At 74.3% G+C, this 112076-nt stretch carries 96 protein-coding genes, 2 tRNA genes and 1 pseudogene (2 of these 99 running past the window's edge); 44 read left to right on the top strand and 55 right to left on the bottom strand.

Annotation, left to right across the window (positions count from 1 at the left end):
• On the top strand, positions 1–342 hold the 3' portion of the coding sequence (locus tag ACSHWO_RS30850; RefSeq protein WP_438317066.1) for an IclR family transcriptional regulator. Its footprint begins 471 nt before the window's first position; 342 of the gene's 813 nt are visible here — the last part of the coding sequence; its start codon lies beyond the left edge, outside the window; its stop codon occupies positions 340–342.
• A gap of 85 nt (positions 343–427) precedes the next feature.
• A complete protein-coding gene (locus tag ACSHWO_RS30845) occupies positions 428–754 on the top strand; it encodes a putative quinol monooxygenase (RefSeq protein ID WP_361086296.1) in 327 nt (108 codons plus the stop codon).
• A gap of 42 nt (positions 755–796) precedes the next feature.
• Here the strand turns inward: ACSHWO_RS30845 and ACSHWO_RS30840 are convergent.
• A pseudogene (locus ACSHWO_RS30840) lies at positions 797–1192 on the bottom strand (AMP-binding enzyme); the annotation flags it as partial.
• Between the two features lie 259 nt (positions 1193–1451).
• Positions 1452–1673, bottom strand: coding sequence for a hypothetical protein (locus ACSHWO_RS30835; RefSeq protein WP_438317063.1), 222 nt, complete (start codon positions 1671–1673; stop codon positions 1452–1454).
• A 645-nt stretch (positions 1674–2318) separates the two neighbouring features.
• Here ACSHWO_RS30835 and ACSHWO_RS30830 point away from each other — a divergent pair.
• Positions 2319–2561 carry a hypothetical protein gene (locus tag ACSHWO_RS30830; protein ID WP_438317059.1) on the top strand — a complete coding sequence of 81 codons (243 nt, stop codon included), beginning with the start codon at positions 2319–2321 and terminating at the stop codon, positions 2559–2561.
• A gap of 7 nt (positions 2562–2568) precedes the next feature.
• Here the strand turns inward: ACSHWO_RS30830 and ACSHWO_RS30825 are convergent.
• A tRNA-Pro gene (locus ACSHWO_RS30825) sits at positions 2569–2640 on the bottom strand.
• 241 nt (positions 2641–2881) lie between these two features.
• Here ACSHWO_RS30825 and ACSHWO_RS30820 point away from each other — a divergent pair.
• On the top strand, positions 2882–3040 hold the full coding sequence (locus ACSHWO_RS30820; protein ID WP_438317056.1) for a hypothetical protein: 159 nt from the start codon (positions 2882–2884) through the stop codon (positions 3038–3040).
• A gap of 155 nt (positions 3041–3195) precedes the next feature.
• Here ACSHWO_RS30820 and ACSHWO_RS30815 read toward each other — a convergent pair.
• A tRNA-Thr gene (locus ACSHWO_RS30815) sits at positions 3196–3267 on the bottom strand.
• 42 nt (positions 3268–3309) lie between these two features.
• Positions 3310–3963, bottom strand: coding sequence for a hypothetical protein (locus tag ACSHWO_RS30810; RefSeq protein WP_438317053.1), 654 nt, complete (start codon positions 3961–3963; stop codon positions 3310–3312).
• Between the two features lie 103 nt (positions 3964–4066).
• On the opposite strand from ACSHWO_RS30810, the gene ACSHWO_RS30805 reads away from it, so the two are divergent.
• Positions 4067–4837, top strand: coding sequence for a transposase (locus ACSHWO_RS30805; protein WP_438317050.1), 771 nt, complete (start codon positions 4067–4069; stop codon positions 4835–4837).
• A gap of 323 nt (positions 4838–5160) precedes the next feature.
• Here the strand turns inward: ACSHWO_RS30805 and ACSHWO_RS30800 are convergent, their stop codons facing one another.
• The 3 genes from ACSHWO_RS30800 to ACSHWO_RS30790 form a co-directional block, all read right to left on the bottom strand.
• A complete protein-coding gene (locus ACSHWO_RS30800) occupies positions 5161–5880 on the bottom strand; it encodes a hypothetical protein (protein ID WP_438317047.1) in 720 nt (239 codons plus the stop codon).
• A gap of 69 nt (positions 5881–5949) precedes the next feature.
• Positions 5950–6642, bottom strand: coding sequence for an RraA family protein (locus ACSHWO_RS30795; RefSeq protein ID WP_438317043.1), 693 nt, complete (start codon positions 6640–6642; stop codon positions 5950–5952).
• Between the two features lie 112 nt (positions 6643–6754).
• Positions 6755–7399 (bottom strand): hypothetical protein, encoded by a 645-nt coding sequence (locus tag ACSHWO_RS30790; protein WP_438317040.1) that lies wholly within the window; start codon positions 7397–7399, stop codon positions 6755–6757.
• Between the two features lie 647 nt (positions 7400–8046).
• Here ACSHWO_RS30790 and ACSHWO_RS30785 point away from each other — a divergent pair.
• Positions 8047–8547, top strand: a complete 501-nt coding sequence (locus ACSHWO_RS30785) for a hypothetical protein (RefSeq protein ID WP_361086281.1) — start codon at positions 8047–8049, stop codon at positions 8545–8547.
• 111 nt (positions 8548–8658) lie between these two features.
• On the opposite strand, the gene ACSHWO_RS30780 is transcribed toward ACSHWO_RS30785, so the two are convergent.
• On the bottom strand, positions 8659–10299 hold the full coding sequence (locus tag ACSHWO_RS30780; RefSeq protein WP_438317036.1) for a phospholipase D-like domain-containing protein: 1641 nt from the start codon (positions 10297–10299) through the stop codon (positions 8659–8661).
• Positions 10300–10621: 322 nt separating this feature from the next.
• Here ACSHWO_RS30780 and ACSHWO_RS30775 point away from each other — a divergent pair, with 322 nt between their 5' ends.
• Positions 10622–11263 carry an RDD family protein gene (locus ACSHWO_RS30775; RefSeq protein WP_438317033.1) on the top strand — a complete coding sequence of 214 codons (642 nt, stop codon included), beginning with the start codon at positions 10622–10624 and terminating at the stop codon, positions 11261–11263.
• A 70-nt stretch (positions 11264–11333) separates the two neighbouring features.
• Here the strand turns inward: ACSHWO_RS30775 and ACSHWO_RS30770 are convergent, their stop codons facing one another.
• The 4 genes from ACSHWO_RS30770 to ACSHWO_RS30755 all read right to left on the bottom strand — a co-directional run bounded on the left by ACSHWO_RS30770 (position 11334) and on the right by ACSHWO_RS30755 (position 17482).
• Positions 11334–14036: a DUF6493 family protein gene (locus ACSHWO_RS30770; protein WP_438317030.1), complete on the bottom strand. Its 2703-nt coding sequence runs from the start codon at positions 14034–14036 to the stop codon at positions 11334–11336.
• Positions 14033–15457: an SWIM zinc finger family protein gene (locus ACSHWO_RS30765; protein ID WP_438317027.1), complete on the bottom strand. Its 1425-nt coding sequence runs from the start codon at positions 15455–15457 to the stop codon at positions 14033–14035. The genes ACSHWO_RS30770 and ACSHWO_RS30765 overlap by 4 nt, the downstream gene beginning before the upstream one ends.
• 121 nt (positions 15458–15578) lie before the next feature.
• Positions 15579–16538, bottom strand: coding sequence for an MASE1 domain-containing protein (locus ACSHWO_RS30760; protein ID WP_361086266.1), 960 nt, complete (start codon positions 16536–16538; stop codon positions 15579–15581).
• A gap of 98 nt (positions 16539–16636) precedes the next feature.
• A complete protein-coding gene (locus ACSHWO_RS30755; protein ID WP_361086264.1) occupies positions 16637–17482 on the bottom strand; it encodes a PP2C family protein-serine/threonine phosphatase in 846 nt (281 codons plus the stop codon).
• A gap of 220 nt (positions 17483–17702) precedes the next feature.
• Between ACSHWO_RS30755 and ACSHWO_RS30750 the strand changes: the two genes are divergently transcribed.
• Both ACSHWO_RS30750 and ACSHWO_RS30745 read left to right on the top strand, forming a co-directional pair.
• Positions 17703–18620 (top strand): MurR/RpiR family transcriptional regulator, encoded by a 918-nt coding sequence (locus tag ACSHWO_RS30750; RefSeq protein ID WP_361086261.1) that lies wholly within the window; start codon positions 17703–17705, stop codon positions 18618–18620.
• A 315-nt stretch (positions 18621–18935) separates the two neighbouring features.
• Positions 18936–19307: a hypothetical protein gene (locus ACSHWO_RS30745; RefSeq protein ID WP_361086258.1), complete on the top strand. Its 372-nt coding sequence runs from the start codon at positions 18936–18938 to the stop codon at positions 19305–19307.
• Here the strand turns inward: ACSHWO_RS30745 and ACSHWO_RS30740 are convergent.
• The 4 genes from ACSHWO_RS30740 to ACSHWO_RS30725 form a co-directional block, all read right to left on the bottom strand.
• Positions 19294–20370, bottom strand: coding sequence for a trypsin-like serine peptidase (locus ACSHWO_RS30740; RefSeq protein ID WP_361086255.1), 1077 nt, complete (start codon positions 20368–20370; stop codon positions 19294–19296). The genes ACSHWO_RS30745 and ACSHWO_RS30740 overlap by 14 nt on opposite strands.
• Position 20371: 1 nt before the next feature.
• Positions 20372–21526 carry a trypsin-like peptidase domain-containing protein gene (locus ACSHWO_RS30735; protein ID WP_438317022.1) on the bottom strand — a complete coding sequence of 385 codons (1155 nt, stop codon included), beginning with the start codon at positions 21524–21526 and terminating at the stop codon, positions 20372–20374.
• 6 nt (positions 21527–21532) lie between these two features.
• Positions 21533–25687, bottom strand: a complete 4155-nt coding sequence (locus ACSHWO_RS30730; RefSeq protein ID WP_438317019.1) for an AAA family ATPase — start codon at positions 25685–25687, stop codon at positions 21533–21535.
• Positions 25688–25770: 83 nt separating this feature from the next.
• Positions 25771–26772 (bottom strand): hypothetical protein, encoded by a 1002-nt coding sequence (locus ACSHWO_RS30725; RefSeq protein ID WP_438317016.1) that lies wholly within the window; start codon positions 26770–26772, stop codon positions 25771–25773.
• 301 nt (positions 26773–27073) lie between these two features.
• Between ACSHWO_RS30725 and ACSHWO_RS30720 the strand changes: the two genes are divergently transcribed.
• From ACSHWO_RS30720 to ACSHWO_RS30710, 3 genes are all read left to right on the top strand, one after another.
• On the top strand, positions 27074–27877 hold the full coding sequence (locus ACSHWO_RS30720) for a caspase family protein (protein WP_438317013.1): 804 nt from the start codon (positions 27074–27076) through the stop codon (positions 27875–27877).
• 146 nt (positions 27878–28023) lie between these two features.
• Positions 28024–28968 carry a ketopantoate reductase family protein gene (locus tag ACSHWO_RS30715; RefSeq protein ID WP_438317010.1) on the top strand — a complete coding sequence of 315 codons (945 nt, stop codon included), beginning with the start codon at positions 28024–28026 and terminating at the stop codon, positions 28966–28968.
• A 546-nt stretch (positions 28969–29514) separates the two neighbouring features.
• Entirely contained in the window at positions 29515–30444 is a 930-nt protein-coding gene (locus ACSHWO_RS30710; RefSeq protein WP_438317007.1) for a glycoside hydrolase family 19 protein, read from the top strand.
• Positions 30445–30453: 9 nt separating this feature from the next.
• Here ACSHWO_RS30710 and ACSHWO_RS30705 read toward each other — a convergent pair whose 3' ends face one another.
• The 3 genes from ACSHWO_RS30705 to ACSHWO_RS30695 all read right to left on the bottom strand — a co-directional run bounded on the left by ACSHWO_RS30705 (position 30454) and on the right by ACSHWO_RS30695 (position 36310).
• Positions 30454–33225 (bottom strand): AAA family ATPase, encoded by a 2772-nt coding sequence (locus tag ACSHWO_RS30705; RefSeq protein ID WP_438317004.1) that lies wholly within the window; start codon positions 33223–33225, stop codon positions 30454–30456.
• Between the two features lie 197 nt (positions 33226–33422).
• On the bottom strand, positions 33423–35219 hold the full coding sequence (locus ACSHWO_RS30700) for a S8 family peptidase (RefSeq protein WP_361086231.1): 1797 nt from the start codon (positions 35217–35219) through the stop codon (positions 33423–33425).
• Positions 35220–35572: 353 nt separating this feature from the next.
• Positions 35573–36310 (bottom strand): DUF1838 family protein, encoded by a 738-nt coding sequence (locus ACSHWO_RS30695; RefSeq protein WP_438317001.1) that lies wholly within the window; start codon positions 36308–36310, stop codon positions 35573–35575.
• 114 nt (positions 36311–36424) lie between these two features.
• Between ACSHWO_RS30695 and ACSHWO_RS30690 the strand changes: the two genes are divergently transcribed.
• The 7 genes from ACSHWO_RS30690 to ACSHWO_RS30660 all read left to right on the top strand — a co-directional run bounded on the left by ACSHWO_RS30690 (position 36425) and on the right by ACSHWO_RS30660 (position 42371).
• Entirely contained in the window at positions 36425–37420 is a 996-nt protein-coding gene (locus ACSHWO_RS30690) for a DUF1996 domain-containing protein (RefSeq protein ID WP_438316998.1), read from the top strand.
• Positions 37421–37517: 97 nt separating this feature from the next.
• Positions 37518–38114 (top strand): sigma-70 family RNA polymerase sigma factor, encoded by a 597-nt coding sequence (locus ACSHWO_RS30685; protein WP_438316995.1) that lies wholly within the window; start codon positions 37518–37520, stop codon positions 38112–38114.
• A complete protein-coding gene (locus tag ACSHWO_RS30680) occupies positions 38111–38854 on the top strand; it encodes an anti-sigma factor family protein (protein WP_438316992.1) in 744 nt (247 codons plus the stop codon). Before ACSHWO_RS30685 ends, ACSHWO_RS30680 begins: the two co-directional genes overlap by 4 nt.
• Positions 38855–39121: 267 nt before the next feature.
• Entirely contained in the window at positions 39122–40042 is a 921-nt protein-coding gene (locus ACSHWO_RS30675; protein ID WP_438316989.1) for an ATP-grasp domain-containing protein, read from the top strand.
• Complete coding sequence (locus tag ACSHWO_RS30670) at positions 40039–40854, top strand: ATP-grasp domain-containing protein (RefSeq protein ID WP_385839207.1); 816 nt, start codon at positions 40039–40041, stop codon at positions 40852–40854. The genes ACSHWO_RS30675 and ACSHWO_RS30670 overlap by 4 nt, the downstream gene beginning before the upstream one ends.
• Before the next feature lie 90 nt (positions 40855–40944).
• A complete protein-coding gene (locus ACSHWO_RS30665) occupies positions 40945–41799 on the top strand; it encodes a DMT family transporter (RefSeq protein WP_385839214.1) in 855 nt (284 codons plus the stop codon).
• A gap of 155 nt (positions 41800–41954) precedes the next feature.
• Positions 41955–42371 carry a hypothetical protein gene (locus ACSHWO_RS30660; protein ID WP_438316985.1) on the top strand — a complete coding sequence of 139 codons (417 nt, stop codon included), beginning with the start codon at positions 41955–41957 and terminating at the stop codon, positions 42369–42371.
• Between the two features lie 18 nt (positions 42372–42389).
• Here ACSHWO_RS30660 and ACSHWO_RS30655 read toward each other — a convergent pair whose 3' ends face one another.
• Positions 42390–43526: a DUF2330 domain-containing protein gene (locus tag ACSHWO_RS30655; protein WP_438316982.1), complete on the bottom strand. Its 1137-nt coding sequence runs from the start codon at positions 43524–43526 to the stop codon at positions 42390–42392.
• Positions 43527–43689: 163 nt separating this feature from the next.
• Between ACSHWO_RS30655 and ACSHWO_RS30650 the strand changes: the two genes are divergently transcribed.
• The gene (locus tag ACSHWO_RS30650) at positions 43690–44172 is read left to right on the top strand and encodes a hypothetical protein (RefSeq protein WP_438316979.1); all 483 of its coding nucleotides are present in this window, start codon (positions 43690–43692) and stop codon (positions 44170–44172) included.
• Between the two features lie 8 nt (positions 44173–44180).
• Here the strand turns inward: ACSHWO_RS30650 and ACSHWO_RS30645 are convergent, their stop codons facing one another.
• On the bottom strand, positions 44181–45377 hold the full coding sequence (locus ACSHWO_RS30645) for an IS110 family transposase (RefSeq protein ID WP_438309625.1): 1197 nt from the start codon (positions 45375–45377) through the stop codon (positions 44181–44183).
• A 298-nt stretch (positions 45378–45675) separates the two neighbouring features.
• Positions 45676–46371: an ABC transporter ATP-binding protein gene (locus tag ACSHWO_RS30640; RefSeq protein WP_438319315.1), complete on the bottom strand. Its 696-nt coding sequence runs from the start codon at positions 46369–46371 to the stop codon at positions 45676–45678.
• A 305-nt stretch (positions 46372–46676) separates the two neighbouring features.
• Between ACSHWO_RS30640 and ACSHWO_RS30635 the strand changes: the two genes are divergently transcribed.
• The 4 genes from ACSHWO_RS30635 (at position 46677) to ACSHWO_RS30620 (ending at position 55315) form a co-directional block, all read left to right on the top strand.
• Complete coding sequence (locus ACSHWO_RS30635) at positions 46677–49943, top strand: FtsX-like permease family protein (RefSeq protein ID WP_438316976.1); 3267 nt, start codon at positions 46677–46679, stop codon at positions 49941–49943.
• Positions 49940–52756, top strand: a complete 2817-nt coding sequence (locus tag ACSHWO_RS30630) for a hypothetical protein (RefSeq protein WP_438316973.1) — start codon at positions 49940–49942, stop codon at positions 52754–52756. The genes ACSHWO_RS30635 and ACSHWO_RS30630 overlap by 4 nt, the downstream gene beginning before the upstream one ends.
• On the top strand, positions 52753–53706 hold the full coding sequence (locus tag ACSHWO_RS30625) for an ABC transporter ATP-binding protein (RefSeq protein WP_438316970.1): 954 nt from the start codon (positions 52753–52755) through the stop codon (positions 53704–53706). The genes ACSHWO_RS30630 and ACSHWO_RS30625 overlap by 4 nt, the downstream gene beginning before the upstream one ends.
• Before the next feature lie 124 nt (positions 53707–53830).
• Positions 53831–55315 (top strand): condensation domain-containing protein, encoded by a 1485-nt coding sequence (locus ACSHWO_RS30620; RefSeq protein WP_438316967.1) that lies wholly within the window; start codon positions 53831–53833, stop codon positions 55313–55315.
• Between the two features lie 61 nt (positions 55316–55376).
• On the opposite strand, the gene ACSHWO_RS30615 is transcribed toward ACSHWO_RS30620, so the two are convergent.
• From ACSHWO_RS30615 to ACSHWO_RS30605, 3 genes are all read right to left on the bottom strand, one after another.
• A complete protein-coding gene (locus ACSHWO_RS30615) occupies positions 55377–56609 on the bottom strand; it encodes an RNA polymerase sigma factor (RefSeq protein ID WP_438316965.1) in 1233 nt (410 codons plus the stop codon).
• 96 nt (positions 56610–56705) lie between these two features.
• Positions 56706–57065, bottom strand: a complete 360-nt coding sequence (locus tag ACSHWO_RS30610; protein WP_438316963.1) for a YciI family protein — start codon at positions 57063–57065, stop codon at positions 56706–56708.
• A 175-nt stretch (positions 57066–57240) separates the two neighbouring features.
• Positions 57241–57510, bottom strand: coding sequence for a hypothetical protein (locus ACSHWO_RS30605; protein WP_361090426.1), 270 nt, complete (start codon positions 57508–57510; stop codon positions 57241–57243).
• Positions 57511–57645: 135 nt separating this feature from the next.
• On the opposite strand from ACSHWO_RS30605, the gene ACSHWO_RS30600 reads away from it, so the two are divergent.
• Together ACSHWO_RS30600 and ACSHWO_RS30595 are read left to right on the top strand one after the other, a co-directional pair.
• Complete coding sequence (locus ACSHWO_RS30600) at positions 57646–58833, top strand: cytochrome P450 (RefSeq protein WP_438316959.1); 1188 nt, start codon at positions 57646–57648, stop codon at positions 58831–58833.
• A complete protein-coding gene (locus tag ACSHWO_RS30595) occupies positions 58830–59084 on the top strand; it encodes a ferredoxin (protein ID WP_385839274.1) in 255 nt (84 codons plus the stop codon). Before ACSHWO_RS30600 ends, ACSHWO_RS30595 begins: the two co-directional genes overlap by 4 nt.
• Before the next feature lie 116 nt (positions 59085–59200).
• Here ACSHWO_RS30595 and ACSHWO_RS30590 read toward each other — a convergent pair whose 3' ends face one another.
• Both ACSHWO_RS30590 and ACSHWO_RS30585 read right to left on the bottom strand, forming a co-directional pair.
• Entirely contained in the window at positions 59201–59407 is a 207-nt protein-coding gene (locus ACSHWO_RS30590) for a cold-shock protein (RefSeq protein WP_361090420.1), read from the bottom strand.
• Between the two features lie 142 nt (positions 59408–59549).
• Entirely contained in the window at positions 59550–59939 is a 390-nt protein-coding gene (locus tag ACSHWO_RS30585; RefSeq protein WP_361090417.1) for an HGxxPAAW family protein, read from the bottom strand.
• Between the two features lie 108 nt (positions 59940–60047).
• Here ACSHWO_RS30585 and ACSHWO_RS30580 point away from each other — a divergent pair, with 108 nt between their 5' ends.
• The gene (locus tag ACSHWO_RS30580) at positions 60048–60731 is read left to right on the top strand and encodes a MarR family winged helix-turn-helix transcriptional regulator (RefSeq protein ID WP_438316954.1); all 684 of its coding nucleotides are present in this window, start codon (positions 60048–60050) and stop codon (positions 60729–60731) included.
• Complete coding sequence (locus ACSHWO_RS30575) at positions 60728–62251, top strand: DEAD/DEAH box helicase (protein WP_385839299.1); 1524 nt, start codon at positions 60728–60730, stop codon at positions 62249–62251. The genes ACSHWO_RS30580 and ACSHWO_RS30575 overlap by 4 nt, the downstream gene beginning before the upstream one ends.
• Positions 62252–62356: 105 nt before the next feature.
• Here ACSHWO_RS30575 and ACSHWO_RS30570 read toward each other — a convergent pair whose 3' ends face one another.
• The 3 genes from ACSHWO_RS30570 to ACSHWO_RS30560 form a co-directional block, all read right to left on the bottom strand.
• Entirely contained in the window at positions 62357–63316 is a 960-nt protein-coding gene (locus ACSHWO_RS30570; RefSeq protein WP_438316950.1) for a class I SAM-dependent methyltransferase, read from the bottom strand.
• Positions 63317–63687: 371 nt separating this feature from the next.
• On the bottom strand, positions 63688–64305 hold the full coding sequence (locus ACSHWO_RS30565; RefSeq protein ID WP_438316947.1) for a hypothetical protein: 618 nt from the start codon (positions 64303–64305) through the stop codon (positions 63688–63690).
• Between the two features lie 60 nt (positions 64306–64365).
• Positions 64366–64881 carry an SRPBCC family protein gene (locus ACSHWO_RS30560; RefSeq protein ID WP_438316944.1) on the bottom strand — a complete coding sequence of 172 codons (516 nt, stop codon included), beginning with the start codon at positions 64879–64881 and terminating at the stop codon, positions 64366–64368.
• Positions 64882–65130: 249 nt separating this feature from the next.
• Between ACSHWO_RS30560 and ACSHWO_RS30555 the strand changes: the two genes are divergently transcribed.
• The 5 genes from ACSHWO_RS30555 (at position 65131) to ACSHWO_RS30535 (ending at position 72679) form a co-directional block, all read left to right on the top strand.
• On the top strand, positions 65131–66357 hold the full coding sequence (locus tag ACSHWO_RS30555; RefSeq protein ID WP_438316941.1) for a DUF418 domain-containing protein: 1227 nt from the start codon (positions 65131–65133) through the stop codon (positions 66355–66357).
• A 274-nt stretch (positions 66358–66631) separates the two neighbouring features.
• Entirely contained in the window at positions 66632–66895 is a 264-nt protein-coding gene (locus ACSHWO_RS30550; protein WP_438316938.1) for a hypothetical protein, read from the top strand.
• A 14-nt stretch (positions 66896–66909) separates the two neighbouring features.
• Positions 66910–67629 (top strand): cysteine hydrolase family protein, encoded by a 720-nt coding sequence (locus ACSHWO_RS30545; protein ID WP_438316935.1) that lies wholly within the window; start codon positions 66910–66912, stop codon positions 67627–67629.
• A gap of 101 nt (positions 67630–67730) precedes the next feature.
• Complete coding sequence (locus tag ACSHWO_RS30540) at positions 67731–69680, top strand: RNA ligase family protein (protein ID WP_438316932.1); 1950 nt, start codon at positions 67731–67733, stop codon at positions 69678–69680.
• Positions 69680–72679 (top strand): poly(A) polymerase, encoded by a 3000-nt coding sequence (locus tag ACSHWO_RS30535; RefSeq protein ID WP_438316929.1) that lies wholly within the window; start codon positions 69680–69682, stop codon positions 72677–72679. Before ACSHWO_RS30540 ends, ACSHWO_RS30535 begins: the two co-directional genes overlap by 1 nt.
• A 135-nt stretch (positions 72680–72814) precedes the next feature.
• Here ACSHWO_RS30535 and ACSHWO_RS30530 read toward each other — a convergent pair whose 3' ends face one another.
• From ACSHWO_RS30530 to ACSHWO_RS30515, 4 genes are all read right to left on the bottom strand, one after another.
• Complete coding sequence (locus ACSHWO_RS30530; protein WP_385834995.1) at positions 72815–73732, bottom strand: NADP-dependent oxidoreductase; 918 nt, start codon at positions 73730–73732, stop codon at positions 72815–72817.
• A 96-nt stretch (positions 73733–73828) separates the two neighbouring features.
• Positions 73829–74905, bottom strand: coding sequence for an RNA ligase (ATP) (locus ACSHWO_RS30525; RefSeq protein WP_361090387.1), 1077 nt, complete (start codon positions 74903–74905; stop codon positions 73829–73831).
• Positions 74906–75066: 161 nt separating this feature from the next.
• Positions 75067–75834: a peptidoglycan-binding protein gene (locus ACSHWO_RS30520; RefSeq protein WP_438316926.1), complete on the bottom strand. Its 768-nt coding sequence runs from the start codon at positions 75832–75834 to the stop codon at positions 75067–75069.
• Positions 75835–76791: 957 nt separating this feature from the next.
• Positions 76792–77112 (bottom strand): hypothetical protein, encoded by a 321-nt coding sequence (locus ACSHWO_RS30515; protein ID WP_361090381.1) that lies wholly within the window; start codon positions 77110–77112, stop codon positions 76792–76794.
• Positions 77113–77221: 109 nt separating this feature from the next.
• On the opposite strand from ACSHWO_RS30515, the gene ACSHWO_RS30510 reads away from it, so the two are divergent.
• Positions 77222–77680 (top strand): hypothetical protein, encoded by a 459-nt coding sequence (locus tag ACSHWO_RS30510; RefSeq protein WP_438316923.1) that lies wholly within the window; start codon positions 77222–77224, stop codon positions 77678–77680.
• Between the two features lie 17 nt (positions 77681–77697).
• Here ACSHWO_RS30510 and ACSHWO_RS30505 read toward each other — a convergent pair whose 3' ends face one another.
• Complete coding sequence (locus tag ACSHWO_RS30505) at positions 77698–78678, bottom strand: helix-turn-helix transcriptional regulator (RefSeq protein ID WP_385834172.1); 981 nt, start codon at positions 78676–78678, stop codon at positions 77698–77700.
• A gap of 126 nt (positions 78679–78804) precedes the next feature.
• On the opposite strand from ACSHWO_RS30505, the gene ACSHWO_RS30500 reads away from it, so the two are divergent.
• Entirely contained in the window at positions 78805–79206 is a 402-nt protein-coding gene (locus ACSHWO_RS30500) for a DUF3224 domain-containing protein (RefSeq protein WP_438316920.1), read from the top strand.
• 52 nt (positions 79207–79258) lie between these two features.
• On the opposite strand, the gene ACSHWO_RS30495 is transcribed toward ACSHWO_RS30500, so the two are convergent.
• On the bottom strand, positions 79259–81991 hold the full coding sequence (locus tag ACSHWO_RS30495; RefSeq protein WP_438316917.1) for a DNRLRE domain-containing protein: 2733 nt from the start codon (positions 81989–81991) through the stop codon (positions 79259–79261).
• 374 nt (positions 81992–82365) lie between these two features.
• On the opposite strand from ACSHWO_RS30495, the gene ACSHWO_RS30490 reads away from it, so the two are divergent.
• From ACSHWO_RS30490 to ACSHWO_RS30480, 3 genes are all read left to right on the top strand, one after another.
• The gene (locus tag ACSHWO_RS30490) at positions 82366–82668 is read left to right on the top strand and encodes a hypothetical protein (protein ID WP_385834188.1); all 303 of its coding nucleotides are present in this window, start codon (positions 82366–82368) and stop codon (positions 82666–82668) included.
• An 86-nt stretch (positions 82669–82754) separates the two neighbouring features.
• The gene (locus ACSHWO_RS30485; protein ID WP_385834192.1) at positions 82755–83219 is read left to right on the top strand and encodes a Crp/Fnr family transcriptional regulator; all 465 of its coding nucleotides are present in this window, start codon (positions 82755–82757) and stop codon (positions 83217–83219) included.
• Between the two features lie 227 nt (positions 83220–83446).
• The gene (locus ACSHWO_RS30480; RefSeq protein WP_361090361.1) at positions 83447–83890 is read left to right on the top strand and encodes a subtilase-type protease inhibitor; all 444 of its coding nucleotides are present in this window, start codon (positions 83447–83449) and stop codon (positions 83888–83890) included.
• 148 nt (positions 83891–84038) lie between these two features.
• Here ACSHWO_RS30480 and ACSHWO_RS30475 read toward each other — a convergent pair whose 3' ends face one another.
• The 3 genes from ACSHWO_RS30475 to ACSHWO_RS30465 are packed head-to-tail and all read right to left on the bottom strand — an operon-like array spanning position 84039 to position 86368.
• Positions 84039–84926, bottom strand: coding sequence for a GNAT family N-acetyltransferase (locus tag ACSHWO_RS30475; protein ID WP_438316912.1), 888 nt, complete (start codon positions 84924–84926; stop codon positions 84039–84041).
• Positions 84927–84958: 32 nt separating this feature from the next.
• A complete protein-coding gene (locus ACSHWO_RS30470) occupies positions 84959–85894 on the bottom strand; it encodes an ATP-grasp domain-containing protein (protein ID WP_438316909.1) in 936 nt (311 codons plus the stop codon).
• A gap of 42 nt (positions 85895–85936) precedes the next feature.
• Positions 85937–86368 carry a hypothetical protein gene (locus ACSHWO_RS30465; RefSeq protein WP_385834207.1) on the bottom strand — a complete coding sequence of 144 codons (432 nt, stop codon included), beginning with the start codon at positions 86366–86368 and terminating at the stop codon, positions 85937–85939.
• Between the two features lie 175 nt (positions 86369–86543).
• Between ACSHWO_RS30465 and ACSHWO_RS30460 the strand changes: the two genes are divergently transcribed.
• Positions 86544–87269, top strand: a complete 726-nt coding sequence (locus tag ACSHWO_RS30460; RefSeq protein ID WP_438316906.1) for an SIR2 family NAD-dependent protein deacylase — start codon at positions 86544–86546, stop codon at positions 87267–87269.
• A 30-nt stretch (positions 87270–87299) separates the two neighbouring features.
• On the opposite strand, the gene ACSHWO_RS30455 is transcribed toward ACSHWO_RS30460, so the two are convergent.
• The 8 genes from ACSHWO_RS30455 to ACSHWO_RS30420 form a co-directional block, all read right to left on the bottom strand.
• Complete coding sequence (locus tag ACSHWO_RS30455) at positions 87300–87782, bottom strand: VOC family protein (RefSeq protein WP_361090346.1); 483 nt, start codon at positions 87780–87782, stop codon at positions 87300–87302.
• Positions 87783–87921: 139 nt separating this feature from the next.
• On the bottom strand, positions 87922–91512 hold the full coding sequence (locus tag ACSHWO_RS30450) for a bifunctional glycosyltransferase/CDP-glycerol:glycerophosphate glycerophosphotransferase (RefSeq protein WP_438316903.1): 3591 nt from the start codon (positions 91510–91512) through the stop codon (positions 87922–87924).
• 178 nt (positions 91513–91690) lie between these two features.
• Entirely contained in the window at positions 91691–92065 is a 375-nt protein-coding gene (locus ACSHWO_RS30445; protein ID WP_361090341.1) for a hypothetical protein, read from the bottom strand.
• Between the two features lie 110 nt (positions 92066–92175).
• On the bottom strand, positions 92176–92604 hold the full coding sequence (locus ACSHWO_RS30440) for a roadblock/LC7 domain-containing protein (protein ID WP_361090502.1): 429 nt from the start codon (positions 92602–92604) through the stop codon (positions 92176–92178).
• A 92-nt stretch (positions 92605–92696) separates the two neighbouring features.
• Complete coding sequence (locus ACSHWO_RS30435; protein ID WP_361090338.1) at positions 92697–93479, bottom strand: transcriptional regulator; 783 nt, start codon at positions 93477–93479, stop codon at positions 92697–92699.
• Complete coding sequence (locus ACSHWO_RS30430) at positions 93476–93892, bottom strand: hypothetical protein (RefSeq protein WP_385834235.1); 417 nt, start codon at positions 93890–93892, stop codon at positions 93476–93478. Before ACSHWO_RS30430 ends, ACSHWO_RS30435 begins: the two co-directional genes overlap by 4 nt.
• A gap of 315 nt (positions 93893–94207) precedes the next feature.
• Entirely contained in the window at positions 94208–94828 is a 621-nt protein-coding gene (locus tag ACSHWO_RS30425) for a DUF6461 domain-containing protein (RefSeq protein WP_361090331.1), read from the bottom strand.
• Between the two features lie 49 nt (positions 94829–94877).
• A complete protein-coding gene (locus tag ACSHWO_RS30420) occupies positions 94878–95441 on the bottom strand; it encodes a TetR/AcrR family transcriptional regulator (RefSeq protein WP_385834243.1) in 564 nt (187 codons plus the stop codon).
• 144 nt (positions 95442–95585) lie between these two features.
• On the opposite strand from ACSHWO_RS30420, the gene ACSHWO_RS30415 reads away from it, so the two are divergent.
• Positions 95586–96806 carry a PucR family transcriptional regulator gene (locus ACSHWO_RS30415; RefSeq protein ID WP_438316897.1) on the top strand — a complete coding sequence of 407 codons (1221 nt, stop codon included), beginning with the start codon at positions 95586–95588 and terminating at the stop codon, positions 96804–96806.
• On the opposite strand, the gene ACSHWO_RS30410 is transcribed toward ACSHWO_RS30415, so the two are convergent.
• The 3 genes from ACSHWO_RS30410 to ACSHWO_RS30400 all read right to left on the bottom strand — a co-directional run bounded on the left by ACSHWO_RS30410 (position 96803) and on the right by ACSHWO_RS30400 (position 102930).
• Positions 96803–98737 carry an APC family permease gene (locus ACSHWO_RS30410; protein ID WP_438316894.1) on the bottom strand — a complete coding sequence of 645 codons (1935 nt, stop codon included), beginning with the start codon at positions 98735–98737 and terminating at the stop codon, positions 96803–96805. The two genes, ACSHWO_RS30415 and ACSHWO_RS30410, sit on opposite strands and share 4 nt — an antisense overlap.
• Complete coding sequence (locus ACSHWO_RS30405) at positions 98734–100413, bottom strand: helix-turn-helix domain-containing protein (protein WP_438316891.1); 1680 nt, start codon at positions 100411–100413, stop codon at positions 98734–98736. Before ACSHWO_RS30405 ends, ACSHWO_RS30410 begins: the two co-directional genes overlap by 4 nt.
• A gap of 87 nt (positions 100414–100500) precedes the next feature.
• On the bottom strand, positions 100501–102930 hold the full coding sequence (locus tag ACSHWO_RS30400; protein ID WP_438316888.1) for a molybdopterin cofactor-binding domain-containing protein: 2430 nt from the start codon (positions 102928–102930) through the stop codon (positions 100501–100503).
• 306 nt (positions 102931–103236) lie between these two features.
• Between ACSHWO_RS30400 and ACSHWO_RS30395 the strand changes: the two genes are divergently transcribed.
• Together ACSHWO_RS30395 and ACSHWO_RS30390 are read left to right on the top strand one after the other, a co-directional pair.
• Complete coding sequence (locus ACSHWO_RS30395; protein WP_361090310.1) at positions 103237–103485, top strand: SCO4226 family nickel-binding protein; 249 nt, start codon at positions 103237–103239, stop codon at positions 103483–103485.
• A gap of 258 nt (positions 103486–103743) precedes the next feature.
• Positions 103744–105171: a PP2C family protein-serine/threonine phosphatase gene (locus ACSHWO_RS30390; RefSeq protein ID WP_438316885.1), complete on the top strand. Its 1428-nt coding sequence runs from the start codon at positions 103744–103746 to the stop codon at positions 105169–105171.
• Positions 105172–105357: 186 nt separating this feature from the next.
• Here ACSHWO_RS30390 and ACSHWO_RS30385 read toward each other — a convergent pair whose 3' ends face one another.
• Entirely contained in the window at positions 105358–106839 is a 1482-nt protein-coding gene (locus ACSHWO_RS30385) for a DNA-binding protein NsdB (protein WP_438316882.1), read from the bottom strand.
• Between the two features lie 228 nt (positions 106840–107067).
• Between ACSHWO_RS30385 and ACSHWO_RS30380 the strand changes: the two genes are divergently transcribed.
• Positions 107068–108192, top strand: a complete 1125-nt coding sequence (locus ACSHWO_RS30380; protein WP_361090301.1) for an aminoglycoside phosphotransferase family protein — start codon at positions 107068–107070, stop codon at positions 108190–108192.
• A gap of 193 nt (positions 108193–108385) precedes the next feature.
• A complete protein-coding gene (gene kstD, locus ACSHWO_RS30375) occupies positions 108386–110185 on the top strand; it encodes a 3-oxosteroid 1-dehydrogenase (RefSeq protein WP_438316878.1) in 1800 nt (599 codons plus the stop codon).
• Positions 110186–110305: 120 nt separating this feature from the next.
• On the opposite strand, the gene ACSHWO_RS30370 is transcribed toward kstD, so the two are convergent.
• From ACSHWO_RS30370 to ACSHWO_RS30360, 3 genes are all read right to left on the bottom strand, one after another.
• Positions 110306–110806: a hypothetical protein gene (locus tag ACSHWO_RS30370; RefSeq protein ID WP_361090295.1), complete on the bottom strand. Its 501-nt coding sequence runs from the start codon at positions 110804–110806 to the stop codon at positions 110306–110308.
• Between the two features lie 60 nt (positions 110807–110866).
• Entirely contained in the window at positions 110867–111700 is an 834-nt protein-coding gene (locus tag ACSHWO_RS30365; protein WP_385834321.1) for a maleylpyruvate isomerase family mycothiol-dependent enzyme, read from the bottom strand.
• 231 nt (positions 111701–111931) lie between these two features.
• Positions 111932–112076, bottom strand: partial view of a DUF397 domain-containing protein gene (locus ACSHWO_RS30360; RefSeq protein WP_361090289.1) — the 3' portion only. It continues 95 nt past the right edge of the window; only the last 145 of its 240 coding nucleotides appear in the window; its start codon lies beyond the right edge, outside the window; its stop codon occupies positions 111932–111934.

The following is a 112076-nucleotide window of genomic DNA, read 5'->3' as shown; positions in this document are numbered from 1 at the left end:
CGGCGCTACCTGGCCGAACACGGCATGGCCCGGCTGACGGGGGCCACCATCACCCGCGCCGACGTACTGGAGGCCGAGCTGTCACGGGTGCGCGGGCAGGGCTTCGCCGTGTCGGTCGGGGAGGCCGATCCGGCGTACACCTGCGCGGCCGTGGCCCTGTCCCGCGACGCGGGCGGTGGCGACGGCCAGGGCGACGGCCAGGGCGGCGGTGGCGGTGGCGGTGGCGCGGTGCACGCGCTGTCGGTGTCGCTGCCGACCGCGGAGTTCCGGCGGCGGACCGAGGAGATCCGCACCGTCCTCGTCCGGACGGCCGCCGACGTGCTCGCCGCCGGCCCCCGCTGACGCCGCCCCGCGCGGAGTTTCCGACGGTGCCGGAAAACGGCCCGTCCCGCGTGCGCCGCCCGGCGCCGCCTGTCAGGCTGGCCTCATGATCTTCATCGCCGTCAGGTTCGACGTCCGTCCCGAGTTCAGCGACGAGTGGCTCACCATCGTCGACGACTTCACCCAGGCCACCCGCAACGAGCCGGGCAACCTCTTCTACGACTGGTCGCGCAGCGTCGACGACCCCACCAAGTACACGCTCCTGGAGGGCTTCGCCGACGCCGACGCGGGCGCCGTGCACGTCGCCTCGGACCACTTCAAGGCCGGCATGGAGGCGATGGCCGGCGCCATCGCCACCCGGCCGGAGATCATCCACGTCGAGGTGCCGGGCGACGGCTGGAACGCCATGGCCGAGCTGACGCCGCGCGACTGACCCGCCGTTCCCCCCACCCGCCCCGCGGGCCCCGTGGACACGTCACACGGGGAGGTCCAGCAGGCCGACTGCCATCTCGCGCATCTCGACCTTGCGGATCTTCCCGGTGACGGTCATCGGGAACTCCTCCACCACATGGACGTACCGCGGGATCTTGAAGCGGGCGAGCCGTCCGTCGCAGTACGCGCGGACGGCCTCCGCGGTCAGCGGCGCGGCGCCGTCGCGCATCCGCACCCAGGCCATCAGCTCCTCCCCGTACTTGGCGTCGGGCACACCGATGACCTGGACGTCCAGGACGTCCGGGTGGGCGTGGAGGAACTCCTCGACCTCCCGCGGGTACACGTTCTCCCCGCCGCGGATCACCATGTCCTTGATCCGGCCGGTGATGCTCAGGTAGCCGTCGTCGTCCATGACCGCCAGGTCGCCGGTGTGCATCCAGGATCTCCACGTGCGCGCCCGTGCTCACCGGGGCCACGCATGTGTCGGGCGCGATGGGTAGCACGTCAGAGCAGCCACCATGCGGGGCCAGTAGTCGGGCAGGGTGGACCATGGATTGCCGCTCGCGTACGTCGCCGACGTCGCGTAGACGTGGTGACAGCCGCGCCTACGTGCCAGGCCCACAGCCTCTACCGCCTCGTCTGCCGTGGCCTCGTAGATCAGGTGGGCTGTGCGCTCGGGCTGGAGGGCAGTAAGCCAGTCAGGCAAGGCCAGGGCCCGGTAGTCCGCCATGCTGCCCTCGAAGGGTCACCACGACGTCGGCAAGATCCACGACGCGCGGGTCTGGAACCGTACCGTAGTTCAGCACCACGTACGTGATGCCCGCCTCCCGCAGGTGCAGCACCGTGCGTGCGACGTCCTGAACGTCGGCACCGGCGGACGAGACGCGGTCGATGAACGCGCCCGTGATACCGCGGGCCACCCATTCCTCTGCTGGCCCTTCACGGTGAAGTCGAGGACGTCGCCATAGTCGTGGTCGACGTACCCGCACACGACGGCGCCGCTCCCCACGCCCTCGCTGCGGCCGTCAGGACGGTGTCCTCCGGGCTGCCAGGACCGGAGTTCTGGTTCACCACGACCCAAGACACCGGCTGTCGTCAGCCGACAGGGCGGCCCACGAGCGGGAGTCCGTCCCAGGGTGTGCGTACAGCGGGTTCCCCGCCTTCATCGTGTCCGCCATCAGTCCTCCGGCGCGGGATGTGTCGCCGTCGGCCGGCGGGTGGTAACGCGGGTCCTGGCGGCTGCTGTGCCGCCCTCAGTGGCGCTCCTCCGTGCGTGGTGCCACGGACAGAGGAGCTGAAGATTCTCGTCCCGGTGGTCGTCTCCGGGGGTGATGTGGTCGACGTCGGTACCCGGCATCTCGCACCGTCGGCCATCGCTGTAGCGGGCCGTACAGACGCCCCTGTCACGGCGGATGATCCGCCATCGGATCCGGGGCCAGTCGGCCGGGAGACGGCTGCGCCGGGTGCTTCCTTCCCACGCCATCGCGCTACCTCCCAACGAGCACGCGAAAGCCCCGTCCCCGGAAGGGAGAACGGGGCCAGAAGTCATGTCCTACGCTCAGCGCATGCTGAAGAAGCTTTTGAAGAAGTTCGCCATCCCGCCCATCGACGAGGCGGCCGGCGAGGCGTGGAAGCGCGGAGACACCGTCTTCATCCGCAAGTTCTACCCGCGGCCCGGGGGCCAGGACGTCGACCTTGCGCAGGCGATCCAGGACGTCACGGCAATCGGGTGGACGCTCCAGAGCACGCAGTTCGACGGCGAGGGGCTCCAGCGACACGCGAACTTGGTTTTCACGCGCCCTCAGTGATCTCTTGTCGGGACGGCAGGGTTCGAACCTGCGGCCACCCGCTCCCAAAGCGGACACTCTACCTCTGAGCTACATGCCGTTGTGTCTCCGGTGCGCAAAGTGATACAGTATCAGCGATCGACATCTACCTTTGGAGATACCCATGTTGAGCGTACGGCTACAGGCGTAAGCGCCTGTCGCCTGCTGACGGCCTCACACCTTGCCCTGGGTGAGGTGTGTCATCGGTCAGCAGTGCGCCACCACAACATGGAGGAACGGTAGTGTCGACTAACGCGACGCATCAGCACGTATGTAGCCATCCCGGTCGTGATATCGCCATCGTGGCTCTCGTCGCCGCGCTTATCGCACTCGTCACGTACATCGTCGTCACGGGATTGAAGGCTGGCGCCCTCGTAGGCGTCGGGTCGGCCGGTAGCGCATTCGCAGCCGCCTTCACGGCGGGCATGGTGGTTCTTCAGTACGTCAAGCACGACGCGTAGCAGGCTGCGTGGGGGTGGTACATCGCCGCCCCCACACACCCTCGTCCGGACCGTGAGGCCCGGGTGTTGGCCGTCGCGCCACGGTGCAGCCCACCGAAGCCACGGCCTCTGTCCGCAGGGACGTGCGCAAGCGCATTGGGTGTGCGGTTCAGCGGAGCCCCCAGCAGGAATCGAACCTGCGGCCCGCGTCTTACGAGGACGCTGCTCTACCACTGAGCTACGGGGGCTAAGGGCTGTCCCGTAACTGCCAGGAGGGGCACGCGTCGGGCTCAGACTCCCTTGTGGTCTGCTGCTGCGGCCCAGCGACGGATGTGCGGGTCGGGATGAACCCGGGCGGATGCGAGTGTGCTTTCAAGTAGTTCGTGCAGGGATGGCGGATAGGCCGCGCGGGAGGTAGGCAGGTCCAGCAGGACGCGGTGGCGCATCCGCAGGTCGGTGGATTCGGCGAACACCCGCAGGGATGCCTCCAGCCAGGCGGCCTTGATGTCCCGTGTCTCGTCCAGGGCGGGGTCACGTACCCCGCCGGGTGCGTACGCCGGAGACCGGTCTGCACGCAAGGGCACGTGGGCGCTGTACCAGGCTCGCACGGCACCGGCTCGCTCGGCATCCGTGCCGGTCCGCAGATAGTCGACCAATGCCGCCATCACGCGGCGGCGTCCGAATGCGTAGACCGCCGGCTCGACGAACCAGCGGCAGAAGCTGGGATCCGGGTCGTACACGGCTGCCGCCATCAGCGGGGCGAACCACTCCTCGGGCAGACTTGCACGTTCGAGCAGGGGCTTACGCACCGCATGGGCGAGGTGGCGGGCATGCCGGTCCTTCGGCTCCATGCTGACGTCTCCGACGCCCAGCAGCTGGGCCACATCTGTCACGCATGTCAGGAATGAACACGGTTCTATGCCGCTCTTCTCGTCTTCGGCCACGGCAGCATTCTGGACTGCCCGGATCGGCAGGCACGGACCCGGTGACCGCTGGCGCTTGGGCGGAAGGGCACTTACTCGGCCTCCCCCGGGTGGAACGATCACGGTGGCTGGTGTGATCACGGCGTCGGAGCCGTCCTGGATTGCCCCGTTCTCCGGGCTGAGCCCTCGCGCCTTCGGGAAGCTGGTGACCGTGCTGCGACGTGAGGGTGCGGACGCGGTCCGCAAAGGCCGGCCATGGGGCCTCCCACTGGAGGACCGGGCCCTGCTGGTGTCCGCGTACTGGCGCACGAACCTGACCATGCGCCAGCTCGCCCCGCTGTTCGGGGTGTCCAAGTCTGCGGCGGACCGGATCATCGACCACCTCGGACCGATGCTTGCGCTCCAGCCCCGCAAGCGTTTCGCGAAGGACACCGTGCTCATCGTGGACGGGACGCTGGTTCCCACCCGGGATCACACCATCGCCGAGCGGTCGAAGAACTACCGGTACTCCACCAACCACCAGGTCGTCATCGATGCCGACACCCGGCGCGTCGTAGTGGTCGGCCGACCGCTCGCCGGGAACCGAAACGACTGCAAGGCGTGGGAGGAATCCGGCGCCAAGTCCGCCGTCGGCAAGACCCTCGTGATCGCCGACGGCGGCTACCCGGGCACCGGCCTCGTCATTCCACACCGTCGCGAGCGCGGCCAGACCGAACTGCCGGACTGGAAAGAAGAGCACAACCGATCCCACAAGCAGGTTCGGACCCGAGTCGAGCACGTCTTCGCCCGCATGAAGACCTGGAAGATCCTCCGCGACTGCCGCCTCAAGGGCGACGGTGTCCACCACGCAATGCTTGGCATCGCCCGGATGCACAACCTCGCTCTCGCCGGATAGACCAACGGTCTTCACCGTGATCAACCATGCGCGAGGCGACCCGAAGATCATTTACGGGCCACAGCTCTTAGCCACCCTTTCTCTTAACGCGTGTTAGAGAAAATAGAAAAGAGGGGTTAGTTAGGCACTTCTGGCCCAACTTGAACCCCGATGACTACAGACAGCTATGAACCCACTCATAGCCACTACCGTCTGCAACCGCTATGGCGGCGCCCCGGATGACGACGAGGCCGCTACCGACGTTGGGGTAGGCCGAGCCCTCTACAGACGAGCCCGGCCCTGCCTCAACGATCGTTACCCTTCCGGGACAATACCGAATCCGGCTAGACCTCTTCCACGGTGGCCCAGCGGATTTTCACCCGCCTGTCCCCGTCGAAACGGGCTCGGTCATGCGTTGTCTTGGCCTTCGCGACCGTTAGGCCGACAATGGCCAGGCGCAGGAGGTCCCGCCGCATGCCAGTGTCGGCCGCCTCCCATGCCTCCAGCGCCATCTCTGGTTCCATCAGGAAACTGATGTCAACGGTGACACCGCCCGTGGCTTTCAGTGTCTTCCGCGCCGCTTCCATGTCCCGGTTGACGTCTTGCCATGCCGGCTCGAAGAAGCGGGCCGCGGGGCCCTCGTAAAGCCCCTTGCGTCGGTCTCGGAGAAGACGCTCCATCTGCGCCTCAGCGGCCTTCAGAGCGGCTCGGGCCTCTTCAATCTCGGCCGTCTCTGCCGGCTTGGTCAGAGCGCCCCAGCGATCCGCTACGACGACGAGGATGGGGTCCTCCGGGTCGGCGCTCGTCAGCCGGTCGAGCCACCTGCCCACTACATATCTCTCAACCGCCGGCGCATAGACAGACGCGGGGGCCAAGCAGGTGCTACCGCCCTGCGTCGACATGCACGTGTACGAGCTACTCATCATGGGTGCCGCCCGATTGCACGCCGCGCAGCGGATGAGGTCGGTGAGCCGGCGTACGGTCCGGTCCAGGTTCTCCCCGATCGTGTCGCCCAGCAGCGGCACTTCACAGACCCCGGACGCATAGCTCGACGCAGCGGACACACGTTCCTCCTCGATCGGTGGGCGGTGCATCGTAGCCGGTCCCGCACCCGGCGCACGCTGCTCTTCGCCCTACTCCTCGATGGCGCCGCCGATCCGCCGCAGGTGCCGACGGAAGGTGTACGAGGGGTCGGCCTCCCGCAGGACCAGGTAGTCGGCGAAGGCCGTCTGCCGGCGCAGGGTGTCGCCCGAGCGGATCCTGCGGGCCTGCTCCCGCTCGGTGTCCCGGATCCGCCCGGCCGCGGCCAGCACCTCCTCGACGCGGTCGGCGGCCACGAACAGCACCCCGTCCGCGTCACCGAAGACGATGTCCCCGGCGGTGACCAGGTGCGTCCCGAAGCGGGCGCTGGTCAGCGCCTCCGGCTCGCGCTCGTCCAGCCGTACGGGGCCGGCCGGGAGGGTTCCGTAGCTGAAGACGGGAAGGCCGATCTCGGCCAGCTCCGGCGTGTCGCGGTGCAGTCCCCACACCGCCAGGCCCGTCAGGCCGGCCCCGTCCGCCTCCAGCACGGCCAGGTCGCCGACGCAGGCCTCGTCGGTGCGGCCGCCGTTGTCGATGACCAGGACGTCGCCGGGCCGGGCGCTGCCGAAAGCCTCCAGGAACACGTCGACGCTGCCGTAGTGGCGCACCGGCAGCGCGGGACCGGCGATCCGGTGCCCGGTGACGACCGCGCCGATGCCGGGCGGTGCGACGCGCAGCGGCAGGCCGGTGCGCACGCACGCGTCGGCGACGAGCGGGGTGGACAGGTCGGCGAAGTCCCTCAGCATCGGCTCCCCTTCTCTTCCGGGTCCTCCGGTGGGGGGCGGCGGAACGGGCCGCCCGGCCCCATGGTGCCGCCTCGGGGGGCCGCGGTGCGGGAGGGCCGGATGGCCGGGCCCCTCAGGGGATGTCGGTGTCCGAGGGCTCCGCCTCGTAGGCGTGCGGGTCGTCGGTCACCCATTCGATCAGCGGGGAGTCGCCGAGGACGAGGTCGTCGGGATCGGGTACGCCGGCCCGGCGCAGGAACTCGATGAGGTCGGCGTCGCTGCGGGCCAGGCCCAGGACCGAGTCCTGGCCCTCGGCCCGCAGGGAGACGCGGCGGCCGCCCGCGGGCGCGATCCGGTGGACGACGATCGGCGCATGGTGCATGCGCCCAGCGTCCGCCGGGCCGCGCGGGCCCGCATCCGGACGCGGGCCGGCCGGTCTACCGGCGGTTGGTGACCGGCAGGGCCCGCAGGGCGTGGAAGCGGAACGTGGTGGCCCACCGGAGCGCGTCGAGCGGGCGGGCCGGCGGAGGTCGGGGAGCCGGTCGAGCAGGGTGCCCAGTGCGGCGCCGATCTGGAGCCGGGCCAGCGGGGCGCCCAGGCGGTGGTGCAGGCCGCGGCCCAGGGCGAGGTGGGCCCTGTCCTCGCGGGTGATGTCGAAGCGGTCGGGGCCCGGGGAGCGGGCCGGGTCCCGGTGCGCGGAGGCGAGGGAGACCAGTTCGTCCTCGGTGAGGCGGTCGTCCTCGTCGCGGGCGGCGATCCGGTCCGCGAGCCGTGCCACCAGGTCGTCGACGCCGTCCTCGACGCCGGCCCGCAGGCGTTCGGCGTGGCGCGGGGTTGAAGGCGTGGGACACCAGGCGGCGCAGGCGCAGGTGGTCCTCGGGGTTCGACGTTCCTCAGGTTGCGGTCGAGGGCGGGCGGCAGGGAGAAGCCGCTGAACCCGGTCGTGGAGTGCCGCTTGTTGACCGAAAGCCGCGGGTCGGGGAGTCCGCTGCGCACCTCGGCCTCGCCGGTGGCGAACCAGACGGGGGATCCGTCGGGCAGTGCGATGCGGTGCACCGGTCCGGCGGCGCGCAACCGCGCGTACAGCGCGTGCGGGTCGGCGGCGAACGACTCACGGGAGGGAGGCGGGTGCAGCCGGCTGGGTCGTGTGTTCCTCATGCGTATCGGTCGGGTACCCCCCTGAGGCTGGTGCCCTGCAGCCGGGCGGGGCGGTGGGGGCCGGGGCGAAGGGGCCGATCCGGCCAAACTGTTGGCATGCTCCTGACATTTCAAGGTCGTCGTGGGACCTTCCGTGGCGTACGTCGCACCAGCTCTCTCCCCCGGCCGGTACGCGGACACCGCCTCCGCCCGCCGGGTGCACGCCGGCGTGGCCCTACCCAGGCCCCGCTTCACACCCCACAGGACGTGGCGAAGAGGAGCGACAGCATGAAGACCTCGACATGGCCGGGCGTGACCGCCCTTGCGGCCGCCCTGCTCGTCGGCAGCGCCGTCCCGGCGAGCGCCCTCGGCCCCTCGGCCGACCAACGGCTCGACGGAACCATCGTGGTCGCGGGCAACACGTGCAGCTGGACCAACGCGCACACCAGCGCCAACCCCCCGAGCACCCTGACCGTCGACCGCACGACCATCAACTCCCCGGGCGGCAACCTGGGCTGCGCGGGCGGCATCACCGCCGCCCTCAACAACAACCCCGTCTTCACCTTCGACGACGCCGCGGGCACCGCGAGGACGGACACCATCGACATCACCGGCCGGCAGAGCTTCATCTCCTGCCGCTACAAGGCCTCGAACCTCACCTGGAACCGGGACGGGGCCACCCGCAAGTACGTCAACCAGGCCTTCACCGCGACCAAGGTCTCGGGCAGCTTCCTGTGCCCCGGCTCCGTCACCACCGCGGCCGGCGACGCCTCCATGCTGTTCCACTGACCCCGCCCCGTCGCACCCTGCACGGTCCGCCCCCGGCCCGAGTCGGGCCGGGGGCGGGCCCGCGCGCGGACCGGGCCAGTCGCGCGGGCGCTCACGCCCGCGGGCGGCGGATCAGGCCTGGCAGATGCCGCGCTCGTGGTCGACCGTGGCGGTCTCGCGGGAGAACTGCCACTGCGGGGCGAGCAGTCCGTCGTTCAGCTGGCCGGCCGCGGCCGGGCTCTCCACGATGTAGCCGAAGTCCTGGAGCCACGCCGGGTAGAGGTTCTTCGAGCCGATGTAGAAGGCCGAGCCGTCCACCGAGACCAGCTTGTGGTGCTGCGCGTACGGGCGGCCGTCGGCCCACTTCGCGCTCTGCGCGCTGCGGAACGTGGCCAGTTGGAGGTTCGAGCACATCGCGGCGCGGGCCTTGCCCTGGTCGCCGGTCAGCAGCGCGAGGCGGTCCCGCAGCGTGTCGCTGATCTCCGACAGCGACTTGATCTGCGAGTAGCCGCCACTGCCGACGGCGCCGCGGTTCTCGGGGTCACTGACGACGATGCGGACCTTGACGCCGGCGGCCATCTTCGCGGCGAGCGCGTCGTAGACCCGGACGTCGTAGCGGGGCAGCGGCGGGCAGGTCGCGTTCATGTCCTGCTGGGAGATCTCGATGTGCCGGTTCGCGCTGGAGATCAGCGTCCGCAGCGCGCTCTCCTCGGGGTTGACGGTGTCGTAGTCGCGGTCCGCGTTGGTGTTGTCGTGCACGCCGACGACGCACTTGGTGTCGGGGGCGCTGGGCAGGGTGGGCCGGAAGGCGCTCGCCGGGTCGTTGCGCTTGATGCCGACGCCGAGGCCGCCGACGGCGATGGCCGGCACGCCGCCCCGGCCCTGCGCGGGTGCGGGCGCCGGCGCCGGGTTGTCCTTGGCCAGTGCGGGCGTGCAGGCGGCACCGTTGGACGAGGCGAACCAGACGCTGGCGATGTTGCTCTTGTTCTGGCAGGTCCAGGACCACAGCTCGTCCAGGTACCGGCTCGCCGAGGCGGCCGCCGGCCCGCGCAGCGCGAGGTCGACGTCGGCGACCGGGTGCGAGGTCTCCGTGTAGTCGTCCTTCCAGTTGTTGATGCCGCCGGTGATGACGGACTGTCCGTCCACCACGAGGATCTTGGAGTGGTTCCAGGAGAACGCCGTCTTCGAGGTGGTCATCGAGGCGACGTTGAGGTCCACGCGGGCGGCGTCGGGGCCGAGCTTGGCGACGAGTTCGTCGCGGTACTTCGACGGCACCACGTTCAGGTGGTAGACGGGGGCGGCGCCGACGAGGATGCGCACCTTGAGCTTGTTCCCGCGTCCGGCCGAGGACTTCAGGCCGGCGACGATGGCGTCCTGGAACGCGCCGTTGGGGAAGGGTGCGAGGGTCGATATGTCGACGGTCTGCGTCGCCTGGGAGATGTTCTCCGTCATCTTCGTCAGCAGGCGCTGCGTTCCGGGGCGCGTCGCGCAGGTGTTGTCACCCCAGCAGCCGGGGGTCTGCAGCAGCCAGTCGGCACCGCCCGCCGAGGACGCGTCCAGGACGTTGCCGCCCGTCCGCTCCCACACCGACCCCTCCAGACCGGGGGAGACCTGACGGAGCGCCTGCTCGACCGCGTCGAGGTGCGGGGCCGGGGCACCGTCCGCTGCGGGCGCGGCCACCGCCGGAACCGCGGGGAACAGGGCGAGGACGCCCGCCGAGAGGGCGGCGCCGGCGGCAAGGGCGGAGGAACGCAAGAGGGAATGGCGGTGCAATGTGACTTCCTTGAACCTTGTACCTTGAACGAGGGATCGCCGTGCCGCAGACCGGGCCACCGGCAAGATCAACTCGCGGAAGTTACCACCGAGTCGCTTTTCCCGGGAATCATGCGCATCGGATTCGGCCACCCCCTTTGCCTCCGTGCGCCCCTGACGGGGCAAATTGGCCGAGAATCGCCGATTGGACAACTGGTCGATTAAACGACAACGATGTTGGCTGCAACATCGTGGCTGCTCACGGGGGGCAAACCGGTCAAATGGCAGCGTTCCCTTACTCGGCCCGCATCGTCCCCATTTCCGACACCGGAGAGATTTCGCCATGAGCTTCGGCGACCCGAACAACCCGTACGGCCAGCAGCCCCCGCAGGGTCAGCCCGGTTACCCGCCGCAGGCTCCCCAGGGCGTGCCCCCGCAGTACGGCTACCCCCAGCAGCCCCCGCAGGGTGTCCCGCCGCAGTACGGCTACCCGCAGCAGCCGCCCGCCCCGTACCCGGGCCACCCCGCCCCCGGCATGCCGGGGATGCCGGGCATGGGGATGCCCGAGCTCGCCCACTGGGGCCTGCGGGTCGGCGCGTACCTGCTCGACATGCTGATCATCGCCGGCCCGATGTACGCCCTCGGCTTCATCGACCTCGGCACCTCCTCGGACCCGGCGAACGCCCAGCCCGGCGTCTTCTTCGCGATCGGCGCGCTGTACGCGGTCGCCATGGCCTTCTACCAGCTGTACCGCGAGGGCTCCACCGGCCAGACCATCGGCAAGAAGGTCGTGGGCATCAGCCTCCGCCGCGAGTCCGACGGCAACACCCTCGGCTTCGGCATGGCCTTCGTCCGCAAGCTGGCCCACTTCCTCGACGGCCTGCCCTGCTACATCGGCTGGCTGTGGCCGCTGTGGGACGACAAGAAGCAGACCTTCGCCGACAAGGTGTGCAGCACCGTCGTCATCCGCGTCCCCAAGGGCTGACACCTCACCGCGCACTTCCGCCCGGCAGCGACCGCTCGCTGCCGGGCGGACGCGCGCACCGGGCGCGGCGTCAGGCGCAGGCGGCCGTGGCGGCCGTACCGGCCGCCGCCAGCGCCGTACTCAGCCGCCGGGCCTGCGCGACCAGTTGGCTCGACCCGCGCCGCCCGGCGGTCTCCGCCAGCCCCGCGGGCTCCGGACCTGCCGCGCCGCAGGCCTCGACGCACTCCGCGGCCACGGCCAGCACCTCCCCCGCGCCCCGCACGCCGCCGTCCGCCAGCAGGGCCGGCAGCGCCCCGGTGAGCACCGCCCAGATGGTCGCGTACGCCCCCGTGCCGGCGGCCGTCCGCACCGCGTCGGCGAGCCGGTTGGGCTTGACCGTGCCCAGGGCGAGCAGTTCGGCGAGGTCCCGCCCGAGCAGTCCGGTGTCGAGCTCCTGCCGCGCGGCGAGCACCAACAGCGCGTCCGCGGCCGCCAGCCGGTCCTCGGCGTGCCGGGCGCCGAGCCCGGCGGCCACCGCCAGGTGCAGCACGGGGCCCGCGGGCCCGCCCAGTTCGGCCAGCCGGGACAGCCGCTGCCCCGCACCGCGCTCCTCGACGGCGGCGCACGCGGTCAGCTCGGGCAGCAGCAGGACCGCCTGCGTCTCGCGGTCCTCGGGCAGGACCGACAACTGGGCGAGTTCCCAGCCGTCCCAGTGGTAGCAGCGCCCGGCGGAGCCGGAGAAGGCGCGGCCGAGCCGGTGGAACGCCGGCGGGAACTCCGCCAGCACCGGCCGTTCCGCGACGTCGACGACGATCCGCCGCACCGTGTCCCGCGTCCGTCCGGCCCACCAGCTGTGCCTCCCCGAGCCGGGCTCCGCGACGCGGCGGACCGTGCGCGGCGGCTCGCCCGCCCCGGTCAGCCAGGCCGCGAGGCGCTCACCCTCGGGCGTGCCGAGCGCGGCCGCCGCCGGGGCGGCCTCCGGGTCGTCGCGCCGTACCCGCAGCAGCGCCTGCCCGAAGTCGACCGGAGCCGGGGCGACGCCCAGGCGCCCGTACTCGGCAAGGCGTTCGACGAGGTCGGAGGGGTCCAAGGATCCCGTGTCCCAGGTCGGCGTGGCGAGCAGGAACGGCAGCGGGTCCGTCAGGATCCGGCCGGCCGCCTCGTACAGCCGGGCCGTGGTCACCTCGCCCATGGCGGTGTGGGCGCAGTCCTGCCCCGACCGGTCGTCGCGCAGGCCCCGGCCCGCGCGCAGGTCGTGGGCCCGCACGTGTCCCAGCACGGTCGCGGCGACCAGCTCCAGGCCCCGGAGCCATCCGGGGTCCGCGTGGTACCCGCCGTCGCCGATCCACGGCCGGTCGGCGAGCGCGGGGCGCAGGGCCGTGGCGAGTTCCGCGCGGTCGCGGTGGGCGTGGCGGACGAGGGCGTCGGCGGCCGTCTCGAACTCCTCTGTGGTCGGCTGCCGGGACTTGACCAGGGCCGCGACCAGTTCGACGGTCTCGGCGAGCGAGAGGGGTGCCGCAGGGGCCTGGCGGCGGCGTGCCGGTGCCGGCGGGAGGGTCTCCGTGTACGGAGTCGCCGGGACGGCGGCTTCGGCGACGGCGCCGAGCAGTTCGGCGGCCGTGCGCCGGTGGGCGGGGCTGAGCAGCTCGGCCTGGAAGGCGAGTTCGGTGCGCAGGTCGTCGTCCTCCGGGCGCAGATGGGCGGCGACGAGCTTCAGGGCGCGCTCCTGCAGGCCGGTGTCGGCGTGGCCGAAGGCGGCGGCGACGGCGGGCAGCAGGACGGAGCGGTCGTCCCGCTGGCGCCGCAGCGCCTTGCCGAGGAGCACCAGCTGGGCGCGGACGAGTTTCTTCTCCGGGCGGAAGAGGACGGCGGCCGACATCTCGGCGAGCCGCTCGGCGGGCAGCCGGCCCGCTTCGGAGAGACCGGCGAGGACCTGTTGGGCGTGGCCGGCGAGCGGGGAGTGCGCGTCGGCGGCCAGGGCGATCCAGTCCGCGGTCCGCTCCTCCTGCTCGTCCTCGGTGGGTTCGAGGACGGCCAGCAGGTCGGTGAAGAAGGCGAGCCCGGCGGGGCGGCCGCCGCGCAGGAGGCGGGCGAGGCAGCCGTCGAGCAGGGTCCGCCGTTCGACGGTGCCCCGGGCGGCGAGCGCGGCGAGCTCCGCGGGCCAGCGGCCGGGGACCCCGGGGGCGCTGTACCAGCCGAGGGCCTCGGGGGTCTCGGCGGTCTCGAACAGCCGGGGCACCAGCTCGCGTACGTACGGCTCCTCGCGCAGCGCGAGGCGGAGCGTGCGGGCGGAGCCCGTGTGGCCGCCGTAGGACATGTGGCGGACCCAGGCGTGCACGAACGGGTCGCCGGTGGGCGGCGGGCAGTCGTCGGGCGCCCGCAGCAGGAGCTCCCGGATCAGGCGGTACTGGCCCTCGACGGTGGCGGCGCGGGCGGCGAGGCGGTGGGCGAGGTCCCCGAGCCAGGCCGGGTCGCGGTCGGCGAGGACCTTGAGCAGTGCCGCGTTCCCGGAGCCGCCGGCGTCGCGCAGCTCTCGGGCGGCGATCCAGGAGGCCGCGGCCGCCGCGCCGGTGTGGCAGCCGGCGCCGGCGAGGAGCAGGGCGGGGCGTATCCGCTCGCTGTCGGCCCGGCGGCTCCAGTCCCAGCCGCGGATCTCGCGGCGCAGTGCGGTGAGTTCGGGGACGAGGGCGCGGCGGTCGGCGGGCGACAGGTGCTTGATCAGGCCGGGAAGGCGGTCGGTGCGGCCCGCGTGCACGGCGTCGAGGACGGCGCTGCGGAGGGTGTCGGTGTTCATCGGGTCTCTCCGGCAGCCGGAACGGGGGTGGCGGGGGTGGTGACGGAGGTGGTGGCGCGCCGGGCCATGCGGACGGCCAGGGCGTGCTTGCACGGGCCGCGGCGGCCGCGGTAGTCCGCCCACCACTGGCAGGTGCAGCTGAGCACTCCGGTGGCGGCCTCGCGGACCTGGTAGCGGCGCTGCCCGGAGAGGACCGTGGCGGTGGCGTCGGCGTGCAGCAGGACCGACCCCTCGGCGAGCAGCGCCCGGGCGGCGACCAGCCGCGGGTTGTGGCGTTCGGCGCGGCGGGCGTCGTACGGCAGCTCGCGGTGGAAGTAGGCGGCTTCGGCGACGTCGTACCCGACCCGGCCCGCGGTGCCGAGACGGGCGAGGGCGGCCCGGACCCGCACGGTGCTCAGTCCGCACTGTTCGGCGAGGTCGGCGGTGTCGATGCGGGGTTCCCAGGCGAGCAGGACGGAGACGAGCTCGGCATCGGCGGCCGCCTCGTCGGTGGCGAGCGCCTCCAGGACGCCGCCCTCGCCGGAGAAGCCGCGGGCGGGCTCCGGGGAGAGGGTGAGGGTCAGGCGCATGCCGGGCAGGGCGATCTCCCAGGCGGCGGCGGTGGACGCGCCGCCGTGGGCCGCGGGCCCGTACACGCGCAGCCCGGTCGCGTACCGCAGGACCCGCTGGAAGGCGGCGAGCCGCTCCGGGCCGGGCAGGCAGACGGCTCCGGGGACCGGCCGGGTGGTGGGCCGCAGCGTGGCGCCGACGGGAACGACCCACAGGGGTCCGCGCGGGGCACCGCCGGTGGCCCCCGCGGCGCTGCGCGGGAGGCTGCGCAGGAACCGTACGGCCTCGGCAGCGGACAGCTCGGCGCGCAGGTCGAACCCGGCGGACAGCACCTGGGATTCGGCGAAACCGCGCAGCCAGCGGTCGGGCAGCGGGACCTTCTTCTCCAGAAGCGGCCCGTCCAGGGTGGTGACGGCCAGCTCGTCGGGGCCGACGCGCAGGTGCAGCGGATCGACGCCGGCCATCCGCGAGAGGGCGTCGCGCAGCGGGTTGTTGACGTCGACGTTGGTGGTGCCGTGGCCGGTGTCCGCGCCGTCGAGGCCCTCGGGGAGCACGTCCAGCCGGGCGTACACCCCGCAGCAGCCGGAGAACGACTCGAACCGCAACCGGTCGCCGTTCGCGGTGACGACCGGATCCAGGGAGGCCCGCAGGGTGCGCTGGTAGTAGCGGGCGGCGGCGACGTCGGCCACGGCGAGCAGTCCGCGGGCGGCGGCCTGGGGGGAGCTCAGGAACCCGGCGAAGAACTGCGGGTGGGCCTCGGGGCCGACCGGGGTCAGCCCTCCGGAGGTCTCCAGTCCGAGGAGCCGCCCTCCCCGGTCGGAGGTGAGGGCGGAGGGGCGTGCGTAGGCGAGGGCCTGCGTGGATCGGCTCATGCACGCAAAGCTAGGTCCCGGCACTGACAACGGCGGCGGCCCGACGGACCGTCGTGCCGAGGACCGCGCGCGGGTCCTGCCCCCGCCTCCTGGTCCCTGCTCCCTGGTCCCTGCTTCCTGGTCAGTCCTTGGGGCGGCGGGGCGTGAGCCGTTCGACGACCTCGGCGAGTTCCTCGCAGACCTGCTCGATCCTCAGGCGGATGTTGTTCTGCTCGGCGACCAGGGCGGACAGCAGCAGCACGGTCAGCGCCGCGGAGCCGTTGAGGGCCTGGAGGTTGACCATGATCTCGAAGAGGGTGTGGTCGGCGAACGGGCCGCGCTGGTCGGTCGCCGCGTGGATGGCGACGACGGACACCAGCAGGGCGCAGGGCGCTCCCCCCGCGTGCTGGAAACGTACGGACGCCCAGATCAGCACGGGGAAGACGAGGAAGAGCATGGAGAGGTTGCTGTAGGCGGCGACGGTGGTGGCGGCCCCGCAGGCCGCCAGCAACAGCACGGCCTCGCCCGAGCGGTAGGGGTCCGCGGGCATCGACAGCTGCGGCAGGACCAGCAGCACCGGGGTCACGAGGAGGACGCCCATCGCGTCGCCGGCCCACCACGCCGACCACACGGACCAGAAGTCGCCCCGGGGCAGGTCACCGGTGACGACGAGCATGCTCGTGCCGATGCTCGCGCTGACCAGCATGGGCAGCAGGCCGCCGAGGAAGACCAGGGCGAGCCCGTCCCGCAGTCGGTCGATCTCCAGGCGGAATCCGGCCCGGCGGAGCAACAGGTAGGCGCACACGGGCGCGAGGGTGTTGCCCACGAGGATGCCGGTGTCGACGGCGTCGAAGTCGCTGATGCTCTCGATGGACAGGTACGCGCCGAGCGTGATCCCCGGCCATACCCGCAGCCCCAGCCAGAGCAGCGCGGCGACGGCGATGCCGGTGGGCGGCCACAGCGGGGTGACCGTCGCACCCCCGACGGTCACGCTGAGCAGGAGGCCGAGCTGCCCGGTGCCCCAGTAGGCGACCGCGACGGCGAGGATCCGGAGGGTGTCGGCGAGCAGGCCGGGCAGCCGTCGCCGTTCCACGGTGGGCATCACAGCATCAGACAACAGGCGCCGCCGCCCCACGGGGCGTGACACGCCCTGGCGCCGGGACCGGAAGGGTTCGCCGCCCCGCGACGCCCGGGACGGCACTAGCGCGGTGCGGGTCCTCCTGCGTTGTGGCTGATGACGAGGACCGCCGCGTCGTCGGCGTGGCCGGTGGAGTCGGCCACCTTCATCACCTCGGCGGCGAGTTCGCCGGGGTCCGCGCCCGCGCCCTCGCGGACGACCCCGAGCACCCGTTCGAGGCCCACGTCGATGGGGAAGGCGGGGCCTTCGACGACGCCGTCGGTGACCAGGACGATGGATCCCGCCCGGTCCAGCTTGCGGCGGGTGACGGCGTACCCGGCGCCGGGCAGCATGCCGAGCGGCAGGCCGCCCTCGTCCTCGACCATCCCGTACGCGCCGTCGTCCGTGGCCCACAGGGCGGGTACGTGGCCGGCCCGGGCGCTGTGCAGCTCCCACGTCTCGGGGTCGAAGCGGAGCAGGGTGCAGGTGGCGAACAGCTCGCGCCCCATCGACAGGAGCACGTCGTTGGTCCGGGCGAGCACCTCGCCGGGGTCGTCGACGACGGCGGCGACGGCGCGCAGGCCGATGCGCACCTGGCCCATGAAGGCGGCGGCCTCCACGTCGTGGCCCTGGACGTCGCCGATGGAGAAGGCGAGGGCGCCCTCGGGCAGCCCGAAGCCGTCGTACCAGTCACCGCCGATGTCCAGGCCGTGGCGGGCGGGCGAGTAGCGGGCGGCGGTGCGCAGCCCGGGCAGGGCGGGGAGGGCGGCGGGCAGCATCTCGCGCTGGAGCGCCTCCGCGAGTTCCACGCGGGGCTGCTGGTGCTCGGCGCCGGCGCGGGCCCGGGCGGCGAGCCGGCCGAGGGTGCTCAGCAGGTCGTCGGCGCTCTGGGTCCTCGGGGTGCGGCGCGGCGCGCGACGCGGGTTCACGGTCTGCTCCCGGGTGCATCCATGCGTCGCTCGTCCCTGCTCTCGGCCCTCGCGGCGTGCTGCGCCGAAGCCCCGTGCCGCGCTCATCATATTTCCAGAGGTCGGCGGGCCGCGACAGCGGTCGCGTCTCACCGGTCGGAACGGGCGTCCGCGGCCGGTCGGCCGACCACAGGGCGTGAGCTATGTTGGAGAAAGAGTGACATGAGAGGGAGGCCCACCGGTGTCATCGGGGCAGCAGGCACGCGCACAGGCAGCTGCGATCACGCCGAGCGGGCAGTCGCCCGACCAGGAACGGGCTCCGGGCGACCGGGTCCGCGGGCTGTTCGACGGCCACCGCCTCTCGCCGGGCCAGCGGCGCATCGCCCAGTACCTCATCGACCACCTGACCGAGGCCGCGTTCCTGTCGATCACGGAGCTGGCGGAGCGGGTGGGGGTGAGCCAGCCGTCGGTGACGCGTTTCGCCACCGCCCTCGGGTTCAGCGGCTACCCGGCCCTGCGCGACGTCCTGCAACCGATGGCGCTGAGCGCGGTCGCGGGCTCGCCGGAGAGCCGTGAGCAGTACCGCCGCAACGAGCTTCAGGCGGCCGTGGACGCCGAGATCGAGAACCTGGAGAACGTGCGGCGGCTCCTCGCCGACACCAACCAGCTGCTGGACGTCGGCCGCGAGCTGGCCCGCTCGGTGCCGCTGACGGTGCTCGGCCTGAGGATCTCCGTGTCGCTGGCGGAGTACTTCGCGTACGCGGCGCGCCGCATCCACCCCGACGTCCGGCTGGTCACGCGGGGCGGCAGCGTGGCGTACGACGCCCTGCTGCAGTCCCGGGAGGCCGGCGGGACCTGGGCGCTGGCGTTCGCGATGCCGCGGCACGCGAAGGAGACGCTGTCGGCGCTGCGGGCGGCCCGGACCGCCGGGCTGAAGATCGCGCTGATCACGGACACCGCACTGGGGCCGCTGGTCGACGAGGCGGACGTGGCGCTGACGGCCGGTACCGGGGCGCGGCTGGTGTTCGACTCGTACGCGGCGCCCGGTGTGCTGTCCGCGGCACTGCTCCAGGCGATGGCAGACGCGGACCCGGAGCGGACGCAGGCGCGTCTGGAAGGTTACGAACAGGTGGCCGACCAACACGGCTTCTTCCTTTAGGGCGGATTTCGCCCGTTTTGGTCGTTCATTTTCATGCCGTCGAGTCGTATGTAATTTTTCATTCTCTTGTTTACTCGACGGTATATATGTTTACTGAGCAGCGCGCCGGATCCGTCAGACGCGCCAAGGAGAGCGACCCCTAACGCTCTCCCGGAACGGATACCCGGGCGGGACGACTCCTCCTCACGCCCCGCTCGGGTCCCGATCCCGGCAGCGGATCCACCAGAGCGCTTGTGGCGGCCCCCGGTCAACCCCTGGGCCGGGGCCGCCGCCCACTACGTCTCGATCAGCTCCACACCCCTTCGGAAGCGACGTATGCGCCAGACGCTCTCCCCCGCTCTCAGCCCGGACTGGCCGTGCCAGGTCAAGGCTCCCGGGACGCACGACTGGGAACGAACGGCCATGCGCTGGCTGCGGGACCTGCTCCCGGCCCGCTACGGCGCCTACTCGACGCTCACCCGCAGCCCCGTCCTGCTCTCCCGGCACGCGCAGCTCCAGTTGCAGCACGAGATGCGCGCCGTCCGGGTCGCCCTGGAGACCAGCCGCGCCGAGCTGCCCTCGATGGGCGTGCCCGAGATCCACATCGAGAGCTCCATCCGGATGTACGCCGTCGAGCTCCAGCAGCTGGGTCGGCTGTCCCGGGCCGTCCGGCTGGTCGGCGACGCCCTGCGCGTCACACCCAGTTGACCTGCGCGCGGGTCAGCAGCGGGTCGTCCACCATCTCCCACAGCGGGACCGCCCAGTTGCCGAAGCCGTAGCGGCCGCCGTAGTGCAGGCCGAGGACGCGGTGGTCGGCCAGGTCGAAGACCGGGGAGCCGCTGTTCCCGCCGAGGGTGGAGCAGTCGTGGTTCACCGTCAGCCGCTCGCGGACCAGTTTGGTCGTGGTGCCGGGCTGGAGCCGTTTGACGTTGTACACGTCCATGAAGATCCGGCGCATGGCCTCCGGCTCGTTGCGCCGGCTGTCCTCCGCCGGGTAGCCCACGACGTACACCGGCCGGCCGGGGATGTCGGCGGGCGGATCGGCGGCCACCGCCAGCGGGGTGGCCGGCGCCCGGTCGTCGCCGTCGGTGTCCACGCGCAGCAGTGCGAGGTCCACGTCGGGGTGGATCCCGATGACCTCGGTGACCTCGAACTCCATCGAGGCGTCCCCCGGTACGGCGGCGAGTTCCTCGGCCAGGTCGAGGCGGGCGGCCATCCCCGGGCGGAAGGACCACGCGGCGCCGTCCTCGCGGGCGAACTCGTCGGCCACGTGGCGGTTGGTCATCACCACGTCGGGGCCGACGAGGAAGGCGGTGCCCACCCACTCCAGGCGCGGGTGCCCGGCGACGTCCACCCGGCCCACCCGGGCGATCGAGTTGCGGATGCCGTCCCGGTGGCCGTCGAGCACCGCCCAGTCGCCCGGCTGCGACGGAAAGTCCTGCCCCTGGACGAGGATGGCGGGCCGGCCTTCGAGGAGGACGATCGCCTCCACGCCGAAGTACTCGTCCTCGTCGATCTCGTCGGCGCGGCCCGCGGCGAGCTTCTCCAGCCCGCGGGCACCGGCCTCCAGCACCCTCGCCCGCTCCCGCAGGGCGAAGCAGCCGATCTCCGCGGCCGGCGCCCGCTCCGCGGGCACGTCCTCGGCGGACTCCAGGACCTCCGCCTCCGCCTCCCGCGCCGCCGCCAGGCCCTGGCGGACCCGCTCGGCCACCGCGCGCAGGTCCCCGAAGACCTGCTCCGCACCGGTCGCCACCGGTGACCGTCCGCTCATCTCACACCTCCGTTCCGCTCTGCCCGCCGAGTGCCGCCTGCGCCGCCGCGATCTCGGCGTGGACCGCCGGGCTGTGCTCCGCCAGGTGGCGCAGGACGCTGCTCATCTGGGTTCCGACGTTGACGAACGCCGTGCTCTTGCCCTGGTAGACGACGTCGTCGACGCGCCGGGCGCCGCGGTGCAGCGCGACGACCTTCCAGTCGTCGGTGAGGACCGGGGAGCCGGAGGAGCCGCCGCGGGTGTCGGTGAAGTAGCGGACGTCCTCGTCGTTCGTCTCGAAGACCAGGTTGTTGCGCAGGGCGATCCGCTTCGGCTGGCCTCCGGGGTGCTGGATGATGTTGACCGCGACGGGTTCCCCCGGTACGACCGTCAGCGGCTCGGTGGCCACCCGCAGGACGGGCCGCTCCGTCTCGCCGGCGAGCCGCAGGACCGCGTAGTCCAGGCCCGCGTCCGAGGCGAGCAGGGCTTTCGCGGCCACCTCCTCGGTCTCCGTCTCGTCGGCGCCGTAGTCGAAGCGGGACCGGGAGTTCCTGGCCTGGAGTTCCAGGTCCGCCGGATCCACGGGGGCCTGGCCGGCGGCCGTGCGGGTCCGGGCGGTCACCACGTGGTGGTTGGTGACCAGCAGGCCGGGGGCGATCAGCCAGCCCGTTCCCGAGTGCGGGTAGCCGTTCGGCTGGAGCGGGGCGCCGCCCTGGAACGGGGACACCTTGATGCGGGCCACCGAGAGGGCCGCGAGGACACCGCCCGGGAGGAACTCGTAGGGCAGGGTGTCGTCCGTGGAGACGACCTCCTCCTTGGTCTCCGCGGCCTGCGATGGCGCCGGCACGTCGGGTTCACCCGACGAGTCGCGCACCACCTCGTCGAGGGCGCGCTGGAACACGGCCCGGGGGCCCGCCTGGACGGTCTGGGCGACGGCGTTGCGCAGCCATGCCTCCAGGGGGACCGTGCCGTCCACCAACCGCTCCACCTGGTTCATCTGGTCCAGGTCCGACTGCACCTGCATGGCGGGGGCCGCCAGCATCGGCAGCACCGCCCGGTACCGCGGCATGATGCCGCTGAAGAGCAGGGGCCGCACCGCCGGATCGGCCAAACCCGCTTCCAGGGCGGCCTCTGACAGCTTGAAGACCTCGTCCGAGGTGAGGTAGGCGTCGCTCATACCGGCTCAGGCCGCTCGGGGGCCGTTCCTTTCCGCTGAGGTCGGCGGGGTGTCGGGCGGACCGGGGGTCACGGGCACGGGGGCCGTCGGACCGGAGTCGCCGTCCTCCCCGGAACCACCGTCCCCGGAACCGCCGTCCTCGCCGGGGGTGCCGGCGGCCATCGCGGCCGCCACCGCGCGGGCGAGCCCACCGCCGGGGTCCCGCAGCACCAGCAGGCGCCGGGCGACCTCGTCGAAGGAGCCGCGCGCGCGGGCCTCGCGCAGGCACCCGGCCGTGCTCAGGTGCGCGGCGCCCTCGGGGTCGGCGGCGTCGCGGAGGATCTCGCTCACCGCCGGGCTCAACTCGGGGTGCCGGGACACCACCGCGTCGATCCTCTCCGCGAGAACGTCCACGACGCCGTCAGCGTCCGGCAGGCCCACGACCCGCAGGACCCGGTCCAGAGCCGCCGGGTGCCGCCCGCCCACCCTGGCGGCGACCGTCCGGACCACGGCTGGCCGGCCGGCCAGCGCCCTGTCGGTCGGTTCCTGCAACCGCAGCACCAGACCGTCCTCGATCTCGGCGGTGCGCCCCGGGGAAGGGGCGACCCTGGCCCTGTCGCACATGGCGCTCATCGCGTCGAACTCCTTGCCGAGTGCGGCCGCGATGGCCTCCGCCTCGGCGTAGTCGTGTTCGGCCTCCTGCAGGTCCCCGTCCTCCTCGGCGAGACGCCCGGAGGCCTGCAGCAGTTCGAGCTGGGCGTCGGCGTCACGGGCCTCCTCCGCGAGGTCGGCCGCGTCCTCGGCGACGGCCCTCGCCTCCTTGAGCCGCCCGCTGCGCTCCAGGGTGGTGACGAGGAGCGGGTACAGGCGGCTGCCCGGGGTCCAGGGGCGGTGCTCCGCGAGCCTGGCCGCGGCCTGCTCGGTCAGGCCCTGCGTGAGCAGGTCCTCGACCTCCTGGGCGGTGATCCCCTCCCAGTCCTCCCGGTCCGCACCCTGCAGCACCCCCTCGGGGGTGTGGCCGCCGAGGTGCCGGCTCAGGAACGCGGCCGAGCGCGGCGCCATGTCCTCGACCGCATCGTCGAGGTGGCGTTCGACGCCGTCCTCCCACCGCTCTTCCACGGCACGCGGGTCCTCGCCCAGGCGCAGCCGGTGGTAGATCTCCTCGGCGCGCGCCGCCGGCCCCTCGCGGGCCGCGTAGTACGCCACGGCGCGCTGCCCGACCCTGCGCATGAGGTCGGTGCGGGCGGTGTCCGTCTGCCGCAGCATGATGGTGCGCAGGTCGGCGCGGTGCCGCAGGGCGCCGACGCCGGCCGGCTCCATCAGGTCGAGCCGGGCCAGCCCGCCGTACAGGCGGCGTGCCTCCGCGGCGGAGTCCACCGGCAGCCCGCAGGGCTCGGCGAGGACCTCCCGGATCAGCTCCGGGGTGATCGTCCGCAGGGCCAGGCCCGCCTGCGCGAGGGCGCGCACGTCCGGCTTGGGGATGCGGTTCAGGATGCGTCCGTACAGGGCGCCCTGGACGATCGTCCGGTCGACGTTGCGGTAGAAGCCCCGGCGCGCGGCGGGCATGCCCTCCAGGGCGTCCAGGCTGTGCATCAGGTCGCCCAGGGAGCCGGACTGCTGCTCGGCGACGGCCGCGTGCGCCGCCAGTTTGAGGCTGAGCGGGTGCCCGCCGACCCGCTCGGCCAGCGCGCGGGCCATCGCCGGGTCCGCGATGCCGCAGGACGTCAGCAGTTCCACCGCGGCCTCCGGTTCGAGCTCGCCGAGGGCGATGACGCGCGGTTCGGCGGCGCGCGCCGGGTGGTTGACGGAGGCTCGGCCCGCCACGATCCAGCGCAGCCGCGGGTACGCCTGCTGCAGGGCCGCCCACATGGCCCACAGCCGGCCGAGGACCGGGTTCGCCCGGTACTGGGCCGCCTCGAAGGAGTCGACGGCGATCACCAGGGGCGGGCCGGGGGCGCCGGCCGGGGCGCCGACGGCCTGCCGGACGAGCTCGGCGCCCCTGCGGATCAGGGCGGTCTCGCGTTCCCTCGCCAGGGTGTTGAACCGCTCGGCCGAGGCGCGCCCGGCCCCCGAGCGGGTGGTGGACAGCTGGTTCAGCTCGTCGACGGTGTTCTGCTCCTCCCGCTGGGTGCGGGCCGTCTCCTCGCACTCTCCGGCCAGGGCGTCGAACGCGGCGCGGTGGTCGGGGTACTGGATGCCCAGCTGCCGGGCCGCCTCCGCGATCAGGGACGCCGGCTCGTGGACCGAGAGGGTGGGCCGTTCGAAGTCGATGTAGGCGAAGGGGAAACCGCCCGGGACGTCGTCGCGGATGTCCAGGAGGAACGTGGCGAGCAGGGTGCTCTTGCCGATGCCGGCGAGCCCGTGGATCAGCAGCGGGGGCTGCTCGACGGGGCCGCCCGTGTCGTCGAGTGCGTACGCCCGCAGTTCCTCCAGCTCGGCGGCCCGGCCGCAGAACGGGTTCTGCACGAGGTACCGGAGCGGCTGGAGCAGGCGGGCCCGTTCCAGCCGCAGCTGCACCTGCGCGGGGTCCGGGACGCCGGTCGCGCCCGGGACCAGCGACAGCCACACGGCGGCCTGGAGGGTGTCGGCGAGCACCTCGGCGTCCTCTGCGTCCCCGGTGGCCACACCGTCCTCGGTGGCCACACCGTGCCCGGTGGCCACCGCGTCCCCGGTGTCCGGCGACGGCCGCGCCGACGGGTCGCCCGACAGGAGGGCGAGGGCGGTCCGTTCCGGTCCGGGCCCCTCGGGGACCTGGTCCAGGTTGGCCTCCAGGGCGCGGCGGGCGGCCTCGGGGCCGGCCAGCCCCCGCAGCGCCGTCTCGCGGACCTCTTCCTTCAGGGCCCAACGGGGGGCGGGGTGCGGGGCCAGGACCGTGCAGTCCTGGACGAGCGCCAGGCCCGCCCCGCCGGTCGACGCCTCCTCGCCCGGCAGCCGCAGCTTCGCCGGGTCGAAGCCGGTGAGCAGGCAGGCGGCCTCCCGGTAGGCGCGCCTGACGTCCGTCACGGGCGCCGGCTGCTGCGGGCCCGGCCCGGAGAGCAGCCGTTGGTGCAGCAGGGCGGCGAAGTCCTCGCCGGGCCTGAGGGAGCGGTGGGTGCGGACGGTGGTCTCGACCGCCTCGCACAGTCGGCGCATGTAGCTGTTCTCCCCGGGCGCCTTCGCGGCGTCGAGTACCGCCGCGACGGACAACTGCACCAGGGCGTCGAGCTCCCCCTCGTCGTCCGATACGGGCGGGTCCGTGTAGAACTGCCGGAAGAACGCCTCGACCTCGCTGGGACCGGCGGTGCGCGCCGTGTCCTGGCACACGTTCTTGCGGACGTCGTACGGCAGCTGGGGCATCGTCGGCCCGTAGCCGAGCAGCACGACACGGGGAACGGTTTCGTCGGGCCCGGGGGCGGAGTCGAAGATGGCCTGGGCCAACCGGCCGATGCAGTCCCAGACGTCGGAGTTGGCGTCGAGCCGGTCGCAGTCGTCGAGGACGAACCACAGCCGCTCCGGCACCACCGTGGCCCGGGCGACGACCTCGTGGACCGCTTCCTCCATCCAGGACTGTGGATCGTTCAACTGTGGCGTGTTCAACGGCGGTAGGGGATACCGGCGGTCCATGACGAACCCGGCGAGCCGCCGGATCACCTGCTCGGCGGTCGACGTCTGCGACAGGGTGATCCGCACGGGGCGGAACCCGCAGTGCTGGCCGAGGTACCGGATGAGGTTGTACGTGTACGAGCGGCCGCTGTCGGGCTCCCCGTCGACGGCCAGCACGGTCATGTCGGGGTCGGCGAGGAACTCCCTCAGCCGTTCGCGCAGGTCCTCGCGGTCGACGAACACCTCGGCGCCGCTCCTGAGCAGGACGGCGAGGAAGGGGTCCTGGTCCGAGACGTGGACCCGCCGGTCCTCCTCCAGCCTCGCCAGGAACTCCTCGGCCTTCTCGACGGCCGGGAGGGGGACCATTTCGGCGCGAGTGAGCAGGACCGTCAGCAGGAAGACCTGCGAATCGATGGTCGCCCGCGAGGCGCGGACGAGGTTCTCCGCGTTCACCTGGGCCACCGGGGTCAGTTCCAGGGAGCCGACGAACTTCTCGGAGAACCCGCACCCCGTCAGCCGGTTGTGGGGGTCCGTGGTATCGAGGAGGTGGTCCCGCACCCAGTCGGTGACCAGGGTCCAATCCGTGTCCCTGAGCGGCATACCGCACCTACCGGGCTGCCCGCAGGGGGCAGCGGACAGATCGACTGGTTCTGGTGGTACCTGTCATGGTTTCACCCCGTCTGTTACGTGGCAAGGCCGCCGAACAGCGCACGGACGGGCTCCCGGACCGGACCGGTCGCGAGGTACTCGCGGGCTCCGTGGTGGTTGCCGCTGGTGTTGAGGACCAGGTGGTCCGAGACGAGGTGGACCGGGGCGTACTCGGGGCGCAGCGTGTGGTCCAGCGCCACCAGGTCCCGCAGGTCCGAGGCGTTGCGCCACAGGGCGAGCCCGTCGGGGACCGCGGGCGGCCCGGCCAGCACGTCCTGGACCTCGGTGATCGCGAGCGGCGAGCCGATGGTCACGAACAGGTCGACGCGGCGCGGTTCCTCGGCGAGGACCTCGTACGCGGCGATGCTGCCGAGGCTGTGCCCGACGACGACCAGCGGGGCGCCGGCTCCGGCGCCCTGGCGCGCCTGGTCGAGGGCCTGCCGGACCACGTCGCGGATGGCCGGTCCGACGCCGCCGAAGAAGTAGGCGTGGACGTCCTTGAAGGTGTGCTCGACCAGCAGCCGGAACAGCCGGGTGCGGGCGGACGCGGGCAGCGGGAACGCCTCCGGCCCGCCCGCGGCGCCGACGGGCGGGCCGCCGTCCTCGGCGAGCGCCTCGGCGAGGTAGCCCATGTCCCGCAGCCAGCCGGCCAGCGGCTCGTCCGCGCCCGCCGCGGCCCCTGCCCCGGCAGCCGTCCCTGCCCCGGCTCCGGTGTCCGCTGCGCCCGCTTCGGTACCGCCGGCGCGCACCGCGGTGCCGGCGCGCGCCTCGGCGAGGGTCCGCGTCACGAACTCCTCGGTCGGCTCCACGGCCCGGGCCGCAGGCCCCCGGGTCTCCTCGACGGGTACGGCGCCGCCATCCAGGGGGTCGGCCTGCCCGTCGGGCAACGGGTGCGGGTGGAGCAGCGACGCCCAGTAGGCCATGCGCGAGGCACTGCCCATGTCGACGCCGAAGAGCGCCCTGTCCCACTGGGACTTGAGCAGGTCTTCGCGCGGTTTGTTCCCGTTGCCGTGGACGTAGACGATCCGGGGTTCCATTGCGCCTCCCGCGCCGCAGCACGGATGCCGGTCACCGCCAGTATTGGCCGGTCAACGGCAGGCCGCCAGTCGGTCCGGCCGTTGCTCCGCTTGACAACCCGCCGGTCGACCCGCATGGCGGCAGGCCCCGATGCCATCGGGCGCGGTCGCGGCTCCGGCGGGTCACGCATTCGGCCGCCCGGGGGCCGCCCGCCCGGGTCGGCCCCCGATCGGGCGTCGCTGCGGGCCGCGGGGTTCGGCCGCCGTCCTGCCGCGGAACGCATCCCCGAGGAATCCCCATCCCCGCCCCGAGGAGGAGCTCATGGCCACCGGTCTGTCCATCCACGTCGGACTCAACCAGGTCGACCCCGCCAAGTACAACGGCTGGGACGGACAGCTCACGGCGTGCGAGAACGACGCCCGCGACATGGCGGAGCTGGCCCGCGCGGCCGGCTTCCAGGACACGGTGCTGCTCACCGAGCAGGGCACCGTCGGGAACATCACCACCGAGCTGCGCAAGGCCGCCCGCAAGCTCCAGGACGGCGACATCCTGCTGTTCACCTACTCCGGGCACGGCGGCCAGATGCCCGACACCGAGGGCGACGAACCGGACGAGCTCGACGAGACCCTGGTGTTCTACGACCGCGAGTTCCTCGACGACGAGCTGAAGCGCGAGTTCCGCCGCTTCTCCCCCGGGGTCCGCATCTTCTCCCTGCTCGACTGCTGCCACAGCGGCACCGCCACGGAGGTCCCGGGAGCCGGCGACGGGAACGGCGGGGCGGCGCCCCGGGTCATGCCCGTACTGCGCCAGCAGCAGGTGTTCGAGCAGAACAAGGAGTTCTACCAGAACCTCCAGCGCGAGTTGCGGAAGGAGGGCGACGGGGCGGCACACGGCAGCGTGCTGATCTCCGCCTGCCAGGACGACCAGGTCGCCATGGACGGCAGCGCGAACGGTGCGTTCACCGCGGCCCTGCTGCGCGTGTGGGACGAGGGCGCCTTCAACGGGGCCTACCAGGACTTCCACCGCAGCATCAAGGAACGGCTGCCGCGCTCGCAGGTGCCCAACTTCCACACGACGGGCAGCCCGGGGGCCGATTTCCTCGCGCAGAAGCCCTTCACCGTCTGAGCCGACCGTACGGGCGCCGCCCCCGCGGGGGCGAGGAGCACCGGCGCTCCGGGCGGGGCGCGTCGGCACTACCCTGCCCGCGGACGCGGTCCGGCGCCAACCGCACCGGCTCCTGACGCCGCCGCCCCTGACGAAAGGCTCCCCGCATGAGAATCCTCACCGTCGGCGCCGGCGCCGTGGGCGGCTGGTTCGGCGCCCAGCTCGACCGGGCCGGACACGACGTCACCTTCCTCGTGCGGCCCCCGCGGGCCGCGGCCCTGCGCGCCCGCGGGCTGCGGGTGACCGGGCTCGGCGAGGAGACGGCCCTGGAACCGCGGTTGGTGACCGCCGACGAGCTGGCGCAGACGTACGACCTCGTCCTGCTGTCGGTGAAGTCCACGGCCCTCGACCGCGCGGCCAAGGACCTCGCCCCGGCGGTCGGCCGGCGGACCACGATCCTGCCCCTGCTCAACGGCATGGCCCACCTCGACCGGCTCGGGGAGCTCTTCGGCCGCAGGGCGGTCCTCGGCGGCGTCGCCAAGGTGGTCACCACCCTCGGCGAGCACGGTGACGTCGTCCGCCTGGCGCCGCCGAACGCGATCCTGACCGGCGAGCTCGACGGCGCGCCCTCGGGCCGCGTGGAGGCCGTACGCGCCCTGCTGACCGGGGCGGGCGTCGACAGCCCCGACACCCCCGACATCACCGCCGCCATGTGGCACAAGTGGGTCTTCATCACCACCCTCGGCGCCTCCACCTGTCTGATGCGCGGCTCCGTCGGCGAGTTCACCGCCGTCCCCGGCGGCCCCGAGCTGGCCCGGGACCTGCTCGCCGAGGCCGCGGCCGTGTCGGCGGCCGCCGGGTACCCCGTACCGGCCGCCGAACTCGACTTCACCGCGCGGACGGTGACCACGCCCGGGTCGCGGCTCACCCCCTCCATGTACCGGGACGTGCTCGCCGGCCGACCCACCGAGGTCGAGCACGTCCTCGGCGACCTGGTGGCCCGCGCACGGGCCCTGGGCGTGCCCACCCCGCTGCTGGACCTGGCCACGCTGAACCTGCGGGTGCACCAGCACCGGGCGGCCCGGCCGGCACGTCAGGAGCCCGGCGGGTGACCTTCCGTCCGGCCCGTCGTTGAACAGGGCGGTCAAGCGAAGTGCACCCGCGCAGTCCCGGGCCCCCGCGGGGGTCCGGGACTTCGTGCTGTCGGGAGCGGCGGGGCGGACCCGCAGGTCCGCGCAGGCCGTGCGCTCGGCCACTCGGGTGACAAGGGATGATCCCGGGCCGGTCGACAGTTGATCAGCTCGTCCCGCCGGGGGCACCCACCATGTGACAGTGCGACAGAAGGATCCTCCCCATGCTCAAGAAGCTCATGGCTGACGAGACCCTCTCGCACATCCTGGACAACATCCCGGTCCTCTCCGGCAACCTCTCCGCCGGCAGCTGATCCCCGCGGCGCGACCGCGGACACCCCGCACCGCAACCGCGCCGCACTGCGAGGCAACGCACCACGACAGGGCCCGTACGCCATCCCCGCGTACGGGCCCTGTCCGCAGCCCGGCAAAGCTTCTGGTCTAGACCTTGACAGGTTCAGACCATTTCGCTTGAGTGACGGCACGTGCCGCCCCACCGGCAGTTCCCCCCACTCAAGGAGCAGTTGCGTGATACGTCGCCTTCGCCGCCGCACCCTCGCCCTGGCCTCGGCAGCCGCCGCCGCCCTCGGCCTCGCGGCCGCCCTCCCCGCCTCCCCCGCCAGCGCCTCCCCCGCCGCCGCGACCGCCGCGGCCTGCGCCGCTCCGTGGTCCTCCTCGACCGTCTACACCGGAGGCACGAACGCCTCCCACGCCGGCCACAACTGGCGGGCCAGGTGGTGGACCCAGGGCGAGACCCCGGGCACCACCGGCGAGTGGGGCGTCTGGTCCGACCTCGGTACCTGCGGCACCGGCGGCGGCACCGACCCGGGGAACCCGTCCGGATTCGTGGTCTCCGAGGGCCAGTTCCAGCAGATGTTCCCGAACCGGAACCCCTTCTACACGTACGGCGGGTTGGTGGCGGCGCTGTCCGCGTACCCGGCCTTCGCCGGTACGGGCGACGACACCACCCGCAAGCGCGAGGCGGCCGCCTTCCTCGCCAACGTCTCGCACGAGACGGGCGGCCTCGTCCACATCGTCGAGCAGAACACCGCCAACTACCCCCACTACTGCGACGCGGGCCGGCCGTACGGCTGCCCGGCCGGACAGGCCGCCTACTACGGACGCGGGCCCATCCAGCTGAGCTGGAACTTCAACTACAAGGCCGCCGGCGACGCCCTCGGCATCAACCTGCTCGCCAACCCGTACCTGGTGGAGCAGGATCCGGCCGTCGCCATGAAGACGGCGCTGTGGTACTGGAACACCCAGAACGGCCCCGGCACGATGACCGCCCACGCGGCGATGGTGAACGGCGCCGGCTTCGGCGAGACGATCCGCTCCATCAACGGGGCCCTGGAATGCAACGGCGGCAACCCCGCCCAGGTCCAGAGCCGGGTGAACGCCTACCGGAGCTTCACCGCACTGCTGGGCGTCACCCCGGGCGAGCACCTTGCCTGCTGACGGCCGGACTCAGCGGATCCGCAGGGCGGTGGCCAGCTGGGCCCGGGAGCGCACCTCCAGCTTCTGGTAGATCCGGGTCAGCCGGGCCTCGACGGTCTTGACGCTGACGAACAGCTTGGCGGCCGCCTCCTGGTTGCTGGCCCCCTCGGCCACCAGCAGCGCCAGCCGGGCCTCCGCCCCGGTCAGCGCGGCCAGCGCCACGGCCGGGCCCGCCTCGGCGGGCACCGGCTCCCGCCCCTCGCCGGCCAGCTCCGCCCACGGCTTCGCCCCGGCCCGCGCGAACACCTCGGCGGCCGTACGGAGGGCGGTGCGCGCGGGGGCTCGGCGACGGCGACGGCGCTCCACCCGGGCGAGGGCGAGCAGCGTACGGCCGTGCTCCACGGGCAGCCCGAGGCCCTCGAAGCGCGCGGCGGTGTCCCGGAGCAGTTCCACCGCCGCGGCGGCGTCGCCGTGCGCGGACAGGACGAGCCCGCGGGCCCGGTCGAGGGCGGCGAGCACCGGGGCGCGGTCGAGGGCGGCGGCGACCGCCCGGACCTCGTCGATCAGCTCCGCGGCCGCGTCGGGCGCGTCGGCGGCGACGAGGGCCTCGGCCAGTTCGCCGTGCCAGCGCAGGACGGACGGGTCGACGACCTGCTGGGCGGCTTCGAGTTCGGCGACCCGGCGCAGGGTGGCGACGGCCTTCGCGGCCTCTCCCGTCGCGAGCTCGACCAGGCCGAGCGCGTACAGGCTGCGCGACAGGAACACCTGGTCGTGCTCCTCCTCCGAGGCCTGGATGCCGCGGCGGGCGTATCCGGCCGCGCGGGCGAAACTGCCGCCCAGGGCCTCGGCCATCGCGGCCACGTACCAGGCGGGGCCGGGTGAGAGGCCCGCCTCGATGGTGAGCTCCAGGGCGCGGCGGGCGTGCGCGGAGGCGACCCGGCAGCGGCCGCGGCGCTGTTCGACCTCGGTGAGGCTGCGCAGCACCTCGAAGACGTCCTCGGCGGAGCCCGTCCGTTGGACGGCGGGCAGCAGGACGAGCAGCTGGCGGCGGGCGTCGTCGAGCCGGTCGTCGAACAGGGCGTGCCGGACGGCCAGGTACTGCGGCGCGTTGCGCATGCCGAGGGGCACCTCGGGCGCCGGCAGGGCGAGGGCTTCGGCCAGGATGTCCTCGGCGTCCGGGTCGCCGAGGATGCGGCCCATGCGGGCCCGGACGGTGAGGGCCATGGCCTCGGCCGTGGTGTCGCCGCCCAGGGCGGCGAGCCGGCCGGCCTCGGCGGCGGCGTCGCGGGAGCGGACGGGGTCGCCGTCGCTGAGGTTGTGCTTCCAGGCGACCCGGAGTTGGACGGCGGCCTGCAGGGCGGGGTCGCCCTCGGCCTCGTCCATGGCGTGGGCGAAGGTCTCGTCGAGGGTGCCCAGTGCCTGGCCGGCGGCGTCGATGACGGCCAGCCGGGAGCGGACCCGGTCGGAGGGGGAGGCGTCCCGGGCGAGCACGGCGCGGGTGGCGCGACGGGCGAGGTCGGCGCGGCCCGCCCAGCCGGCGTCCTCGGCGGCGGCGACGAGGCGGGCCAGTTCGTCCCCGGGCCGGTCGGCGGGGGTCCGCTCGGCGGCGAGCAGGCCGAGCTCGGCGGCGAGGGCGCGCTGGCCGCGTCGCCGGCATACGGCCGCGGCCCGGGTGATCTCGGCGGCGAGCCACTCGTCGGGGGCGTCCACGGCGAGCGCCCGGTGGCGTACGGCCTGGACGGGGTCGTCGACGGCGGCGGCGAGCGCGGCGTGCCCGGCGGCGCGCTCGGGCCAGCCGGCGTCGGCGGCGAGGGCCATGGGCAGGGCGCCGGCGGTGAAGGCGACCGTGCCGTCCTCCCCCACGGTGACGAGCGCGGCCCGTTCGGCCTCGGCGAGCTCGGCCTCGGCGTCGGGTCGGCCGGCGCGGCGCAGCAGGGCGGTGGTGGGGCGGGCGGCGAGGGCGGCGAGCAGCAGGGTGCGGCGGGCCTCGGCTGGTGCTTCGGCGAGGAGCCGGCGGGCGACCTCACGGGCCTGGCCGGACAGGGGCAGGGTGTCGGCGTGGTGGGCGCCGCCGTCGCGGTTGCCGGCGGCTTCGGCGAGGGAGCGGCCGAGGGCGAGGGCGAGGCGGGGGTTGCCGCCACTGGCCTGGTGGACGCGGCCGGCGATGCGGGCGGGCAGGCCGTGGCGGACGAGGAGTTCGGCCACTTCGTCGGCGCCGAGCGGGGGGATGCGCACCGCGGGGGTGCCGGGGCCGCTCAGGGGCTCGGCGACCGGGGTGCCGCCCTGGACGCACTCGGCGACGAGGACCCGGACGCCGGGCGGGGTCAGGCGCAGGGCGAAGCGGAGCAGGTCGACGGTCTCCGGGTCGAGCCACTGCGCGTTGTCGAGGACGAGGAGGACGGGGCTGCGTTCCGCGAGGGTGCGCAGCACCTCGACGACGGCGAGGCGGAGCGCGACGTGGTCGCGGCCGGCGCGCGGGGTGTCCGCCTCGCGGCGCAGCAGGGCGATGGCGGTGCGCTGGGGTCCGGAGAGCCGTTCCAGGGCGGCGCACGGGACGGAGGCGAGGAGGGCGGCGGCGGAGGCCTCGGGGATCCACCGGTCGGCGGCTTCGGGGGCGAGGGTGAGCACGGTCTCGCGGCGGGCCTCGGCGGCGGCCGCGACGGCGGCGGCCAGCTCGGTCTTGCCCGCGCCGGCGGGTCCGGTGATCAGGGCGCGCCCGTGCGCGGTCAGGGCGTGTTCGACCGCCTTGACCAGTTCACCGTGTCCGACCGTCGTGTCGGCCCGCCCCGTCGGCGCCACCACGCACAGCCACCCGCCTTTCGCTCCCCTGTGGCTTTCCTGTGAGAGGCGAGAATACGAGGTCGGGTGCCGTGTCGACACGGATTGTGACGCAGAATTCATCGAGCAGCGGCAAAGCCCTGCGGAGCGACCTGACCCGGGGGTTCAGCCGCTCCGCAGGGTTACACGATCCGGACTTCTCGGTACGGACTGGCGGTCTCTCAGAACACGAGGTTCCAGGAGTCGATGAAGCCGGTGTCGCCGGCGGCGTTGTCGTTGACCCGGAGCTTCCAGGTGCCGTTCGCGACCTCGGAGGAGGCGTTCACGGTGTACTGCTGGTTGATGTTGGCGGTGCCGCCACCGGCGCGGTTGTGCAGGGTGTAGACGGAGCCGTCGGGGGCGACCAGGTCGACCTTCAGGTCACCGATGTAGCTGTGCTTGATGTCGACGCCCACCTTGAGGGTGGCCGGGGCGTTGCCGGCGACACCGCTGACGGTGATCGGGCTCTCCACGGTCGCGTTGTCGCTGATCGTGTAGTTGATGGTGTTCTCGAGGACCGGGGTGGTCGGCGTCGAGGTCACGGCGTTGACGGTGGCGGCGGCGTCCGCGAGGCCGCTGCCGCAGCCGCCGGTGCAGGTGCCGGCCAGCGGGCGGGCGTTGGCCTTGATGGCCGTCTCGACCTGCGCCGGGGTCAGCGAGGGCTTGGCGGAGACCACGAGCGCGGCGAGGCCCGCGATGTGCGGGGCGGCCATGCTGGTGCCCTGGTAGGGCTTGTAGTTCTCGGCGCCGGGGGTGGTGGTGCCCGCGTTCAGCGTGGAGAGGATGCCGTTCTCGGGGGTGGTGATGGTGCCGGGCGTGTCGGTGGCGCGGCGGGTCTCACCGCCCGGGGCGGAGACGTCGACCTTCGCTCCGTAGTTGGAGTAGAAGGAGCGGTCGCCCGTGCGGTTGCTGGCGGCCACGGTGATGACGTTGTTGCAGCTGGCGGGCGAGAAGCCGGCCGCGTCCGCGTTGCTGTTGCCGGCGGCCACGACGACGGTGGTGCCGCGGGCGACGGCCGCGTTGATCGCGTTCTGGTAGCTGGTGGTGCAGGCGCCGGAGCCGCCGAGGCTCATGTTGATGACCTTGGCCGGGGTGGCGTTGGCCGGGACGCCTGCGACGGTGCCGCCGGAGGCCCAGGTGATGGCGTCGACGATGTCCGAGGTGGTGCCGCCGCACTTGCCGAGGACGCGGACGGGCTGGATCTTCGCGTTGTACGCGATGCCCGCGACACCCTTGGAGTTGTTGGTGGCCGCGGCGATGGTGCCCGCGACGTGGGTGCCGTGCCAGGAGGAGTCGCTGGCCCGGGAGCCGGTGCCGCACTCGCCGGCGGCGCTCCAGTCGCCCTGGTCGGCCGGGTTGCTGTCGCGGCCGTTGCCGTCGCGGGCGGCGGTGGAGTCGCTGATGAAGTCGTAGCCGGCGACGACGTTCGGGGCGACGTCGGAGTGCGCCACGTAGCCGGTGTCGATCACGGCGACGGTGACGCCGGAGCCGGTGGTCTTGTCCCAGGCCGCAGGAACGTTCATGCCGGCGGTGGGCTCGAAGAGGTCCCACTGCTTGGCGTACTCGGTGTCGTTCGGCAGGGCCATCGCGTAGGCGCGGCTGTCCGGCTCGACGTAGGCGACGTCCGGGTCGTTGCGGAACTGGGCCATCAGGTCGGCCGCGTCCTTCGGGGCGGTGGCACCGCCGAGGCTGACGAGCGCGGCACCGGTGCCGAGGCGGCGGTCGAAGCTGGCCTTCTTGCCGGCCTTCTTCCCCTTGGCGGCGGCGTCGTCCGCGGCGGCCTTGTTGGAGCTGGCCTCGGAGGCGGTCGACTTGTAGCCGACGATCAGGTTCTCGACCGGCGCGGAGGCCGGGGCGGCGGGCGCGCCGGGGGCCGGGAGGGCCGCGGCGGCGGAGGGCGCCGGCGCGGGGCCCGCGCCGGGCAGGGCCACGGAAGCGGTGGCGGAGCCGGCCAGCAGGGTGACGGATATCGCCGCCACGGATATCAGCCTGCGTCGCGTTGAGTGCACGGTGTTCCCTTTCGCGGGCCGTTTCCGGGCAGGCCGGAGCGGCCGGTCGGGCTGTGTGGGAGGTGGGTCGGCGACTACGGGGCCGGGGCGGGCTGGTCAGTTCCGCACCGGCCACCGCTGCTCGCCGCGTTGCCCCGGCCGCGTCGGCGGGGCGGGGGCAACGGCGGTGCGGGCGATCGACCCTGTCGCACGGCTTCGCACCATGTGGGGTTGGGGCGGGGGCCTTTCGGGGGAAGATCGCCGGTGGGCAGACAGTAGGCAACGCGGGGATGAACTCGATACGGGGAAAACCCTTGTCCACCCCCTGTCGACCCGTCCGTACCCTAGTGCACGGGGTGCAGCCTGCGGAAATAGGTCCAGCTGGTCTCGTTCGGCGCTGACCATTCCTCCGGTGCGCGGGCGAACTCGGGGTGGTGGGCAGCGATGTACGCCCGGGTCCGCTCGGGCACCTCCTCGTACCCGTCGAGCTTGCGCCCGCGGCAGTGGAAGGCGAGTCCGCCGGGCCGCTGCCCCTGTGCCATCCAGGGCAGCCACGGGGACATCCGCATCCAGGACATGGTGCACGGGACGCTGGGGGCGTCGGTGGTGAGCACCGTCTCCGGGGCGAAGAACTGGAAGAGCTCCAGCGCCCGGTAGGTGTCGCCGGCGGAGTGGCGGGGGTAGTCGGCGACGGGCAGCGGCGAGGGGTAGGCGAGCGGGATCTCCAGGCTGAAGCAGACCTGGTCGCCGAGCCGGGTGAGCGGGATCGGGAAGGGGCGCAGCTGGAGGTTGGCGGGGTCGTTCCAGACGTGGACGACCGGGTTCCCCTCCCATTCGTCCAGGATGTCCCGTGTGTTGGGGTCCAGGTAGAACGCGGCCTCCCTGGCGAGGAGCCGGTACCCGCCGCCCTCCTCGTCCGCCACCAGCCGGGTGACGCCCAGGCCCTCGAAGCCGAACAGGCGGCGGTAGGGCTCGTCCGGGGCCCAGGAGTGGACGTCCCCGGACCAGTGGAAGACCACCTCGGCGCCGTCGAGCGAGGCGCGGGTGCGGGCGAAGGCGTGCAGGAGCTCAAGCGGTGTCATCCGGGTACTGTGCGCGGCCGTCCGCAGCCCGGGCAAGGGGGCGCGGCGCCGCCGTCCGGCCGACATGCGGATGGCAGGTTGACGCTGCGGCAGGCAGCGGCGACCGTACCCCGCATGGTGAAAAGGAATGAGCGCCACCTCCTCGCGCTGCTGGTCTGCCTGGTGCTGGGCGCCGGGCTGCTCGCGGCCGTCCTGGGCGCCTCGCACCTCCGGGGTCCCCAGCGGGCCGCCGCGGACGGCGCGGGCGACTCCGTGGACGTGCGGGAGGTGCCGCCCGGGCCGGCCGAGCCGGCACCGGTCGGGCCGGACGCCTCGACGGGCACGGTGACGGTGGACTGCGGGCGCAACGAGGAGCGCCACTACAACGAGGACAACCTGGTGGTATCCCCGGGGCTGCACGGCGGCGCGCACCACACCCACGCGTACGTGGGGAACCTGTCCGCCGACGCACGGTCGACCGATGCCGCGCTGGCCGCCGCCGCGACCAGCTGCCGCGGCGGCGACCGGTCCACGTACTACTGGCCGGTCCTGCGCCGCACGGACCGGCCGGGCACGCGCCCGTACGAGCTGACCGCGGGCCACGGCAACGCGGGCGAGGTCCTGACCGAGGCCTCGGTGTCGGTGGAGTTCCACGGGAACGCGGCGAGCAAGGTCGTGCCGATGCCGCGCTTCCTGCGCGCGGTGACCGGCGACGCCGTGGCCCTCACCGCGCGCAGCGACGCCGACGTCCGGGCCCGGTGGGGCTGTTCCGGCCTGCCCGACCGGTCCACCACCCAGTACCCGCGCTGCCCGGAAGGCGACCGGGTCACCCGTACGCTCGCCTTCCCCAGCTGCTGGAACGGGCTCGACGGGGACAGCGCGAACCACCGCTCGCACCTGGTCTTCCCCGCCGCGAACGGCGTGTGCCCCAAGGACTCCTTCCCGGTGCCGCAGCTGCGCGTCCGGCTGGCCTACGACGTGGCGCCGGGAACGCCCCTCGCCGTCGACTCCTTCCCCGAGCAGCGGCACAGCCCGCGGACCGACCACGCCATGTTCGTCAACGCGATGACGGACGCGCAGATGGCCGCGGTCGTGGACTGCCTCAACGAGGGCCGCACCTGCCGCACCTGAGGCACCGCCGACTGTGGCGCAGCTCACATGAACCGCCCGCCGTCGCACCGCGTGTTCTGACCGCACGACTCGGCGAGGAAGACGGAGAGAAGGTGCAATGGCCGGACCACTGTGGCCCCGTACGCGGCGGGGCTCGACCGACGAGGCCTTGATCAGGTCGGTCTACGAGGAGCACGGCCATGCCCTGCTGGCGTACGCCACCCGCCTGACCGGGGACCGGGCGACCGCCGAGGACGTCGTCCAGGAGACCCTCATCAGGGCCTGGCGGCACTCGGAGGCGCTGGTCAACGGGAAGGGATCGGTGCGGGGCTGGCTGCTCACGGTCGCCCGCAACATCATCACCGACCGCTACCGGGCCAAGGCCGCCCGCCCGCAGGAGGTGTCCGGCGAGGCCGCCGCACCCCCGGTCGAGGTGGACCACGCCGACTCGGTCGTGGACACCATGACCGTGCTCGGCGCGCTCGACCAGCTGTCCCCGGAACACCGGGACGTGTTGAAGGAGTTGTACTACCGGCAACTCACTGTGGCCGAGGCGGCCGACAGCCTCGGCATCCCGGCCGGTACGGTCAAATCACGCTCGCACTACGCACTCAAGGCATTGCGCGAGGTGTTCAGGCAAAACGGTGCCAAGGAGGGCAATCGAATGGGCAGGCCGCCCCAGCAGCCCGCCGGACTGCGGCAGGTGGTGGCATGAACCGGCAGCAATACGAGCACGAGGTGGAACTCCTCGGCCCGTACGTTCTCGGCGTCCTGGACCCGGGGGACGTCAGCCGGGTCGAGGCGCACGTGAGCGGCTGCGTGCGCTGCCGGGAGGAGGTGGCCGCATTGCGTGAGATGGAAGCCGCGCTGGGCGAGGTGCCCCCGGAGGCGTTCCTCGACGGACCGCCGCAGGGCGGCGACCTGATGCTCCAGCGCACGCTGCGGCAGGTGCGCGCGGAGGCGACCGCCGACCGGCGCCGCCGACTGGGGCTGGCCGGACTGGCCGCGGCCGCCTCGCTGGCCGCGGTGTTCTGGGCCGGGGCCCAGCTGGGCGGCTCCGACGGCCAGGCCGTCGCCCAGCCGCCCGGGCCGGGACCGGGGATCACGGCGGCGCCGTCCCCGCCGCCGGCCGGGACCCGGGTCGCCTCCGCGACCGATGCGGGGACCGGGGCGCGGATGACCGTTCAGGTCACCCCCGCCGCGAAGTGGGTGCGGGTGCACGCGGCCGTGACCGGGGTGCCGCCCGGTGAACGGTGCCGGCTGGTCGTGGTGTCGCGGGACGGCAGGCGGAGCACCGCCGGCACCTGGATCGTCGGCAGCCAGGCGGGCGGCGAGGCGAAGGGGGCCGCGCTGGACGGTTCGGCGTGGGTGGACCCCGCGGACGTCAAGGAGGTGCTGGTGGAGAACGAGGCGGGGAAGATGTTCGTCTCGGTACCGGTGCCTGCGGCCGCCTGAGCCGTCACCGCCTCCTCCCCGGGGGAGTCCGGCCCGCCGACGCGGGCCGGACTCCCCCGGCCGCCTTCCCGGGGCCGGGCCGGGGATGCGGGTGCGGGTTCGTCGCGGTCGATCGCGCAGTTCCCCGCGCCCCTGCCGGACGGGCCGAAATGTGCACACACCGCGGACCGGACCGATCGTCACATTGCGGTCCATGACATCCTGTGAGGTCACAGCTCGCCGGACGTAATCGGCGGACGTCCGGCGACTACAGGGTGGGGAAGGTCCATGAGGCTCTGCTTCCTGGTGGAGGAGCACTACCGCCACGACGGCATGCCCAACGAGGTGATCCGACAGCTGACGGCGTGGGGCCACCAGGTGGACGTCGTACGCCCCGGCGGCTCGCTGCTGCGCATGACCGAGCTCGTGGACGCCGGAACGCACGACGCCTGGGTGCTCAAGACGGTGTCCGGCGGACCGGGCCTCACCCTGCTGGAAGCCGCCGCCGCGGCCGGGACCACCACCGTCAACGACGCCCGGTCCATCCGCGGCGTACGGGACAAGGCGCTGGCCGCCGCCATCGGGCGCGCCGGGGGCCTGCCGATGCCGCAGACGTACGCGGTGGCCCGGCCGGACCTGCTGCGGGAGATACCCGCGGCGCAGTACCCGCTGGTCGTCAAGCCGGCCGACGGCAGCTCCGGCCGCGGGGTGCACCTGGTGCCGTCGCCGGAGCAGTTGGAGGCGCTGCTGCCCGCGCTGGCGGCCGAGGGCATGCTGATCGCCCAGCCGTACGTGCCGAACGCCGGCACCGACGTGAAGGTGTACGCGGTCGGCGGCGAGCTGTTCGCCACGGAGCGCTGCTCCCCGCTGCACCCGGATCCGGCGGTGCGGGAGCGGCGGATCCCCCTGTCCGCGGAGGTGGCGGGGATCGCCGCGCAGGTGGGCGCGGTCTACGGGCTGGACCTGTACGGGGTGGACGTGCTGCTCGGCCCGGACGGGCCGGTGGTGGTCGACGTGAACGACTTCCCGAGCTTCCGCCAGGTCCCCGACGCGGCGGCCCGGGTGGCCCGTGCGGTGCTCGGCCTGGCCTCGCGGACCGGCGGAGCGGTGGCGACCGCGCCCGTGGCCGCCGTGTGCCGGCCCCAGCCCTGGGCGGTGCCCGTGTCGATCCCGGTGCCGGCGGCGCGGGCGGGCGAGGCCGCGCTGTGAGGATCTGCCTGATCACACCGGAGCCGGACCATCCGCTGCTGGCCGCCGCGGCCGGCCTGCTGCGCGCCGCCGGACACGGGGTGGATTCGCTGGATCCGGGGGCGGGGGCAGGGCCCCCGGCCCAGGCCTCCCCGGCCGATGCGTACCTGCTGAAGTCGCGGACGCCGCAGGCCCTCGCCCTGGCGCGGGAACTGGAGCGGAGGGGCGCGCCGGTGGTCAACTCCGCGGCGGCGACCGCGCTCTGCCAGGACCGTACGGCGATGGCGGAGCTGGCCGCACGGGCGGGACTGCCGTTCGCGGCGACCCGCACCCACGACTCCCTCGGCGTCTGGGCGGCCTCGGGCGACCCGCTGCCGGGCGGTCCCGTGGTGGTCAAGAGCCGGCACAGCCGCCGGCACGACCTGGTCGCCCGGGTCGACGACGCGGCCCGCCTGCGGGAACTGGCGGTGCGTTGGCCCCAGGAGCCGGTCGTGGTCCAGGACTTCGCGCCGAACAGCGGCTGGGACCACAAGCTGTGGGCCGTCGGCGGCCGGGTGTTCGCCGCGCTGCGCCGCTCCGAGCTCAGCCCGCAGGGCCGCGGTGCGACACTGCCGCTGGCCCTCGCTGAACTCCCGGACGGCTGGGAGGAGCTGGTGCGGCGGATCGGCGACGTGTTCGCGCTGGACGTGTACGGCGTGGACGTCATCGACACCGGGGACGGTGCGCCGCTGGTCGTCGACGTGAACGCCTTCCCCGGCATCCGCGGCCAGGACGGCGCCGCCGAGTCCCTCGCCGGGCTGGCCCTCGCCCGCGCCGCCGCCCACCGCGGCTGAGCCCGCCGGGCCCGGCCCCCGGGAGGCGGAATCGGCGGTGGTGGGGCGTGTCGGCGGGGCGGGGCGGGGCGGGGAGCCGAGGATCGGCGGATGGGCGTCGTCGTGCCGGTCCTCTTCGCGCTGTTCGCGGCGCTCAGCAATGCCCTGGCCACCGTGTTGCAGCGGCGGGCGGCGCTGACGGTGCCGCAGAGCCAGGGGTTCCGGCCGGGGCTGGTCCTCGACCTGCTGCGGCGGCCCGTGTGGGTCGCCGGGATCCTGGCCGTGATCGCGGCCGGGGCGGGGCAGGCCGCGGCGCTCGCGACCGGCGCACTGGCGCTCGTACAGCCGCTGTTCGTGCTGGAGCTGCCGTTCGCGCTGCTGATCGCCTCGCTGGTGGTGCGCCAGCGCCTGCCGGGCGCGCTGTGGGCGGCCGTGGCCGCGGTGGTCACCGGACTCGGGCTGGCGCTGGCCGCGGCCGCCCCCACCGGGAACCTCACGCACGTCCCGCTCGACCGGTGGCTGCCCGCCCTCGCGGCGTGCGCGGGGGCCGCCCTGGCGCTGGCGCTCGCCGGGCTGCGCCGGCCCGCGGGGCGGGCCCGGGCGGGCTGCCTGGGCGCGGCCACCGCCGTCTGCTACGCGCTCACGGCGGCCCTGATGAAGGATTCGGTTCCGCTGCTCGCGGAGGGCGGGATCACCGCCTTCCTGACCGCCTGGCAGACGTACGCCTTCGCGGTGAGCGGCATGGGCGCGCTGCTGCTGCTCGAACACGCCATGCAGGGCGGCCCGCTGGTCGCCTCGCAGCCCGCGCTGACGCTCGGCGACGCCACGTGCAGCATCGCACTGGGGGTCGTCCTGTACGACGAGCAGTTGCGGTCGGGGTGGTGGATCCTCCCCCAGCTGTTGGGGGTGGCCCTGATCTGCGCGGGGGTCCTCGCACTCGCCCGGGCCGGAGCGGGCGGACCCTGACCGCGCCGGGTGGCGTGCGCGCGGCGGTGGGTTCGGCGCCGGAGCCCGGGGTGGCGGTCGTGGCCTCGGGAGTCCGGCGCGCGCTGGGCTACGATCTGGCCCGCGGTCCGATCGGATCGAACGAACGACCGTTTCCCAGGGGGTGGGTGGTGGGTGTGACGTCCCGCAGGACCGCCGCGGCGCGCGCCGTGACCGGCGTACTGGCGGCCGCGCTGCTGGCGGGCGGCTGCTCCGGCGGCCCGGACGCGGAGCCCGCCGCGGACCGGCCCACGGGCACGGCGACGGCCCCGGCTCCGCCGTCCGCCCCGGCCTCGCCGTCGGCCACCGCTCCGGACCCGTCGGCGTCGCCCGCCCCGGCGGCGGGGGCGACGCCGGCCGACGTACCGGATCCGACGCAGACCCCCGGCCCGCGGCCCAAGTCGAGCACCCGTCCGGAAACCACGCCGATCCCGCAGAACCCCAACCGGGGCCCCCATCCGCCGCCGGCCCCGACGCGCACCCTGGTGCCGGAGTGGAGCCCGCCCCCGTTCGACCCGGGGGCCACGTACTCGATCCCGCCCCTGCCGAGGTGATCCGGCGCGCCCGCCGGGTCAGGCGGTGCCGGCCGGCGGCCCGGCCGGCGCGTCGGGTACCGCGGGAGCGCCGGATGCAGCAGGTACGTCGGGTGCGTCGGCCGGGCGGCGCCGGAGCCAGACGAGGGTTCCGGCGGCCACCACCACGAGCACCGCGCCCAGCGCCAGCATCCAGGCCGGGAATCCGCCGACCATCAGCAGCTCGTCGTGGTAGACGGCCCGCCGGTACGGGGTGTCGGAGGCGGCGGCGCGCAGTTCGTGGTCGCCCGAGATGCGCCCGGGGTCCGGGAACTCCTGGTCGATCGCGGTGAGGAAGGTCTCCCGGCCGCCCGTGAGGGGGGCGAGCTCGTCCGTACCGGCGACCTTGCCCGCGAAGGTGACCTTCGGTGCGGAGCCGCCGATCGGGGAGGCGGGCTCCATCCGGTGGTCGGCCAGGACGTACAGGCCCAGGGACTGGGGGGTCTTCGCCATCCGGGACAGCCGCATCGGGTAGACGAGCCGCTGGCTGTCGAAGCGGATCCGCAGCGGGTCGAGGACGCCGTACAGGACGCTGCCCTGCTTGCGGGGGGCGAGGCGCACCGCGACGTACTCCCACTTCTGGTCCACGTACGGCCTGACCTCGGTGGCGAGGGCGTCGGGCATGGTGAAGCCGTTGGACTCCAGCCACTGCCGCAGGGCGTCCGGGTCGGTGGCGGTCAGGCGGGCGACGTCGAAGTCGCCGAGCTGTTCGCGGCCGACGACTCCGACGGGCGCCCCGGCGCCGGGCGCCGGCGCCTCCGCGGCCCCGTCGCGGGAGCCGGTGGAGAACGGCCAGTCCCCGGAGTCGGGGAGGAAGTGGTACCGGGCCCTGGACTCGGGCCGGGTCAGCCGGTCGAGCTCGTGGAACAGGTTTCCGTCGCCCAGCTCCACCGTCGCCCGCGTCGGCACCGGCATGATCCAGGCCGCGCGCCGGGCGTTCCCGCCGACGGTGAACCGCATCACGATGTCCTCGGTCCGGCCGTCCCAGTGCACGGCGGAGGTTTCCCGCGAGACGCCGATGCGCGTCGAGCCGTCGGGGACCATCGCCCCGCAGCCGCACGCGTACGCGGGGCTGACCAGCGATCCCAGCTGGGTCGCGAGCAGGAGCAGGAGCAGTGCTGCGATTCGGTTTCTCATCCACACGGGGTCTCAGACGACCGGCCGTGTGATCCGGTTCCGGCCAGGTGTACGCCTCCGGGAGGCGTCCCGTACACCTTCCGTGGGCCTTCCGCGGGCGCACGGGACGGCACTGGGCAGGGGCCCCTGTCCGGCGCGTGGGAAGCATCTCCATACTGCTCCCATGAGAGGGAAGGAAGACAAGCCGCGCAGCAGCCCGCTGGTGCCGGACCTGGTCGCGGCGGAGATCACCCGGCACGACTGGGAATCGATCGTCTGCGGCTGCGGGCGCAGCGCCGGGCACCTGGTGGACCAGCTGTGGGACGCGGCGGAGGGGCATCCGTCGGCCTACCGTGCGCTGGAGGGGCACGCCTTCCAGGCGGGGCAGCTGCGGCCGCCCGCCCCTGCGGTGTGCGGGGTGCTGATGGCCGTGTGGTCCGCGGGGCCGCCGCGGCTGGCGACCCGGGAGGCCCTGTTGTGGACGCTGCTGGCGCTGGCGAGCACGGAGGACGACGGGTCCCCGTACGAGGCCGGGCTGTACGGGCAGTGCGCGGCGTACATCCGGACGAACGTGGGCTCGTTGCGCCTGGAGGCGGTGACCCGCCCGGACACGGTGTCGGCGGCCTACGTGGACGGCATCCTGGAACTCCTCGGCCTGGCTTCCTAATCGTGTTGTCAAGCGGCCGTCGTGACCGGCGGTGACACTTCGTAGCACCGCCGGTCACGGATCAGGGCCCAGATGACGTTGACGCGTCGGCGGGCGAGGGCGAGAACGGCCTGGACGTGCTTCTTGCCCTCGGCGCGTTTGCGGTCGTAGAACCTCCGCGAGTTCGGGTCGTACCGGACGCTGACCAGCGCGGAGGTGTAGAAGACCCGCTGAAGTCTGCGGTGATAGACGAGCGGGCGGTGGAGGTTGCCGCTGACCTTGCCGGAATCATGTGGTCGCGGGGCGACGCCGGCGAAGGCCGCCAGCGCGTCCGGGGAATCGAACTCGTCAAGGCTGCCGCCGACAGCGGCGAGGAACTCGGCTCCTAGTGTCGCGCCTATGCCGGGAACGCTCAGGACGATGTCGGCGAGTTCGTGCTCGCGAAACCGGCCCTCGATGAGCTTGTCCATCTCGGCGATCTGCTCGTTGAGGGTCATCACCTCCTCGGCCAGGGTGTGGACCAGCTTGGCGATGGTCTTCTCCCCCGGGACAGCGGTGTGCTGTCGCGCGGCGGCCTCGACGGCCGCCTCGGCCAGGGCTCTGGCATTGCGGACCTTGCGGTTGGCCAGCCACGTCGTCAGCCGAGTGGCCCCGGCACGGCGGATCGCGGCCGGGGCCTGGTAGCCCGTCAGCAGCCTGAGCGGCCCGGTGTTCGTCACGTCCAGGGCCCTCTCCAGGGCCGGGAACATGGACAGTAGGGTGCCACGCAGCCGGTTGACCGAGCGGGTGCGGTCCTCGACCAGGTCGGCCCGGCGGCCGGTCAGCAGCTTCAGCTCGACGGCGGCCTCGTCGGCGGGGCGGATGGGCCGCAGGTCGCGGCGCATCCTGGCCTGGTCCGCGATGACGTAGGCGTCGCGGGCGTCGGTCTTTCCCTCACCGCGGTAGCCGTCGGAAGCCCGGTTCACCAGCCGCCCCGGCATGTAGAGGACCTGCTGGCCGTGGCCGACGAGCAGGGCCAGCAGCAGCGCGGGCTCCCCGCCGGTCATGTCGATGGCCCAGGTGACCTCACGGCCGTCGGCCAGATCCAGGACATCCCCGATCAGTTTCAGCAGCTCAGGTTCGTCGTTGGCCACCCGCCGCGACAGCAGCGTCTTGCCGTCCGCGTCCAGGGCGAGGCCGTGATGGTGGCCCTTGCCGCTGTCGATCCCCGCCCATATCCGGCTCATCGCGCTCCTGACGTACGTGTTCGTTCGGTTCGTACCACGGACGACCTCGCCGGCATTGCTCTACACAGCGACTTGTTCGCACTTCCTAATCGGCGGCCGAGTCGTCGTGGGGCGCCGGGCGGCGAAGCCAGGGAAACCACGAGACGGCAGCCGCCTGATAGCCACACCCGGCACCCCTGGGCGACCCAACCCTACGAATGGCTCGATCAACCCGATCAAGAAGGTAGAGCCGCCTGACGGCCGTGCGGGACCCGGGGCGGCCCCCGCCCCTGTCGGGCCCGCCCGGGCGGCACGCGGCTCAGACGGTCGGCGCGCCGCCGTCCGGCCCCGGTGGGGCGATCCGGCCGTCGCGCAGCTCCACGACGTGATCGGCGAGTTCGATCAGGACCGGGTCGTGGGTGGCGACGACGACGGTGACGCCCTCGCTGCGGACCACCGCGCGCAGCAGCTGCATGATCGAGCGGCCGGTCTCGGAGTCGAGTTGGCCGGTCGGCTCGTCCGCGACGATCAGCGCAGGCTCGTTGGCCAGGGCGCGCGCCACGGCGACCCGCTGCTGCTGACCGCCGGAGAGCTCGCCGGGCCGCTGCTCGGCGTGCTCGGCGAGGCCGACGAGGGCGAGCAGGGTGCGGGCCCGCTCCTCGCGCTCCTTCGCCGGGACGCCGCGCATCCGCATCGGGATGCCCACGTTCTCGGCCGCGGTCAGGACGGGGATCAGGCCGAAGGACTGGAAGACGAAGCCGATGCGGTCGCGGCGCAGCGCGAGCAGGCCCGCCTCGTCGAGGTCGGCGAGGTCGGTGCCATCGACGGTGACGGTGCCGCCCGAGGGGGCGTCGAGGCCGCCGACCAGGTTCAGCAGCGTGGTCTTGCCGGAGCCGGAGCGGCCCTTGAGGGCGGTCAGGGTGCCGCGCGCGACCTCGAAGGAGGCGCCGCGCAGGGCGTGCACGGCGCGTTCCCCGCTGCCGAAGGTTCGGTGGACGTCGTCCACGACGACCATCGCCCGCGCCGTGGCCGTGGTGGCCGTGGTGGCCGTGGCCTGTGTGGCCTGCGCGGCGGCAGCGGCTGCACCCCGTGCGGCAGACCGCACCACCGGCTCCGGTTGCTGATCGTTCGTCAAGATGCCTGCTCCCCCCGCGGATTCGACCGGCGAGCAGTTCCGTGCGCCGCGCCCGGATCACCCGCACCCCGAATTTGTTCATCCGCCACCTAGTTCGCGCAAGCCCCTTCCGTGAAGCGATCGGATCTGCCAACATCGTCCGCTATCCGGATCCCACGGTCCGGAACGGGAGGGGAACACCGCGCATGCTCGGCTTCGTCGTGCGCCGGCTGCGCGGGCGACTGCCGCTTGCCGCCGCCGTGCTGCTGACCGTACTGATCGCCACCACGGTGCTGACCGCACTGACCGCGTTCACCCGTGGTGTGGGCGAGGCCGGGTTACGCCAGGCCCTGACCGGTCCGGACCGGGTCCGGACCACCGTCCTCGCCTCCGGCGGGCATGCGGTGTCCGCACGCGAGAAGGACGACGCGGCCGTGCGCGCCTTCGGCAGCGAACTCTTCGGGCGCTTCCCGGTCGCCGTCGAGAGCGTGGCGCGCAGCCGCGCGTACGGGCTGCCCCGCGCCCACGCCCAGGGCACCGAGGCGGCCCTGACCTTGCTGGCCTCCCTCGACCGCGAGCGGGCCGTCCTGGTGGCGGGTCAGTGGCCCGGCGCCGTCGCAGCGCCCGGCGGGCCGGTGCCGGTCGCCGTCCCGCAGCAGGCGCTGGCCCCGCTGGGGCTGACCTCGGAGTCGCTGCCGGGCGACGTGCGGCTGGACGACCGGTACGGCGGCGCACCGCTCACCGTGCGCGTCACCGGTGTCTACCGGGCGGCCGACCGGAACGCCGCCTACTGGAGGCTCGACCCGTTCGGCGGGCGCGAAATCCAGGTCAGCAGCTTCACCTCGTACGGCCCGCTGCTCGTCGACGACGGCGCCTTCACCGCGGGCGGCATCGTCCAGGACGCCCGCGCCTGGCTGCTCACCCCCGACTTCACGGGCGTCCACACCACCGAGACGCACGCCCTCGCCGCCCGTACCGCGGACACCGCCGCCCGCCTCAAGGACTCCACGGGCCTCACCACGGCCACCGAACTGCGGGAGTTCCTCGGCGAACTGGAATCCGGGCAGCTCGTGGCCCGCTCGGCCGTGCTCGTCGGTGCGCTCCAGCTCGCCGTCCTCGCCGCGGCCGCCCTGCTGCTCGTCTCCCGCCTGCTGACGGACCGGCAGGAGGGCGAGCGCGGCCTGCTGCTGGCCCGCGGGGCGTCCCGCGGCCGGCTGGCCGCCCTCGGCCTGGCCGAGGCGCTGCTGATCACCCTGCCGGCCGCGCTGCTGGCCCCGCTGCTCACCCCGCCGCTGCTGCGGCTGTTCGCCGGGGTCGGCCCGCTGGCCCGCGTGCCGTTCGACCCGGAGGGCGACCCGCTGCTGCTGTGGCCCGCCGCGGCCGTCTGCGCCGTGGTCTGCCTGCTGCTGATCACCCTGCCCGCCGTACTCCGCGGGACCGCGGCCGCCGCGCTGCGCCGGGCCGGCCGCCGGCAGGCTTTCGTCGCCGGCGCCGCCCGGTCCGGGGCCGACCTGGCGCTGCTGGCCCTCGCCGTCCTCGCCTACCGGCAGGTGGCCCGGCACACCGGCACCGGCCCGACGCCGGACGCGCAGGCGGCGGCCGCCGGGCTCGACGTCGACCTGCTGCTGGTCGCGGCGCCGACGCTGGCCCTGTGCGCCGGCACCCTGCTGGTGCTGCGGTTGCTGCCGTTCGCGGCGCGCCTCGGCGGGCGGATCGCCGCCCGGGGCCGCGGACTCGGGCCGGCGCTCGTCGGCTGGCAGCTGGCCCGCAGGCCCGGCCGGGCCACGGGCCCCGTCCTGCTGCTCGTACTCGCCGTGTCCAGCGGTGTACTGGCCGTGGGCCAGCACACCGCATGGTCCGCGTCCCAGCGCGACCAGGCCGAGTTCGCCACCGCGGGCGGGCTGCGGATCCACGGCGACGACCTCCCCCCGATGGGCCAGGCCGGACGGTACGCGGCCCTGCCCGGTGGCGACCGGGTGCTGCCGGTGATCCGCAGCGCGCAGCAACTGCCCGGCGGGCGGACGGCGCAGTTCCTCGCGTTCGACGCCGCCGCCGTCGCCGAACGCGTCCCGCTGCGCGCCGACCTGCGCGACGGCCGCCCGATGCGCGACGTGTTCGCCGCGCCCGGCGCCGCGGCACCGGCCCCGGGCGGCATCCCGCTGCCCGGGCAGCCCCGCCGCATCGACCTGGACATCGCACTGCGCACCCCCGGCGACAGCGGGAACCCGGCGCTCGGGCTGCTGCTACGCGACCGGTTCGGGCTGACCCACCGGACGCCGGTGGTCCAGCTGCCGCCCGGCGACGGGACCACCGTGTCCGTGGACCTCGACACGCTGACCGGGGCTCCGTTCGGATCCGCCGCGGCGCCGCTCAGCCTCGCCGCGATCGTGGTGTCGTACCTCCCCACGGGCGAAGGGCCCGTCGGGGGCGAGGTGGCCGTGCGGCGGATCGCCGTCTCCGACAGCCACGACGGCCCGGCCGTCCCCGTGCCCGCACCCGCGCCGGGCCCCGACTGGACGCTCAACGCCCCGCAGCTCTCCCGGGCCGACCGGCAGCCAGCCGGCGAACTCCTGGCCGCCGGCGGGGACGACTCCGCCTGGGTGCGGCTGCGCTACCGGGGCGGTACCGACGTCCCGAGCGGCGTGCATCTGACGCTCATGCCGCCCGGAACGGGGCAGGCCGTGACCGAGGTGCCCGGAGTCGCCACCCGCAGCTACCTCGCGGAGACGGGGGCGGCCGTCGGCGACCTCGTCACCGTCACGGTGGGGCCGACCACCGTGCCGGTACGGATCGGGGCCGCGGTGGGTTCCGTCCCCGTGGCGGGCGAGCCGGCCCTCGCCGTCGACCTGCACTCCCTGGGGCGCCTGCTGGCCGCGACCGGGGCGCGGGAGGTGCCCGCCCCCGCCGAGTGGTGGCTGCCGGCGGCGTCCCCCGACGACCCCGCCCCGGCCCGGGCCGCCGCCGCACTGCGCTCCGGATCCGGGGCACAGCAGGTGGCGCTGCGCGAGGAGGTCGCCGACCGGCTGCTCCGGGACCCGCTGAGCGCCGGCCCGCAGGCCGCGCTGGCCGCCCTGGCGGCGGTCGGCGCGCTGCTCGCGGCGATCGGCTTCGCCGCGGCCGGCGCCGCCGCCGGCCGGGAACGGGCCCGGGAGTTCGGCGTCCTGCAGGCCCTCGGGGCGTCCCGGCGGAAGCTGGCCGGGACCGCGGCCGCCGAGGGCTGCCTGCTGGTGGTGCTGGGCAGCGCCGTCGGGGCGGGGCTGGGCGCCGCGATCGTCCACCTGGTCGTCCCGCTGTTGGTGCTCACGCCCACCGGACGGCGTCCCGTGCCCGGGGCACTCGTCGACCTGCCGACCGGCGCCACCCTGCTGATGGTGGCCGCCGGCGCCGCGGCACCGCTGCTGTCGGCCGTACTCGCAAGCCGCGGCGGGGGCGCCGACCCGGCCGCCCGGCTGCGCCACGTGGAGGAGCTGTGACCAGGGACGTGACGGACCGGCCCGACCCGGCCGACGACCCGCAGCCGGGCTCCGCCCGGCAGAGGCCCGACGGCCCCCGGCGGGACGGGGCTGCTGAGCGGCGGGTGCGGCCCGCGGCCTGGGTGCGGACCCGGCTGAGCGCGGCCCCGCTGGGCACCCTGCTCGCGGCCGCCCTCGCCTTCACCGCCGTCCTCCTCGCGGCCGCCCTGCCGCGGGCCCTGGACCGGGGCGCCGACCAGGCGCTGCGTTCCTTCCTCCATGGCCGTCCCGCCCCCACGAGCCTGATCGCCACCTCCGACGCGCAGGTCGGGCCGCAGACCCCCGAGGGCTTGGACGAGGTCCTGGCGAAGCTCCTCGCGCGGACCGGACCGGTGTTCCGGATCGCCCCGACCGGGCCGGTGCACGGCACCCGGGCGCTGCGTTCACGCGAGCTCACCAACCCCGGACTGTCCCGCCCGGAGGGCGCCCCACCCGCGCTGGGCCTGGTGTACCTGCGGCACGCCGACGAGCACGCCCGCCTCGTCGCGGGGCGCTGGCCCACCGGCGGAACCGCCGACGGTCCGGTGCCGGTGGCGCTGTCGCAGCAGGCGGCCGAGACCATGAACGTCCGGCTCGGAATGGTGCTGGAAACCCCGCCCGACCTCTCCGACCGCCCGTTCAGGGCCGAGGTGGTCGGCCTGTACGCACCCCACGACGCAGACGACACCTACTGGGCCGACCTGCCCTGCCTCACCCGCGCCTGCGCCACCTACACCCGGGGCAAGGACCCGAAGTTGTACTGGCAGACCGCCGCGCTCGTCGGGCCGGACGCCATCGACCGGCTCGGCCCGTGGGGCAAGGAGGCCGAGGACTTCTGGCGGCTGCCGGTCGACACCGCCTCCCTGCGGACCGACCAACTCGCCGTCGTCAAGCAGGAGGTGGCCTCTTACACGGTCGGCCGGACCGCCACCGAACTGGAGCGCTCCGCCGGCCGGGCCAACCTGCGGATCACCTCCCAGCTGCCGCAGCTGCTCACGCAGGCCGAAGCCCGCTGGCAGGCCGCCGCACCGCTCGCCGCGATCGGCCCGGCCGGGGTGACCGGAGTGGCCGTCGTCGTGTTCTGCCTGGCCGGGGCGCTCGCCGCCGACCGGCGCAGGGCCGAGCTGCAACTGCTCGCGGCCCGCGGCGGCTCGCGCGCCGGCATCGTCGGCCGGCTGCTCCGCGAGGGCGCGGTCACCGTCCTCCCGGTCGCCGCGGCTGCGACCGCCCTCGCCGCGGTGCTGCTGCCGACGCCGCGGTGGGCGGGCTCCCTGCTGGCCGCCACCGCGACCACCCTGTTCGTCCTGCTCGCCCTTCCCGTCCGGGCCGCCGTCCTGCTGTCCCCGCCGCGCGCCCCCGCACCGCGGCGCCGCCTGGTCGCCGAGCTGCTGGTGCTCGCCGCGACCGCCGCGGCCGTGTACGAGGTCCGCCGGCGCGGGATCGCCCCCGCCGGGCAGGGTCCCGACGTCCTGCTGGTCGCCGCTCCGCTGCTGCTCGCCCTGTCCGGGGGGCTGGTGCTGGCCCGGCTCCAGCCCGCCCTCGTCGGGCTGCTGGCACGGGCGGCCGGGCGGGGGCGCGGCCTCGTCGGCTTCCTCGGCCTGGCCCGTGCCGCGCGCGGCACCGGGGGCCGGGTCCGGCCGTCCGCGCTCCCGCTGATCGCACTGCTGCTGGCGGTCACCACCGGCGGCTTCGGCGCCACGGTACTGGACGCGGTGGACTCCGCCCGGATCCGGGCGGCCCGGCTGGCCGTCGGCGGCGACGTGCACATCGCCGCGCCTGCCGGCTACGCCGTGCCCCAGGAGATGGCCCGGGCCGCCGCCGCGCTGCCCGGCGTACGGACCGCGGTGGACGTGTGGACCGACGACAACGCCTTCCTGTTCGGCACGGTGCAGGGCTCCACCCAGGTCACCGTGGTCATCGCCGACCCGGCCCGGTACGCGGAACTGGCCCGGGCCATCGGGCGGGGCCGCTTCGACCCCGAACTCCTGGCCACCGGCGCCGGCGACGCCCCCGTGCCTGCGCTGTTCAGCAGTGAGCTGGCCCGGCTGGCCAAGCCCGGCGGCGAGCCGTTCCGGCTGCACCTGGACTCCGGCGGGGAACTGCGGATCCGCACCGCCGGCGTGGTCGACGGCACCCCGGCCAAGCCGGACGGCGGCGGGGCCGTCCTCGTCCTCCCGGCGGGTTCGGCGACCGCCGCCGCACTGCCGCGCACCCCCGGCCCCGACCGGTGGTTCGCCACCGGCGCGGTCGACGAGGACCGGCTGCAGGAGCTCGTCCGTGCCACGGCGCCGGCCGGTCAGGCCGCCGGGTTCCGGGTGGAGACCAGTACCGCCGTGGCCGCCGGGCTCGGCGAGAACCCGCTCCAGCGGTCGGCGGGCCGGCTGTTCTGGGGCTCCCTGGCCGGGGCCCTCGGGTTCGCCCTGCTGGCGGTGCTGCTGACCCTGGTGCGGGCCGCCCCCGAACGGGCCGCGGTACTGGCCCGGCTGCGCACGATGGGCCTGCGCCCCCGGCAGGGCCTGCGGCTGATCCTCGTCGAGGCGCTGCCGCAGGCGGTGGGCGCCACCATCGGCGGGGCCGTCGTGGGACTGGCCGCCGTGGCCCTGCTCGGGCCGTACGTGGACCTGTCGACCATGGTCGGCGCGCCCGTGCCGCCGGGGCTCCGGCCGGCGGTGCTTCCGGTGCTGGGGCAGGCGTTGGGGCTGACCGGGCTGGTGGCCCTGGCGGTGCTCGTCGAGACCGCGGTGTCCGGGCGGCGCCAGATCACCACCGAGTTGAGAGCGGGAGACCAGCGTTGAAGACCGACCAGCCGACCTACGAAGAGCTGCGGCAGCGGGCCCTGGCGGCCTCCGGGCCGCGGGGCCCGGAGGCCGGCACGGCCATCGCCTGCGACCGGCTGGTGCGCATCTTCAGCACCGACGGGGTCGAGGTGCAGGCGCTGCAGGGCCTGGAACTGACCGTGGCCCGCGGGGATCTCGTGGCGCTGGTCGGAGCCTCCGGCAGCGGCAAGTCGACCCTGCTGAACATCCTGGCCGGGCTGGACGTCCCGACCGCCGGCACGGCCACCGTCGACGGGTACGACCTGCTGGAGATGTCCGCGAAGGACCGGCTGCGCTACCGCCGGGAGGCCGTCGGATTCGTCTGGCAGCAGACGGCCCGCAACCTGCTGCCCTTTCTGACGGCAGCTCAGAATATCTCCCTTCCACTGCAGTTGGCGGGCCGATCCCGGGGTGCGGCCCAGCGGCAGGCCGCCCGGGTGGCCGAACTCCTCGACGCCCTCGGCATCGGCGACCTGGCGGGCCGGCGGCCCGCCGAGCTCTCCGGGGGCCAGCAGCAGCGGGTCGCGATCGCGGTCGCCATGGCCAACGATCCGGCGGTGCTCCTGGCCGACGAGCCCACCGGCGAGCTCGACTCCGAGACCGGGGCCGCGGTCTTCGAGGCGCTGCGCACGGTGAACCGCGAGCTCGGCGTCACCGTCGTCGTCGTCACGCACGACCCGCTCGTCGCGGGCGAGGTCCGCCGTACGGTCGCGATCCGCGACGGGCGGACGAGCAGCGAGGTCCTGCGGCGCACGGTGACGGACGAGCACGGCGCCGAATCGGTGAGCGAACGCGAGTACGTGATGCTGGACCGCACCGGTCGCGTGCAGCTGCCCCGGAAGTTCCTGGAGGCGCTGGGCATGGAGCACCGAGTGGCCGTCGACCTGGCCGCCGACCACATCGCCGTGCGTCCCGACGACGCGTCCTGAGGCCTCCGCGCCTGCCGGCAGCGGTGCGAGCGGGCCGCGCGGCCCGCTCGGCCGCCCGTCACTTCCGCAGCCCGGGTGTCGTTAGGGCCACGGGGTTGACTCTGGGGGGCGAAGGGATGAAGGAATGCGGCAGTTTCCTCTGGAGATGCACGGCATGGCACCCGGCCGGGTCGTCGAATGGCGGTTGCGGTCCAACGCGGCGGGGCCGGAGCCGGCCGCGGAGGGGGCGGGCAGGAGGGCCTCGTTCAACCAGGACAAGCACTTCACGGTCGCCGAGCAGAGCCGGGGGGACGACGACCCCGTCGCGTCCTGGATCGCGGTCACGTTCGAGGTCGCGGGGGCCTTGGACGAGCCGGCCATGACCCGGGCCCTGCTGGCCTTCGTACGGCGCCACGAGGTGCTGCGCTGCGAGTTCCGGCGGCTCGTCGGCGAGCTGGCGTGCGAGCCGATCGCCCCGGACGAACTCGCCCTGTCCACGGTCCCCGTGGCGGCCTTCGACACCACGCAGGCGCTGGTCGGCTTCCTGTCGGAGCGGTTCAAGCGGAGCATCGACACGCTCTCCTGGCCCCTGTTCACGATGGGCGCCGTACTGCGCGGGGACTCCGCGACCGTGTACCTGGCCTTCGACCACATCGTCTGCGACGGCCTGTCCATGCCGATCGTGGTGCAGCAGGTGCTGGACGCGTACGAGGCCCTGCGGCGCGGCGAGGAGGTCGGCGACGGTCCGGAGCCGAGCTACCTCGACTTCGCCGACGACCAGCGCCGCCGCTACGCGACCTTCGCCGAGGACGACGAACGCCTTGGCTACTGGAGGGAGTTCGTGGCGCGCGGCGGCGGGGAGTTCTTCCCCCGGTTCCCGCTCGACCTCGGCGTGGAGCCGGACCGGATGTACCCGATCGTCAACGAGGCCTCGCCGCTGTTGGACGCCGGCGAGACCGAGGTGTTCGAGAAGGCCTGCCGGGCCGTGGACGGCAAGGCGTTCATGGGGGTGCTGGCCGCGGTCGCGGTCTGCCTGCGCGAGGCGGGCGGGCCCGGCGTGTACCGGGGGTTCATGCCGGTGAGCGAACGCGGCCGGGAGGAGTGGGCGCGGTCGGTGGGCTGGTTCGTCAACACGATGCCCATCGAGTTCGACGCCTCGCCCGGCCGGGACTTCGCCCAGGTGATGGCCGGGGTGCGGGACGCGTTCGGGGAGATGATGGGCCATCTCGACGTGCCGTTCGTGCGGGCATGGCAGCTGCTGGCACCGGTGGAGTTCGGCGCCCGCTCGTGGCCGTACCCCGTGAACTTCTTCTCGTACATCGACACCCGCAAGTGCCCGGGCGCCGAGCGGCACGAGGACCGGCGGCCCGCCTCGCACGTGTGGTCGGCGCGGGCCAACGGCGCCTGCTCCTGGTTCCAGCGGGACGCGTACGGGCTCCACATGAACTCGATCTACGTGGACACCCCGGCGGCCCGCCGGACCATGGCCGGGTTCCAGGAGGCGCTGCGGGGCACGGTCGGGGAGATCGCCCGGCACGGCTCCTTCGGGCGGCCGCTCGGGCTGGCCGCGCCCCGCGGGCCGGTCGGCGCGGCACTCGGCGTGAGCGGGTCCGGGCGCGCCCACCCCTGACGTGTCCCGGCCGCCGCGCCCCTCCCCGCCCGCTGACCGCCGGCTCCCGCCGCGGTCGGGTTCAGGGGCGGTGGGCGGCCCGGCGCAGCAGCAGGTCCCGCTCGCGGGCGTTGCCGGTGAGGGAGGCGGCGCGTTCGAACTCGGCGCGGGCCTCCTCGTGCCGTCCGAGCCGCTCCAGCAGGTCGCCCCGGACGCTGGGCAGCAGGTGGTAGCCGCGCAGCGCGGGGTCCTGCGCCAGGGCGTCGACGAGCGGGAGCACCGCCCCGGGCCCGTCGGCCATCGAGACGGCGACGGCCCGGTTGAGTTCCACCACCGGGGAGGGGGTCAGGTCGGCAAGCCGCCCGTACAGGGTGGCGATGGCCGCCCAGTCGGTGTCCTCGTAGCGGACCGCACGGGCGTGGCAGCCGGCGATCGCGGCCTGCAGGGAGTACGGGCCGCTGCCGGCCCGGGACAGGGCCTCGACGCCGCGGCGGATGAGCAGCCGGTTCCATCTGGCCCGGTTCTGGTCGGCGAGGAGGACGGGCTCGCCGCCGGGGCCGGTGCGGGCGGCGGTCCGGGAGGCCTGGAACTCCAGGAGCGCCGCGAGTCCGTGGACCTCGGGCTCGTCGGGCACGAGGGCGGACAGGAGGCGGGCGAGGCGCAGGGCGTCCTCGCAGAGGGCGGGGCGGAGCAGGTCGTCGCCGGCCGTCGCCGCGTACCCCTCGTTGAAGACCAGGTAGACCACTTCGAGGACGGAGGCGAGCCGCTGTTCCCGATCGGCGCCGTAGGGCACCTCGAAGGGGACGCCGGCCTTGGCGAGGGCCCGCTTGGCGCGGACGATGCGCTGGGCGACGGTCGGCTCGGAGGTGAGGAAGGCGCGGGCGATCTCCCGGGTGGTCAGCCCGCCCACGAGGCGCAGGGTGAGGGCGATCCGGGCGTCGGCGGCCAGCACGGGGTGGCAGGCGGTGAAGACCAACCGCAGGAGGTCGTCGTCGATGTCGTCGGGCTCGGCCGGCTCGGGGGGCGGCGGCACGTCTTCGAGTGTGCGGCCTACCTCGGCGAGCTTGCGGGCGTAGGTCTCCTTGCGGCGGACGAGGTCGATGGCGCGGTGTCTGGCGGTGGTGGTCAGCCATGCGCCCGGGTTGGCGGGGACGCCCGCCGCGGGCCACTGTTCCAGGGCCGCGACGAGGGCGTCCTGGGCGAGCTCCTCGGCGATGCCGACGTCGTGCACGATGCGCGCGACGACGGCGACGATCCGCGCCGATTCGATCCTGAACACCGTCTCGACGGCCTGGGCCGTGTCCGTTCCCGTCACGGCCACCCATCAGAGCAGCCGTGGCGGGCCGGGGCAAACAGGGCGCCCCCGGCCCTGGCCCGGCGGCGGTCCGCCGGCCGGCGGCCGGCGGCTCGGTCAGCCCTCGTCGATCTGGCGGACCTCCAGGCCGACCGTCCACTCCACGGGGTGTACCTCCAGGAACCGCTTGGCCCACTCCATCGCTTCGGCCATGTCCTTGGCCTGGAGGAGGGCGTAACCGCCGACGACCTCCCTGGTCTCGGTGAACGGGCCGTCGGTGTAGCTCAGCTTGCCGCCGGACCAGGTGACCCGGGTCGCCTCGGCGGTGGGACGCAGTCCGGCGGTGTCCAGCATGACGCCGGCCTTGGTGATGTCCTCCAGGAGCGCGCCCATGCGCTGTTCGAACTCCGGGGGGAACTCGGTGTCGGCGGGCAGGTTCTGCTCGTCGATGCGGACCAGGGAAAGGAAGCGCGGCATGGTGACTCCTCGGTCGGAAGGGCGGGGGCTGTCCCGCCTCTCACCCCTGCGTCGAACCGGAGGAGGCGGAATCGACACCCGCGGAGGTTCTTCTTCGGGATTTTCTCCGGACCGGGGGCGGCGGACCGGTCAGCGGCAGGGCGGCGGGGCGTGTCGGGCCCGGCGCGACCGCGGGTCAGCGGCTGTCGCCCGACCAGTCCCAGTGGTCGGGGTCGGACGCGCGGCGTCGGTAGTGGGACCGGCCGCCGGCCCCGTAGCGGCCTATCTCCGTGGGGAGGGCGGCCTCCTCGGCCAGCCGGCCGGGGCTCCAGCCCGTGACGTCGAGGAGCAGCCCGTCGAGGGGGCCGCCCACGAGCTCGCCGTAGCTGCGGCCGGGGCGCGGGCCCGGGTCGGGATCGTCGTGGTCGGCGCCGTACACCCGGCGGCGGAGCATCCTGTCGTCCATGCCGCCAGCTTCACAGGCGCCACTGACAATGCGGTGCCCATCTGGCCGAAACGGGTATGGGTGAGATAGGTGCCTGGGGCATGTAATGGGTCCAGGCGAACACCGGAACTACGGACTGTGCTTACGAGGTGCTGCATGTCGGAGACCGTGGCCTTCCCCCAGGACCGAACCTGCCCCTACCACCCGCCCACCGCCTACGATCCGCTGCGCGCGAGCCGGCCGCTGTCCCGCGTGACCCTTTTCGACGGCCGGTCCGTGTGGGTGGTCACCGGACACGCCGAGGCGCGGGCCCTGCTGTCCGACGACCGGCTCTCCGCCGACCGCCGGAACGCCGCGTTCCCGGCCGCCACCCCGCGGTTCAAGGGTCTTCAGGACCGCAGCATCGCGCTGCTCGGCGTGGACGACCCGCTGCACAACGTCCAGCGCAGGATGCTCATCCCGAGCTTCACCCTGAAGCGGACGGCGGCCCTGCGGCCCCGGATCGAGGAGACCGTGGACCGGCTGATCGACGACATGGTCGCCCGCGGCCCCGGGGCCGAGCTCGTCGGCGCCTTCGCCCTGCCCGTGCCGTCGACCGTGATCTGTTCGCTGCTCGGGGTCCCGTACGAGGACCACGAGTTCTTCGAGGGGCAGTCGCGCCGGCTGCTGCGCGGGCCGGACATCGCCGACGTGGAGGACGCCCGCACCCGCATCAACACCTATCTGGCCGATCTGATCGAGCACAAGCGGTCGGTCCGCGGGGACGGCCTCCTGGACGAGCTCGTCGAGCGGCGCCTGGAGACGGGCGAGACCGACGTCGACGAGCTGGTCTCGCTGGCCGCGGTCCTGCTGGTCGCGGGGCACGAGACCACGGCGAACATGATCTCTCTGGGCACCTTCACCCTGCTGCGGCACCCGGAGCAGCTGGCCGAGCTGCGCGCCGACCCGTCGTTGCTCTCGGCCGCCGTGGAGGAGCTGATGCGGTTCCTGTCGATCGCGGACGGCATGCTGCGGGTGGCCACGCAGGACATCGAGATCGGCGGGGTGACGGTCCGGGCGGACGACGGGGTGGTCTTCTCGACCTCCGTCATCAACCGGGACGAGGCCGCGTTCGCGGAGCCCGACGTGCTCGACTGGCACCGCCCCTCCCGGCACCACGTCGCCTTCGGCTTCGGCGTCCACCAGTGCCTGGGGCAGAACCTGGCCCGCGCCGAGGTGGAGATCGCGCTGGGCACCCTCTTCGCGCGGCTGCCCGGGTTGCGCCTGGCGGCCGAACCGGACCGGATCCCGTTCAAACCCGGCGACACCATCCAGGGCATGGTCGAGCTCCCGGTGACGTGGTGAGCGGGGTGCCGCCGCGCCGCACCACCGTGGGCATCGACACCTCCGTCTGCATCGGCGCGGGCCAGTGCGCGCTGACCGCTCCGGACGTGTTCACCCAGGACGACGACGGATTCGGCCAGGTCCTGCCCGGGCGGGAGGACGGCATCGGCAGCCCCCTGCTGCGCGAGGCGGTCCGGGCCTGCCCGGTCTCGGCGGTCGTCCTGCGCGAGGACGGCGAGGACCACGCAGGCCACGAGGACGGCGACGACTGACGGCGGGGCGACAGCGGGAACGAGGGTCCGTGGGACGCACCGAGCCCCGCCGGGTGGGTCGGCGGGGCTCGTGGCCTGTGACGTCGGCCCACACGTGAAGCGGGGTCGGTCGGAGGTCAGTCGAGGGGCATCACGTTCTCGGCCTGCGGGCCCTTGGGGCCCTGGACGACGTCGTACTGAACCTTCTGGTTCTCCTCCAGCGCCCGGAAGCCGGACGTCTGGATCGCGGAGTAGTGGACGAACACGTCCGGGCCGCTGTCGTCCTGCTGGATGAAGCCGAACCCCTTCTCCGAGTTGAACCACTTCACAATGCCTGTAGCCATCGGTCCTGATCCTTCTCAACGTTCCACGCGGGCAGCTCGTAACGGTGCCGCCGTCCCGATCCTGCCCACCCGCTCCTGGGATCACACCCCCGTGCGGCCAACCGGGGGGCGTCGAACGCATGCCCGCCCCGTCCGGGACGGTTCAGCCGGAGGCTTCGGCGCCACCGTCGGCGGCGGGCGACAGCGCGGTGGCACCCGCGGGCCGGAGCGCCGGGGCCGCCGCGGCGGCGCGTCGCCCCCCGCTCATGCGGCAGCCCAGGCAGTCGGCGTGCCCCGTGCGGGCGACGTCGTCGCGGACCCGCCAGTCCCGCGCTGGGGCGGGCCGGGGGCCGCTCGGCTTGCCCCAGCCTGCGAGGTGCAGCAGCCAGGTGACGGCCGCGGCCACGACGACAAGGCCCAGGCCGAGCCAGATGCCCGGCGTCCAGCCGGCACAGAAGGCCGCACCGGCCGCCGCGGAACCGAGTACGGCCAGCGCGGTGCCGGTCCAGCCGGCGACCGTGTGTCCGAGGTCGACGTCTCCGTGCGCGCTCATGGTTCTCCCGACGTAGGCTCAAGACATGAAGGCTTACCTCGCGAGCTAAACATCTGATCAGCGAAGTATCTCGCGAGCTAAGTAACTTAGATGCTAAGGAGTCTTTGCGTGCAGGGCAAGACCCGCCCCCCGGCCACGGCCGGGGAGGCGATCTCCCGTATGGACCACTACGTCGCCCTCGGCCTGATCGGCCAGCAGGAGGTGGCGCAGCTGCTGGGACTCAACGTCACCGATCTCACCTGCCTCGGGCACATCCTGGGGGCCGGGGACGAGCCGCTCTCGGCCGGCGACCTGGCCTCGCTGGCCAACCTCACCACCGGCGCGGTGACCGGCGTCCTCAACCGGCTGGAGCGCGCGGGGTACGCGAAGCGGCAGCCCGACCCGACCGACCGTCGCCGGGTCCGGGTGGTGGCCGATCCGGTGGCGACCCGGCGGGTGGTGGAGGCCTACGAGCCCTTCTACGCCCGGCTCGCCGCCCTGTTCGACGAATACTCCCCCGACGAGGTCGCCGTCATCGCCGACTGGTTCACCCGCGCGGCCGCCGAGGCGCGGGCGCACCTGGACCGCCTGCGGTCCGGTGCGCTGGCCCCGGCGGCCGGCCCCGGGAGTCCCGGATCCCCCGGCGGATCCGCCGGCCGCGAAGTGCCCGCAGACCCGTCGGACTCCGCAGACCCGTCGGTCCCCGCGGAGCCGGGAGCCCCGGCAGGGCCCGGAGCCTCCGCGGCCCCCGGAGGCCTGCAGCCGCCGATGATAAAATTCCCCTTTTCGTGTCCCACGGAAGGCTCTGCATGAGGAACCCGTCCCCCTACGGGCGTTTCGGCGTCAGGCCCGCCGCCAAGGCAGCCCGGGCGACCCCGAAGGCCGGTGCCGGAAAGGGCGCCGGCAGCACCGCCGGCAAGGCGCCCCGCACCCCCGCCCTGCAGGGTGAGTTCGCCGTGCCCGAGCCCGACGTCCCGGCCCTGCCGCCCGTGGAGTCGTTCGCCGAGCTCGACCTGCCCGCCGAGCTGCTGCGGACGATGGCCGAGTCCGGGGTGGAGAGGCCGTTCCCCATCCAGGCCGCCGCCCTGCCCAACGCGCTGGCCGGCCGTGACGTCCTCGGCCGGGGGCGGACCGGCTCCGGCAAGACGCTGGCCTTCGGCTTGGCCGTCCTCGCGCGCACCGCGGGCCGGAAGGCGGACCCGAAGCGGCCGCTGGCCCTGGTCCTCGTACCGACGCGCGAGCTGGCGCAGCAGGTGACCGAGGCCCTCGCCCCGTACGCGCAGGCCCTCGGGCTGCGGATGTCCACGGTCGTCGGCGGGCTGTCGATGGGCCGGCAGGTGAGCGCGCTGCGCACGGGCTCCGAGGTCGTGGTGGCCACCCCGGGGCGGCTGAGCGACCTGGTGGGGCGGCGCGACGTGCACCTGGACCGGGTGCGCATCACGGTGCTCGACGAGGCCGACCAGATGTGCGACATGGGCTTCATGCCGCAGGTCACCGAGATCCTGGACCTGGTGCACGCCGACGGGCAGCGGATGCTGTTCTCGGCCACCCTGGACCGCAACGTCGACCAACTGGTGCGGACGTACCTGAAGGACCCGGTCTCCCACTCCGTGGACCCGTCGGCGGCCACGGTGACCACGATGGACCACCACGTCCTGCACATCCACTCCGCCGACAAGGTCTCCGCGGCGACCGAGATCGCGGCCCGCGAGGGCCGGGTGCTGATGTTCCTGGACACCAAGCACGGCGTGGACCAGTTCGTGAAGCACCTGCGGGCCATGGGCGTACGGGCGGAAGGGCTGCACAGCGGCAAGTCGCAGCCGCAGCGCACCCGGACCCTCGCCCAGTTCAAGGACGGGACGATCACGGTCCTCGTCGCGACGAACGTCGCCGCGCGCGGCATCCACATCGACGACCTCGACCTGGTCGTGAACGTGGACCCGCCGGCCGACCACAAGGACTACCTGCACCGCGGCGGCCGTACGGCCCGGGCGGGCGAGTCCGGCAAGGTCGTCACCCTGGTCACCCCGAACCAGCGGCGGGACGTCGTCCGGCTGATGGCGGACGCGCGGATCCGGCCGACCATCACCCAGGTCCGCTCCGGCGAGGCCGCACTGAGCCGGATCACCGGCGCCAAGGCCCCCTCCGGGGTGCCGCTGTCCGGCGCCGCGCCGACCGACGCGAAGGGCCGCCCGTCCGGCTCGGAGCTCGGCTTCCGCGGCATCGGCAGCCGGCCGGGTCGCCCGGGCAAGGGCAAGGAGTCCCGCAAGACGGCGGAGGCCAAGGCGCTCGCCGAGGCTCGCCGCGCGGCCCGCGTCCGCCGCGGCCGCTGACGCCCCCGACGCGGGCGCAGGCTCACGGGAGGACGAAGACGAGCGGTGCGGGCCCCGGAACCGGGGCCCGCACCGCAGGTCGTCACCAGGCGCGGTCGGGGAGGGTCAGGGACGGCGCCGCCGACGCCGCATCTCGGCCACGATCGCGCGGGTCACCACCGGCGGGAGCAGGTCCTTCGCCAGCTTGCGCCACGGGGCGCCCGGCCGCGGACGGGCCACCGGCTGCCGCACCGGGGCGGGCGCCGGCGTGGGCGGGGCCGGCCGCTCGGGAGCCGGCCGCAGCGGCTTCGGGATCGCCGGAGGGACGGCCCCGTGGTCGCCGATGCGGACCAGCGGCTGGCCGGCCACCATCTCCACGCCGTGCCACAGGTCGGTCCGGCCCTCCAGCCACTCCAGCAGCGCCGTGCGGTAGGGCTCCGGGTCGTCCCAGGTCGCGTACAGCTTCGCCCCCGACACGGCGATCAGCCGGAGGCCGTCGACCGCCACCGCGCCCCACGCCGCGGCGGCGACGCCCGGGCAGTGCTCCGAGCGGTAGTCGTCGAAGACCACGAGGGCGCCCGGCGCGGCCACGACGCGGGAGGACGCGATGTCCTGGACGACGTGCTCGTACAGGTGGGAGGCGTCGATGTGGACGAACCGGCAGCTCGCCGGGCGCACCCGGTCGGCGACCACGAAGGTCGGGGCCTGGATGATCGTCGGCAGTTCCTCGTGGAACGCCAGGTAGTTCGTTTCGAAACCGCGGCGGGTCAGCGTCGAGTACGAGCCCTGCATCTCCGCGAGGTTGGAGTCGTCCGGCGCCGGCGAGTCGAAGAGGTCGCAGACGGTGAACCCCTCGCCGTCCCGCAGGTACTGCCCGAGGAAGATCGCGCTCTTCCCCATGAACGCGCCGAGTTCCAGGAGGTCGCCCGGCTTCCCCCCGGCCCTGCTCTGGTGGGTCAGGAACCAGTCGAAGAGCGCCTGGTCACAGTCCGAGAACCACCCCTTGACCTCGCCGTACGCGGTGGGAGCGGGCAGGGCCGGCTCGCCGTCGGGGGTGGTGACGGGAGCTTGCGAAACGTGCGACACGGAGTACAGCCTCCAGTGGAACGGCATCTGATCAACGCTGATACCCGGCCGGGTAGCCAGACCATAAACCGCGGCATGCCCGAATGACGAGACTCCTGTGCAAGCCGATGAAATCCGCCGCCCCGCCAGGCTGGTTTTACCCCTTTCTGCCCGATTCCACACCCCCGCCGGGCTGCGAGACCCACCCGCCGACACGTCCACAACTCCCGCCCCCGACCTGCCAGTACGCCCGCGGGCGTCCGGCGGCGCCTCCACGGCCGGCCCTGCACGTCCGGGGCGGCGGAATCGGCCTCGCCGGCGTTGGGGGCGCGGGTCCGGGCTGAGCCCGGTACACCCGGCGGAGCCGGGTCCCTCGCGGAGCGGGGCGGCGGTCAGGCGGGGAGGGTGCGGCTGCTGCGGCGCAGGCGCAGGGCGGCGGCGTTGCGGACGCGCCGGGTGCGGGCCGAGCCCGCGAGCAGGGTGAGCGCCTCGTGCGAGGCCGGCAGCCGGACCGCGGTCCGCTGGCACCAGTCGGAGGCGGCGGTGAGCTCCGCCGCCGACCACGGCCCGCCGCGGCCGATCGCCCTGAGCAGGTTCCACTCGCACAGCCTGCGCGCGGGGAAGGCGCGGTCGCCGAGTGCGCCGGCCATGGCCTCGGCCCAGGCGGGGAAGGCCGTGGCGTCCAGGAGTTGGGCGGCGCGACGGTCCAGGTGCGTGACCACCGCACTCTCCGCCATCACCGGGTCGGGATCGCGCAGCACGGCGGCCACGGCTTCGGCTTCGGCCGCCGGCCCGGACGCGGCCCGCCCCGCGGGCGCGGGCGCGGGCACGGCCACGGGCCCGGCCGCCGGCGCCCGCAGAACCGGGGGCGAGGAGTCCGCCGGTCGGACGGCGTGCGGAACGGCGGCGGCCGCCGCTGCGGCCAGGGCTTCGAGGTGGCGGGCGTAGCGCCAGTGTTCGGGCGGCGCCGCCGCTTCGGCCGGGCGTATCAGGTCCTCTTGTGTCCCCATGGGGCCCATTCCACACGACCGGTGGGGTGGGCCGGTGCGCAGGGTGGCGCCGCGGGACCGTCACACCGCCGGCTCCGGGCCGGGCCCGGCGGCGCCCTCCTCCGGCAGCGGAGCCCCCGTCTCCAGCAGGGTCTTGAGGCTGGAGGCCAGCATCGGCCAGGCCTCACTGCACATGCCGATCAGCATGCCGCCCGGCTCGAAGCCATCATGACGGATCGTCAAGCGGGTGAGGGTGTCCCCGACCGGCTCGATCTCGTACGTCACCTTCGTACGCGGCTGCGCGGCCAGCTCCGCCCGTAGTTCCTCGTCGACGCCGACCGCGGCCGCCCACTCGGGCGTGAAGGTGTGCCAGGTGTACGCGAGCCTGCGGTCCGGCACGCAGTCGAGGACCACCTGCTCCGGATCGCTGGTCCGGGTCCCGCGCTCCACCCACGCCATCTGCGAGCCGACCGCCCAGTCGGTCTCGAAGCTCAGGCCCCAGTACCTGCGGGTGAAGGCGGGGTCGGTGAGGGCCTCCCAGACGCGTGCGGGATCGGCCAGGAGGTAGACGGTGTAGGTGATCACGCTGTCGCTCATGCCCCCATGCTGCGGGACCGGGGGCCGCGCACCCGGGATTTCCCCGGCGGCGGCCCGGCGGCAGCCCGTGGCGGCCGAAGGGGCGAGGGCGGGGCTGCGTATCGTTCCCATACCGGCCATTCCGGCTTATTACCTTGTTACCCCAGCCCTGGTATGTTCGCCGCGCGGACTGGCGGAATGAAACCCTCTGGTCCGACCACGTGAAAAAGACCGGCCCCCGGCCGGGACAGAGGAGAGGCAAGCACAGGCATGCGAGTGGCCGGCGCTTCCCGTCCGCGCGGCGAGGCGGGCGCGGGCCGCTTGACCGGTGTCGACGCCGTCCGCGGACTGGCCGTCCTCGGCATGTTCGCCGTGCACGTCGGGCCGGGCCCGCAGCCCGAGGGCGCCGGCTACCTGGTGGTCGCGGCGGACGGACGGGCGCCCGCCCTGTTCACCCTCCTCGCCGGGTTCTCCCTGGCCCTCGCCCAGCGCAGCGGCGGCGGCCCACCGGCGGAGACCCCCGGCAGCTGGGCGCAGCGGCACCGCGCGCTCCTGACGCGCTGCGCGGTACTGGCCGTGCTCGGCCTGGTACTGGCCGCGCTGTGGCCCGGGATCCTGGTCATCCTCACCTTCTTCGCCGTGTACTTCCTCGCCGCCGAACCCTTCACCCGGCTCACCACCCCGGTACTGACCGCCGTCGCCGGCGCCTCCGTCATAGCGGGCCCCGTGCTGTCGTACGTGCTCGGCCCGGTCTTCGGGTACGCGGCCACCGGGCGCGGCGCGGTCCCCGAGGTGTCCGCACTGACCAGCTGGGACGGGCTCGGCCGGACACTGCTGGAGCTGCTGCTGACCGGCGCGTACCCGCTGGCCACCTACTTCCCGTACGTCCTGGTGGGGCTGGCCCTCGGCCGGCTGTGCGACCTGCGGGAACGCCGCTCCGCCACACGCATGGCGGTCTGGGGCGCTGCTGCCGCGGTCGCCGGGTACGGCGCCGCCTGGCTGTGGGCCCACCCCCTCGGCGGCCGGAACCGGCTGCTGTCGGTGATCGCGGAGCGGCACCCGGAGGCGGCCGGCGCCGCCGACCCCGTGGGCGCGGTGCTGGGCGGGCAGTTCGGAGCGATACCCAGCACCTCCTGGGAGTGGCTGCTGGTGGCGGACCCGTACAGCCAGACCCCGCTGGAGACGATCGGCAACGCGGGCGTGGGCTGCGCGCTCATCGGCCTGTTCGTGCTCGCCGCGCAGCGCCGGGCGGGCCTGCTGGTGCTGGGCCCGCTGGCGGCGCTCGGGGCGATGGCGCTCAGCGCGTACGTCGCCCACGCACTCGTCCTGGCCGGCCCCGCCCACGGAGCCGGGTCCTGGACCGCGCTGGCCGCCTTCGCCGGTGTGTCCGTCGCCGCGGCCTGGGGCTGGCAGCGGGCCTGGGCGGACAGCCCGCTGCGCCGGGGCCCGCTGGAGCATGCCCTGCGGCTCGCCTCGCGGGGGCGCACGCCGGCGTGAGCCGCGGCCGCGGTTCACCCGTGCGCATGACGGCCCGTGGCTCGCCGAACCGCCCGTACGGCAAGCTGGACGAATGCAGCCGATGCAGCAGCCGCGCCGAGCAACTCCGCCCCTCCCGTTGGTCCTTGCCGCCATGATGCTGACCGCCGGGTGCGTGACCGTGCGGCCGTCCGCACCCCCGGCCGCGCCCGCACCGGAACCCGCCGCAGGAGGCCCGGTCCGGCGACCGACCGTGGCCGCCCGTCCGTTGACGCCCCTCCCGACACCGACGACCGTGTCGGCCTCCCCGACTCCCCCGCCGGCTGCGGAAACCGGCGCTCCCGCGCCGCCCGCCGCACCGCCGTCCCACCGGGCCGCCTCCCGGTCGACGTCCGGGTCCCCCGCCAAGGCCGCCTCCACGTCCGCGTCCAAGTCGCGCAAGCGCCCGCCCGCGCAGCCGCGTCCCGGAACCGTCCCGGGCCGCAGCTACGACATGCGCCCCCTGTGCGAGGCGGCCAGGGGCACCGTCGCCCCCGAGATCGTCGCCCTGTGCGGTTGAGGAGCCGACCGCCGATGGACGACGTACGGGCGACACAGGGAGCGGACCCGGTGGACGGGATCGGGCCGCGGCGGCACGCGTGGCGGATCGACGCGGACGAGTACGCGCGGCACGAGCGCCGCCGGGGCCGGCGCCACGCGTACGGCGAACTGCGCGGGGAGCGGACCGCGCTGGTCGTGGTCGACATGGTGCGGTTCTTCGTCGCGGGGAACGGCTTCGGGCTGGGCGTCGTGCCGCAGGTGCGGGCCCTCGCGCACGGGACCCGGTCGGCGGGCGGCACCGTCGCCTGGGTGCTGCCGGCGGTCGCGGCGCGCCCCACCCGCTGGGCGGTGGACTTCTACGGGCCGGAGGTCGCCGAGCGCTACCGGCTCGCCGGCGGCGCGGGCACGGTGGCGGACCGGCTGTGGCCCGAGCTGGTGCCGGCACCGGAGGATCCGGTGGTGGAGAAGAGCGCCGCCTCCGCGTTCTTCCCCGGGCACTGCCCGCTGCCCGAGGTGCTCGACGAGCGCGGTGTCGACACGGTCCTCGTGTGCGGGCTGGTCACCGACGTGTGCGTGGAGGCCACCGTGCGGGACGCGGCCACGCTCGGGCACCGCGTCGTCCTGGCGGCCGACGCGTGCGCGACGCGCAGCGACGCCGCCCACAACGCCACCCTGGCGACGGTCTACCGCAGCTACGGCGACGTCCGCCCGACCGCGGAGATCCTCGCCCTCCTCGCCGGCCGGCAGGCCTGACGCGGCTGCCCGGGCGGTCCGCTAAGGCGGATATTGGGTGGAGGGGGCCGGGCCGGATACCTACAGTGACCTGGCACCACGTCGTCGAGCAGGAGCCCCTCATGCGCACGCACTACCCCCGCACCCCGCACCTGCCGTGGTCGCCGGGGACGACGGCGGACGACGTGCGGGCCGCCGGACTCGCGGGGCTCGCCGGGCGCGAGGTCGTCGTGACCGAGAAGCTCGACGGGGAGAACACCACCCTGTACGCGGACGGCCTGCACGCCCGCTCCCTCGACTCCGGCCACCACCCCTCGCGCGCCTGGGTCAAGGGCCTGCAGAGCCGCATCGGCGCGGGCATACCCGCCGGCCGGCGCGTGTGCGGGGAGAACCTGTACGCCCGGCACTCGATCCCCTACGAGGACCTCGACGGCTGGTTCTACGGGTTCTCCGTGTGGGACGGCGAGCACTGCCTCGACTGGGACCGCACGGTGCGCTTCCTGCACGGTCTCGGGGTGCCGACCCCGCGCGTGCTGTGGCGGGGCGTCTTCGACGAGCGGGCCCTGCGCCGGCTGCGCGTCGACACCGCGCGGCAGGAGGGCTACGTCGTACGGACGTCGGCCGGCTTCGACCGTGCCGACTTCGGGCGGTGCGTGGCCAAGTGGGTCCGCGGTGGGCACGTGCAGACCGACACGCACTGGATGTACGCCCCCGTCGTGCCGAACGGGCTCGGCCCGCAGGCCGCCCTGTGGGCGGTGCGGTCGGGCGCCGAACCGGACGTGGCCGGGCTGACGGCCGCCCTCGGCCTCCGGGGCGGGGCGGGAGGCGGGCCGGGAGCCGGGTCGGAGGTGGGGCCGGAGCCCGGTCCGGGCCCGAACCGGGGTCCGGGTGGCACTGCGGCCGAGGTCGTGGCCGGGACTGCGGCCGGGCTCGTGGCAGTGGCTCGCGGTGGTGCCGTCGATGCCGTCGTCGCCGAGGTGGCGGGGCGGCTCGACGCGCTGGGCCGCACCGGGGACGCCCGGCTGGCCGGCGTCCTCGCGGCCCTGCTGCACCGCACCCCGCGGGCCCGCGTCGCGGCGCAGCTGGCGGCGGGCCCGCTCGGCATGCCACTGGCCCGCCGGGTCGCCGACCTGGTCGGGCTCTACCCGCGGCTGCGGCAGCCGTTCCCCGACGAGCTGCGCCGGGCCGGGCTGGTCCGGATGGCCTGCGCGGCCGACCTCGGGGTGCTGCACGCGCTCGCCGCCGGGACCGGGGCGTCCGGGGATCCGGCGGACGCCGCCGGGACCGGGGCGTCCGGGGATCCGGCGGACGCCGCCGGGGCCGGACCCGGGGCCGGGGCCGGGGCGTCGGCCGGGGAGTGCGTCGAGTGGTCCGCGCTGTACGCGCAGGAGGAGGGGCTGTTCGGCCCCGACCCCCTCGGCCCGCTGCGGGCCGGGGTGCGGACCGCCCTCGCCGACCGGGACCCGGACGCGGCGGACCGCTGCTGGGCCGAGGCCGTCGAGGCGTTCGGGCGCGGCCGGATCTCCACCGCCGAGGAGGCCGTGGCCGCGACCTGGCGCTGGCGGGACGGCGGCTACCCGAAGCTGGTGCAGCTGTGCGGGCCGTCGGGCAGCGGGAAGAGCACGTACGCGCGGAGCCTGCCGGGGGTGGCCGCGTACGTCAGCCTCGACGACCTGCGGGCCGCCCGGGGTTCCCGGGCCGACCAACGCGCCAACGCGGACGTGCTGCGCGAGGGGTTGGACCGGCTCGACGCGGCGCTGGCCGGCGGCGGCACCGTCGTCTGGGACGCCACCTCCCTCACCGCGCAGCAGCGCGGGCTGGCCGGCGCGGTCGCCGCCCGCCGCGACGCGTTGGTCACCCATGCCGTGGTGCTGGTGGAGGAGGCGGAGCTGATGCGGCGCAACACCGTACGGCCCCACCCGGTGCCGCCCCAGGTGCTCGCCTCCCAGCTGCACCGGTTCAGCCCGCCGTACCCGGGGGACGGGCAGGCGCACCGCATCCGGTACATCGGCGCCGGCGGCACCGTCGAGGACACCGCAGGAACCCTCGCCACCACGGACGGGAACTGCTGATGCGTACCAGTGAGCAGCTGTACCACCAGGTCCGCTGGGACCCCCGGTTCGACCCGGCGCGGTTCGTGCTCGGCCTGCACCAGCGCGGGGCCCCGCCGAAGCGGATCCCGCTGCCCGCGTTCGTGCCCGGCGGCGACATCCCCTGGCACCGGGTGCTGTTCGTCGAGGCGGACGGCGAGCTCGTCTGGGACCGGGCCAGCGGCCTCGACGCCATCGACTCCACCCGGGCCGGGCGGGTCCGCGCCCCGCGCCTGCTGCGGGCCCCGTTCTTCACCGCCCGCACCCCGCACGCCTGGGATCCCGCCGCCGGTGGCTGGCGGCCCACCGACGCCCCCGTCGCGGGTGGTGCCCGTCCTGCGGGCGGCGCTGCTCCTGCGGCCGACGGTCCGCCGTCAGCGGACGGCCCGCTGGAGGCTGCGGCTCCCGGGCGGGTGCGGCTGCTGACCTGGAACACCCTGTGGGACCGGTACGACGCCCCGCACATCGCCACCGAGCGGCGCAGGCCGCTGCTGCTCGCCGCGCTCGAAGCCGCCGACGCCGACGTCATCGCGCTGCAGGAGGTCGAGCCCGAACTGCTCGGCATGCTGCTGGCGCAGCCCTGGGTGCGGGCCGGGTACACCCTCGGGACCGACCCGGCCGGCAAGGACGTCGCCGGGAGCGGGCTGCTCCTGCTCAGCCGGCTGCCGGTGGCGGAGGCCGGGGTGCACGAGCTGGGGCCGTACAAGGCCGTCACGGCGGTGACGGTGCACACGGCCGGCGGTCCGCTCGTCGTGGCCTGCGTCCACCTGACGAGCGATCACACTGAGAACGGCGCCGAGCGGCGCGGCAGCGAACTGGCCCGCATCCGCGAGGGGTTCAGCGGCATCGATGCCGACGTGGCGCTCCTCGGCGACTTCAACGACGGCCGCGGCGGGCCGGACGGGCCCGCGGCCGTGCTCGGCATGCGCGACGCGTGGAGCGAGGTGCACGGGGCGCGGGACACCACGCCGACCTTCGACCCGGTGGCCAATCCGCTCGCCGCGGTGGGCTCGCTGTCGGGACGTCCCGGCCGGCTGGACCGCGTCCTGCTGCGGTCGGCGGGGGCCGAGGTGCGCCGGGCGGTGCTGACGGGGGACGCCCCGGCGGCCGACGGGCTGTTCGCCTCCGACCACTACGGGGTCGGGGCCGTGCTGGACTTCTCCGGGGAGAGCGGCCCGGCGGCAGGGGTGGGGGCCGGGTCGGACGCCGCGGGTGCGGTGTTCGACGGAGCGGCGACCGCGCACACGGCCGTGGCGTGGCTGCCACCGCACCACGACGCCGTCGAAGGGCTGCGCCGGGAGCACGACCCGGCGGCCGACCGCTGGCCGGCGCACGTGAACCTGCTGTTCGGCTTCGTCGCCGAGTCCTCCTTCGAGGAGGCGCTGCCGCTGCTGGCCGAGGCGGCCGCGACGACGGCCCCGTTCGGGGTGCGGCTGGCGGGCGTGCACAGCTTCGGGCTGCGCGGGGACGCCGTGCTCTGGCTGGACCCGGCCGCCGCCGGCGAGGCCCCCTGGCAGGAGCTGCGGCGGGAGCTCACCGCGCGGTTCCCCGGCTGCCGGGGCCGCGGCGAGGGGTACACCCCGCACCTGACGCTGGGGCGCAGCACGGATCCGCAGCGGGCGCTGGCGGAGTACACGGCGCGGCTGGGCGGCGCCGGGGCGTCGTTCCCGGCCCGGGTCGGGGAGCTCGCGGTGCTCTCGCGGCGCGGGGACGAGCCGATGCGGGTCCGGGCGACGGTGGAGCTCGGTACGGGCACGGTGCGGTGGGTGCCGGAGGAGACGGGGATCGGCCCGGAGACGGGGGCTGCCTCGGGGGCGGGGGCTGCCTCGGGGGCCGGAGCCGCCTCGGGCGTCGGTGACCTCGGCCGCGACGTTGCCGCGTGCATCGCGCGAGCGCTGCCCGACGGGGTGGTCCACGTCGCCGGATCCCGCCGCATGGGCTGCGCCCTGCCCGGCGCGGACCTGGACCTGGTCGCGGCCCTGCCCGGCACGGTCGACCTCGCGGACGTACGGGCCCGGGTCGCGGCCGCCCTGCCGCGGGCCGCCGAGCGGATCCGGGAGGTGACGGGCGCCCGGGTGCCGGGGCTCCGGCTGCGCGTCGACGGGTTGGACGTGGACCTGGTGGTCGTCCCCACGGGGGCGGTGGATCCGGCGCGGGCCGTGGAGCGCCGGGCGGATCTCGGCGAGGCGGCGGCGATCGCGCTGAGCGCGGTCAGCGACGCCGATGCGGTACGCGGCTACGTGGGCTCCGAGGGGCCCCGGCAGGCGGCGTTCGCGGCACTGGCCCGGCAGGTGAAGGCCTGGGCCCGGGTCCGCGGCCTGGACTCGGCGCCGTTCGGCGGGCTGCCGGGGCTCGCCTGGGCGGTGCTGGCGGCGCGGACGGTCCGCGAAGCCGCCGACCTGTCCCCGGCCGGCCTGCTCCGGGAGTTCTTCGGGACCTGGGCCGCCTGGGACTGGCGCACCCCGGTCGGCCTCTTCCCCGCGGGCGGGGGCCCGGTCGTGGACGACTCCGACCCGGTCACCGTCCTCACGCCTTCCGAGCCGGTGCGCAGCTGCACGGCCCAGGTGGGCGCCGGCCTGCGCGACCTGGTCGGGCAGGAGCTGTACCGGGCTTGGGAGCTGGTGGAGTCCGGTGCCGGTGACGGGCTGCTCGTGCCGCCGGCACTGCACCGCCGGCACGCCGCCTGGGCCGTGGTGAGCGTACGGGGCGACAGCCCGGGGGAGTTCGAGGAGTCGTTGGGCCGGGCGCGGGGACGGATGCGGGCCCTGCTCGGGGCGCTGGCCGAGGCCGGGGTCCGGGACGCGCACGCCTGGCCGCGGCCCTTCGCGGCCTCGTCCCGTTCGGCGGACTTCGCGATCGGGCTCGGCAGTCGGCCGCCGGACGCGGCCCGGCTCGCGGCCGTGACCTCCCCTTGGTGCGCCGGCCTGGCGGGGGTCGAGGTCCTCCGCGCGCGCTGCGGTTCGGTGCCCACCCTGCCCTGAGGACGTCTTCGGTCGGGCGGGGTGGAGCAGGGCACCGGGGCTTCCCGGCAGCCCCGGCGGAACGGCCGGGGGTCGGGGCGGGGGGAAAGATGGTGGCGGGCTCGCTCCGGGCGGCCCGGATCCTGCGGGCGGGGTTCAGAGGGTAATGATGATCTTGCCTGCGGTGTGGCCCTGCTGGCTGAGGGCGAAGGCCGCCGGGAGGTCCGAGAGGGGGAAGGTCTCGGCCACGGTGACCTTCAGGCTGCCGCTGTCGGCGAGGCGTCCCAGCTCGGCGAGGTCACTGCCGAGCGGCCGGACCCACATCCACTGGCCGCCCGCGCCCAGCACGCTGTGGTCGGCGATGGAGGCGTGGCGGCCGTCCGGCGCCAGGACCGCGGTGGTGACGTCCAGGACCCCGCCGACGAAGTCCGCGCCCACGGTGATGCCGTCGGGGGCGAGCCCGCGGATCCGGTCCACCAGGCCCTCCCCGTACTCGACGGGCTCGCCGCCGAGTTCGCGCAGCCGGTCGTGGTTGCGGGGAGAGGCGGTGCCGATGACCCGGGCGCCCAGCGCCCGGGCGATCTGCACGCCGAAGGAGCCGACGCCGCCCGCGGCGCCGTGGATGAGGACGGTGTCGTCCTTGCCCGTGCCGAGGCGGGTGAGCAGCTGGTAGGCCGTGAGCCCGGCCAGGGGCAGGCCGGCCGCCTCCTGCCAGGTGAGGGAGGCGGGCTTGGGCGCGAGGGCGCGTACGGGCACGCTGACGTACTCGGCGAAGGTGCCGCCGTGCACGTGGTCCTTGCGGGCGTACGCCATCACCTCGTCGCCGACGGCGAACTCGGGGACGTCGATGCCGACCCGCTCGACCGTCCCCGAGACGTCCCAGCCCGGCACCACGGGGAACATGACGTCCATCAGGCCGTCGAGGCCGCCCGACATGATCTTCCAGTCGACGGGGTTGACCCCCGCGCACCTGACCTTGACGAGTACCTCGCCGGGGGCGACCTTCGGCAGCGGCAGCCGGGTCTCGGAGAGCACCTCCGTCCCGCCGTACGTCTCGTACGCCATCGCCCGCATGGTGTCCTGGGACATCTGTCCGGCCTCTCCGCAGTGGAACCGTCGGTGGCTCATCTCACCACGAGAGGACGGCGCCACCGCGTCAGGGCACGCGCGTCACTCGTACTCGGTGCCGCCCTTGCGTGTCAGGTACGCGGGGCTGACCGCCTTGGCGATGGCCCGGCCGCCGACGACCGGGCTGTACCGCTCGACCGCGGGGCGGATGACGACGCCCTCCCGGATGTGGACGGCGCGGCCCGAGACGGTCTCCCGGCCGGTGGCCCGCTCCAGGACGGTGTCCAGGTCGTACGGGCCCTCGTACAGGCGGGGTACGAGGGGCAGCTCGCCGTCCGCGAAGAGCTCCGCGGGGTCCAGCCAGCGCACCTGTCCGTCGATCTCGGCGGACACGTCGAAGACGGCGTACCCGGGGGGCGCGTCGGCGGCGCGCGCGGTCGCCCCGTACGCCAGGTCCTGGACGCCCGACCCGTACACCTCGCCGAACACGCCGATCCGGGTCGCTCCCAGCCGGGCGGCGAGCTTCGCGGCGACCTCGGGGACGCCGTGGCCCCGGACGGCCCGCCAGTACAGGTTGCGCTCGTCGTCCTTGAGGGCCAGGCCCTTGGAGCCGAAGCCCTTGGAGGAGACGAGGACGGTGCCGTCGCCGGCGAGGTACGTCATCAGGCAGGCCGTGCCGTGCAGCTTCTCCGTGAGGACGACCTGCTCGCCGGCCTCGAAGATGTGCGGGTAGCGCTGCAGGTTCTCTATGTCGACCCACGGCAGCAGGTCGGGGGCGGCCTCCACGTCCCCGCTCATGGTGGTGGGGATCGGCGGGACCCATTTGGTGATGCCGAGCGACTCCGCGAAGTCCGTGTTCTCCCGGGCGGCGCGCGCCAGGTCGACGTCGGCCAGCGCCCGCGGCCGGCAGACGAGGCCCTGCGAGAGCTCGCCGCGCAGCCGGACCGCTCGGACCCGGTCGGCGGCGGAGCCGGCGAGCCGGCCGGTCAGACCGAGCTCCTCGATCAACGCGGCGGGCAGGACGGCCTGTTCGGGGATGTAGAGGGCGAACTCGCCGGTGCGGTAGGCGCCTTTGGCGACGACGGCGCGGTAGAGGCCCACCTGCGCCAGCTCCAGCGCGTCGGCGTTGGGGTGCTCGTGGACGGTCAGTTCCTCGACGGTGACCCGTAGGGTGGACATCGGCGGCTCCTTTGGTGTGCGTGGACGCCGCCCACTGTCCGTCGGGGCATTTCCGCTGGTCCACCGGTTTTCTTGGTGCTAGTGCTGTGTCCGGAAGGGTTTGGCGGCTCGCGGCGTCCGGTGCGGTGCGTCGGTGGACCTTTCCGGTCACGGCACCGGCGTCAGATGCCGAACGCGGCCCGGGTGGCCGGCCCGTAGGTGCCCGTCGGGTCTCCCTTGATGTCCCGGTCGCGCTGGAGCTGGGCGACACCGCGCTTGGTCTGGCCGTCGTAGACACCGGTGATGTGCACGTACGTGAAACCCTGCCCCTGCAGGCGCTGTTGGAGGGCGGTCACTTCCGGGCCCTGGTCGCCCATGCGCAGCGTCTGGTGCTGCTCGGGCGGTGTGGACGCCGACCGGCTGGGCGCGGGCGGCTTCTCGGAGGGGCTCGCGGACGGACTGGCCGCGGCCGACGAGGTCGCGGTGGCCCGTGCGGACGGGGTCGACGAGGGGCTTTCGCCGGTGCTGGGATTGGCTCCGGGGAGTACCGGGACGGACAGGTCGGGCCGTCGTACGGAGGGATCGTTCTCCGGTTCGGAGTCGCCCGGCCACAGCGCCAGGACGCCGGCCGCGCCGACCAGGAGCAGCGAGCCCGCCGCCCACGGGAGCCGGTTGCGGCGGCCCTCCGGGCGGCCCCGGCGGGCGTGCCGTCGGCCGGACCGCGCGGCGCCGTGCGACGTGTCGGACCCGGGTTCGGGGGCGTCTTCGGGCTTCTCGGGGCCGTGCGCGGACCAGGAGGCGTCGAACGCGGCCGCGGCGCGGCCGGACTCCGGCCACGGCCCGGGCTCGGGTCGGACGGGCAGGGTCGGGTCGGCCACGGGGGCCGGGTGGGCGGGTGCGAGCGGGGGCGCCTCGGGGACGGGCCCGCTGTCATCGGGGTGGTGGGACACGGTGGTCTCCCGGGGCGGGGCGGGGATCCGTGCGGCGGTGGGGGTACCGCCCGCCGGAACCCGGCGCCCTGCGCCGGTCAGGCAGTGCGCCGCCGCGCGGCGCGAACCGGAACGGGAGCGGGAGCCGTCCGGGCGGCGGCCGGGAGGCCGGCGCCGCGGGGCGTTGCCGGGACACGCGGGAAGCGAACCGGTAGGGGCATCTGGGCTGTCTCCGATGTGCGACTCGTACGGTGGTCCTCTTGTCTGCCTGACCGGCGCACTCTTGCCGCCCGGGACGGGTGCGGTCAAGCCTCCTGTCCGAACTGCCCCATCCGTCCGGCGCGCCGGACACCGATGCGGGCAGGCGTTCGACGACATCCCTCGGACGTGTGAACGGGGCGGTCGTGTCGGCCCGGCGGTGCGGCATCGTGGTCGAATGCAGCTACGCCGGGCCCTTCCCCTGTCCCTCGTCGCGTTGCTCGCGAGCACCGGCTGTGCCTCGATGGGGTCGCCACCGCCTCCGCCCGCACCGCGCGGTCCGCTTCCGACGCGTACGTCCGCCCCGCCGTCCGGGACCCAGGTGCCATCGCGCGACCCGTCCCGCGCGGCACGTCCGCCCCGGCCGACACCGGCCGCGGCCCCCCCGGCGCGGTCCCGGCCGCAGTCCGCGCAGCGGGAGCCGGCCCCGTTGCCGGAGCGGCCGCCGTCCCCTGCGGCCGCCATCGCCCCGGCCCGGGCTGCGGGCCGGACGTCCGCCGTACGGCCCGTGGACCCGGCCGCGCCCCGGCGGGCGCACCCGCAGGGCCCCTCGCCCCGTCGCGCCCTGCGGCAGCAGCACTCCCCCGCACCCGAGCCGCGGCCGGCGCCGGTGCCGGCATCCGGTGGGGAGGAACCGTGCGCGGCGGTGGAGGGCGCGGTGCCGCCGTCGATCGTGGACCTGTGCATGCGGCAGAACGGGCGCTGACGGGCCGTCCGGGCTCAGGGGGCGCAGGCGCGTCGGGAGCGGACGGCCGCGCAGCGCCGGACCGTGTGGTGGCGGACGGTGCGCAGGCGGCTCATCGTGGTGCGGCCGCGCCGGCGCCACTCGCCGCGGGGCAGGCCGGCCCGCTGGCCCCCGCTGGTGATGAGGGCGTTGACGGGGGTGTGCGGGTCGGCGGCCATGCCCTTGGCCACGAGGACGCCCACCACGAGCGGGAGCAGCGCCACGGCCAGGGCCGAACCGGCCACGGTCACCTGCTGCAGGCGCGGGCGGGGGGAGCTGGGCGGGCAGTGCGCACCGCGCGGGGCGTCGGAAGTCATGCCGCCATTCCAGCAGCGGCGGGCCGCCGGGGAATCGGGGCGGATACTCAGGAGTTGGCCGTGACGTACTCATACCGCGTACTCATGCGGCGCACTCAGGAGGTGGACGATGGCCCCGGCCGGGCAGCGGTTCGAGCCGGCGACCGGTGACGGGCCGGCCGTGCCCGCCACTGCCGAGCGGGCGGGCGAGGTGCGCACGGCGTACGAGGGCCTGCTGCAGATCCGGCGCGTGCTGGACGGCGGGACGGGCCCGGCGGCCCCGGCCGCGTGGGAGCTGCGGCAGATGCCGCGCGCCGTGGCGCTCGCACTGGAGGCGGCCGGTCTTCCGGCGTCCGCGGTGGACGCGGAGGGCCGGCGGACGCGCACCGGTTACCGGGTGGCGGCCGGCCCGCCGCCGGGCGGCCGGGTCGAGGTGACCTGGGTCGGCCCGCCGGGCGGCGGCGCGGCCCGGGAGGAACGGGAGCGGCTGGGAGCCTGCGCGGCGGCACTGGAGGCGCTGGGCTGGGTCTGCCTCCTGTACCGCGGTCCCCGCGGGCGCCGTTTCCTGGAGGTGGAACCGCCGCGCTGACCGCGGCGCGGCCGCGCTCACCGGTACCGCTCGGCGAGTGCCGCGACGGTGTCGGCGAGGGCGCGGCGCAGCTCGGGCGGGCCGAGGACCTCGGCTTCGGTGCCGAGCCGCAGAAGGTCGCCGACGGCCACGGACTGGGTCTCGACGGACAGGCGGACGAGGACCCAGCCGTCGGGGTCGGCGGGCTCGGCGTCGGCGAGGGCTCGGGTGCCGGCCGCCCCGAACTGCATGGGCAGCAGGCGCCGGCCGCGCGGGGAGAGCCGGACGAGGGCCGTCTGGTGGTGGAGGGCGTCGTCCAGGCGGCGGGCGGACTCCTCCCAGTACCCGGCGAGGTCGAAGCCGGGCGGCCGGGCGAACCCTCCGGGGCCGGTGGCCACGTCCTGGAACCGCGACACCCGGTAGGTGCGCACCCGGTCGTCGCCGTCCTCGGCGCCGGTGGCCACCAGGTACCAGATGCCGCCCTTGAGGACGAGCCCGAGGGGGTGCAGGGAGCGGCCGGCGCGCTCCTCGCCGTTCCAGCGGCGGTAGCGGACGATCAGGACGTGCTGGTCCCAGACGGCCTGTGCGATCCGCGCCAGGTGCGGGACGGGGTCGGCGTCCCGGAACCAGGCCGTGGCGTCGAGGTGGAAGCGGCCCTCGATGCGCCGGGCCCGGTCGGCGAGTGCGGTGGGCAGGGCGGCCTGGAGCTTCAGCCGGGCGGCGGCCAGGTCGGCGCCGAGGCCGAGGTCCTGCGCGGGGCCGGGCGTACCGGTCAGGAAGAGGGAGTCGGCCTGGGTGTCGGTGAGACCGGTGAGGCGGGTGCGGTAGCCGTCCATCAGCCGGTAGCCGCCGGCGGGTCCGCGGTCGGCGTGGACGGGGACGCCGGAGGCGCCGAGGGCTTCGACGTCCCGGTAGACGGTGCGGACGGAGACCTCCAGCTCGGCGGCGAGTTCCGGGGCGGTCATCCGGCCGCGGTTCTGCAGCAGCAGGAGCAGGGACAGGAGGCGGTCGGCGCGCATGGGGCCATTGTCCGCAGTGCGTCCGGGATACCTGACGGAGGGTGTCAGGTATCCCGGACAGGCTGGTGTCCGTGCCGGGCGGGGAACTGGATCCCGCCCGGCTCGTCGAGCACCGGGAGGTTCCCCATGTCCGTCCGCACCACGGGTCGTTTCACGTTCGCCGGCTGGGAGGAGCAGCCGGTCGGCGCGGCCGACTCCGTTCCGCGGATCGCCCGCTCCACGGTGGTGAACTCCTTCACCGGGGGCATCGAGGCGGAGGCGACGACCTGCACCTACACGATCACGTACACGGGGGAGAACATCGGCTCGTACACGGGTCTGGAGCTGCTGTCGGGCAGCCTCGACGGCCGCAAGGGGGCCTTCGTGCTCCGGGAGGACGGCACGTTCGACGCCGGCGGCACCCGGTGCGGCTTCGAGGTGGTTCCGGGGTCGGGGACGGGCGAGCTCGCCGGGCTGACGGGCTCGGGGTCGTTCGAGTGCCGCCACGGCGACACCTCGGTGGAGTACGTCCTCACCTACGACCTGTGAGGACGCGGGTGCGGACGCACTCCCCCGGCCGGCGCGGCCGGCGCCGCGGCCGTTACGGGGCGCCGAAGGTCAGCGTGAGCTGCGGTGTCCCCTCGTTGGCCGGGGCCTCGGAGGACCACAGCCACAGCGCGTCCGTGCCGGATCCGGTCAGGGCGACGCTGTAGGCGGTGCCCAGTGCGGCTCCGACGGCCGCCGTGGACAGGGCCGTGGTGTCTACGGCCGAGCCGTCGGGGATGCCCGCGAAGCTGCCGAGGGCGGGGCCGCCGAGCGCGGGCCGGTTGGCGTACGTGGTCCCGCTCTCCGTCCAGGCGCCGGTGACCGGGACCACCGACACCGTGTCGGTGGTCCCGGCCCCGCTCATCGTGCTCGTCTTCACCGACAGCACGGCCGACTTCAGGACCGTGCCCGCGGGCGCGGCGGGCAGGTCGAAGCGCAGGTGGCTCTGGTACAGCGGGGTGCCGCGCACGGCGAGCGAACCGGAGGTCCCGTAGTTGCCGTCGGGGGCACCGGCGTTCGCGTACGTGTCCTCGGCGGCGGTCACGCGGACGACGGTGTCGGCGGGGGCGGAGGCCAGGGTGTAGTGGTCGCGGACCTGCGCCGCACTCAGCACGCTGCCGTAGACGGCGGTCTCGTCGAGCTGGCCGGCCCAGAACTCGCTGGTGGGGCGGTTCGGCCAGCCGCCGAGGCTGTCGCCGCCGGCGTGCCAGTAGCCGGAGTAGTTCTCGTGCGTGGTGACGGCGAGCGTGCCCTGCTGCACGCCGTCGACGTACAGGACCATGCCGCCGGGGCCCTGGGTGCCGACGACGTGGTGCCACCTGTTGTCGTTGTAGCTGCCGGCGGTGGTGAGGGTGCGGGTCGCCCCGGTGTAGACGCCGAGGACGAGGCGTCCCTCGTTGGTCATGTAGAGGTGCTTGTCGTACTGGCTGCTGCCGCGGGTCTGGTTGTTCCCGAAGCCGACGAGCTTGCCGCCGCGGGTGGTGCCGGTCCTGAACCAGGTCTCCACGGACCAGCTGCTGCCGACGGTCTGGCGGCGGTCCCCGTAGACGCGGGTGTCCGTGCCGTTGAACCCGATCGCCGTGCTCGCTCCCGAGACCGCCGCCGGGCTCTGGCGCAGGGACGGGGCGCCCAGGTGCACGCCGTTCTCGGTGCCCCCGGCCGAGGAGTCCGCGGCGTACGGCAGGACGGTGTCGTCGTAGCGCCAGTACAGCTGGGCGCCGTCGGAGCGGACGCGGTCCGCGTACGCGTCGGCCGACAGCGGCACGGTCACGGTGGCGGTCGCCGACAGTGCGCTGGTATTGCCGGCCGCGTCGGTGGCGCTGACCCGGTACGTGTACGTCTGGCCGGGCGTGACCGTGGTGTCGGTCCAGGACGCCTGCGGGCGCTTGAAGAACAGCGAGTCGGCGGTGACGGTGGCGATCGGGGTGGCCACGCCGTTGCGGTGGATCCGGTAGGTCAGGGTGCTGTCGTCGAGGTCGAGGCCGGTGCGCCAGCGCACCTGCACCTCACCGGGCCGGAAGCTGGCCGCGCTCGCGAGGGGGGTGGTCGGCGCGCCGGTGTCCCCGGTGGAGGCGAAGCGGGTCAGGCTCTGCTGTGCAGCCCCGTTGACGGTGGTGAACTCGCCGCCGACCCAGAGGTACTGGACGCCGCCGCGGGAGCCGACCGCCATCACGCGCGGGCCGATGCCCTCGCCGATGCCGTCGTTGGTGTCCGGGGCCCAGCCCAGTTTGCCGGTGCCGGCGGTCGGCTGGGCGAGCAGGTGGTGGCGCTGCCCGTCGGGGAACTCACCGACGCTGGAGCAGTCGTGGGCGTGCGAGGCGCTGTACAGCACGTTCTGGTACGGGAGGACGGCCTGGGTGGCGCCGAGGCAGGTGTCGCGCCAGCGCTGGCCGAAGCCGGCCAGGTCGAGCGCGATCCGGCCGTCGAAGACGCCGCCGCCGGTGCCCTCGTTGGCGGTGTAGAAGCCGGTCGCGTCGGTCGCGATGTCCTTGACGACGGAGTTGGTCTCGATGAAGTTCGGGTACGCCCGGGTGAGCGCGCCGCTGGCGGCGTCGACGACGGCCAGGGCGTGGGTGTTCGTGCCGTTGACGGTGAAGAAGTCGCCGCCGAGGATGACGCCCCGGCCGTCCGGGGTGACCTCGACGGCCCGGCCCGGCTCGTCCGCGTCGGCCCGGAAGGGCTTCAGCGCACCGTCGGACGCGGCGACGGCGGCGAACCGCTCGCGCGGCTGCCCGGCGACGGTCAGGAAGTCACCGCCCGCGTAGACGGTGTCCCCGGTGACCGCCAGGGCCCGAACGGTCGCCGCGAACGCGGGGCGGAAGGAGGTGTTCACCGTGCAGGTGGCCACGTCGACGGCGGCGAGGCTGGAGACCGGGGTGCCGTTGACCGCCCCGAAGTAGCCGCCGGCGTAGAGGGTCTTCTTGTCCGGGGACAGGGCGAGGGCGCGGACGGTGGCGGTGCCCGAGCCGATGGTGAAGGACAGTCGGCAGGAGGTCGGGGCGCCGGTCGCCGCGTCGAGCGCGACGAAGTTCACGGCGGGCTGCTCGGTGCCGGCGCCGCCCTCGGGCGGCCGTACGGCGGAGAAGGTGCCGCCGGCGAAGACCGTACCGCCGGCCTCGGCGAGGGCCCAGACGACGCCGTCGGGCTGCCAGGTGGGCAGGGCGTCGGCGGTGAAGGCCACGGGTGGGGTGACGGCTGCCGCCTGCGGGAGGAGGCCGAGACCGACCCCCGCGGCGGTCCCGGCCAGAGACAGGGCGAGCGCGGCCGCCAGCCCTCTGGATCTGTGCATGAGACCCCCAGTTGGGTGTGCATCCGATCGCTGTGCGCGGTGCGGTGGCGGCCGGAGCGGGGCGCCGTCCCGCCCGGCCGTCGGTAGGGCGCACCCTAGGCCGATTCGCCGGTCCGTTCACCACACTTGGCGTATTGGATGCGAAATTGCTCGACGGCGGTCAGGGGGTCGGCAGGGGGCGGCAGAGCAGGGCCGCCGGGGACGGGCGACCGCCGCGGACAAGTTACCGGCCGGTCGGCATCCGGGGAACCCGTACGCCCCCCGGTTTCCGTGAGGCGGCCGGGCCGAAAACCACGCGCGCGCGGCCGTCGGCCTCTACCGTGCCGTGGAGGAACGGACAGGCAGGGCGAGGGCACGGGAAGGCGGCGGAACCGGTGGACGAGGAAGAAGACCTGCGGCTGGCGAGGATGACCCCGGAGATCTCCCGCCGCACCCTGGTGATGCTGCGGGGCCTCGCCGGGCTGGAGCCGCCCGAGCGGGTGCCCGAGGACGCGATGGCCGTGGCCGACGAGATCCTCGCCGAGTACGGCACGGACGGACTGCGGGTCCTGGTCATGACGCTGGCGTCCTGGGCCACGGCGCAGATCGAGAACGTGGCCGAGCTGAGCCGGCGCAGCCACGAGGCGGTCCTCGACGCGATGGAGCTGGCCTGTCTGGAGGCCGGTGCCGAGGACTGACGGCAAACGGTGGCGCCGCCACCGGCCGCAATCGCGCGGATGTCGGCCACACTGGGGGTAGCGGGGGGCCCTGATCGGAGGCCGTCGTGAGCACACCTTCCCCCATCCGAATCGCCGCAGTGCTCTCCCCGGAACACCGCGGCCGGCTGATGTCCCACGCCCGCGAGGTCAACTTTCCCGAGGGCGCGCGGATCTTCGACGAGGGCACGCCGTCCGAGTCCTTCTGGATCGTCCGCTCCGGCACGGTGACCCTGCAGATCCCCGCGTCCGGCGGCCGGCGGCCCGCCCCCGTCGAGAACCTCGGCCCCGGGGAGCTCGTCGGCTGGTCCTGGCTTTTCCCGCCGTACGTCTGGCAGCTCAGCGCGGAGGCGATGACCCCCGTACGCGCCTACGAGTTCGACGCGACCTCCGTGCGGATGCTCATGGACGCCGACCCGACCTTCGGCTCCGCCATCGGGCACTGGGTGGGACGGGTCCTCGCGATGCGCCTCCAGCAGACCCGCACCCGGCTGCTCGACCTGTACGCCCCGCACGCCGCCGCCGGTTCGTGACAGCCCGGTAAACCACCCGGCCAGGGCCCCCGGACAAAGGTTTCAGCGCGTGTGTTCGGCCGTTTCGGCGGCGCGCTCCCGCACAGGTCAGCGCCGTCGCACGGCTGCGGACTGCATACATTCGCTTACGATCGGTGACGGAAAATCACGGTGCGAACGGGCGTTCAACGCGCTGGTCGGCAAGACTCCTGTCCGCTATCCGAAGCACCCACCTCAAGGAGTTCGAAATGCGGTCCATCGCACGGAGTCTCGGCCTCGGTTCCGCCGCCATGGCGCTCACCGCGCTCACCGCGCTGGCCTGGCCCGGAACCGCCGACGCCGCACCGACCGGCACCGAGAGCGTGTACGCACCGTCCGCCCTCGTCCTCGTGGTCAGCACCGGGGCGGACCCCGGGTACGCCACACCCCTGCGCGCGGTGACGCTGTCCTGCTCGCCCTCTCCGCGCGGCACCCACCCGTCCCCGGCCGCCGCGTGCGCCGAACTGCGGGCGCACGCCGACCGGCTGGACGTCCTCGCCGAACCGCTGCCCAACGTCGACTGCACGCGGGAGTGGAACCCGATGACGGTCACCGCCGACGGGGTCTGGAAGGGCCGGCGCATCAGCTACTCGTACACCTTCGCCAACCCGTGCGCGCTGCGCCACAGCAGCGGCACCCTGTTCGACTTCTGACCGGGCGCGCCGGGTGGACCGGGCGGCGCCGTGCGACCGCCGCCCGGGTCACTGCGGATCGCTGCCGCCGAGGTCGAACGCGGGGCCGGGTCGGGCCGCAACGGTGACGGCCCGGCCCCGGGCGCGTCGGGGCGGCCGTCCGGGGGTGTCAGCCGAGTTCGAGACTCGTCACCCCGTACAGCCCGGACAGTTCGAGGTCCGGCGCCGGGCCCGTGTACATGCGGGCGGCCTCGAAGGTGGGGACGAGGCCGAGGCCCGTCACGAGCTCCGTGGCGGCCGGGTTCGCGTCGGGCACGTCCACGGCGACCACTCCGTCCGGGGTGTGCTCGGCGAGCCGCTGCAGCAGGGCGGCCGCGATCTGCGGGGTGGCGGCATACAGCGGGCCGATCCGCGAGGCCCCGCTGCACGGCCTGACCACGCCGAATCCCTCGATCCGGCCGTCGCGGACGGCGGCGAGCGCGGTCCGGCCGGGCAGGGCGGTCCAGGCGGAGAGGAAGGAGTCGCGGGGCTCGGGGAAGAAGCGCCGGTCGTAGGCGGCGAGCAGGCCGAAGGGCAGCGCGGCGGCATCGACCACCGCGACCCCGCCTGCGCCGGGGCCGCGGCCGGAGCCCGTCGCCGCGGCCCGGCCGCCCGCGCCGGAACGCTGCGGCCGGCCTTCGTGGCGGACGTTGTTCCAGGCATGGACGAAGCCGGACTTGCGGTAGTTGTCCTGCTGTTCGACCACCCCGTCGAGGCCGATGAGCCGCCCGTCGAGCCGCTCCATGCCGGCGTCCCAGAGCCTGATCCCGTACCCCTGGCCGCGGAAGGCCGGGGCGGCGATGTAGAAGCCGATGAACCCGAAGCCCGACCCGTACCGCACGGCCGAGATGCAGGCGGCCGGTTCGCCGTCGACCCGGCCGATGAGGAAGCCGCCCGGGTCGGCGACGGCGACGGCGAACCGGTCGGAGTCGCCCGGGTTCCAGCCCTCGGCATCGGCCCAGGTGCGCATCAGTTCCATGTCGGCGGCGCTCGCGCCGGTGATCTCGAATCCCGTCATGTGCCGTGTTGTACCAGATGCGCGACGGGCCGTCAGGGGCGCCGATCGGCCGTCAACAGCCGTGTGAAGGCGGCCGGATCGACGTCCCGGTGGACATCGCTCACCTGTGCGTCACCCACTTCGACGACCCGCCAGACGCCGTCGGCGCGCAGCGCGAGGTCGGTGGTGACGAAGGGGCACTCCAGTGCCTCGACGGCGACCCGCACAAGATCGAGGTCCGGCAGGCCGGGCCGGGTGCCGCCGCCGGCCGCGCCCGGTGGACCGAAGTCGTCCGCCGGGCTGTCGGGGTGCGGGGTGACCAGCCGCGGGACGCCGTCCCGCCACCACACGCGGACCTCCCCGGGCGCCGCGTCCGGCGCCGGACCGGGCGCGCCGAACGGCTCGAAGGCGCGCAGCACGACGCCGCCGGCCAGGAACTCGCCCTGGAGTTCGACGAACCGGCTCACCACCCGGTGCAGGGCCGTCCGGTCGGCGAGGTCGGGGATGTAGCAGGCCGCGTCCCACTCGTGCTTGCGGGACTTCACGTAGTCCTTGACCACGGCGGCCCCGGGCGGCAGCCCGGCGGCCAGGGCGGCGAGCCGCTCCGGGGCCGGGGCCTGGCCCGGGCCGGTGGGCAGCCAGCGGCTGACCGGGGTGAGTCCGGCGAACGTCCTGTACCAGCCGGGGAGTTCGTGGGCGCGCCGGTAGCGGTCGGGGTCGGTGAGGAGCTGGGCGCCGCGCCGCCGCAGGGCCGCGTCGAGCTCGGCGTACCGGTCGGCGGGGAGCATCCAGCCGCGGTACCGCAGCGGTCCGGCCCCCACGGGCACGCGGGCGGTCGCGCGTTCGGCGTCGCCGGCGGTCAGCGCGTCGTGGTCGACGAGGTGGACGGCGGCACCGTCGGCGCGCAGCTGCCGGGCCTCCGTCGCGAAGTGGGCGTCGACCCGGCGCTCGTTCAGTGGATCGGAGCAGTACAGGACGGCGGTCGGCATGGGACCAGCCTACGGGTGCGGCGACCGGCCCCGCGCCGGTGCTCAGCCCGCGCAGATGACGTCGTCGAGCGTGATCGGCTGCGAGTCGAGGCGTACGTACGCCGTGAAGGTGTCGCTGGTGCCGGTGGCCCAGTGGGTGGTGACCGTGGCCCAGCCGACGTTCGCCGACTGCGCCACCGTCACCGGCCCGACGGCGATGTCCCGAGGCTCCTGCGGGGCGCAGAGCAGTATGTCCAGCCCCGGGCTCAGCGCCTGTCTGTCCTTGAGGTGCTGGGAGACCCGCTGGGACCGGTCGTGGGCGGAGGGGCCGTGGCTGCCGTAGAAGGAGGTCAGGAAGCGGCTGATGTCGGCGGCGGTGTGCCGCAGGCGGGCCTGCGCCGGAGCCGGGTCGGCCGCGGCGGCGGAGGAGGACGGGGCCGGCAGCGCGAGCAGGCTGAGCAGCGCGGCGCCGACCGCGTACGACGTGAGTCTCATGCCGGATGTGTATCCGGCGGGCCGGGGCGCGGGCCGGACCGGGCCGGATCTCACTCCTGTGGGGGGCGGGATTCACCGCGGGGACGTGCTCCGCTGGACGGCGGCGGCAGGCCGTGGCCGTGGCCGGCCGTAATGCGGTCGCGGTACGGCCCCGGTGGTCCGTAGGGTCGGGCCCATGGGTAAGCCGCTCGTCGCAGTGTTCAGTGGGGCCGGGATGTCCACCGACTCCGGCATTCCGGACTACCGGGGGCCGCAGGGTTTGTGGCGCCGGGAGCCCGATGCGGAGAAGCTCGTGACGTACGAGTACTACATGGCGGATCCGGAGATCCGGCGCCGTTCCTGGCGCATGCGCGCCGAGATCGGGGCGCTCGACGCCCGGCCGAACGCGGCGCACCTGGCCGTCGCCGAGCTGGAGCGCGGCGGCACTCCCGTGCGGGTGATCACCCAGAACGTGGACGGGCTGCACCAGCTGGCCGGGGTGCCGGCGCGCAAGGTGCTGGAGCTGCACGGCACCGCCCGGGAGGTGGTGTGCACGGCCTGCCGCGCCCGCTCCGGGATGGACGAGGCGCTGGACCGGGTCGCCGCCGGGGATCCGGACCCGGCCTGCGCGGCCTGCGGCGGGATCCTCAAGGCGGCGACCGTGATGTTCGGCCAGAACCTCGATCCGGAGGTGCTGGCGCAGGCGGTGGCCATCGCCAAGGGCTGCCACGTCTTCATCGCCGTCGGGTCCACGCTCCAGGTGCAGCCCGCCGCCTCGCTGGCCGGGATGGCCGCCGGGGCGGGGGCCCGCCTGATCATCGTGAACGCGGAGGAGACCCCGTACGACGCCCTCGCCGCCGAGGTGATCCGGGAGCCGATCGGCACCGCCCTGCCGGCGCTGCTGGCCCGGATCTCCGGCTGAACCGGACGGCCGGGCCGTCCCGGCGCCCGGTCAGGCGGCGTCGGCGGCGCGGCGCATCTCCGCCACGTCGAGCTTCTTCATCTTCATCATCGCGGCGGTGGCCCGGGCGGCCCGTGCCGGGTCCGGGTCGGCCACCAGGTCGATCGCGCCGGGCGGGACGACCTGCCAGGACACGCCGAACCGGTCCTTGACCCAGCCGCAGGCGGACTCCTCGCCGCCGTCCCTGGTCAGCGTGTCGTAGTAGTAGTCCGCCTCCGCCTCGTCCGCACAGTGGATCTGGAAGGAGATCGCCTCCGTGAACGGGAACTGCGGTCCGCCGTTGAGCCCGACGAACTTCTGGCCGTTGATCTCGAACTCGACGATCATCACCTCGCCGGCCGGGCCGGGCCCCGCCTCGGTGTAACGACCGGTCCGGCCGCGCCTGCCGTCCTTGAACACGGACAGGTAGTACTCGGCGGCGGCCTCCGCGTTGCCGTCGAACCACAGGCACGTGGTGAAGCCGTTGCTGCTCATGACTGCCTCCAGGCGGGGCGGTGGGCGGACGGGGTGCTCCGCGGCACCCCCTTCTCCCACTACAGACCCGCCCCGGGCCCGAAGTTCATCGGTGGGCCCGGGGCGGCTCTGTTCAACGCCTGGAATGCACTCCTTCGGCTCAGGCCTCCGGGTTCGCGCCCTTCTCCAGCATCCGGTCGACGACGCGCTCGGTGGCGCGGCCGTCGTCCAGGTCGCAGAACTCGGCGCGGAACGCGGCCCGCGCCTCCTTGTACTCCTCGCCGACGGCGTCGACGTTGCGGACGGCCTCGATCAGGCTCGCCGAGTCCGCCAGCATCGGGCCGGGCGCCTTCGCCTCCAGGTCGAAGTTGAAGCCGCGCAGCGTGCTCCGGTAGTGCTCGAGGTCGTACGTGAAGAGCAGGATCGGCTTGTCGGTGACCGCGAAGTCGAACAGCGCCGAGCAGTAGTCCGAGATCAGCACGTCGGCGACGAGGAGCAGGTCCGTGGCGTCCGGCCAGCGGGACACGTCGACGGCGAAGCCGTCCCGGACCGGGTCGCGGAGCTGCTCGGTGACGCGGTGGTGGCCGCGGATCAGCAGGACGTGGTCCTCGCCGAGCGCCTCGCGGGCGGCGTCGAGGTCGATGTGCAGGTCGAGCTTGTAGCCGCCGGAGAAGCTCTCGCGGTTCTCCCGGAAGGTCGGCATGTAGAGGACGACCTTCTTGCCCTCGGGCAGGCCCAGGCGCCGCTTGACCTCGGCGATCCGCTCGGCGTCGGGCCGGACGAGCGCGTCGGTGCGCGGGCTGCCGGACTCGATGACCTCGCCCTTGTAGCCGAGGGCCCGCTTCAGGAGCGGCGTGGCGTACGAGCTCGGGGAGGCGAGCAGCGACCACTGGGCGCTGTCGTGCTCCAGCCCGTCCAGGATGTCGGGGCTGGTGTAGTAGTCGTGGATGAAGTCGTGACCGATCTCCTTGATCGGCGTGCCGTGCCAGGTCTGGACGACGACCTGGCCGGCCCGGCGCTGGAAGCGGCGCGCCACGCTGTCGTTCAGGACGTAGTAGCGGGCGCGGGCCAGGGCGTCCCAGGCCTCGACGCTGTCGTACTCCACGGCGCGGGCGGTCGGCGGGACCTCGGCACGGCCGTCGCGGACCAGCCAGATGTGGTCCAGCTTCTCGCCGCGGCGCACCAGCTCCTCGTGGATGGCGCGCGGCGCGTCGCCGGCGGCCTGACCCTGGAAGGTGTCGTAGACGACGATGTCCTTCAGCGGCAGGGCTCGGCGCGCCGGGTACGTCTCGTCGCGCAGGACGCGCTGGGCGTACCGGGAGCGGTCGTGCGGGGTGAGCATCTCGTCCGCGACGAGCGCCATGCGGTCGTAGAAGCGGGCCTCGATCCGCATCCGGCGGCCGTGCAGGGTGAGGCCGACGGGGCCGGCGTGCAGGCAGGAGGGCGCGAACTGGACGGGGGCGCCGCGGTCGACGCCGAGCAGGCCCGCGGTGGTGCCCGCCTGGGCGACCGGGCGCAGCGTGGGCCACCAGCGGCCGTGGGGCAGGGTGGCGCGGCCGGCGTAGGACTCGGGCAGGACCGGCTCGAAGACGGCCTCGAAGCGGTCGCCGTCACGGGTGACGGGGTAGCTGAACTCGGTGCCGCTCGCGTTGTGGAAGACCAGCTCGTACGGCTCGTCGGTGGCGGCGGCGAAGCGGCCGCGCAGCGTGAAGGCGCCAGCCTGGGCGGAGACCTCGTCGATCAGCGGCGGGCACGGCTGCACGGAGAGGGTCAGGTGACCGGTGTTGCCGCGCTTGGCGAAGACGGTGCGGCCGGTGTCGCCGCCGGGCAGCGGGAGGACCAGGCCGGTGAAGCCGCCGCGCTCGTCGTGCACGAGGCGGTGGCCCTTGTCGTCGGTGCCGGTGCCGGTGACGGCGAGGGCCCACGGCTCGGGGGACCATTCGCCGGGCGCGACCTCACCGTCCGGTACGGCGGCCAGGTCGGCCAGCGGAACGCGCACGGTGAACGGGACCCGGCCGGAGCCGTTGGCGGCGGCGGTCTCCAGGGGGAAGGTGAGGACGGTGCCGGTGGAGACGTGCTCGGCGCGCAGGGTCGCGCCGGAGCCCCCGAGCTCGGCGGCGATCTCACCGGCGATCTCGACGGCGTCGTCGCCGGCAGGGCGGACGTCGAGGGCGCGGGCCCGGACGACCTCGACCTGGATGGTCAGGGAGCCCTGGATGTGGGGCAGGATGCGGACGTCCGGGGTCACCCAGTGGGCGGGCGGGTTCTGGCCGCTGTCGGACTCGCCGCCCTTGAGGCGGGCGCGGTGCAGGCCGCCGGCCCCGGTGACGGCGATGGAGGTGGTCCATATGCCGTCGCGCCAGGTGCCACCGGACTGGAAGGTGCTCGGGTCGACGACGGCCGTGAAGCCGGCCCAGTCGGCGTGACGCAGCGCGAGGTGCGCGACGTTCACGGTGGCCATCGGCGAGGCGACCGTGCGGGTGTTGACCACCGCGCGGCGGCGCTTGCCGCCCTCGCGGAAGACGAGCACCTTGCGGGAGGCGAGGCGGCTCTCGGCGCCGAGGTGGCCCGGGACGGCGTAGCCGCGCAGCAGCAGCTTGCCCCCCTTCCAGACGGCCTGCTCCAGGCGGCTGACGACGCGGAGCTCGCGCGAGCCGAGGGTGAGGAGCTTGGCGGGGACCGGCGGGCGGCCCTGCAGGAACGGGTAGTCCGCCTGCGGGCGCGCCAGGCCCTTGGCCGGGACGCTGTAGGAGTAGTTGCGCTGGTGGTCGGTGAGGGCGATGAAGTCCTCGACGCGGCCCTCGCTGGCCAGGTACGCCTTGAGGCGGTCGGCGACGGTCAGGCCGGACCAGGGGGCGGTGCCGATCTCCCGGATCAGGCCGCCGACCTCCTTGACGAAGGCGGCGCGGAAGTCGGGACCGCCCTCGCCGACGTACTTGTAGATGAGCGGGAGCTCCTCGCTCAGCACGTTGTGGTCGTAGTCACGCAGGTAGCGGACGTACTTGGCGCCCTCCTTGCCCTTGAGGGCCTCGCGGACCAGGCGGATGGAGGTGACGCGGTCGACGACCGAGACCGGGTCGGTGGAGCGCTGGGTGATGGAGCGCTCGCCGGTCTCGCGGACGCGCCAGTGGTAGACGCATTCGCTGAGGATGTCGACGCTGGCGGCGAAGTAGTGCGCCGGGATGCTGACGGGGGCGTCCTCGTAGAGGATGCCCTCGGGGTACTGGAAGCCGTGCTCGTCCCAGAAGCTGCGGCGGTACACCTTGTTCCACGCGGTGCGGTCGGTGACCAGCTCCGGGAACTTGGAGATGTGGGTCTTCAGCCGCGTCTTGGCGAAGGCGGCCCGGTGACCCCAGGACTGCTGCATGCCGACGGAGCGGAAGCGCTGGACGTTGCCGCCCGCGAAGTCGGAGCCGGTCTCGTCGAGGGCGGCGATCAGCCGCTCGTACGCGTAGTCGGGCATGGTGTCGTCGCTGTCGACGAAGGCCAGGTACTCGGTGCCCTCGGTGAGGTGCCGGGCACCCACGTTGCGGGCGGCGCCGAGGCCGGCGTTCTCCTGCATGACGACTCGGAACCGCTTGTCCCGCGCGGCGAAGGCCTTGGCGATGGCGGCACTGTTGTCCGTGGAACCGTCGTCGACCAGGATGCATTCGAAGTCGGCGAACGTCTGGGCGGCGATGGACTCCAGGCACTCGTCGAGGTAGAGCTCGACGTTGTAGACGGGGACGACGATGCTCAGGCGCGGGGGCATGGGTAGCGGGTTCTCCAGCGAATCAAACTCTTTGGATGATCAGAGGTTGAGAGCATCCTACTCGGTAACGGGCTGATAAAGTCCCCCCATCCTGGACATTTGCCGCTGTCCGCCGGGGCGGACGGCAAAGATTTCAGCCGCCCGCCACCTCGGCGTCGATGTCCGACCGAACGTCCGCTCAGACTTCGAGCTCGTTCTCGATCTTCTTGAGCTGGTGTCGGGCCATGGCCAGGTTGGCCCGACCGCGGTCGAGTGCGAGGTAGAGGAAGAAGCCCTTGCTCCCGCGTCCCTTCAGCAGCCGGATCAGGTGGTACTGGCTGCCGAGGGTGATCAGGATGTCCTCGATCTCCTCCTTGAGCCCGAGCATGTCCATGGTGCGGACCTTCGCGCGCACCACGTCGGTGTTGCCCGCCGCGGCGACGCTGAGGTCCAGGTCCTTGCCGCCGCCGATGGTGCCGAGGGCCATGCCGCTGTCGTAGTCGACGAGGGCGGCGCCCAGGGCTCCGTCGATGACGGTGGTGGCTTCCTTGAGGGCGGTCTCCACACTTGCCATGATCCGGTTCCTTCTTTCTGTGACGGTTCGCGCACGCAGCGTGCGTGCGTGCTGGTTGCAGTCGGTGCTGTTGGTGCGGGTGTGCGGTTGGTGCGGTCGTTTCGGGTGTGTCAGGCGGACGGGGACGGCGGCAGGGCCGGACCGGGTCCGCGGCGCCCGAGGGTGTGGTCGATCAGCTCGGCGATGCGCAGGCTGGAGCGGCGGGCCTCGAGGTGGAGCCGGCCCACGTTGACGCGGGGCTCCGCGATCAGGGTGAGGACGGCGGCGTCGCCGGCGGCGTACGTGGCCACGTAGCCGTGCTCGCCGCGGACGAGCAGTTCACGGAACATGCCCTGGCCGGTGCTGTCGCTGAGCCGCTGGGCCACGCCGAGGGCGGCCGCGGTCAGGGCGGCGACGGCCTCGACCTCGGTGGCGGCGCTGTCCTGGGCGAGGACCAGGCCGTCGGAACTCCCGGCGAGGGCGCCGCTGAGCTGGGGGACCCTGGCTCGGAGCCGGCGGAGCTCGGCGAGTATCTCGGCTTCGGCCTCCGCGGGCACCATAGCCGTGCTCATGTCGGCTCCTCTCCTTTCGGGCTGCCTCCGCTCGGGGCGGTCGGTGCGCTCGGCGCGCAGTGCCGGTCGCAGCGGGAGCCTCACAGGCTTGCCTCCAGTGCGTCGCGTAACCGGCGGAGCAGCGCCACGTCCGGGGATTGGGTCTGGGTCATCCAGTCGGGCAGGGTCGTCACGACGGGCACCGGGGCCGGCGGGTGCGGGGTCTCCACGAGTCCGGCGGCGGCGAGGCGTCGTACGTCGAGCAGGGTGTGGAAGGCGGGCCGGCCCAGCACCCAGGCCAGGTCCGCGGGGGTCCGCAGGCCGTCCGCGTGGGTCAGCAGGAGCCGCTGGCGGGCGGTGACGGTCTGGCCGGGGGCGGCCGCACGGGGCACCACGGGAGCGGTGTCCAGCTGGGGGTAGGGCCAGACCGCGTCGAGGAGCTCCCGGCGGCGCTGGGTCTCGCGCTCGACCGCGGCGGCCGGGACGGAGCGGACGGAGCCGATCCAGTGGGTGGCCCCGCGGCGGAACCGGGAGGGCCCGCTGCCCGGGGAGAGTGCGAAGAAGGCGGCGTCGAAGATCGCGGCGAGGTGGCAGATCTCCAGTTCGCCGCCGGCGAGGCCGCCGCTGTCCACGAGGAAGCGGGCGACCTGGCCGTGGGCCCCGGCCCGGTCCACGGCCTCGCGCCAGCGCTCGGGGGCGAGGCCGCCGCCGGTGGTGAGCAGGACGTCGAGGCCGGGGGTGGCGGGGCTCTCGGCGTGGACGACGCGGCCGTCCTGCAGGAAGAGGGTGCCGCGGTCGCGGAGCAGGGCGCCGGTGGCGCGCTCCGCTGCGAGTCGGGTGAGGAGGGGGGAGACGGCTGCGGTGGCGGTGGCGAAGGCGGTCATCTGAGCACCAGCTCCTCCGCGAGGGCCCTGAGTCTGTGGCGGGCGAGGGCCAGGTTGCCCTCGGCGCGGTCGAGCCAGAGGTGGAGGAAGACACTGCTGTCGAAGCTGGTCTCGACGAAGCGGAGCACGTGGTATCCGGTCCGGGTGGTGACGATGACGTCCTCGACGGGCGGACCGTCGGCGCCGACGGCGGCCGCGGGGGCCGCGACCGCCGGGGCGGGCTGCGCGAAGGACTCGTACTCGGCGGCGGCCCGGGCCAGCTCCGCGGTCTCGGCGGCGGTGGTCTCGTGGTCGCCGACGGGCGACTCCCCGGCGGTGCCGAGGGCCAGTCCGCTGCTCCAGTCGACCAGCGCGGCCCCGCGCGCACCAGGCAGGGCCATGGCTTCGAGCAGGCATTCGTCGATCCCGGGCACGCGGGCTCCCCTCCCGACCGGATGTGCGAGGTGCACGTCGTACGGCGCGACAGGAGGGAACCTACTCAAGTTCCACAGCCCGGAAGGGCCATCTGGCATTTTCCGCGGGAACATGCGCAGAAGAGCGCGACACCTTGGCCGGAACCCGTCGACTTCTGATCGGGAATGCTGATCACGGTCCGCCGGCCGGGTCGGGACGGCCCTGGAGCAGCACGGGATTCGAGCGCCCGACGCGAACGCGCATGGCCCGTCCGGGTGACCGCGAGCGCCACGGACCACCGGGGCCCGGGCGGCCCGGGCGACCCGGCCGGCCGGTCACTGCGTGCAGGTCACGAAGGCCGGGAGGGGAGCGTCCTCGATCAGGCGGCGCGGCAGGGAAAGGCCGAAACGGCGCTCCAGGACCCCCAGGGTGCGGCGGTCCCGCTCGGCGCAGGGCTCCTCCTCGCGGTGGGCGTGGGAGGAGCCGTCGGCGGTGAGGATGCCGGCGGCGACGAGGTCCGGGAGCAGGTAGTCCGGCCGGTGGCCGCCGCGCCAGACCTCCTCGCCGAGGCCGAAGCAGCAGACCAGCTCGCCGTCGCGGGCGTACGAGAACAGCTTCGGTGGATGGTCGGGCTGGGGGTCGAGGTGGACGGCCTCCGCTCCGCACCGGGAGACGTCGGCGAGCCGGTCGGCGCCCGCCGGCATGCCGTGCTCGACGGCGAAGGACCAGTCGCCCCACCGGCCGACCCTGGCCACGCCGTCACCGTCCACGGTCTCGGCGACCATGGTCCAGGCGTCGGCGGCGCCCAGTGGGCCCGGCCGGATGCCGGGCAGCGCGCCCAGGCGCCGGGCGAGCTCCTCGGGGCCTATGCCCCGGGCGAAGGTGAGGCCGACGTACCAGCCGTCCCAGTCGGCGAGCCAGCGTATGGCTCCGCCTCCGTCCCCGGTCTTCTCCACGGTCGTTCCTCCGCACATCGTGCCGGCACTCCCCCGACCGGCACAATACTCACTGTGCGGGGGATTCCGGGAGGAGTCGGTCGACCATCGAGTCGATGATGCCCGCCACCGGGTGGCCCTCCAGCACCGCCGGCGCGGTCAGGTCCTCCACGATCAGGCCCGTCATCGCGAGGTACAGCAGCAGTACGCCCTGCCGGTCCCCGGGCAGGCCCGACTCCAGGTGCCAGGCGGTGTTCGCCTCCAGCTCCGCGCCCTGGAACGCGGCCAGCTCCGCCTGGAGCTCGGGGCGCCGGATGCCCTCGAGCCGCAGCTCCAGGTGGGCGATGTGCACGCTGCGCTCGCGCCGCATCCGCTCCAGCAGGAGCATGAGCAGCACCTTGGCGTCCAGCGGTGCGGGCAGGTCCGCCGGGTCGGGGATGATCCGCTCCCGGGTGCGGTGCAGGATCTGCACGAGCAGCTGGGACCGGTTGGCGAAGTAGTTCGACGCGGTCCCGGTCGGCACGCCCGCCTCGGCGTCGACCGCCCGCAGGGTCAGGCCGCGCGAGCCCTCGCGCGCCAGGACTTCGATGGCGGCGTCGAGCAACGCGGTGCGGCGCTCGGGGTTGTGACGCATGGGTGGTTCCTGACGGTGTATGGGTGTGCGGGTGTGCTCGACGCTGCGGAGCGGGCACTCCACGCGCAGTGATTCGGACACGCTAGCGGACACGGCGGGTCCCGGCCCTCCCCACCAGTGCCTCTCACATGTCACTCTGCCCCCATGGAGCGGATCATCGAGGAGATTCGAGAGGAACTGTCCCGCCGGATCACCGTGACGGCGGACCGGCTCGCCGACCGGACGCTGGCCGAGGACCCCGCGTACGCCGCCCTGCTCGGCCGGACCGAGCTGCGCGAGCGGATCCACCACAACCTCGCGCAGTCCGTCGAGGGGCTGGTCCGCAGCGCGCGCGGGCTGCCGGTGGAGCTCGACGACGCCCGGGCCACCGGCACGCTCCGCGCCGAGCAGGGCCTGCCGCTCGCCTCGCTGCTGCGCACCTACCGGCGGGGCGGCCGGCTGCTCTGGCACACCCTCACCGAGGCGGTGACCGCGCACGATCCGGCCGCACTCCCCCGGCTGCTGCCGCTCGCCTCGGTGCTGTGGGACGTGGTGGACCAGCTGACGGACGCGGTGGCCGAGGCGTACCGCCGCACGGAGGCCGCGCGCTGCGACCGCGACCGGGAGCGCCGGGCGTCCCTGCTGGACACCCTGCTCGACGGCGGGGGCCCGGCGGACGGGCCGGCGGCCTCGGAGGCCGCGGCCCAGCTGGGGCTGCCCGAGCGGGGCCGGTTCGCGGTGGTGGTGATCGGCTCGGGCACCTCCGGCGGGTGCGGTGCCGAGCCGGCGGCCTCCGGGCCGCGGGTGCTGTGGAGGGTCCGGGCCGACGGGGAGACGGGGCTGGTGGAGCTGGGCCGGCATCCGCTGGAGTCCGTACGGGAGCTGCTCGCGCCGCTCGGGGTGCGGGCCGGGGTCAGCCCGGTCGTGGAGGCCCCGGGGGACCTGGCGCGGGCCCGGTGGCTGGCGGCACTCGCGCTGCGCACCGCGCCCTCGTCGGCCGGGCCGCACACGGCGTTGCTGGACGAGCGGCTGCCGATGGCGCTGGTGGCCTCGCAGGCCGAACTGGCGGGACGGCTGCGGCAGGTGGTGCTCGGTCCGGTGCTGGGGCTGCCCGCGGAGGACTGCCGGGTCCTGCTGGGCACGCTGGGCACGTGGCTGGCCTGCCGGGGCTCGACGACGCGGGCCGCGCAGGTGCTGTACTGCCACCGCAACACCGTCTCGAACCGGCTGCGCCGCCTGGAACACCTCACCGGCCGTTCCCTGTCCGACCCGGCGCACGTGGTGGAGCTGGCCCTGGCCCACGCCGCGGTCCTCCAGCGCACGGCGGGCGGGCCCGTCCCGGCCCCGGAGCCCGCCGCCGCGCGGCCGCCGCACCGGCCCGCCTAGCCGGTGGGCGGCTCCGCGTGCCGGGCCGAGGCGAGGAGGTAGGGGACGTCGATCACGGCCACGCCCGGGGTGAACAGCAGACGGGCCTTCAGGCGCAGCGCGATCTGGTTGTGCAGGGGCTGCTCCCACCAGTGGCCCACGACGAACTCGGGGATGACCACGGAGAGGATGTCCGTGCCCTCTGCGGCGGCCAGTTCCTGGATGTGCGCGAGGACCGGCGCGACCACCTCGCGGTACGGGGAGTGCAGGATCTTCAGGGGTACGCCCGGGTCGTACCGCGCCCAGGCCTCGCGCAGCCGGCGCGCCTCGTCCTCGTCGGCGGCGACCGTGACGGCGGTCAGGGTGTCGGGGTGCAGGGCCTGTGCGTAGCCGAGGGCCTGCAGGGTGGGGGCGTGCACGGCGGAGACCAGGACCAGGACGTGGTGGCGGGCGGGCTTGCGCGGCCGGGCGTCCGCGGCGACGGCGACCTGGACGGCGACCCGGTCGTAGTGGCGGCGGACCGCTTTCATGGCGGCGAACAGCAGCGGCATGGCGAGGACGACCAGCCAGGCGCCGTGGGTGAACTTGGTGACGAGGACGATGACCAGGACCAGGGCGGTCAGGGCCGCGCCGACCGCGTTGATGGCGAGCCGCCGGTGGATGTGGACCCGTTCCGGCCGGGGGGTGGCCGGCGAGGCGAGCGCGCGGCGCCAGTGCCGGACCATGCCCGCCTGGGAGAGGGTGAAGGAGACGAAGACGCCGATGATGTAGAGCTGGATGAGGCGGGTGAGCTGGGCGTCGAAGGCGACGATCAGGGTGATGGCGGTGAGGGCGAGCAGGACGATGCCGTTGGAGTAGACGAGCCGGTCGCCGCGGTTGGAGAGCTGGCGGGGCGCGTACCGGTCGCGGGCCAGGATCGAGGCGAGCATCGGGAAGCCGTTGAAGGCGGTGTTGGCGGCGAGGACCAGCACTCCGGCGGTGGCGGCCTGGAGCAGGTAGAAGAGGACGTGCCAGTCGCCGAAGGTGGCGCGGCCGATCTGGGCGAGCGCGGTGGACATCGGGGTGCCGGGGGGAAGCCCGAGTTCGGTGGGGTCGGCGGCGACGTGGACCTGGTACAGCATGGCGAGGGCGGTGATGCCGAGGAACATGGTGACCGAGAGGGCGCCCATCGCGGCCAGCGTGTTGGCGGCGTTGCGGCTCTTGGGCCTGCGGAACGCGGGCACGCCGTTGCTGATCGCCTCGACTCCGGTCAGGGCCGTGCAGCCGGAGGCGAAGGCCCGCATGGCGAGGAGGACGACGCCGAGGCCGGTGAAGGTGCCGACGGCGGTGATCGGCAGGTCCGCTGACTCGGCGCGGATGGTGGCGCCGCCCGCGATCCGGACCGCGGCGACGGCGAACATGAGGTAGATGACGGCGATGAAGCCGTAGGTGGGGATGGCGAAGACCCGCCCGGACTCCCGCACCCCGCGCAGGTTCATCACCGTCAGCAGCACCACGAACGCCACCGACAGGGCCACTTCGTGGTCGCTGAGGGCGGGGACGGCCGAGGTGATGGCGTCGACGCCGGAGACCACGGAGACGGCGACGGTCAGCACGTAGTCGACGAGCAGGGCGCTGGCGGCGGTGAGGGCGGCTCCCTGGCCGAGGTTCTCGGAGCTGACGACGTACGCCCCGCCACCGCCGGGGTAGGCGTGGCAGGTCTGCCGGTACGAGGCGACGACCACGACGAGGAGGAAGGCGATGGCCGCGGCGGCGTACCAGGCGAGGTGGAGCAGGGCGACGCCGCCGAGGGCGAGGATCAGCAGGATCTCCTCGGTGGCGTAGGCCACGGAGGAGAGGGGGTCGCTGCAGAAGATGGGCAGGGCGAGCCTCTTGGGCAGCAGGGTCTCGCCCAGTCGTGCGGTGTCGAGCGGCTCACCGACCAGCACGCGCTTCGGATTGATGCGCCTCATTCAGGCATGATCAGGCATTTTTCAAGGACTTCGTCCCTTTTCATGGCGGTGTCGGGCTGTGTGGGGTGGTGTTCCGCCGTCGCGAGTCGGGCCAGTTCGGCGGCCCGGTCGGCCAGCCACAGGTCGTAGCGGGCGCTCGGCGACTGGAGCAGGGAGCGCTGGAGCACGCCCTCGATCCGGGTGAGCCGCTTGCGGGTGCCGGGCACCGATAGGCCGAGGGCGCTCGCCGTGCCGGCGAGGTGGGTGTCGTTGCGCAGCCAGGCCCGTACGGTGTCGAGTGCGCCCGGCGGGGCGTCGGGTCCGGTCAGCGGGGCCAGTTGGGCGTGCGACCAGGCCGCCAGGTGCGGGTGGCGCAGCACGGCGTCCAGGTCGGCAGCGGCTCCGGCTGCGGGAGCGCGTACCGCCCCGGGCACGGCGGGCGCCGGGGTCCTGTACGGGCTTGTTCTGCCGCCGGGTGTCAGACGCAGCGCCAGCGAGAGCGCGGCTTGCTCCGGGAGCCGGGCGAGGTCCGTGCCGAGGACGGATTCGACCAGGCGCAGCCGGCTCGCCAGGGTGTTGCGGTGGATCTTCAGGAGTCGGGTGGCGTGCGAGGAGAAGTCCAGCCATGCGTGGGCTGTGGCCCGCAGCTCCTGCCCGCCGGGGTCCTGGGGCCGCCGGGGCTCGTACGCGTGCAGCGGAGCGAGGAAGGCCTCGGCCCAGCCGGTGCCGGCCTCGTGGGCGGCCAGTTCCGGTTCGGGGGCGGGGCCGAAGCGGGCGTGGTGCCCGGTGCGGCCGCGGGCGACGGCCAGCGCGTGGAAGGCCTGGGTGTGGGCGGCCGGGGACTCCCGCAGCGACAGCTGGCAGCTGACCCCGACCACGCAGTCCGGCACGGCGCGCACCAGCGCCTCGGCCAGCGGGTCGTGGGTGGCGGAGGAGGCCGCCAGGTCGGTGGGTACGAAGGCGATCAGGTGGCGCACGTACACCGGGCAGCGCACGATCCACGCCCGGCCGCCGGTCAGCTCCCGGCACACCCGGGCGACCTCGGCGCGCTGCGCCGCCCGGGACTCGATGACGTACATGCGCATCGGGTCGGGCAGGGAGGGGGACAGCGTCTCGGCGACCTGGTGGGCGGTGGAGAGCCGGCCGGCCATCAGCAGGTGCAGGACTGCCTCGCGGGCCCGCGACTCGGCGAGGCGGGCCCGTTCCGCTCGCCGTTCGGCCTCCTCGGCGCGCAGGACGAGCTCCAGTGCGCCGGCCGCGTCGGCGAGCAGGGCCGGTGCGGCCGGGGCGTACGGCCGCTGTACCTCGGCGGCCAGGATGCGGCCGCCGTCGAGGGCGTACAGCAGCACGGCGGAGCCGTCGCCGTCCAGGGCGGCCGACCGCACGCCGCGCGCGGCCAGCTCGTCCGCGCCGCGCCGGGCCGCTTCCGGAGCGGTGCGGGACGCGCAGGGTACGGCGTCCTTCCGCGGGTCCAGTACGCCGGTCCAGCCGCCGAGCCGGCCGGCGAGCCAGTGGAGCAGTGCGGCCGAGCCGCCGGAGCGGGCGAGCCGGTGCACCTTGAGGATGTCCTCGGACCGTGTGCCGGGGCGGGCGGGTTCGGCGGGGCGGGCGGCTTCGGTCGTCCCGGTCCCGGTGCTGGTCCCGGTCCCGGTCCGGTCCGGCGCGGTCGGCGGGGTGGGTGCGGGCGGGGTGGCCAATGCCGGGCTCCGTTCGGCGGTGCGGGTCGCGCGGCCGCATTCAACCATCCGCCGCACACTGTGCGCTGTGATACCGGTCTCGCCCGGTCACTGGGCGCAGCGGTCCCTGCGAACCGGCCGCCGTCGGCCTAGGTTTGGCCGTGAGCGGACGGCCCCGGGAACGACGGGGGAGTCGCCGGGGCCTCCTCGCTCACATGCGGGCGGCCGCGCTGCGGATGGCCTCGCGGATGCGGAAGTAGGTGCCGCAGCGGCAGATGTTGGCGATGGCGTCGATGTCCTCGTCGGTGGGCGAGGCGGTCCGCCGGAGCAGGGCGACGGCGGTCTGAAGTCGACGTCGAAGTCGAGGGGGAAGCTGCGCGGTTTGCCCCCGGTGGCCCGGGACCAGGCGTTGGCGATGGCGCCCACGGCGGCGGGCACCCCGAGTTCGCCGGCGCCGCCGGGCTCGTCGCCGGTCGCAGGCAGCACGATGACGCGCACGTCGCGCGGGGTGTCGCGCTGGCGGGCCCAGTGGAACTGGCTGTAACTGCCCTCCAACGGGAGTCCCCTGTCCAGGTGGAGGCCGGCCCGCAGGGTGGTGGAGATGGCGTCGGTGAGCCCGCCGATCATCTGGGCCTCCAGGCCGCGCGGGTTGACGGGCAGGCCCGCGTCGACCGCGATGACGGCCTTGGTGACCCGGACGTGCTCCCGGTCCCGCGCGTCTATCTCGACGAGGCAGGCGGTGCGGGACTTGTACTCCTCGTGGAAGGCGATGCCCTGGCCACAGCCCGCCGGCATCGGCCGGCCCCACCGTCCTTCCGCGGCCACCGCGTCGAGGACCGTTCGCTGGGCGTCGGTCCTGAGGAAGGTGCGCCGGAACCGGTACGGGTCCCGCCCGGTCCGCGCGGCGAGTTCGTCGACCACGATCTCCTCGGCGCCGCGGGTGTTGGCGGAGTACACCGAGCGCCAGGAGCCGGTCGGGATGCCGGTGGGCACCTCGGTGAGGGCCTGGGTGGTGAGGCCGAAGTGGTAGGGGGACTTGACGGTGGTGAGGAACAGGGTCTGCGCCAGGGTGGCGTTGCCGATGCCGGACGGGAGGCTGGCGGCGGTGGCGGTGAGGATCTCGCCGAGTCCGTGCCGGAAGTCGGTCTCGACGGCGGCCACCCGGTGCTCGAAGCTGAGGATCTCGCCGAGCGCGTACGTGGCGCGGATGCGGTGGTGGGTGGCGGGGCGCATGCGGCCGTGCCGGGTGTCGTCGACGCGGGTCCACATGAGGCGGACGGGTCGGCGGCTGGCCTTCGAGACGCGGGCGGCCTCCAGGGCGGCGTCGAAGAAGAGGCGCCGGCCGAAGGAGCCGCCGGCCCGGACCACGTGGACGGTGACCTTGTCCACGGGCAGGCCGAGTTCGGCGGCGATGGTCTGGCGGGCCACGATCGGGGACTTGAGGCCGGACCAGATCTCGGCGCGGCCGTCGCGGACGTCGGCGACGGCGCAGTTGGTCTCCATCGGCGCGTGGCTGACGAAGGCGAAGTCGAACTCGGCGTCCACGTAGGGCGTGAGCAGGGGCGGGACCAGGAGCGGTGGGACGGCGGCGCGCAGGGTGGCGCGGACGTCGGCGTCGGAGAGGTGGTCGGCGGGGCCTGGGCCCCAGGAGACCTGGAGGGCGGCCTTGGCGTCGATGGCCTGGCCGAAGGTCTCGGCGACGACGGCGACCCCGGTCGGGACGGTGACCACGTCGAGGACGCCGGGCATGGCGCGGACGGCGGCGAGGTTGGCGACGGAGCGGACGGCGCCGCCGAGGGTCGGCGGGCGGCGTACCACGCAGGGTTTGGCGCCGGGCACGTCGAGGTCGAGGGTGTAGCGCTGGGCGCCGGTGACCATGGCGCGGGCGTCGATCCGGCCTGTGGGGCTGCCGACGAGGGTGTGCTGCGCGGTCTTCTTCGGGGCGGCGCCCGGGACGACGAGGGCCGGGTCGGCGGCGGCCGCGGAGAGGCCGCCGTAGTCGGCGGTGCGGCCGTCGGGGGCGCGTACGGCGCCGTTCGCGGTGGTCAGGGCGGAGGCGGGGAGGTTCCAGCGGCGGGCTGCTGCGGCGACGAGGCGGGCGCGGGCGGTGGCCGCGGTCCGGCGGACGGGCCCGTACAGCGAGCGGATGGCGTTGGAGCTGCCGGTGAGCTGGTTGAACAGCAGTTCGGGCCGGGCGTCGTCGAGTTCCACGTGGACGGAGGCCAGCGGCGCGTCGAGCTCTTCCGCGACGAGCATGGCCACGGCGGTGGTGAGTCCCTGGCCGACCTCCTCGCGCGGCAGCCGGAAGCGGACGGTCCCGTCGGTCTCGACGGTGAGGACGAGCAGGGCGGCGGTGGGGGCGCCGGCCAGGACGAACAGGTCGCCGAGGTCCACCAGGTCGGCCGGGGCGGGCAGGGTCGGGATGTCGGCGTGGGCGGGCTGCGGGGCGAGGACGTCGACGCCGGCCCGGGTGACGAGGGCGAGCGTGGGCGCCGCGACGAGGTGGGTGAGGAAGGAGCGGCGGCTCTGCCCGGTCATGTCGCTGTCCCCACTGCTGCGGAACCCGATTCACACGGGCCCCTCCTGTCACTTCCGGCGTGTTACCGCCACGTAGGGTAGCGACCGCCCCCGCGAGGGGGAAGCGGAACGGCACGGAGAGTACGCGGGAGGGGGTCCTTCGTTCGGGCGGTGCCCCCCGGGGACCCGGCGCGGCTCCGTGTACGAGTCCCGCCACCCGGAGGGGGAAGCCCTCGACCGCGCGCTCGACCGGCGCCGCCCCGGCAGGACTGTTTCCGGCCACGGGCGGACGATGGAGGGAGAGACCCCGACAGGAGGTGTGTGGCGATGGCGAAGTTCATGGACGTCCACCACGACATGAAGGGCATCACGCGGGACCAGCTGATGGAGGCCCACAACGCTGACCTGGCGATCGAGAAGGACGAGGGCGTGCACTTCGAGCGCGCCTGGGCCGACCCGGCGTCCGGCACCGTGTACTGCCTGTCCGAGGCGCCCTCGGCGGAGGCGGTCAAGCGTATCCACGAGCGCTCCGGTCACCCGGCCAACGAGATCCACCCGGTTCCGCTCGTCGTGTGACGGCCGGGGTTCCCGCAGAGCACGGGCGGGCGGGCCAGGGGGCGGGCCCTCCGGGTCCGCCGGCCCGGACCGCGGACGGAATCATGACCGGAACCGTTCGCACGGCACGGGAGACCGACCGGGAGGCCTTTGGCATATGCCGGAAGCAAGACCGTAGCGGATGTTGCCAAACGCCTTACGGCCTTTCACGGCCTGTGCCACAGTCGTCGTAGGCCCACCCTTCATGCCTGGCCGCGTCGCGCCCGTATCGGAGTTCCCATGCCGTCCCACCTGTTCGCGGACCGTCCCGCGCAGCCGCCCGAGCCCGGGTCGGTGGACGCACTGATCTCGCAGACCCGGCGGCTGCGCGGCGGTGTGGACGCCGTGCGCCGCGACACCGTCGTCGACGACGACGACGTCCAGGGCCGATGGCAGCGCGCGTTGTGCGACCTCGCCGTGCACCAGCTCGACGACCTGCGCGAGCACCTGGACCAGCTCAAGGAAGGGCTGCCGCCCGCCCCCGCCCTCGAAGAGCTCCCGGAGCAGGACCCCGAGGGCGAGGCCGAGACCGGCGCGCAGACCCGCGTCGGCAGTGCCGAGTGGAACCTGCTGACGGACGAGGTCATCTGGTCCGAGGAGCTGTTCCAGATCTTCGGCCGCTCCCCCGAGGCGGGCCCGCTCCCCCTCGACGAGCTGGGATCCACCCTGTTCTCGGAGGACCAGCCGCTGCTGACCGCGATGGTGACGGCCTGTCTGGTCGACGGCAGACCCATCGACGGGGAGTTCCGCATCGTCCGGTCCGACGGCCGGGTCCGCACGCTGCACATGCGGGGCGAGCCGGTGCTCGACTCCGACGGCTGCACCGCCTCCATGTGGGCGGTCCTTCGGGACGTGAGTGAGCTGCGCCGCAGCCAGCGCGCCGTCCGCGAGTCCCGTGACTCGCTGCAGCGCCGGCGGGAGATCGCGCAGACCGAGCACCGGCTGGTGGTCGAGCTGCAGGAAGCCGTGCTCCCCCCGTGGCGCGGCTCCCTGCGGTTCCCGCACACCAGCACCGGCACGCTCGACGTGGCCGCGCACTACCTTCCGTCGGCGAGCGGTTCCCCGATCGGCGGCGACTGGTACGACGCGCTCGAACTGGCCGACGGCCGCTCGCTGCTGACCGTCGGGGACCTGACGGGCCACGGCGTGACGGCCACGTCCGGCATGGCGATGCTGCTCGGCGCGCTGCGCGGGATGGCCATGGCCGGTATCGAGCCGGCCGCCCTGATGGGCTTGCTCAACCAGCTGCTGGAGTCCTCCGTACAGCCCGCGCTCGGGTCAGCCGTGTGCTGCCGGTACGACCCCGGGAGCCGGACGCTGTCCTGGGCCCAGTCCGGGCACCCGGCCCCGCTGCTGTTCCGCGGGGGTGCGGGCCGCGCCCTGGTCGCACCCGAGGGGGTACTCCTGGGCGCGACCTCCGGGGCTGCGTACGGGCAGGCCGAGGAGCGGCTGGAAGCCGGCGACGTGCTCGTGCTGCACACGGACGGCCTCGCCGCCCGCAGTGCCGGCGCGGTCCGGTCGGAAGGCTCCGGGCGGCTGCTGGCGCTGGCACCCCGGGTCACTGCGGCACGGTCGGCGCAGGACTGCCTGCGGATGGTGGTGGAGGAGTTCGGCGGGGGCGACCGCGAGGACGACGCCTGCGTCCTGGTGGCCCGGGTCACGGGCTGACGGAACGGGGACGACCGCGGGTCGTCGTGGCCGCGCCGGAGGGCGCGGCCTTTCCCGTCTTCGCATGCCGGTGAAGGCGGACGGGGGCGCGGAAGCCGGAACGGAGGCAGTTGCGGCTGCGGTTGCTGCGGCCGTGGGTGCTGCCGGTGTGGACGGGGATAAGCGTGCGGTGGGCCGGCTCACGGCCTAGACGGTGTGCTGTGCCGGGCTGTTGGGCAGGGCGAACTGGATCTCGGCCCGCAGGTCCTCGATGCGCGCGTACCCGGCGTACTGGGCCGTGAGCCGGTACATCTCGCGCAGCCGGTCCCAGGTCCGGTGCGAGGAGGTCTCGTTCATGGAGACGAGGGCCAGGCGCGCGTAGCGGTCCGCCTGTTCGGGGTCGTCGGCGAGGAAGCAGGCGGAGGCCATCGAGATGTAGTCGAAGATCTGCGAACGCTGGTGGCCGCTGGCCCGCAGCCGCAGCGCCTCCCGGGCGTGCCGCTGGGCGATCGGGGCGGCGGCGGGCTCGTGGTCGGCGAGGGTGCGGTAGGCCAGTGCCTGCATGCCGTGCAGGTCGGCCTCGTCGAAGTGCTGCATCCACGAGGGCGGGGGGACGTCACCCTTGTCCGACACGAACAGGTCCTCGGCCTCGCCGAGCGTGCGCCGCATGGCCTGGCCCTTGCCCAGGGCGGCCTGCGCCCAGGCCTCGATGGTGTGCAACATGGCGCGGGTGCGCGGCAGCGTCTGCTCGCCGGAGCCGGACTGCGCCAGCTTCATCAGGTCCAGGGCCTCGTTGGGCCGGCCCAGGTGGACCATCTGGCGGGCGGCACGGGACAGCGCCTCCCCGGCGCGCGGCCGGTCACCGCCCTCGCGGGCCGCGTGCGCGGCGATGACGAAGTACTTCTGCGCGGTGGGTTCGAGGCCGACGTCGTGGGACATCCAGCCCGCCAGGACCGCCAGGTTGGCCGCCACCCCCCACAGCCGCCGCTGGAGGTGGTCGGGGTGGTGGTAGGCGAGCATCCCGCCGACCTCGTTCAGCTGCCCGACGACGGCCTTGCGCTGCAAGCCGCCGCCTCTGGAGGCGTCCCAGGCGCGGAATACCTCCACGGAGCGCTCCAGGGCCTCGATCTCCTCGGAGCCGATGGGGGCGGCCTCGTAGCGGTCGAAGGCGACCGGGTCGGCCTGGAAGGATTCGCCGAAGCGCTTGGTGTCCTTGACGGCCCGCACGTCGGTGTGCAGCCAGTCGTACATGGCGTTGGTGAGGGCGGAGCCGGCGGTGAGCGCCACTCCCGCGCCCATCAGACCGCGACGGTTGAGCATGAGGTCCATTCCCGTGAATTCGGTGAGGACCGCGGCCGTGCGTTCGGGCGCCCAGGGCATGCCGTCGGGGTTGTCCTGCACCCCGGCCGACTGCCGTTTGGAGGTGCGCCGCTGCCGTACGAACCCGAGGTCCTCGATGGTCACGACACGACCGAGCCGCTCGGTGAACAGGGCCGCCAGTACGGTGGGAACGGGTTCGCGGGGGGTCTCCCCCATGTCGATCCAGCGCCGCACCCGCGAGGTGTCGGTGGCCAGCTGGTGGTGGCCCATGGCCGCCGCCTGCCGGTTGACCATCCTCGCCAGCTCACCCTTCGACCAGCCGGCCAGGCCGAACAGGTCGTTCAGTCGGGTGTTTGGTCCTTTGCTCACGTCAAGCCCCCAGGTTCTCGGCTGATTTGACAGTAGCCCGCCGCCAACGGGCCCACGACTATTCGCCAGCCTTCGCCAGGGCACGCTTCGTGGTCCGCCACCCGTCGCCGGGTGTCAGGTAGGAATGCGCCTCCCCGACCCGGTCACCGGCGGAACTCCCCAGGGTGAAGTACGGGATCGGCGGGGCGGCGTACGCAACTCGTCGGCGCACGAAGGGAACCGCAAGCCATGTACGCAGCAACGTCCTCCGTGTCCGCCCCGGTCCGGCCCCACCGCACGCTGCAGGCGGGCGGCGGCGCCTATCTCGATCCCGGCCGTCCCCCGGCACCGGTGCCGGGCGCCCTGCGGGCGCGGCGCGTGCCGGGGCCCGTCGCGCAGCCGCTCAGCGGAAGAATCGACCTGTCCGGGCCGCAGGGTGCGCAGCTGCGCACCGCCCTCGCCTCGGTGCAGCGGATCTGTCCGGAGTTCGCGCCGGTGCAGGTGCTGCGCCGCAGCGGCCGGTCGGTCCTGCTGGTCGGTACGACGGGTCGGGCGACGGCCGTGGCGAAGGTTTTACTGGACCACTCGCCGGAATGGCGTGAGCGGTACCGGCACGAAATAGCGACGTACCGGGCGTTCGTCCGACACCGCCCGCCGGTCCGGGTGCCGCGGCTGATCGCCGCGGACCCCGAGAACTGCACGCTGGTGGTCGAGCGGATGGCGGGCCGGGTCGCGGCATTGCAGCGGCACCCCGTGGAGGCCCCGCCGCGGGCCGACGTACGGGCTGCGCTGGGCGCGGTGTGCCGGGTGAACCAGTGGCGGCCGCCGACGGAGCTGTTCGAGGACCCGCTGAACTACCCGCAGCGGATCGCGCGGTACCACGAGCTGGGACTGCTCACCGACCGGGACCTGGGTGACCTGCAGAAGCTGCTGCACGGCCTGAAACTGGCCGGCGTGCAGCGGCAGTTCAACCACGGCGACGCCCTGCTGTCGAACCTGCTGCTGTCCCCGGCCGGGCCGGTACTGCTCGACTGGGAGCACGCGGGCTGGTACCTGCCCGGCTACGACCTGGCCACGCTGTGGACGGTGCTGGGCGACGCGCCGGCCGCGCGCAGCCAGATCAGCCGGCTCGCGCAGGCGGCGGGACCGGCCGCGCGGGACGCCTTCCTGGTCAACCTGATGCTGGTGCTGACCCGGGAGATCCGGATGTCCGAGACGGCCGTCCAGCGGTCGATGGCGGCGGCCGCGCCGGCGCAGCCCCTGCCGGCGGGCGCGCTGTCCTCCGGTGAGGAGCAGCGGCTGCTGCTGCGCCGGCTGCACGACGACTGCGGCATGGCACGCAGGGCGGTGCGTGCGGCGGTCGGGACCCGCTGACCCCGGGCGGTCCCGCACCCCGCACGAAAATCCCGTGGCGTACGCACCCCGTGTGCGTACCACGGGATTTCGTGCGTCCGGGCCCGCACATGGCTTGACTTCCCGTCCGCCCGCGCACAGCTTTCTGATACCGCATCAGATTCCGTGTCTGCTTCGCCCGGTCCCTTGCCTCCCCTCCCGCTGGAGCCTGCCCATGACTGCGAGCGCCTCCCCCTCCCCCACCCCGGGTCCCCGCACCCGGCCCTCCCGCCGGTCGGTCCTCGCCGGGGCCGGGGCCGGGGTCGCGTCCGCCGTGCTGCCGGCCCCCGCCGCGCGGGCCGACGGCGCCGGACCGGGTGCACCGCTGGGCGAGTACGACGTCGTGGTGGTCGGCTCCGGGGCCGCGGGGATGACCGCGGCGCTGACGGCCGCGCGGCGGGGCCTGAGCGTGCTCGTGGTCGAGAAGGCCCCCACCTTCGGCGGTTCGGCGGCCCGCTCCGGAGCCGGCATCTGGCTGCCGAACAACTCGGTGATCCTGCGCGCGGGGGTGCCCGACACCCCGGAGAAGGCCGCGGCGTACCTGGCCGCGGTGGTCGGGCCGGAGGTCCCGGCGTCCCGGCAGGCGGCGTTCCTGGCGAACGGGCCGCGGATGCTGGACTTCGTGATGGCCAACAGCCCGCTGCGCTTCCGGTACATGGACGGGTACAGCGACTACTACCCGAACCTGCCGGGCGGGCTGCCGAACGGCCGCTCCATCGAGCCCGACCAGCTCGACGGCAACGTCCTGGGCGCCGAACTCGCCCGCCTGAACCCGGCGTACCTGCCGGTCCCGGCCGGGATGGTGGTGTTCAGCCAGGACTACAAGTGGCTGACCCTGGCCGCGGTCAACGTGAAGGGCACGGCGGTGTCCGCCGCATGCCTGGCGCGCGGCACTGCGGCGGCGCTGCGCGGGGAGAAGCCGCTGACCATGGGGCAGGCCCTGGCGGCCGGACTGCGGGCGGGGCTGCTGCGGGCGGGGGTTCCGGTGTGGCTCGGCAGCCCCCTGGTGGACCTGGTGCAGGAGGGCGGAGCGGTCACCGGGGTCGTGGTGGAGAGGGACGGCGCACGGGGGGTGGTGCGCGCCCGCAAGGGGGTGGTCATCGGCTCGGGCGGGTTCGAGCACGACGCGCAGATGCGGGCGCGGTACCAGCAGCAGCCGATCGACACGCAGTGGTCGGTGGGCGCCGCGGAGAACACCGGCGACGGCATCCGGGCCGGCGAGCGGGCCGGCGCGGCCCTGGCGCTGATGGAGGACGCCTGGTGGGGGCCGACGATCCCGCTGCCGGGGGAGCCGTACTTCTGCCTGGCGGAGCGGACCCTGCCGGGCGGGCTGGTCGTGAACGCGGCGGGCGCCCGCTTCGTGAACGAGGCGGCCCCGTACAGCGACGTGGTGCACGTGATGTACGAGAAGGACCGGGGCGCACCCGGTTCCCACGTCCCCGCCTGGCTGATCGTGGACCAGAACTACCGCAACAGGTACCTGTTCAAGGACGTGCTGCCGACGCTCCCGTTCCCGGAGTCCTGGTACGGGGCGGGCGCGGTCCGCAAGGCCTGGACGTGGGACGCGCTCGCGGGGCAGATCGGTGTGCCGGCGGGGGCTCTGCGGGCGACGCTGAACCGTTTCAACGCACAGGCGTGGAGCGGGAACGACGCCGACTTCCACCGCGGGGACACGGCGTACGACCACTACTACACGGATCCGGCCGTGTTCCCGAACTCGTGCCTGGCGCCGGTGTGGGCGCCGCCGTTCTACGCGTTCCGGATCGTGCCGGGCGACCTCGGGACGAAGGGCGGCATCGTCACGGACGCCCGGGCGCGGGCGCTGCGGCCGGACGGTTCGGTGATCCGGGGGCTGTGGGCGGCGGGCAACGCGAGCGCGGCGGTGATGGGGCACAGCTACGCGGGTGCGGGATCGACGATCGGCCCGGCCATGACCTTCGGCTACGTCGCGGCGAACGACATCGCGGACACGTAGCGGGCGGGGCGGGCGCCGTCGGGCGTGGGCGCGGCCCGACCCGGGAGGGCGCCGCCCGCCCTCGGGGCCGGCCCGCCTCGACGCCGCGCCGCAGCGGTGCCCTCCGTGCCGGGCGGGCCCTCAGCCCTGCTGGAAGAGCTCGGCCGGGAGCGGCTTGAGCAGCGCGTACAGGTCGTCGCTGATGGGCCGGTCCCAGCTGGCGATGGTGACCAGCACGTTGTCGCTGCGGTCGAACTGCACGCAGCTGATCCGGCTCTCGGAGAGCTTCACCTTCCGGACGATGAGGAGGTTGTCGCCCTGCATCACGGGGCAGTCCTCGGTGCCGGTGACGTGGACGTCCTCGTCGTTCTCCAGGGCGTCGAGGAGCTGGGCCACCTCGAAGGGGACCTGGCCCTCGGCGAGGTCCCGGGCCGGGGACCCCTCGGGAAGGTTGCCGATGATCATCGCGGGGCCGCGTCCGCCGAACAGGTCGTAGCGGAGAAAGACGCCCTGGCAGCTGCCGTCGGGCGCGGGCAGGAGCCCGGCCCCGAGATTGCCCGGCCAGTCACCCGGGTCCATGGCCAGGACGTCGAAGTCCGGGCCGGCGGGTGTGGCGGCGCGGTTGCGGCGGAGGAAGGACATGCCGCCATGGTACGTGGCCGGTCGCGGTTTCCGGATCCCGGGGCGGGCGGTGGCGGGCGCCTACAGGGGCGGGACGAGGGTGAACCAGTGCGCGAGGAGCTCCTTGTCGCCGGTGGTCTCCAGATCGTCCGCCGGGATCCTCCGCCAGAGGAAGAGCATCAGGTCGGAGGCGGTTCCGGCGGCCTCGACGTGCGCCGGGCCGGCGGCGTCCGGCTCGACGTGGACGAGGTCGCCGGAGAGGGTCACCGTCCAGGATCCGGGACCGTCCGTACGGCGGAACCGGTAGCGCTCCCCCGCGCCGGGCGGGGCCGCGGCCACGGCCCGCCGGAAGGGGGCCATGACCTCGAGGCTCTGCGGGACGGCGTCGGCGGCGAGGGCCGCGTCGACGGGGCCCGGGGTGCCGGTGGCGCCCTCCGCGTCCCAGCGGTGGATCGCCAGCTCGATGGCCTGCATCCGCAGCCAGAACCCGCTGGTGTGCCGGCCGGGGTCGGCGGACCAGGTCCACACCGGCTCCTCTGGTCCGAGCTCGCGGAACAGGTCGGCGAGCTGCCGCGCGCCCTGCGCGAACCAGTCCGTCACCGGCCGCGTCAGCGGCCCGCGGTTCGGCGCCCGCTCCGGGAGCGGCCACGCGCCCCGGGTCGCCGGGTCCTCGGGGAGCTCGAAGAGGGAGAGGTCGGTGGGGTCGGGGGGCGCGGTGAGGCGGTCGCGCAGGATGCGGCCGACGAAGCGGTGGACTCCGCCCAGATGGACGAGGAGGTCGGAGGCCGACCAGCCGGGGCAGGACGGCACGAGGGGCAGCGGGCCTTCACCGGCTCCGGCGACGACGCGTTCGACGGCCTTCTCGAAGGCCAGGGTCTCGTTGCGGAAGTGGGACAGGTGTGCGCTGTGGTCCATGCGGCAACACTGCCCGCCGAGCGGTGTGCGTACCGGGGTTGCGCTGCGCGCGTACGCGGTGGTGCGCGCGGTGCGCGGTGGCGCGCCCCCGGGGCACCCGGGCCACACCGACGGGTGGCCCGACGCCGCGGGGTGCGCGGACGCCGCCGGGGTTGCGCCGGGCACGCCGACGCCGCCGGGCGCTGCGGCTGCGCGGTCCGGCGGCGTCGGCGGGTGGCCGGGGCGGGCGGGTCAGGTGAGGTCGAACTCGCCGCCCCGGGCGCCGAGGACGAACCTGCGCCACTCGTCCGGCGCGAAGATCAGCGAGGGGCTCTCGGGGCGCTCGCTGTTGCGCATCGCGATGAACCCCTCGACGAAGGCGATCTGGACGTCGCCC

This window comes from Streptomyces pallidus (ex Mingjun et al. 2026) (assembly GCF_051550185.1).
Classification (GTDB): domain Bacteria; phylum Actinomycetota; class Actinomycetes; order Streptomycetales; family Streptomycetaceae; genus Streptomyces.
This window is presented reverse-complemented; position numbering and strand designations above follow the sequence as displayed.

Excerpts from the sequence above, each read along its gene's own strand:
- ACSHWO_RS30575 (WP_385839299.1), top strand. The coding sequence starts at position 60,728 with ATGAGGAACCCGTCCCCCTACGGGCGTTTCGGCGTCAGGCCCGCCGCC.
- ACSHWO_RS30650 (WP_438316979.1), top strand. The coding sequence starts at position 43,690 with ATGAGAGGGAAGGAAGACAAGCCGCGCAGCAGCCCGCTGGTGCCGGAC.
- ACSHWO_RS30610 (WP_438316963.1), bottom strand. The coding sequence starts at position 57,065 with ATGCCGCGCTTCCTTTCCCTGGTCCGCATCGACGAGCAGAACCTGCCC.
- ACSHWO_RS30590 (WP_361090420.1), bottom strand. The coding sequence starts at position 59,407 with ATGGCTACAGGCATTGTGAAGTGGTTCAACTCGGAGAAGGGGTTCGGC.
- ACSHWO_RS30410 (WP_438316894.1), bottom strand. The coding sequence starts at position 98,737 with ATGAGGCGCATCAATCCGAAGCGCGTGCTGGTCGGTGAGCCGCTCGAC.
- ACSHWO_RS30635 (WP_438316976.1), top strand. The coding sequence starts at position 46,677 with ATGCTCGGCTTCGTCGTGCGCCGGCTGCGCGGGCGACTGCCGCTTGCC.
- ACSHWO_RS30460 (WP_438316906.1), top strand. The coding sequence starts at position 86,544 with ATGGGTAAGCCGCTCGTCGCAGTGTTCAGTGGGGCCGGGATGTCCACC.
- kstD (WP_438316878.1), top strand. The coding sequence starts at position 108,386 with ATGACTGCGAGCGCCTCCCCCTCCCCCACCCCGGGTCCCCGCACCCGG.
- ACSHWO_RS30640 (WP_438319315.1), bottom strand. The coding sequence starts at position 46,371 with ATGGTCGTCGTGGACGACGTCCACCGAACCTTCGGCAGCGGGGAACGC.
- ACSHWO_RS30655 (WP_438316982.1), bottom strand. The coding sequence starts at position 43,526 with ATGAGAAACCGAATCGCAGCACTGCTCCTGCTCCTGCTCGCGACCCAG.
- ACSHWO_RS30370 (WP_361090295.1), bottom strand. The coding sequence starts at position 110,806 with ATGTCCTTCCTCCGCCGCAACCGCGCCGCCACACCCGCCGGCCCGGAC.
- ACSHWO_RS30560 (WP_438316944.1), bottom strand. The coding sequence starts at position 64,881 with ATGAGCGACAGCGTGATCACCTACACCGTCTACCTCCTGGCCGATCCC.
- ACSHWO_RS30620 (WP_438316967.1), top strand. The coding sequence starts at position 53,831 with ATGCGGCAGTTTCCTCTGGAGATGCACGGCATGGCACCCGGCCGGGTC.
- ACSHWO_RS30795 (WP_438317043.1), bottom strand. The coding sequence starts at position 6,642 with ATGCTGAGGGACTTCGCCGACCTGTCCACCCCGCTCGTCGCCGACGCG.
- ACSHWO_RS30735 (WP_438317022.1), bottom strand. The coding sequence starts at position 21,526 with ATGAGCGACGCCTACCTCACCTCGGACGAGGTCTTCAAGCTGTCAGAG.
- ACSHWO_RS30515 (WP_361090381.1), bottom strand. The coding sequence starts at position 77,112 with ATGACTTCCGACGCCCCGCGCGGTGCGCACTGCCCGCCCAGCTCCCCC.
- ACSHWO_RS30415 (WP_438316897.1), top strand. The coding sequence starts at position 95,586 with ATGGAGCGGATCATCGAGGAGATTCGAGAGGAACTGTCCCGCCGGATC.
- ACSHWO_RS30775 (WP_438317033.1), top strand. The coding sequence starts at position 10,622 with ATGAGCTTCGGCGACCCGAACAACCCGTACGGCCAGCAGCCCCCGCAG.
- ACSHWO_RS30665 (WP_385839214.1), top strand. The coding sequence starts at position 40,945 with ATGGGCGTCGTCGTGCCGGTCCTCTTCGCGCTGTTCGCGGCGCTCAGC.
- ACSHWO_RS30675 (WP_438316989.1), top strand. The coding sequence starts at position 39,122 with ATGAGGCTCTGCTTCCTGGTGGAGGAGCACTACCGCCACGACGGCATG.
- ACSHWO_RS30600 (WP_438316959.1), top strand. The coding sequence starts at position 57,646 with ATGTCGGAGACCGTGGCCTTCCCCCAGGACCGAACCTGCCCCTACCAC.
- ACSHWO_RS30495 (WP_438316917.1), bottom strand. The coding sequence starts at position 81,991 with ATGCACAGATCCAGAGGGCTGGCGGCCGCGCTCGCCCTGTCTCTGGCC.
- ACSHWO_RS30470 (WP_438316909.1), bottom strand. The coding sequence starts at position 85,894 with ATGCCGACCGCCGTCCTGTACTGCTCCGATCCACTGAACGAGCGCCGG.
- ACSHWO_RS30450 (WP_438316903.1), bottom strand. The coding sequence starts at position 91,512 with ATGCCCCCGCGCCTGAGCATCGTCGTCCCCGTCTACAACGTCGAGCTC.
- ACSHWO_RS30785 (WP_361086281.1), top strand. The coding sequence starts at position 8,047 with ATGAAGACCTCGACATGGCCGGGCGTGACCGCCCTTGCGGCCGCCCTG.
- ACSHWO_RS30745 (WP_361086258.1), top strand. The coding sequence starts at position 18,936 with ATGCGCCAGACGCTCTCCCCCGCTCTCAGCCCGGACTGGCCGTGCCAG.
- ACSHWO_RS30435 (WP_361090338.1), bottom strand. The coding sequence starts at position 93,479 with ATGACCGCCTTCGCCACCGCCACCGCAGCCGTCTCCCCCCTCCTCACC.
- ACSHWO_RS30365 (WP_385834321.1), bottom strand. The coding sequence starts at position 111,700 with ATGGACCACAGCGCACACCTGTCCCACTTCCGCAACGAGACCCTGGCC.
- ACSHWO_RS30420 (WP_385834243.1), bottom strand. The coding sequence starts at position 95,441 with ATGCGTCACAACCCCGAGCGCCGCACCGCGTTGCTCGACGCCGCCATC.
- ACSHWO_RS30510 (WP_438316923.1), top strand. The coding sequence starts at position 77,222 with ATGGCCCCGGCCGGGCAGCGGTTCGAGCCGGCGACCGGTGACGGGCCG.
- ACSHWO_RS30720 (WP_438317013.1), top strand. The coding sequence starts at position 27,074 with ATGGCCACCGGTCTGTCCATCCACGTCGGACTCAACCAGGTCGACCCC.
- ACSHWO_RS30555 (WP_438316941.1), top strand. The coding sequence starts at position 65,131 with ATGCGAGTGGCCGGCGCTTCCCGTCCGCGCGGCGAGGCGGGCGCGGGC.
- ACSHWO_RS30535 (WP_438316929.1), top strand. The coding sequence starts at position 69,680 with ATGCGTACCAGTGAGCAGCTGTACCACCAGGTCCGCTGGGACCCCCGG.
- ACSHWO_RS30565 (WP_438316947.1), bottom strand. The coding sequence starts at position 64,305 with ATGGGGACACAAGAGGACCTGATACGCCCGGCCGAAGCGGCGGCGCCG.
- ACSHWO_RS30695 (WP_438317001.1), bottom strand. The coding sequence starts at position 36,310 with ATGACACCGCTTGAGCTCCTGCACGCCTTCGCCCGCACCCGCGCCTCG.
- ACSHWO_RS30475 (WP_438316912.1), bottom strand. The coding sequence starts at position 84,926 with ATGACGGGATTCGAGATCACCGGCGCGAGCGCCGCCGACATGGAACTG.
- ACSHWO_RS30770 (WP_438317030.1), bottom strand. The coding sequence starts at position 14,036 with ATGAACACCGACACCCTCCGCAGCGCCGTCCTCGACGCCGTGCACGCG.
- ACSHWO_RS30690 (WP_438316998.1), top strand. The coding sequence starts at position 36,425 with ATGGTGAAAAGGAATGAGCGCCACCTCCTCGCGCTGCTGGTCTGCCTG.
- ACSHWO_RS30545 (WP_438316935.1), top strand. The coding sequence starts at position 66,910 with ATGGACGACGTACGGGCGACACAGGGAGCGGACCCGGTGGACGGGATC.
- ACSHWO_RS30540 (WP_438316932.1), top strand. The coding sequence starts at position 67,731 with ATGCGCACGCACTACCCCCGCACCCCGCACCTGCCGTGGTCGCCGGGG.
- ACSHWO_RS30400 (WP_438316888.1), bottom strand. The coding sequence starts at position 102,930 with ATGACCGGGCAGAGCCGCCGCTCCTTCCTCACCCACCTCGTCGCGGCG.
- ACSHWO_RS30680 (WP_438316992.1), top strand. The coding sequence starts at position 38,111 with ATGAACCGGCAGCAATACGAGCACGAGGTGGAACTCCTCGGCCCGTAC.
- ACSHWO_RS30685 (WP_438316995.1), top strand. The coding sequence starts at position 37,518 with ATGGCCGGACCACTGTGGCCCCGTACGCGGCGGGGCTCGACCGACGAG.
- ACSHWO_RS30465 (WP_385834207.1), bottom strand. The coding sequence starts at position 86,368 with ATGAGACTCACGTCGTACGCGGTCGGCGCCGCGCTGCTCAGCCTGCTC.
- ACSHWO_RS30740 (WP_361086255.1), bottom strand. The coding sequence starts at position 20,370 with ATGAGCGGACGGTCACCGGTGGCGACCGGTGCGGAGCAGGTCTTCGGG.
- ACSHWO_RS30585 (WP_361090417.1), bottom strand. The coding sequence starts at position 59,939 with ATGAGCGCGCACGGAGACGTCGACCTCGGACACACGGTCGCCGGCTGG.
- ACSHWO_RS30395 (WP_361090310.1), top strand. The coding sequence starts at position 103,237 with ATGGCGAAGTTCATGGACGTCCACCACGACATGAAGGGCATCACGCGG.
- ACSHWO_RS30605 (WP_361090426.1), bottom strand. The coding sequence starts at position 57,510 with ATGGACGACAGGATGCTCCGCCGCCGGGTGTACGGCGCCGACCACGAC.
- ACSHWO_RS30645 (WP_438309625.1), bottom strand. The coding sequence starts at position 45,377 with ATGAGCCGGATATGGGCGGGGATCGACAGCGGCAAGGGCCACCATCAC.
- ACSHWO_RS30830 (WP_438317059.1), top strand. The coding sequence starts at position 2,319 with ATGCTGAAGAAGCTTTTGAAGAAGTTCGCCATCCCGCCCATCGACGAG.
- ACSHWO_RS30445 (WP_361090341.1), bottom strand. The coding sequence starts at position 92,065 with ATGGCAAGTGTGGAGACCGCCCTCAAGGAAGCCACCACCGTCATCGAC.
- ACSHWO_RS30500 (WP_438316920.1), top strand. The coding sequence starts at position 78,805 with ATGTCCGTCCGCACCACGGGTCGTTTCACGTTCGCCGGCTGGGAGGAG.
- ACSHWO_RS30455 (WP_361090346.1), bottom strand. The coding sequence starts at position 87,782 with ATGAGCAGCAACGGCTTCACCACGTGCCTGTGGTTCGACGGCAACGCG.
- ACSHWO_RS30760 (WP_361086266.1), bottom strand. The coding sequence starts at position 16,538 with ATGCCCACCGTGGAACGGCGACGGCTGCCCGGCCTGCTCGCCGACACC.
- ACSHWO_RS30525 (WP_361090387.1), bottom strand. The coding sequence starts at position 74,905 with ATGTCCACCCTACGGGTCACCGTCGAGGAACTGACCGTCCACGAGCAC.
- ACSHWO_RS30380 (WP_361090301.1), top strand. The coding sequence starts at position 107,068 with ATGTACGCAGCAACGTCCTCCGTGTCCGCCCCGGTCCGGCCCCACCGC.
- ACSHWO_RS30765 (WP_438317027.1), bottom strand. The coding sequence starts at position 15,457 with ATGAGCCGATCCACGCAGGCCCTCGCCTACGCACGCCCCTCCGCCCTC.
- ACSHWO_RS30530 (WP_385834995.1), bottom strand. The coding sequence starts at position 73,732 with ATGCGGGCGATGGCGTACGAGACGTACGGCGGGACGGAGGTGCTCTCC.
- ACSHWO_RS30390 (WP_438316885.1), top strand. The coding sequence starts at position 103,744 with ATGCCGTCCCACCTGTTCGCGGACCGTCCCGCGCAGCCGCCCGAGCCC.
- ACSHWO_RS30440 (WP_361090502.1), bottom strand. The coding sequence starts at position 92,604 with ATGGTGCCCGCGGAGGCCGAAGCCGAGATACTCGCCGAGCTCCGCCGG.
- ACSHWO_RS30505 (WP_385834172.1), bottom strand. The coding sequence starts at position 78,678 with ATGCGCGCCGACCGCCTCCTGTCCCTGCTCCTGCTGCTGCAGAACCGC.
- ACSHWO_RS30845 (WP_361086296.1), top strand. The coding sequence starts at position 428 with ATGATCTTCATCGCCGTCAGGTTCGACGTCCGTCCCGAGTTCAGCGAC.
- ACSHWO_RS30730 (WP_438317019.1), bottom strand. The coding sequence starts at position 25,687 with ATGCCGCTCAGGGACACGGATTGGACCCTGGTCACCGACTGGGTGCGG.
- ACSHWO_RS30715 (WP_438317010.1), top strand. The coding sequence starts at position 28,024 with ATGAGAATCCTCACCGTCGGCGCCGGCGCCGTGGGCGGCTGGTTCGGC.
- ACSHWO_RS30725 (WP_438317016.1), bottom strand. The coding sequence starts at position 26,772 with ATGGAACCCCGGATCGTCTACGTCCACGGCAACGGGAACAAACCGCGC.
- ACSHWO_RS30480 (WP_361090361.1), top strand. The coding sequence starts at position 83,447 with ATGCGGTCCATCGCACGGAGTCTCGGCCTCGGTTCCGCCGCCATGGCG.